This is a genomic window from Amycolatopsis ponsaeliensis, assembly GCF_030182635.1.
Classification (GTDB): domain Bacteria; phylum Actinomycetota; class Actinomycetes; order Mycobacteriales; family Pseudonocardiaceae; genus Amycolatopsis; species Amycolatopsis ponsaeliensis.
The window spans coordinates 55,697-151,542 of the sequence record NZ_JAPZLD010000027.1 but is presented as its reverse complement, the minus strand read 5'-3'; the positions used below and the strand labels follow the sequence as shown (position 1 = coordinate 151,542).

72 protein-coding genes (1 of these 72 cut by a window edge) are annotated in these 95,846 nt (G+C 72.7%); 34 read left to right on the top strand and 38 right to left on the bottom strand.

The features are described 5' to 3' along the window. Window positions 1–140 precede the first annotated feature (140 nt). From QQ657_RS34160 to QQ657_RS34110, 11 genes are read right to left on the bottom strand one after another with little or no spacing between them, the layout of a single operon-like run. Entirely contained in the window at window positions 141–497 is a 357-nt protein-coding gene (locus QQ657_RS34160; protein WP_284746426.1) for a hypothetical protein, read from the bottom strand. After that, window positions 494–751, bottom strand: a complete 258-nt coding sequence (locus QQ657_RS34155; RefSeq protein ID WP_284746425.1) for a hypothetical protein — start codon at window positions 749–751, stop codon at window positions 494–496. Before QQ657_RS34155 ends, QQ657_RS34160 begins: the two co-directional genes overlap by 4 nt. Before the next feature lies 1 nt (window position 752). Continuing rightward, a complete protein-coding gene (locus tag QQ657_RS34150) occupies window positions 753–995 on the bottom strand; it encodes a hypothetical protein (protein ID WP_284746424.1) in 243 nt (80 codons plus the stop codon). A gap of 10 nt (window positions 996–1,005) precedes the next feature. Continuing rightward, complete coding sequence (locus tag QQ657_RS34145; protein ID WP_284746423.1) at window positions 1,006–1,233, bottom strand: hypothetical protein; 228 nt, start codon at window positions 1,231–1,233, stop codon at window positions 1,006–1,008. A 15-nt stretch (window positions 1,234–1,248) separates the two neighbouring features. Further along, window positions 1,249–1,503: a hypothetical protein gene (locus QQ657_RS34140; RefSeq protein ID WP_284746422.1), complete on the bottom strand. Its 255-nt coding sequence runs from the start codon at window positions 1,501–1,503 to the stop codon at window positions 1,249–1,251. A 10-nt stretch (window positions 1,504–1,513) separates the two neighbouring features. Further along, the gene (locus QQ657_RS34135; RefSeq protein ID WP_284746421.1) at window positions 1,514–2,092 is read right to left on the bottom strand and encodes an SRPBCC family protein; all 579 of its coding nucleotides are present in this window, start codon (window positions 2,090–2,092) and stop codon (window positions 1,514–1,516) included. Further along, the gene (locus tag QQ657_RS34130; protein ID WP_284746420.1) at window positions 2,086–2,994 is read right to left on the bottom strand and encodes an XdhC family protein; all 909 of its coding nucleotides are present in this window, start codon (window positions 2,992–2,994) and stop codon (window positions 2,086–2,088) included. The genes QQ657_RS34135 and QQ657_RS34130 overlap by 7 nt, the downstream gene beginning before the upstream one ends. A 26-nt stretch (window positions 2,995–3,020) precedes the next feature. Continuing rightward, window positions 3,021–5,411, bottom strand: coding sequence for an aerobic carbon-monoxide dehydrogenase large subunit (locus QQ657_RS34125; protein ID WP_284746419.1), 2,391 nt, complete (start codon window positions 5,409–5,411; stop codon window positions 3,021–3,023). Between the two features lies 1 nt (window position 5,412). Further along, a complete protein-coding gene (locus tag QQ657_RS34120; RefSeq protein ID WP_284746418.1) occupies window positions 5,413–5,952 on the bottom strand; it encodes a (2Fe-2S)-binding protein in 540 nt (179 codons plus the stop codon). Between the two features lies 1 nt (window position 5,953). Continuing rightward, window positions 5,954–6,820 (bottom strand): FAD binding domain-containing protein, encoded by an 867-nt coding sequence (locus QQ657_RS34115; protein WP_284746417.1) that lies wholly within the window; start codon window positions 6,818–6,820, stop codon window positions 5,954–5,956. A gap of 9 nt (window positions 6,821–6,829) precedes the next feature. Beyond that, a complete protein-coding gene (locus tag QQ657_RS34110; RefSeq protein ID WP_284746416.1) occupies window positions 6,830–7,075 on the bottom strand; it encodes a hypothetical protein in 246 nt (81 codons plus the stop codon). A 133-nt stretch (window positions 7,076–7,208) separates the two neighbouring features. Here QQ657_RS34110 and QQ657_RS34105 point away from each other — a divergent pair, with 133 nt between their 5' ends. From QQ657_RS34105 to QQ657_RS34090, 4 genes are read left to right on the top strand one after another with little or no spacing between them, the layout of a single operon-like run. Continuing rightward, the gene (locus tag QQ657_RS34105) at window positions 7,209–8,075 is read left to right on the top strand and encodes an FAD binding domain-containing protein (RefSeq protein ID WP_284746415.1); all 867 of its coding nucleotides are present in this window, start codon (window positions 7,209–7,211) and stop codon (window positions 8,073–8,075) included. Between the two features lies 1 nt (window position 8,076). Then, on the top strand, window positions 8,077–8,547 hold the full coding sequence (locus QQ657_RS34100) for a (2Fe-2S)-binding protein (protein WP_284746414.1): 471 nt from the start codon (window positions 8,077–8,079) through the stop codon (window positions 8,545–8,547). Then, complete coding sequence (locus tag QQ657_RS34095) at window positions 8,544–10,895, top strand: aerobic carbon-monoxide dehydrogenase large subunit (protein ID WP_284746413.1); 2,352 nt, start codon at window positions 8,544–8,546, stop codon at window positions 10,893–10,895. The genes QQ657_RS34100 and QQ657_RS34095 overlap by 4 nt, the downstream gene beginning before the upstream one ends. Before the next feature lie 26 nt (window positions 10,896–10,921). Then, window positions 10,922–11,590, top strand: coding sequence for an RraA family protein (locus QQ657_RS34090; protein WP_284746412.1), 669 nt, complete (start codon window positions 10,922–10,924; stop codon window positions 11,588–11,590). Here the strand turns inward: QQ657_RS34090 and QQ657_RS34085 are convergent. Next, a complete protein-coding gene (locus QQ657_RS34085) occupies window positions 11,587–11,814 on the bottom strand; it encodes an RICIN domain-containing protein (RefSeq protein WP_284746411.1) in 228 nt (75 codons plus the stop codon). The two genes, QQ657_RS34090 and QQ657_RS34085, sit on opposite strands and share 4 nt — an antisense overlap. Before the next feature lie 63 nt (window positions 11,815–11,877). Further along, a complete protein-coding gene (locus tag QQ657_RS34080) occupies window positions 11,878–12,768 on the bottom strand; it encodes a LysR family transcriptional regulator (protein WP_284746410.1) in 891 nt (296 codons plus the stop codon). 68 nt (window positions 12,769–12,836) lie between these two features. Between QQ657_RS34080 and QQ657_RS34075 the strand changes: the two genes are divergently transcribed. Together QQ657_RS34075 and QQ657_RS34070 are read left to right on the top strand one after the other, a co-directional pair. After that, window positions 12,837–13,685: an EamA family transporter gene (locus tag QQ657_RS34075; RefSeq protein WP_284746409.1), complete on the top strand. Its 849-nt coding sequence runs from the start codon at window positions 12,837–12,839 to the stop codon at window positions 13,683–13,685. A gap of 28 nt (window positions 13,686–13,713) precedes the next feature. Then, window positions 13,714–14,385: a GntR family transcriptional regulator gene (locus QQ657_RS34070; RefSeq protein ID WP_284746408.1), complete on the top strand. Its 672-nt coding sequence runs from the start codon at window positions 13,714–13,716 to the stop codon at window positions 14,383–14,385. 7 nt (window positions 14,386–14,392) lie between these two features. Here QQ657_RS34070 and QQ657_RS34065 read toward each other — a convergent pair whose 3' ends face one another. Then, entirely contained in the window at window positions 14,393–15,034 is a 642-nt protein-coding gene (locus QQ657_RS34065) for a hypothetical protein (protein ID WP_284746407.1), read from the bottom strand. A 326-nt stretch (window positions 15,035–15,360) separates the two neighbouring features. Between QQ657_RS34065 and QQ657_RS34060 the strand changes: the two genes are divergently transcribed. Together QQ657_RS34060 and mug are read left to right on the top strand one after the other, a co-directional pair. After that, window positions 15,361–20,613 (top strand): RHS repeat-associated core domain-containing protein, encoded by a 5,253-nt coding sequence (locus tag QQ657_RS34060; RefSeq protein ID WP_284746406.1) that lies wholly within the window; start codon window positions 15,361–15,363, stop codon window positions 20,611–20,613. 10 nt (window positions 20,614–20,623) lie between these two features. Beyond that, entirely contained in the window at window positions 20,624–21,187 is a 564-nt protein-coding gene (gene mug, locus QQ657_RS34055; protein WP_284746405.1) for a G/U mismatch-specific DNA glycosylase, read from the top strand. A 347-nt stretch (window positions 21,188–21,534) separates the two neighbouring features. Here mug and QQ657_RS34050 read toward each other — a convergent pair whose 3' ends face one another. Beyond that, a complete protein-coding gene (locus tag QQ657_RS34050; protein ID WP_284746404.1) occupies window positions 21,535–21,699 on the bottom strand; it encodes a hypothetical protein in 165 nt (54 codons plus the stop codon). 95 nt (window positions 21,700–21,794) lie between these two features. On the opposite strand from QQ657_RS34050, the gene QQ657_RS34045 reads away from it, so the two are divergent. Next, on the top strand, window positions 21,795–22,442 hold the full coding sequence (locus tag QQ657_RS34045) for a DUF4230 domain-containing protein (RefSeq protein ID WP_284746403.1): 648 nt from the start codon (window positions 21,795–21,797) through the stop codon (window positions 22,440–22,442). Between the two features lie 5 nt (window positions 22,443–22,447). On the opposite strand, the gene QQ657_RS34040 is transcribed toward QQ657_RS34045, so the two are convergent. The 3 genes from QQ657_RS34040 to QQ657_RS34030 form a co-directional block, all read right to left on the bottom strand. Further along, window positions 22,448–25,594 (bottom strand): family 78 glycoside hydrolase catalytic domain, encoded by a 3,147-nt coding sequence (locus QQ657_RS34040; RefSeq protein ID WP_284746402.1) that lies wholly within the window; start codon window positions 25,592–25,594, stop codon window positions 22,448–22,450. A gap of 107 nt (window positions 25,595–25,701) precedes the next feature. Then, window positions 25,702–26,052, bottom strand: a complete 351-nt coding sequence (locus QQ657_RS34035; RefSeq protein ID WP_284746401.1) for a UBP-type zinc finger domain-containing protein — start codon at window positions 26,050–26,052, stop codon at window positions 25,702–25,704. A 68-nt stretch (window positions 26,053–26,120) separates the two neighbouring features. Further along, entirely contained in the window at window positions 26,121–27,416 is a 1,296-nt protein-coding gene (locus QQ657_RS34030) for an MFS transporter (protein WP_284746400.1), read from the bottom strand. Between the two features lie 118 nt (window positions 27,417–27,534). On the opposite strand from QQ657_RS34030, the gene QQ657_RS34025 reads away from it, so the two are divergent. Further along, window positions 27,535–28,386, top strand: coding sequence for a PaaX family transcriptional regulator (locus QQ657_RS34025; protein ID WP_284746399.1), 852 nt, complete (start codon window positions 27,535–27,537; stop codon window positions 28,384–28,386). A 40-nt stretch (window positions 28,387–28,426) separates the two neighbouring features. Here QQ657_RS34025 and QQ657_RS34020 read toward each other — a convergent pair whose 3' ends face one another. After that, window positions 28,427–30,058 carry a tannase/feruloyl esterase family alpha/beta hydrolase gene (locus QQ657_RS34020; RefSeq protein ID WP_284746431.1) on the bottom strand — a complete coding sequence of 544 codons (1,632 nt, stop codon included), beginning with the start codon at window positions 30,056–30,058 and terminating at the stop codon, window positions 28,427–28,429. Window positions 30,059–30,068: 10 nt separating this feature from the next. Beyond that, window positions 30,069–31,463: an MFS transporter gene (locus tag QQ657_RS34015; RefSeq protein ID WP_284746398.1), complete on the bottom strand. Its 1,395-nt coding sequence runs from the start codon at window positions 31,461–31,463 to the stop codon at window positions 30,069–30,071. Between the two features lie 145 nt (window positions 31,464–31,608). Between QQ657_RS34015 and QQ657_RS34010 the strand changes: the two genes are divergently transcribed. Continuing rightward, the gene (locus tag QQ657_RS34010) at window positions 31,609–33,363 is read left to right on the top strand and encodes a helix-turn-helix domain-containing protein (protein WP_284746397.1); all 1,755 of its coding nucleotides are present in this window, start codon (window positions 31,609–31,611) and stop codon (window positions 33,361–33,363) included. A gap of 6 nt (window positions 33,364–33,369) precedes the next feature. Here QQ657_RS34010 and QQ657_RS34005 read toward each other — a convergent pair whose 3' ends face one another. After that, window positions 33,370–35,025: a long-chain fatty acid--CoA ligase gene (locus QQ657_RS34005; RefSeq protein WP_284746396.1), complete on the bottom strand. Its 1,656-nt coding sequence runs from the start codon at window positions 35,023–35,025 to the stop codon at window positions 33,370–33,372. A gap of 322 nt (window positions 35,026–35,347) precedes the next feature. Here QQ657_RS34005 and QQ657_RS34000 point away from each other — a divergent pair, with 322 nt between their 5' ends. Beyond that, entirely contained in the window at window positions 35,348–36,493 is a 1,146-nt protein-coding gene (locus tag QQ657_RS34000; protein ID WP_284746395.1) for an MFS transporter, read from the top strand. Between the two features lie 44 nt (window positions 36,494–36,537). Here QQ657_RS34000 and QQ657_RS33995 read toward each other — a convergent pair whose 3' ends face one another. Continuing rightward, window positions 36,538–39,369 (bottom strand): helix-turn-helix transcriptional regulator, encoded by a 2,832-nt coding sequence (locus QQ657_RS33995; RefSeq protein ID WP_284746394.1) that lies wholly within the window; start codon window positions 39,367–39,369, stop codon window positions 36,538–36,540. Window positions 39,370–40,461: 1,092 nt separating this feature from the next. On the opposite strand from QQ657_RS33995, the gene QQ657_RS33990 reads away from it, so the two are divergent. Then, a complete protein-coding gene (locus QQ657_RS33990; RefSeq protein ID WP_284746393.1) occupies window positions 40,462–41,403 on the top strand; it encodes an ABC transporter substrate-binding protein in 942 nt (313 codons plus the stop codon). Between the two features lie 44 nt (window positions 41,404–41,447). Here the strand turns inward: QQ657_RS33990 and QQ657_RS33985 are convergent, their stop codons facing one another. Next, complete coding sequence (locus tag QQ657_RS33985; protein WP_284746392.1) at window positions 41,448–46,439, bottom strand: RHS repeat-associated core domain-containing protein; 4,992 nt, start codon at window positions 46,437–46,439, stop codon at window positions 41,448–41,450. A 147-nt stretch (window positions 46,440–46,586) separates the two neighbouring features. Between QQ657_RS33985 and QQ657_RS33980 the strand changes: the two genes are divergently transcribed. Further along, on the top strand, window positions 46,587–47,492 hold the full coding sequence (locus QQ657_RS33980; RefSeq protein WP_284746391.1) for an acetamidase/formamidase family protein: 906 nt from the start codon (window positions 46,587–46,589) through the stop codon (window positions 47,490–47,492). 9 nt (window positions 47,493–47,501) lie between these two features. Here the strand turns inward: QQ657_RS33980 and QQ657_RS33975 are convergent, their stop codons facing one another. Then, window positions 47,502–48,098, bottom strand: coding sequence for a TetR/AcrR family transcriptional regulator (locus tag QQ657_RS33975; RefSeq protein WP_284746390.1), 597 nt, complete (start codon window positions 48,096–48,098; stop codon window positions 47,502–47,504). A gap of 86 nt (window positions 48,099–48,184) precedes the next feature. On the opposite strand from QQ657_RS33975, the gene QQ657_RS33970 reads away from it, so the two are divergent. From QQ657_RS33970 to QQ657_RS33935, 8 genes are all read left to right on the top strand, one after another. Then, window positions 48,185–49,408: an MFS transporter gene (locus QQ657_RS33970; protein ID WP_284746389.1), complete on the top strand. Its 1,224-nt coding sequence runs from the start codon at window positions 48,185–48,187 to the stop codon at window positions 49,406–49,408. Further along, a complete protein-coding gene (locus QQ657_RS33965) occupies window positions 49,405–49,773 on the top strand; it encodes an ATP-binding protein (RefSeq protein WP_284746388.1) in 369 nt (122 codons plus the stop codon). Before QQ657_RS33970 ends, QQ657_RS33965 begins: the two co-directional genes overlap by 4 nt. Before the next feature lie 84 nt (window positions 49,774–49,857). Continuing rightward, entirely contained in the window at window positions 49,858–50,595 is a 738-nt protein-coding gene (locus tag QQ657_RS33960) for a DUF1206 domain-containing protein (protein WP_284746387.1), read from the top strand. A 123-nt stretch (window positions 50,596–50,718) separates the two neighbouring features. After that, window positions 50,719–50,874 (top strand): hypothetical protein, encoded by a 156-nt coding sequence (locus QQ657_RS33955; protein WP_284746386.1) that lies wholly within the window; start codon window positions 50,719–50,721, stop codon window positions 50,872–50,874. Between the two features lie 395 nt (window positions 50,875–51,269). Then, a complete protein-coding gene (locus QQ657_RS33950; protein ID WP_284746385.1) occupies window positions 51,270–55,043 on the top strand; it encodes a non-ribosomal peptide synthetase in 3,774 nt (1,257 codons plus the stop codon). Next, window positions 55,040–63,694, top strand: coding sequence for a non-ribosomal peptide synthetase (locus QQ657_RS33945; protein WP_284746384.1), 8,655 nt, complete (start codon window positions 55,040–55,042; stop codon window positions 63,692–63,694). Before QQ657_RS33950 ends, QQ657_RS33945 begins: the two co-directional genes overlap by 4 nt. A gap of 24 nt (window positions 63,695–63,718) precedes the next feature. Beyond that, window positions 63,719–64,591: a TauD/TfdA dioxygenase family protein gene (locus QQ657_RS33940; protein WP_284746383.1), complete on the top strand. Its 873-nt coding sequence runs from the start codon at window positions 63,719–63,721 to the stop codon at window positions 64,589–64,591. A 115-nt stretch (window positions 64,592–64,706) separates the two neighbouring features. After that, window positions 64,707–65,918: a cytochrome P450 family protein gene (locus QQ657_RS33935; protein WP_284746382.1), complete on the top strand. Its 1,212-nt coding sequence runs from the start codon at window positions 64,707–64,709 to the stop codon at window positions 65,916–65,918. Window positions 65,919–66,038: 120 nt separating this feature from the next. Here QQ657_RS33935 and QQ657_RS33930 read toward each other — a convergent pair whose 3' ends face one another. Together QQ657_RS33930 and QQ657_RS33925 are read right to left on the bottom strand one after the other, a co-directional pair. Next, window positions 66,039–67,520 carry a serine hydrolase domain-containing protein gene (locus QQ657_RS33930; RefSeq protein ID WP_284746381.1) on the bottom strand — a complete coding sequence of 494 codons (1,482 nt, stop codon included), beginning with the start codon at window positions 67,518–67,520 and terminating at the stop codon, window positions 66,039–66,041. Window positions 67,521–67,555: 35 nt separating this feature from the next. Then, window positions 67,556–68,251, bottom strand: a complete 696-nt coding sequence (locus QQ657_RS33925) for a glycosyltransferase family protein (RefSeq protein ID WP_284746380.1) — start codon at window positions 68,249–68,251, stop codon at window positions 67,556–67,558. A 106-nt stretch (window positions 68,252–68,357) separates the two neighbouring features. Between QQ657_RS33925 and QQ657_RS33920 the strand changes: the two genes are divergently transcribed. The 4 genes from QQ657_RS33920 to QQ657_RS33905 all read left to right on the top strand — a co-directional run bounded on the left by QQ657_RS33920 (window position 68,358) and on the right by QQ657_RS33905 (window position 73,672). Beyond that, on the top strand, window positions 68,358–69,563 hold the full coding sequence (locus tag QQ657_RS33920; protein ID WP_284746379.1) for a glycosyltransferase: 1,206 nt from the start codon (window positions 68,358–68,360) through the stop codon (window positions 69,561–69,563). Window positions 69,564–69,672: 109 nt separating this feature from the next. After that, window positions 69,673–70,053 (top strand): YciI family protein, encoded by a 381-nt coding sequence (locus QQ657_RS33915; RefSeq protein ID WP_284746378.1) that lies wholly within the window; start codon window positions 69,673–69,675, stop codon window positions 70,051–70,053. Next, window positions 70,053–71,270: an RNA polymerase sigma factor gene (locus QQ657_RS33910; RefSeq protein ID WP_284746377.1), complete on the top strand. Its 1,218-nt coding sequence runs from the start codon at window positions 70,053–70,055 to the stop codon at window positions 71,268–71,270. The genes QQ657_RS33915 and QQ657_RS33910 overlap by 1 nt, the downstream gene beginning before the upstream one ends. A gap of 113 nt (window positions 71,271–71,383) precedes the next feature. Further along, window positions 71,384–73,672, top strand: coding sequence for a sialidase family protein (locus tag QQ657_RS33905; protein ID WP_284746376.1), 2,289 nt, complete (start codon window positions 71,384–71,386; stop codon window positions 73,670–73,672). 6 nt (window positions 73,673–73,678) lie between these two features. Here the strand turns inward: QQ657_RS33905 and QQ657_RS33900 are convergent, their stop codons facing one another. The 6 genes from QQ657_RS33900 to QQ657_RS33875 all read right to left on the bottom strand — a co-directional run bounded on the left by QQ657_RS33900 (window position 73,679) and on the right by QQ657_RS33875 (window position 79,468). Then, complete coding sequence (locus tag QQ657_RS33900; protein WP_284746375.1) at window positions 73,679–74,668, bottom strand: NAD-dependent epimerase/dehydratase family protein; 990 nt, start codon at window positions 74,666–74,668, stop codon at window positions 73,679–73,681. 19 nt (window positions 74,669–74,687) lie between these two features. After that, complete coding sequence (locus QQ657_RS33895; protein WP_284746374.1) at window positions 74,688–75,137, bottom strand: MerR family transcriptional regulator; 450 nt, start codon at window positions 75,135–75,137, stop codon at window positions 74,688–74,690. Window positions 75,138–75,170: 33 nt separating this feature from the next. After that, the gene (locus QQ657_RS33890; protein ID WP_350310725.1) at window positions 75,171–76,199 is read right to left on the bottom strand and encodes an ArsR/SmtB family transcription factor; all 1,029 of its coding nucleotides are present in this window, start codon (window positions 76,197–76,199) and stop codon (window positions 75,171–75,173) included. Window positions 76,200–76,301: 102 nt separating this feature from the next. Beyond that, complete coding sequence (locus tag QQ657_RS33885; protein ID WP_284746373.1) at window positions 76,302–77,366, bottom strand: hypothetical protein; 1,065 nt, start codon at window positions 77,364–77,366, stop codon at window positions 76,302–76,304. A gap of 96 nt (window positions 77,367–77,462) precedes the next feature. Beyond that, window positions 77,463–78,317, bottom strand: a complete 855-nt coding sequence (locus QQ657_RS33880; protein WP_284746372.1) for an HTD2 family dehydratase — start codon at window positions 78,315–78,317, stop codon at window positions 77,463–77,465. Then, complete coding sequence (locus tag QQ657_RS33875) at window positions 78,314–79,468, bottom strand: acyl-CoA dehydrogenase family protein (protein WP_284746371.1); 1,155 nt, start codon at window positions 79,466–79,468, stop codon at window positions 78,314–78,316. Before QQ657_RS33875 ends, QQ657_RS33880 begins: the two co-directional genes overlap by 4 nt. A 139-nt stretch (window positions 79,469–79,607) precedes the next feature. Here QQ657_RS33875 and QQ657_RS33870 point away from each other — a divergent pair, with 139 nt between their 5' ends. Next, entirely contained in the window at window positions 79,608–81,548 is a 1,941-nt protein-coding gene (locus tag QQ657_RS33870) for an NPCBM/NEW2 domain-containing protein (protein ID WP_284746370.1), read from the top strand. 42 nt (window positions 81,549–81,590) lie between these two features. On the opposite strand, the gene QQ657_RS33865 is transcribed toward QQ657_RS33870, so the two are convergent. Next, window positions 81,591–82,364, bottom strand: a complete 774-nt coding sequence (locus tag QQ657_RS33865) for a maleylpyruvate isomerase family mycothiol-dependent enzyme (RefSeq protein WP_284746369.1) — start codon at window positions 82,362–82,364, stop codon at window positions 81,591–81,593. Window positions 82,365–82,452: 88 nt separating this feature from the next. On the opposite strand from QQ657_RS33865, the gene QQ657_RS33860 reads away from it, so the two are divergent. The 3 genes from QQ657_RS33860 (at window position 82,453) to QQ657_RS33850 (ending at window position 86,012) form a co-directional block, all read left to right on the top strand. Further along, window positions 82,453–82,893 (top strand): hypothetical protein, encoded by a 441-nt coding sequence (locus QQ657_RS33860; RefSeq protein ID WP_284746368.1) that lies wholly within the window; start codon window positions 82,453–82,455, stop codon window positions 82,891–82,893. 97 nt (window positions 82,894–82,990) lie between these two features. Further along, the gene (locus tag QQ657_RS33855; protein ID WP_284746367.1) at window positions 82,991–84,568 is read left to right on the top strand and encodes a long-chain-fatty-acid--CoA ligase; all 1,578 of its coding nucleotides are present in this window, start codon (window positions 82,991–82,993) and stop codon (window positions 84,566–84,568) included. A 121-nt stretch (window positions 84,569–84,689) separates the two neighbouring features. Further along, window positions 84,690–86,012 carry a glycoside hydrolase family 6 protein gene (locus QQ657_RS33850; protein ID WP_350310726.1) on the top strand — a complete coding sequence of 441 codons (1,323 nt, stop codon included), beginning with the start codon at window positions 84,690–84,692 and terminating at the stop codon, window positions 86,010–86,012. Window positions 86,013–86,067: 55 nt separating this feature from the next. Here QQ657_RS33850 and QQ657_RS33845 read toward each other — a convergent pair whose 3' ends face one another. The 3 genes from QQ657_RS33845 to QQ657_RS33835 all read right to left on the bottom strand — a co-directional run bounded on the left by QQ657_RS33845 (window position 86,068) and on the right by QQ657_RS33835 (window position 88,552). Beyond that, window positions 86,068–86,898, bottom strand: a complete 831-nt coding sequence (locus QQ657_RS33845; RefSeq protein ID WP_284746365.1) for a hypothetical protein — start codon at window positions 86,896–86,898, stop codon at window positions 86,068–86,070. A gap of 123 nt (window positions 86,899–87,021) precedes the next feature. Continuing rightward, window positions 87,022–88,017, bottom strand: a complete 996-nt coding sequence (locus QQ657_RS33840; RefSeq protein WP_284746364.1) for an acyl-CoA desaturase — start codon at window positions 88,015–88,017, stop codon at window positions 87,022–87,024. Between the two features lie 70 nt (window positions 88,018–88,087). Beyond that, window positions 88,088–88,552 carry an STAS domain-containing protein gene (locus QQ657_RS33835; RefSeq protein ID WP_284746363.1) on the bottom strand — a complete coding sequence of 155 codons (465 nt, stop codon included), beginning with the start codon at window positions 88,550–88,552 and terminating at the stop codon, window positions 88,088–88,090. Window positions 88,553–88,984: 432 nt separating this feature from the next. Here QQ657_RS33835 and QQ657_RS33830 point away from each other — a divergent pair, with 432 nt between their 5' ends. Genes QQ657_RS33830 through QQ657_RS33820 form a run of 3 tightly spaced genes read left to right on the top strand, consistent with a single transcriptional unit; the run spans window position 88,985 to window position 92,606 of the window. Continuing rightward, window positions 88,985–90,109, top strand: coding sequence for a glycosyltransferase (locus tag QQ657_RS33830; RefSeq protein ID WP_284746362.1), 1,125 nt, complete (start codon window positions 88,985–88,987; stop codon window positions 90,107–90,109). Next, window positions 90,109–91,128 (top strand): hypothetical protein, encoded by a 1,020-nt coding sequence (locus tag QQ657_RS33825; protein WP_284746361.1) that lies wholly within the window; start codon window positions 90,109–90,111, stop codon window positions 91,126–91,128. Before QQ657_RS33830 ends, QQ657_RS33825 begins: the two co-directional genes overlap by 1 nt. Continuing rightward, complete coding sequence (locus tag QQ657_RS33820) at window positions 91,125–92,606, top strand: glycoside hydrolase family 130 protein (protein ID WP_284746360.1); 1,482 nt, start codon at window positions 91,125–91,127, stop codon at window positions 92,604–92,606. Before QQ657_RS33825 ends, QQ657_RS33820 begins: the two co-directional genes overlap by 4 nt. Window positions 92,607–92,610: 4 nt before the next feature. Here the strand turns inward: QQ657_RS33820 and QQ657_RS33815 are convergent, their stop codons facing one another. Next, on the bottom strand, window positions 92,611–94,869 hold the full coding sequence (locus QQ657_RS33815) for a protein kinase domain-containing protein (RefSeq protein ID WP_284746359.1): 2,259 nt from the start codon (window positions 94,867–94,869) through the stop codon (window positions 92,611–92,613). 202 nt (window positions 94,870–95,071) lie between these two features. On the opposite strand from QQ657_RS33815, the gene QQ657_RS33810 reads away from it, so the two are divergent. Further along, window positions 95,072–95,605, top strand: a complete 534-nt coding sequence (locus QQ657_RS33810) for a hypothetical protein (protein WP_284746358.1) — start codon at window positions 95,072–95,074, stop codon at window positions 95,603–95,605. Between the two features lie 21 nt (window positions 95,606–95,626). Here the strand turns inward: QQ657_RS33810 and QQ657_RS33805 are convergent, their stop codons facing one another. Further along, window positions 95,627–95,846 carry the 3' portion of a TM0106 family RecB-like putative nuclease gene (locus QQ657_RS33805; protein ID WP_284746357.1) on the bottom strand. 3,164 nt of this gene lie beyond the right edge of the window, so only the last 220 of its 3,384 coding nucleotides appear in the window; its start codon lies beyond the right edge, outside the window — the gene reads right to left on this strand; it ends in the stop codon at window positions 95,627–95,629.

Below are 95,846 nucleotides of genomic sequence, written 5' to 3'. Positions count from 1 at the left end.
ATCGCCGCATGATCACCACAAAAGCCCTGGTCATCACACTGACAGGCCGGTCAGTGTTCACGATGTCCTGAAACATCAACTGTTCACGATGTCCTGAACTCAAGCACAGGGTTAGAACACTGTTTCCCACTCACGACCTCTCAGCGCGGGAGGAACCCCACCATCTCGTGCAGCCGCGAGCGCCGGGTCCCGGACGCCGGCCGCGCGGGCTCCCGCTCCCCCACCGGCGGCTGGTACGTCGCTCCGGCGACGACCTCCTCCGCCATTCCGTACAGCAGCGGCAAAGCGCCCGCGACCACCCCGCCCGTCCGGTTGATGTGCTCGACGCCGGGCACGATCAGCTCCGCGTGGCCGTTGATCTCCCGCACCTTCTCCGCGCAGTCCTCGAGGTTCGCCGCGATCCGGCCGAGCAGCGAACCCACCCAGTACAGGTAGCCCGCGAGCACGGCGGTCAGCAGCACGATGTCCACGACCGTCAGCACCACCAGCAGCGTCATGACTTCGCCCTCCCGAGGAACAGGTGGTGCCGCAGCCCTTCGGCGAGCACTCCGTCGACGCGCCCGGCGGTCTCCGGGATCAGCGCGGTGTCCTGGGTGTTCGCGGCCGCCGCGCGCAGGGTGGCGCGGATGCCCGCGACGCGCTCGTCGATCACCCGCACGTACCGGATCAGCAGGCTCAGCAGCCCCGCGACGGCGAGCACCACCACGAACCCGGCCACGACGGCGATCCACCACAGCGTTTCGTCGGACACGTCAGCCTCCCAGGCGTTCCCGGCCGCGGCGCAGGCCGGCCGTGATGACCTCGGCGTGGTCGATGGTCGTGCGCAGCTCGCGCAACGCCGCCGTGTGCCGCACCGCCGCCGTCAGCTCGGCGTCGATCAGCGGGGCGGCGCGGCCGATCGACCGCGCCAGCACCAGGATCGGCACCACGAGCGCGACGACGGCCAGCACGACCACCACCCCGATCGCGTACCCCACGATCCAGCCCGTCGTCATGCCCGCCTCCTCACACCGTCTCGCAGAAGTCGCGCACCGGTTTCAGGTCCGCGTTGACGCTCGCCAGGGCCCCGGGCACCGGCGCGGTGCGCTCGGCCACCAGCCGGACCCCGCCCAGGACGAGACCGAGCGTCTTCCGCACCTGCACCAGGTGCAGGATGACGCGCAAGAGGCCGACGGCGGCGAACAGGATGATCAGGGCGGCGATGGCCAGGGTCGCCCAAGCGGCTGCGGGCATGATGCGTTTCTCCTTTCAGCCGAGCAGTTTCGCGACGCTGCCGGCGTACCGGGTGGCGCCCGCGGACACTTCTCCGATGGTCGTCGCGGTCTGCGCGAGCGCGGCCGGCACCGGTTCGAGCTGCCCGGCCAGGCGACCGCCGCCGGCCAGGATGTCGTCGGCCGCGCCTCGGATGCGTTCCACCGCGGCGAGCACCCGGTTCAGCAGGGCGATCACCACCGGCAGCACGACGAGCAGCAGCACGGCGTTGCCGATCCACCACAGGACCACGACGTCCTCCTCAGGCCGGGTTGCTCTGGTAGGGCAGGAAGAACCGGCGGAACACCCGCCGCAACGCCATCAGCGCGGCCTGCACGCCGATCCGGAAGCCGCGGGCGGGCGCGGCCCCGGCGACGAGCTCCTCGCCGCGTTCGACGCGGTCGATGCCGTCCTGCAGGTTCACCGCGAAGTCGCGCATCAGCACCGATGAGACGTCCGCGATCATGCCGCGCCCGTACTGCGCGGCGGCGCCGGAGATCTGCAGGTCCTGGTCGACGTCGACGCGGGTGCCCGTCCCGGAGCGCACGAGGGTCGCGGTGAGCGTCATGCCCGCCGTCCCGCGTCCCTTCTCTTCCGCGCCTTCGGCGTTGACGACGATCCGGTGGGCCGCTTCGTCGCGTTCGACGATCTCCGCGGTTCCCTTGAAGCGCAGGGAAACCGGGCCCATGCGGACGGCGACCCCGCCGCGGTAGCGCTCGTCGCCGAGGTCCTCGGTCAGCTCCGCGCCCGGCAGGCAGACGGCGACGCGTGGCACGTCGTCGAAGAACCGCCAGACCTTCTCGACCGGCTGGGCCACGTCGAACCGGTTCCGGATCAGCATCGGACGTCCTTCCTGGCGTACGCCCCCGGGTCCCGCCGGAACGCGTCGCGGCAGCCGGGGCAGCAGAAGTGGTAGGCCTGTCCCTCGTACTCGATCGCCTCGCCGATCGGCTCGACGGTCATGCCGCAGACCGGGTCCACCGGCTCCGGAACGGGCGACGGCCCGGCCGCGGGCCGGGACGCGCGGAACGCGACCAGCTCGGCGAGGATCGCGACGGCGATCTCCCGGTGCGGCACCGGCCCGAGGTCGAGCCCGGCCGGGACGCGCACCCGGTCGAGGTCGGCCCGCGGCACCCCGCGGTCGGCCAGGTACCCCAGCACGGCCTCGCCGCGCCGGCGCGACCCGACCAGCCCGACGTACGCGGGTCCGGCCCGCAACGCGCCTTCGATCGCGTCTTCGTCGAAGTGTCCTTGCGTGGCCACCACGACCATGCTGCGCGGGCCGATCTCGTCGAACTCGGTGCGGCCGATCAGCTCGGCGCTCCAGCCGAGCGCGGTGGCCAGGCCGACGAGCGTGCGCGCCATCGGCGACCGGCCGACGACCAGCAGGTGTGGTGCCGGCTCGACCGGCTCGACGTAGATTTCCAGTGCTCCTTCGCTCTGGCAGGAGATCGGCACGACCGTCATGCCCGCCGGGACCGTCTCGCCGAACCGGCCGGACGTCCCGAGCAGCAGCAGCCGCGGCTCGCCGTCGGCGATCGCCCGCACCGCCTCCCGGACCACGGCCGGTTCGGCGCAGGCGCCGCCGATCCAGCCGTCCAGCACGCCGTCGGCGGTGACGATCGCCCGGCAGCCCTCCTTGCCCGAGGACGGGCCCTGGCGCCAGACCACCGTGGCCCAGGCGAACGTCTCGCCCCGGTCGGACAGTTCGCGGGCCCGGTCGAGCATGCTCCAGTCGTGCATCGCGATCCCTTCGGTCCGACGTCCGCTCAGTCCGACGTCCGCAGCGGCGGCATGCCGGACACGTCGCGGCGTTCCCGCAGCGCTTCCCAGACCCGGTCGGGCAGCACCGGCATGTCGATGTTGCGCACGCCGGTGTCGTCGATCGCGTCCATCACCGCGTTCACGAAAGCCGCCGGCCCGCCCACGGCCGCGCACTCCCCCACGCCCTTGGCGCCGATCGGGTGGTGCGGCGACGGCGTGACGACCTCGCTGTGCAGCTCGAACCCCGGGGTTTCCCAGGCGGTCGGGAGCAGGTAGTCCATGTAGTTCGAGCCGATGCAGTTGCCCTCGGCGTCGTAGGTGATGAACTGCATGTTCGCCATCGCGTACGCCTCGGTCAGCCCGCCCATGATCTGGCCCTCGACGATCATCGGGTTGATCCGGACGCCGCAGTCGTCGACGGCGACCAGGTTCAGCACGTCCCACACGCCGGTCTGCGGGTCCACCTCGACGGTGACGATGTAGACCGCGAACGGCCAGGTCAGGTTCGGCGGGTCGTAGTAGGCGGTGTTCTCCAGGCCCGGTTCCATGCCGTCGGGCATGTTCCCGTACGCGGCCATCGCGCACTCCTGGATCGTCACGCCGCGATCGGGGGCGCTGCGGACGTAGAACCGGCCCAGCTCCCACTCGACGTCCTCTTCGGACACTTCGAGCAGGTGCGCGGCGAGTTTCCTTGCCTTGGCCCGGATCTTGCGCGCTACCATGGCGGTCGCCGCCCCGGCGACGGGCGTGCTGCGAGAGGCGTAGGTGCCCATCCCGAACGGCGCGGTGTCGGTGTCGCCGTGCTCCACCACGATGTCGTCGGCCGGGATGCCCAGCTCGTGCGAGACGATCTGGGCGAACGTCGTTTCGTGGCCCTGGCCCTGAGTCTGCGCACCGATCCGCAGCAGGGCCTTGCCGGTGAGGTGCACGCGCAGCTCGGCCGAGTCGAACATCTTGATGCCGAGGATGTCGTACTCGCGGCTGTTGCCCGCGCCGAGTGGCTCGGTCATGGTCGAGATGCCGATGCCCAGCCGCCGGCCGCGAGCGCGCGCTTCTTCCTTCTGCCGCAGGAAGTCCTCGTAGCCGACCGCCTTCAGCGCGACGTCGAGGCACTTCCCGTACTGCCCGGAGTCCACCAGGAAGCCGTACGGCGTCCGGTGCGGGAACTGGTCGTCGCGCACGAAGTTGCGCCGGCGGAACTCGGCCTGGTCGATGCCGAGTTCCAGGGCGGCCTGGTGCACCATGCGTTCCTGGAAGAACATCGCCTCGGTGACGCGGAACGAGCACCGGTAGGCCACGCCGCCGGGCGCCTTGTTCGTGTAGGTGCCGCGCGCGGCCAGATGGGCGTGCGGCACGTTGTAGCAGGCGAACGCCGAGTGCAGCAGGCCGATCTTGAACTTGCTGGGCTGGGCGTCGGCGAAGAAGGCGCCGTGGTCGGCGACCGCGCGCATCCGCACGCCGAGGATCCGGCCGTCGTCGGTCAGCGCCATTTCGCTGTCGAGGTACATGTCGCGGGCGAACCCGGTCGAGATGAGGTTGCCGGTCTTGTCCTCGATCCACTTCACCGGGCGTTCCAGCAGGATCGAGCAGAGGATCGAGCACACGTACCCCGGGTAGACGGGCACCTTGTTGCCGAAGCCGCCGCCGACGTCCGGGGAGATGATCCGGATCATGTGCTCGGGCAGTTCGGCGATCATCGCGACGGCGGCGCGCACGATGTGCGGCGCCTGGGACGTCAGGTAGACGGTGAGCTTCGACGTCGCCCGGTCGAAGTCGGCCACCGAGCCGCAGCATTCGATCGGCGACGGGTGCGAACGCGGGTAGTGCAGCCGCAGCTTGGAGATCCGGTCCGCCTGCTCGAACGCCCGGTCGGTGCCCTCGCGGTCGCCGACTTCCCAGTCGTAGATGACGTTGTCGCGCTGCCCGGCCTTGTCGTCGCGGATCACCGGCGCGTCCTCGGCCATCGCCTGCTCGGGGTTGACGACCGGCGGCAGCGGCTCGTACTCGACGTCGATCGCGTCGCACGCGTCCTTGGCGATGTACGGGTCGTCGGCCACCACGCAGGCGACCTCCTGGCCCTGGAAGCGCACCTTGTCCGTGGCCAGCACGGCCTGGGTGTCGTAGGACAGCGTCGGCATCCAGGCCAGGTTGCGGGTCGCGGCCATCTCGCCGGTCAGCACCAGCCGCACGCCCGGGATCTCCCAGGCGCGGCTGGTGTCGATCGACTTGATCCGCGCGTGGGCCAGCGGGCTGCGCAGGATCTCCATGTGCAGCATGCCGGGCAGCACGATGTCGTCGGTGTAGTTGCCCTTGCCGCGCAGGAAGCGGTTGTCCTCCACGCGGCGGCGGCTGACCCCGAGCCCGCCGATCTGGTTCTCGTCCAGCGCTGGGGACACGTCAGGCCTCCTGGTCGGACTCGGCGGAGCGCAGCCGGACCGCGGCCCACAGAACGGACTTCACGATGTTCTGGTAGCCGGTGCAGCGGCAGAGGTTGCCCGAGAGCGCCCACCGCACCTCGTCCTCGGTCGGGTCGGGGTTCTCCGCGAGCAGCGCCTTCGCGGCCATCAGCATCCCGGACGTGCAGAACCCGCACTGCAGCCCGTGTTCCTCCTTGAACCCCTCCTGCAGCGGGTGCAGCCCGCTCGGCGTCGCGAGACCTTCGACGGTCGTCACCGCGCGGCCGTCGGCCTGGACGGCGAGCATCGTGCAGGACTTGATCGGGCGGTCGTCGACGAGCACCGTGCAGGCCCCGCAGTTGGTGGTGTCGCAGCCCATGTGGGTGCCGGTGAGCTTCAGCCCCTGGCGCAGCAGGTGCGAGAGCAGGAGCCGGGGCTCGCACTCGACGACGCTGCGGCGCCCGTTCACGGTGACGGTGATCCGCCGCGTCGGGACGTCCCCTTGGTCCGGGCCTTCCTCGATGATCCGCACGCTCGTCATCTCACGCCGCCCTTTCCCCGGTCTGCTCGAGAATGCGCCGCACGAAGACGCGCACCATGTGCCGTTTGAAGTCCGCCGAGCCGCGGTGGTCGCCCTTCGGCCGCGCGGCCTGCGCGGCGAGGCCGGCCGCGTGGTCGATCACGTCCTCGCCGAGCGGCCCGCCGACGAGCGCCTGCGCGGCGTCGGCGGCCTCGATCGTCGCCGCGCCGACGCCGGTCAGCGCGATCCCGGCACGGGTGACGATGTCCCCGTCGCGTTCGATCGCGACGGCGACGCCGACGGTCGCGAAGTCCCCGACCCGGCGTTCCAGCTTGAGGTAGCCGCCGGCCGGGATCCCGCGCGGTGCGGGGATGACCGCTTCGACTGCGACCTCGTCGTGGGCGAGGGCGTTCTGGAACGGGCCGTGCACGAAGTCCCGCACCGGGATGGTCCGCCGTCCGCCGGGTCCGGCGGCCACGACCGAGCCGCCGAGCGCGAGCACCACCGACGCCCAGTCGCCCTGCGGGTCGGCGTGGCACAGCGAGCCGACGAGCGTGCCGCGGCTGCGCACGAGCGGGTCGGCGACCAGCCGCGCGGCGGCGGCCATCACCGGCTGGGTGCTCTTGAGCAGGGCCGAGCGTTCGAGGTCCCCGTGCCGGCACAACGCGCCGACGTGCAGGTTCCCGCTCTCGTCGACGTCGTGGTGGTCGAGGCCGGGGACGGTGTTGAGGTCCACCAGCAGCGTCGGCGACGCGAACCGGAGCTTCAGCAGCGGCACCAGGCTCTGCCCGCCGGCCAGCACCTTCGCGTCCTCGCCGCCGTCGTGCAGGGTGCCGATCGCCTCGTCCAGCGAGCGGGGTGCCTCGTAGCGGAACCGGGTCGGGTACACGGTGCTCCCTCAGACATCTTTGTCGGGCACAGCGGGATCGGGCACGGCCACCGGCAGCGCTTCGTCCGTGGGGTCCGGCCGGGGCCGCTGGTGCGGCGGCCACGGCCCGGCGACCGGGCGGGCGGCGACCTTGAGGAAGCCGACGAACTCCGGCCACGCCCACACGGTGGGGCTGCCGCCCTCCTTCGGCGCGTCCTCGACGAGCTCGTACAGGCGCGGGTTGTCCCGGCTGTGCCCGTCGGACTCGATCCGCATCGCGCGCCCCGCTTCCACCGTCGGTCCAGGTGAGAATCGATCTTTCACCCGGACCCGAAGTGCGACAACGCGCGATTAACCCTTTGCTTAAGGCGGTTGCGGTACCGGTCCCCGCGGAGAACGATCGACCGCTATGCAGGTGCCCGCCCCGTTCGAATACGAGCGCGCCGGCAGCGTCGAGCACGCCCTGGCGCTGCTGGAGAAGTACGGCCAGGCCGCGCGGGTCATCGCCGGCGGGCACAGCCTGATCCCGATGATGAAGCTGCGGCTGGCCGCGCCGGAGGTGCTTGTCGACATCAACGACCTGACCGAGCTGAGCGGGATCGACGCGACGGCGGAGACGCTGCGGATCGGCGCGCTCGCCCGCCACGCCGACCTGCTCTCCTCCGCCGCGGCCGGGACGCTGTTCCCGGTGCTGCACGACGCAGAGCGGGTCGTCGCGGACCCGATCGTACGCAACCGCGGCACGGTCGGCGGCTCGCTGTGCCAGGCCGACCCGTCCGAAGACCTCTCCGCCGCGTTCGCCGCCGTCCGGGCCGAGGCCGTGATCCGTGGCCCGGACGGCGAACGCTCGGTGCCGGTGCGGGAGTTCTTCCCCGGCCCGTACGAAACCGCGGTCGGCCCCGCCGAGCTGCTGACCGGGATCCGGGTCCCGGTCGTGCCCGGCGCGGGCAGCGCCTACGCGAAGGTCGGACGGCGGGCGGGCGACTGGGCCGTCGCCGCGGCGGCCGCGGCACTCACGCTCGAGGGCGGCGTCGTCGTCGAAGCGGGAATCGGGCTCACCGCCGTGGGAGCACCGCGGTTCGTCGCCGCCGAGGCGGAGGACTTCCTGCGCGGCGGGGCGGCCACCGTCGAGCGGTTCGCCAAGGCGGGCGCGATCGCGGCCGAGCACTGCCGGCCTTCCGCCGACCAGCGCGGCCCGGTGGATTACAAGCGCCACCTGGTCGCCACCCTCACCACGCGCGCGCTCGCGCTCGCCAAGACCCGCGCGGAGGCGTGACGTGGAGATCACCGTGACCGTCAACGACGAGCGGCACCGCCGTTCGGTGGAACCCCGGCTGCTGCTGGTCCACTTCCTGCGCGACGATCTGGGCCTCACCGGCACGCACTGGGGCTGCGACACCTCGAACTGCGGAGCCTGCGTGGTGTGGCTCGACGACGTGCCGGTCAAGTCGTGCACGGTGCTGGCCGCGATGGCCGACGGCAAGCGGGTCCGCACGGTCGAGGACCTCGCCGACGGTGCCGCGCTCGATCCGGTGCAGCAGGGGTTCGTGACCTGTCACGGCATCCAGTGCGGCTTCTGCACCCCGGGAATGCTGATGACCGCGCGCTGGCTGCTCGACCACGACCCGGACCCCGGCGAAGACGTCATCCGCGAAGCCATTTCGGGACAGTTGTGCCGCTGCACGGGTTACGAGAACATCGTCCGGTCCGTCCGCTGGGCCGCCGCGCACCCGGAAGGTGACCGGTGACCGGCGGGTTCGGCTCCCGGACGCGCAAGGAGGACGCCCGGTTCGTCCGCGGCCGCGGCACGTTCGTCGACGACATCGTCCGGCCCGGCATGCTGCACGGCGCCGTCCTGCGCAGCCCGCACGCGCACGCGCGGATCGTCTCGGTCGACACGAGCGCGGCCGAGGCGCACCCGAAGGTGCGGCTGGTGCTGACCGGCGCGATGCTCGCCGAGCGCGCCATGGCGTGGATGCCCACGCTCTCCCACGACGTCCAGGCCGTCCTGGCCACGGACAAAGTGCGGTTCCAAGGCCAGGAGGTCGCGTTCGTCGTCGCCGAGGACCGGTACTCCGCGCGCGACGCGCTGGAGCTGATCGACGTGGAGTACGACCCACTGCCGGCGGTGGTAGACGCGCGCACCGCGCTGGCGCCGGACACCCCGGTGATCCGCGACGACCTGGGCCGCACCGACAACCGCGTGTTCGACTGGGATGCCGGCGACGCCGAGGCGACCGAAGCCGCGTTCGCACGCGCGGACGTCGTCGTCGCGCAGGACATGCTCTACCCGCGGGTGCACCCGGCGCCGCTGGAGACCTGCGGCGCGGTCGCCGAGGTCGACGTCATCAGCGGGAAGCTCACCGTGTGGTCGACCGCGCAGGCCCCGCACGCGCACCGGCTGATGTACTCGCGGATCACCGGCCTGCCCGAGCACCGGATCCGGGTCGTGGCCCCGGACATCGGCGGCGGCTTCGGCAACAAGGTCGTCGTCTACCCGGGCTACCTGTGCGCGGCGACGGCCGCGATGATCACCGGAAAGCCGGTGAAGTGGGTCGAGGACCGCTCGGAAAACCTGATGAGCACGTCGTTCGCCCGCGACTACCACATGCACGGCGAGATCGCCGCCACCCGCGACGGCAAGCTGCTCGGCCTGCGGGTGCGGGTGCTCGCCGACCACGGCGCGTTCAACGGCACCGCCCAGCCGACGAAGTTCCCGGCCGGGTTCTTCCACGTCTTCACCGGCTCTTACGACCTGCCGGCGGCGCACTGTTCCGTCACCGGCGTCTACACGAACAAAGCGCCCGGCGGGGTCGCGTACGCGTGCTCGTTCCGGATCACCGAAGCGGTCTACGTCGTCGAGCGGATGATGGACGTGCTCGCGCGTGAGCTGGACATCGACCCGGCGGCGTTGCGAGAGCGGAACCTGGTGCGGCCGGAGCAGTTCCCGTACACGTGCGCGACCGGCTGGAGCTACGACTCCGGCGACTACCCGCGGGCCCTTTCGCTCGCGCTCGAGATGGCCGGGTACGAGTCGCTGCGCCGCGAACAGGCTTCGCGCCGGGCGCGGGGCGAGCTGATGGGGATCGGGCTCAGCTTCTTCACCGAGGCGGTCGGCGCGGGCCCGCGCGAGCACATGGACATCCTCGGCTTCGGCATGGCCGACGGCGCCGAGCTGCGCGTCCACCCGACCGGCTCGGCCGTGCTGCGGCTGTCCTGCATGTCCCAGGGCCAGGGGCACGAAACGACGTTCGCCCAGCTGGTTTCGCAGGAGCTGGGGATCCCCGAGGACGAGGTCGAGGTCGTGCAGGGCGACACCGACCGGACGCCGTTCGGGCTCGGCACCTACGGTTCGCGCTCGACCCCGGTGTCCGGCGCGGCGGCGGTGACGGTGGCCCGCAAGGTCCGCGAGCGCGCGCGGCAGGTCGCGTCCGCGATGCTGGAGGTCGACCCCGGCGACCTGGAGTGGGAACGCGGGCGCTGGTTCGTCCGCGGGGTTCCCGACCGCGGCCACACGATCCGGGAGATCGCGCTGGCGGCGCACTCCGACCTGGCGCTGCCCGAAGGCGTGGAAGGGCACCTCGACGCGACCACGGTGTACAGCCCGCCGAACTTGACTTTCCCTTTCGGCGCTTACGTTTGCGTGGTCGACGTCGACGCGGACACGGGTCAGGTGCGGGTGCGCCGGTTCATCGCGGTCGACGACTGCGGAGTCCGCATCAACCCGGCGATCGTGGCGGGCCAGGTCCACCGCGGCCTCGCCGACGGCATCGGGATGGCCTTGATGGAACTGGTCGCGTTCGACGAGGACGGCAACCACCTGGGCGGCTCGTTCATGGACTACCTGCTGCCGACGGCGCTGGAGTGCCCGTCGTGGGAGCTGGGCGAGACGGTGACCCCGTCCCCCCACCACCCGATCGGCGCGAAGGGCATCGGCGAGTCGGCGACGGTCGGTTCCCCGGCTGCGGTGGTCAACGCGGTGGTGGACGCGCTGGCGCCGTTCGGGGTCCGCCACGCGGACATGCCGTTGACGCCGGCCGCGGTGTGGCGCGCGATGCGCGGGGATCCGCTGCGCGCGGATCTCGCGGTGAGCTGACGGGGTTTTCGCCGTAGCATCGCCGGATGCCGGTGAACGACGAGCGAGCCCAGAAGTTCCTCGCGGTGGACACGACCGCCCTCTGCGATGTCGACAAGACGACCAGGGTGCTGCACAGTGCGATCCGTGCCCGATCCGCGCGGTCGCGGATCTTCGGTCCCGCGTTCACGGTCCGGTGCCGCGGCGACTTCCTCGGCGTGCTGCAAGCCATCGAATCGGCCGCGCCCGGCGACGTGATCGTCGTCGACGGCGGCGCGCAGGAGATCGCCCTCGGCGGCGAGCTCTTCGCGCGCGGCGCCTTGGCCCGATCGCTCGGCGGCATCGTCGTGGACGGCGGCTACCGGGACATGGCCTACGTCGGCAGCTGCGAACTCCCCCTGTACAGCCGCTTCGTCACACCGCTTTCCGGCACGTCGTCGAAGCTCGGCGAGCTGCAGGTCCCGGTGACCTGCGGCGGCGTCACGGTGAATCCCGGCGACCTGGTCCTCGCCGACGGCGAAGGCCTCATCGTGGTGGCACCCGACCGGATCGACGACCTCCTCGACGGAGCGCTCGCGATCAAGCAGGCCGAGAACGCGGTCATCGAACGACTCGACGCGGGAGCCACGCTCAGCGAGACGTTCACTCTCGCCGAGCACGTCGCCGCGTTGAGCCGGGCCGAGCCGTCCGCGCTACGACCGCGGGGTCGGAGCTAGTCCGGCGCGCGATCCGGGCATTCGACCAAGAACACCGGATCGCCGTCGCTCGCCGGGCCCGCGCTGACCGCGACGCACATCGCGCCGGGCGCTCCCGACCTGATCCACGCGTTCCCGTCACTCAGTGGCGCGGTCTGGAACACCTGGTTGGGGGCCTGGCTGCCGACCGGCGACTTGCAGGCTGCCTCCTGGAGCGACCAGCCGTCGTACTGCTCGTCGTACACCCCGTCGATGCACAGGTTCGTGCTGCGATCGGAATACTGCAGCCACCATCCGGCCGCACTTGCTCAGCGGGCCAGCAGCCCGAGGACCAGCGCGAGCGGCGGCCACGCCTCGCGCCCGCGGCGGGTGCACGCGAAAGCCCGCTGCCGCACGTCCGGCCCCGCCAGCGGAACCAGCGTGACCCCGGGTCGCGTGGCGCGGCCGGCCGGAAGCAGGCCGACGGCCGGCGCCGGGCCGGTCGCGATGAGGTCCTCCACCAGCTCCAGGCTGTCCGCGCGGTGCGTGACGCGCGGGGTGAACCGGGCCGTCGATGCCAGCCGGCGGATCACGTCCTCGTCGGCGCTGTTGCGAGAGTTGACGATCCAGCCGTGGTCGCGGAACGCCTCGAAGACCGCGCCGGTGTTCCCGCCGCGCGCCCGGGCCGCGTCGGCCGCCGGGACGGCGAGGTCCCAGCGCGCCGTCCACAGTGGACTCACCGTGACCGCGGGGTCCGTGACGGCCGGGGCGAGGTCGTAGTCGTAGGTGAGGGCGAGGTCGATGTCGTCGGCCAGGAGCGCGGCGAACGCCTCGTGCGGTTCGTACTCGCTGATCCGCAGCTCCACCCGCGGGTGGTGCTCGGCGAGCGCGGTGGCCGCCGGGAGCACGGACCGCCGCACGGCCGTGGCGAACCCGGCGACGCGCACGGTGCCGGCCGGTTCGGTGTGCGGGTCGAGGTCGGCGTGGGCCGCTTCCACCGCGGCGAGGATCGTCACGGCGTGCTCGGCCAGCCGCCGCCCCGCGGGGGTGAGCCGCACGCGCCGGCCGTCCGGCTCGAGCAGGGGCGCGCCGGTTTCCTTCGCCAGCACCGCGATCTGCTGCGAAACCGTCGACGTCGTGGTGCCGAGTACGTCCGCCACCGCGCGCATCGAGCCGTGGCGGGACAGCTCGAGGAGGAACTGGAGCCGGCGAGTGTCCATGATTCATGAACGGTACATCCACGATTGGCACGTGGACACGAACGGTGCCGATCGGTTTTGCTGGGTTCGTGCGTTCCTCCACCCGCGACGGAGCGGCCTTCGCGGTCGCCGCCATGCTCTGCGTCCAGCTCGGTCTCGCCGTGTCCGTCGGCCTGTTCGACCGGATCGGTCCCGAAGGGGCGGCGTGGCTGCGGCTGGCGTGGGCCGGCGTGCTGCTGGTGGTCGTCGTCCGTCCACGGCCGGCGTCGTTCCGGCGGGCCACCTTCGCGGCCTGTTGCGCGCTGGGCGTCGTCACGGCGGGGATGACCATGCTGTTCATGGAAGCCGTCGCCCGCCTCCCGCTCGGCACGGCGAGCGCGCTGGAGTTCCTCGGCCCGCTCACCGTGGCGGTCACGCGCGGCCGCGGCAGCAAGAGGCTGTGGCCGGTCCTCGCCGCGCTCGGCGTCGTGCTGCTGACCGAACCGTGGCGGGGCGGCGCCGACCTGGCGGGCGTCGGCTACGCCCTCGCGTCGGCGGTGTGCTGGGCCGGCTACATCCTGCTGACGCAACGGGTCGGCGACGAGGTGGCGGGCGTGCGCGGGCTCGCCGTGTCGATGCCGGTGGCGGGGATCGTGGCGACGCTCGCCTACGGGCCCGGCGTGCTCGGGCACCTGACCGGGGAGCTGCTGCTCATCGGCCTCGGGCTGGCGATCCTGCTGCCGGTCGTCCCGTTCAGCCTGGAGATGCTCGCGCTGCGGCGGCTGAACACCTCGGCGTTCGGGACGCTGATGAGCCTGGAGCCGGCCATCGCCCTGACGATCGGGCTCGTCGTGCTCCACCAGGTCCCGGACCTCGCCGCGGCGGCGGGCGTGCTGTTCGTCGTGGCCGCCGGGATCGGCGCGGAGCGCACCGGCGCGCGGGAGCCGGTGGTTTTGTAGCACAATCTCCCCCGGTATCGTTCGTCCGGTGAACGAGCAGACCGCGCCGGAGCGGGTCGCGAGAGCGCTGCGGGACGAGCTGCTGGACGGGGCCCACCCGGTCGGCACCCGCTTCCGCGAGGAAGACCTGGCCGAGCGCTTCGACGTCGGCAGGCACACGATCCGCGCGGGGCTGCGGCTGCTCGTCGAGCGCGGGCTGGTGATCCACGAGCGCAACCGGGGCGCGGTCGTCGCCCCCTTGAGCAGGCGGCGCATCGACGAGGTCTTCGACTACCGCAAGGTCCTGGAGCTCGGCGCCCTGCGGATGGCCCTGGACGCGGGCGCCGACCTCGGTCCGGTACTGGCCGAAGTGGACCGGCTCGAGGCACTGGCCCGGCAGGCGCCCGGCCCGCCGTGGCGCGAGCTGACGCGGGCGCACAGCGCCATCCACCGGGCGATCGTCGCGGCCGCGGGCAACCAGCACCTCCTGGACGGCTACGAGCGGTGTGAGGACGAGGTCCGGCTGCTGCTCACGTTCGTCCGGCCGGACTTCGACGCCGCCCGCCTGGCCGCGGTCCACCGCGACCTGGTGGAGAAGCTCCAGCAGGGCGGCGAAGCCGCGGCCGGCGCGCTGACCGACGACATCGACCACACGGGCCGGGCGGCGTTGCTGACCGCGTTGCGCCGCGCCGAGGAGAGCGCCCGCCTGCTCGGCCGCTGACGGGCGGCTACTTCAGCACCGAGTCGGCGGCCCGTTTGCCGAGCTTCGCGCCCAGGGTGCCACCACCGAGGCCGGTGGCGAGGTACACCGTGAAGGCCACGACCGGGCCGGCCGGGGTCGCGGAGAGCAGCAGGAAGGCGCCGATCCGGCCGAGCTGGCTGCCGGCCGTGGTGAACCCCGTTTGAATCCCGGCCCGGGTGACCGCCCGGCCGGCGCGGCGCAGGTCACTGAGATCTTCCCGGTCGGCGTCCCGGGCCACCTGCTCGGCGAGGGCCTGGACGATACCCACCGCCTGACCGACATAGCCCACCTGCTTGCCCGCCGCGCCGATCCGTCCCAGCGCATTCCCGGTTTCCGGAATACGGACGGCGTACTCCAGGGCGGGTCCGCCATTCACCATCCTGGCCCCGGCGGAAACAATGGGTGTCGAATTGCTCAATGCCTCACCGGCGTGCCGCAGCGACCGCGCCGCCTCCCCCAGAGGTGCCGCGACGACGCCGTCACGGGTGATCGTCACCGCCACATCCGTGGCAGCGCCGAGTCCGGAGTCACTCAAAGCCGCTGTGATGCGACCGGCCAAGGCAACGAGATCCAGCCGCTCCTCGTCCGCACCGGACGGCCGGTTTTCCGGGCCACTGTGTTCGGTCATGATCGGCGCTCCTTCGCTCGATCCATCCTCACCCGGATCGATACAGTAGCCGATAGCGGACAGTTTATTGAATCCGCCGACCGGGGTGATTTCCGACCATTGATCATCGTTTCGGAAACTGCTGGTGACAATTCCGAAGCGGCGCCGATCTTCCGGGCACGGCGCTCGGGCGCCTCGGCGAGCCGTCGGCGGTGTGGGCCACGACACGATCGCGTGGGCACGATCGGCTGGTTGAAGAGGCATTCCCCGGGGTTCGCGGCCCCCTTCCGGACACCGCTTGTTAACTTCGGCATGGGTAGATCGGCAGTGAAGGGGAAGGTCAGCACGTGAGCAACCCGTTGGTCGCGGAAACCAAGGACTCGACGACGGCGTACTCGGGGATCTCCCTGCTGGAGTCGGCGAACGACCTCAAGTCCGCGATCGAAAGCGGCGACTGGGCTTCGGTCGCGATGGGCGCCGTCGGCACCGCGCTCGACGCCCTCTCGATGGCGATGGACCCGTTCGGGGCGATCCTCGCCGCCGGCGTCGGCTGGCTGATCGAACACGTCGGACCGCTCAAGGAAGCCCTCAACGGCCTCACCGGCAACGCCGACGAAATCGCCGCCCAGTCCGAAACCTGGAAGAACGTCGCCACCGAACTCGGCAGCATCGGCCAGGACCTGACCGGCATGGTCAAAACGGACGTCTCGACGTGGACCGGAAACGCCGGTGACGCCTACCGCCAACGCGCGCAGGACACCGTCACCCTGCTGGAAACCGCCCAAAAAGGCTGCGAAGGCGCATCCAGTGGCGTCAAGACCGCCGGTGAAGTCGTCGCCGCGGTGCGGGCATTAGTCCGCGACATCATCGCCGAGCTGATCGGGCACCTGATCAGCTGGGCACTGCAAGTGATCTTCACCCTCGGCATCGGGATGACCTGGGTGGTGCCGCAGGTCATCAACGCGGTCGCGAAGACGGCGTCGAAGATCGCGGACCTGGTGAAGCGGCTGGTCAAAGCACTCCAGGCGCTGGTCCCGCTGCTCAAGCGCGCCGGCGACCTGTTCGGCGACGCGGCGAAGGCACTCAAGAACATCAAGCCCGGCAAGGGAGCCCCCGCCCCGAAGCACGCCGACATCAACGGCAACCCCAAGGGACTCGACGGACCCAAGGGCAAGGGCGGCCCGGACGCGCCGCCGCCGAAGACCGACCCGCCGCCGACGCCGAAGGGCGGCGACGGCACCACTCCCTCGGGTGCGAAAGGCGACGGCACCACCCCGTCCGGCGACCACACCCCGCCCAAGACCGACCCGCCGCCCGCGTCGAAGGGCCCCGACGACACGCCGAAGAGCCCCGACCCGACGCCGCCGCCGGCGTCGAAGGGCCCGGACACCACGCCCTCCAGCACGCCGAAGGGCGACCCCAAGGGCGACGGCTCGCGCATCAAGGACACCAACTCCAAGCCGGACGAGCACACCACGCAGACGAAGGACAAGACCGACTGCGGTGACCCGATCGACGTCGCGACCGGCGCCGTGATGCTCGTGCAGGAGGACGTGTCGCTGCCCGGCGCGCTGCCCCTGGTCGTCGAGCGCACGCACCTGTCCACCTACCGGGCGGGCCGGGTGTTCGGCCCCACCTGGGCCTCGACGCTGGACGAACGCCTCGAGATCGAGCCGGACGGGCTGCACCTCGCGCTGGCCGACGGCACGCTGCTGCGCTACCCGGTCCCGGCCGGCGTGGCGGCGGTCGTCCCGGAAAGCGGCCCGTACCTGGCGCTGCGCCGGGTGCGGCACGGCTTCATCGTCGGCGACCCGCAGTCCGACCGCGTGCGCTACTTCGCGGGCCGTCCCGGCGACACCACGCTGCCGCTGCGCGCGGTCGTGGACGGCGCGAAGAACCGGATCGTGCTGCGCTACCGCGACGGCGTGCCGGTGGCGATCGAGCACTCCGGCGGCTACCGCGTCGAGATCGACAGCGCCGGCGGCCTGGTCACGGCGTTGCGCACCGCGGGTTCCCCCGTCCCGCTGGCCGAGTACCGCTACGACTCCGCGCGCCGGCTGGTCGAGGTCGTCGACGCGGTCGGCACCCCGCAGAAGTTCACCTACGACGCCGACGGCAGGCTCGCGCGCTGGGAAGACGTCAACGGCCGCTGGTACCGCTACGGCTACGACGCCCAAGGACGCTGCGTACGCGCCCAGGGCACCGACGGCTACCTCGACACGACGCTGGCCTTCGCGCCCGGCGAGACGACCGTCACCGACTCGCTCGGGGCCGTCACCCGCTACCGGCTCGACGAGCGGCTGCGCGTGATCGGGCAGACCGACCCGCTGGGCAACACCACCAGCGCCGAGCGGGACCGCTTCGGGCGGGTGCTCGCCGAGACCGACGAGCTCGGCAACGTCACGCGCTGGGACTACGACGAGATCGGCAACCTCGCCGCGGTGACGCGGCCCGACGGCACGCGCCTGGTGCTCGGCTACGACGAACGGCGCCGCCCCGCCGCGGTGACCGGCCCGGACGGCGCCGTCTGGCGCTACGAGTACGACCGCAACGGCAGCCTCGCCCGCACCGTCGACCCGACCGGCGCCGCGACGTCCTACACCTACGACCCCTTCACCGGCACCGTCGACTCGGTGACCGACGCCCTCGGCGGGGTCACCCGGATCCAGGCCAACGCCGCCGGGCTCCCGCTGCTCGTCACCGAGCCGGACGGCGCCGTGTGGCGCTACGGCTACGACGCGCTCGGCAACACCACCAGCGTCACCGACCCGCTGGGCAACACCACCACCATGGTCAGCGACGCCGCCGGCCACCTCGTGCAGGCACGCGACGCCGACGGCGCCCTCGAACGGTTCGCCTCGGCCGCCCAGGGCAGCTTCGAGGAGCGGACGGACCAGCGCGGCGGCGTCACCCGCATCGAGTACGCCCAGTTCGACCTGCCGGTCAGCGAGCGGGGCCCCGACGGCGGCACGCTGAAGTACGGCTACGACACCGAACTGCGGCTCACCTCGGTCACCAACGAACGCGGCCTGGTGTGGCGTTACGAGTACGACGCCGCGGGCCGGAAGGTGGCCGAAACCGACTACAACGGGCGCGTCCTGCGCTACGGCTACGACGCCGCGGGCCGGCTCGTGCTCCGCACCAACGGCGCCGGGCAGACCATCACCCTCGAGCGCGACAGCGTCGGCCGGGTCGTGCGGCGCACCAGCGCCGACGAGGTCGCCGTGTTCACCTACGACGCGGCCGACCGGATGGTGTCGGCGGCCAACGGGCACAGCGAGGTCCGGTTCACCTACGACGGGCTCGGCCGCGTCGTGGCGGAGTCGATCAACGGCCGGGTCGTGCAGTTCCGCTACGACGCCCTCGGCCGCCGCGTGGCCCGCCGGACCCCGTCGGGAGCGGAGTCGGTGGTCGGCTACGACGCGGGCGCCCGCCCCTCCGAGCTGACCACCGCCGGGCGCACCCTGCGGTTCGGCTACGACGCCGCGGGCCGGGAGACGGTCCGGATGCTGCTGGGTGGCGCCGGTCCGGTGGCGGAGCTGCGCCAGGACTGGACGCCCACCGGGCAGCTGGCGGCGCAGACGGTGCTGCGCGGCCCGGAAACGGTGCAGCGGCGCGAATACGGCTACCTGCCCGACGGCTACCTCGCCGGCGTCGACGACCTGATCTCCGGGCAGCGCACCCTCGACGTCGACGCCGTCGGCCGGGTCCGTGCCGTTCGCGGCCCGCGCTGGCAGGAGGACTACGACTACGACGTGACCGGTGCCGTCACCGGAGCCGGCTGGTCCGGCGGGCCGCAGGCCGGCGGTCCGCGGGCCTACACCGGCACGCTGCTCACCTCGGCCGGCCCGACCGGCTACCGCCACGACGGCGAAGGCCGCGTCGTCGCCCGCGAACGGGGCGGGCAGCGGTGGACCTACGAGTGGAGCGCGGAGAACCGGCTGCTGGGCGTGCGCACGCCGGACGGCGCGGTGTGGCGCTACCGCTACGACGCGTTCGGCCGCCGGATCGCCAAGCAGCGCCTGGACGCCACCGGCGGCGTCGCCGAGCTGGTCGAGTTCGCCTGGGACGGGCAGCTGCCGGCCGAACAGGTCCACAGTGGACCGGGCCGGCCGCCGGTCGCCACGGTCTGGGAGTACGCGCCCGGCGTGCGGCTCCCGCTCACCCAGACCGAACGCGTCCTCGCCCCGGGCGGCGGCGAGCGGTTCCACGCGATCGTCTCCGACCTCGTCGGCACGCCCGCGGAACTCGTCGACGACACCGGCGCGCTCGCCGGGCACCTGCACACGGCGTTGTGGGGCCCGGCCATCTCGGCCGGCGGCACGGCGAGCACCCCGCTGCGGTTCCCCGGCCAGTACCACGACCCCGAGACCGGGCTGCACTACAACCGGTACCGCTACTACGATCCCGAGACTGGCCGGTACCTGTCCCACGACCCGCTGGGCCTGACACCGGCCCCGGATTCCCTGGCCTACGTCGGCAACCCGACCGCCATGGTCGACCCGCTCGGCCTCGCCCCGCAGCGGACCACGCCCTGCGCGGCCGCCGCCGCCCGGGCGCAGGCCCACCCCTACGCCCGGGGGAACTCCGGGCCGTCGAAGAGCAACCGCACGTACCCGGAAAGCACCTACGGGGACAAGGACGTCGAGCGCAAGCGCCTGGACGACAAGTACGACTTCACGATCGACGGCAAGAAGACGCACCAGTCCGAGCACGCCGGCGGGTACGACATCCTGAGCGACAACGGTGGTGTGAAGGGGGCCCGCAAGGACAACGGGCCGCTGGAGAAGAACGCCTACGCCTACTACGAGGACTTCGCCAACCACCGGTACCACCCGGGCACGGGCAAGGGCGGCGACAACCACGAATCCGGGTTCACGAAGGGCGACGTCCGGAACGAGCCCAACACGACGAAGGACGACAAGCTCGGTTACGACGACCGCCTCGGTTCGTACCGGAACGCGCAGCGCAACGCCATCGAGTCCAACGACCCGAGCACCGCGGTCCAGCTCAACCAGCTCGGTTACGGGCACCAGCAGGGCTTCCAGAACTCGCAGACCGTCAAGGCGGGCTACGACCAGCCGCACAGCTTCTCCGACAACGTCTACCACGGGAACGATCCCAACCACGTCCACAACAAGGACCACCCGTTGTACGACAAGGACACGGCCGACGCGGCGAAGGCCGAGCAGGACCGGCGGGACGCGATCAAGAACGACCCGGACCACCCGGGCCGCGCGGCCTACGACGCCGAGCAGAAGCGGATGGACGTCGCCGACGACTCCTACCACAAGATGGTCGACGACATGCACTCCAGCGGCGAGGGCATGCGGTACAACCCGAAGGCCGGTGAGGCCACTCCGGCGGGCGGGCACACGGTGGACGGCACCGGGCACGTGACCACGAAGCCGATCGACAAGTGGGACGCGGCCGAGATGCACGGCGCCCGCGACGCGGCGCGCACGGGCGAATGGCCGGGCTACGGCGGTTTCTACAAGAACCCGACGGCCGCGGACTGGGCGGCGCTCGAGCGCGGCGACCTCGACCCGCCGTCGCTCAAGAACATCAAGGACGACGACATGATGGACCTCACGCCGTGAGCGCCGTCCGGTGACCGCGGTCCTGCCGGACGTGCTCGCCGAGGGGCTGCGCGTGGTGTTCGCCGGCATCAACCCCGGCCTCTCCTCGGCGGCGGCCGGGCACAGCTTCCACACGCCGGGCAACCGGTTCTGGCCCGCCCTGCACCGCGCCGGCTTCACCCCCAGGCAGCTGCGCGCGGAGGAGGAACGGCTCCTGCTGGACTGGGGGCTGGGCATCACGAGCATCGTCCGCCGCCCGACGGCCCGCGCCGCCCAGCTGACCCGCGACGAGCTCGTCGCGGGCGGTCAGGACCTGGCCGAACGCGTCGAGGCGATCCGGCCGGAGTGGCTGGCGATGCTGGGCGTGACGGGCTACCGGACGGCGTTCGGCGCACCCCGGGCCCGCCTCGGGCCGCAGCCGGAGACGATCGGCGGCGCCCGCGTGTGGATCGTCCCCAACCCCAGCGGCCTCAACGCCCACTTCCCGCCCCGGGCACTGGCGATCGAGTTCGCCCGGATGCGCGCGGCGGCGGGAGTCCCGGACCGTTCGGCCATCCTCGGCGACGGCCCGTTCCCGGAGACCGCACCCCGCTGACCTCGGAAGTCTCTTGTGGACGGACACGGCGCTCGCCGCCCGCGTTCGATCACCGGCCGCCGAGCAGCGTTCTCAGCGCGCCGGTTCGGGGTGGCGGGCCGCCGCTCCCCACCGGCGGCGCGGGCGCCTGCCGCGCGTCACCGCGGCCGGCCGTGAGGGTTCACCGGAATGCCAGGTTTTGCGCGCCACCTCGGCGGGCATTTCCGAGGTACGGGCCTGACCGGAACTCCCCCCTCGCGGCCGGGTCCGGGTTCTGGGTCCCACCGCGCTTTCCCCTCTGCGCGATGGTGCCGGGACTTCACGCCGGCCGTGGGTGCGCCGGGCCAGACCCCGCGCCCACGGCCCGGCTACGACAGCGGGTGTCCCGCGGGAACTCCTTGAACGACAGCGGAAACCCCGGGACCGGCGGGTTCGCCGAGCTTCTCGCCCTTGCGATAGCCGCCGAAGATCAGGCCGAGCACCAGGATGGCGAGGATGGCCAGCAGGACCCAGAGCCACACGGACTTGCGCACGAAAGCTTCCCCACTTCGTCGGATCCGACCACGTAGGCAGATCACGGTACCGCCGGCCCCGCTTGACCGCGCAGCGAAGTGGGTAACCTTCCGGCATGGGCGCATGGGGCAAGCGACTCGTCGCGATCGGTGTGGCAGTGGTGCTTTTGGCCGTCGTGGCGCTCGTCGCGTCGGCGGTTCACCTGTTACCCCAGCTGCGCAATCCGTTCGCCGAAAAGACCGAAGAGCGCTCCGGTCCGGTGCTGCTGCAGTCGATCGTCGAGCTGTCGCGCTACGAGGCGGCCAGCGGCTCGTTCCAGGTGGTCGTCGACATCAAGACCAGCTCGATCCTGCCCAGCTTCCTCTCGGGCAGCGACACGCTGTTCATCGGCGTCGGCACGGACAACGCCTACGTGGACTTCTCCAAGCTCAAGGGCGACGCGGTCAAGGTCTCAGACGACCGCCTGTCCGCCACGCTCACCTTGGCGCACGCCCAGCTCGAGCCGGCGACCCTGGACACCAAGGAGTCCTACGTCTACGCGCAACAGCAGGGGCTGTTCACCCGGATCAACGACTTCCTCAGCGGAAATCCGAACTCGCAGCAGGCGCTCTACCAGCTCGCCCAGAAGCAGATCGAGGGCGCGGCCGCGAAGAGCACGCTGGTCGCCGACGCGGAGCGCAACACCAAGACGATGCTGATCGGCCTGCTGCAGTCACTCGGCTTCAAGAACGTCGTGGTGAACTACGCCGAGAACACCGGCTGACCGGCTCAGGCGCAGTACCGGGCGGCGAACTTCGACGTCCCCGAGCCGACCGCGATCCGCTTCCCGGTCGGCAACGTGACCGCGGCGGTCGAGTTGACCGGCACCGTCACCGTCAACTCGAACCGGCACCCGGACTGCGTCCACTCCGACGCCACCACCCCGCGAACCGTGTCGATCGACGCCGCGACATGCCCCAGCCCGGCAGGCACCCGCGGAGCGATCGCGATCGACGCGTACCCCGGCGACGCGGGCGTGATCCCGGCGAACTGCGTGTAGAACGCGGCGTTGATCCCGGCGAACATCGCGTGGTCGTGGGTTTCCATGCCGGACTCGTACGTCCACTGCTCCCACGGCGTCGTCGCGCCGCGGCCGATCTCGTACCCGAAGCCCGGGTAGGTCCGCTGCCGGAGCACCGTCAGCGCGACGTCGATCCGGCCGGCCGCCGCGAGCGCTTCGGGCAGGTAGCGGGTGCCGAAGATCCCGGTGTCGAGGTGCCCGCCGTCCTTGGTGAGGATCGTGTCGGCGAGCTGCGCGCCCACCGCGGCCACCTTGTCCGGCGGCACGATGCCGAACGCCAGCGGGAGGATGCTCGTCGTCTGCCGGCCGTCGCCGTAGGTGGCGCCGTCGAGGAAGTGCGCGTTGAACGCGGCGGCGATCGCGGCCGCCAGGTCCGCGAAGTGCGCCGCGTCGCCGGTGTTCCCGAGGGCCCGCGCCGCCTTCGCGACGTCTTCGGCTTGCCGGTACGACAGCGCGGTGTTGACCAGTGACCGCTCGCTGAAGCACGCTCCGGCGGACGGGTTTCCCTGGCCCCCGTTCGCGTTCGGGCTCCGGTCGGGCGGGCACCAGTCGCCGAAGCCGCGGTCCTCCGGCCAGATGAGGCCCGGGTAGGTGGCGGCGTTGGTGTCCACGAACGCCTTCATCTTCGGGTAAGCCGCGGCCAGCCGCGCAAGGTCGCCGTACTGCTCGTACAGCGACCAGGCCAGGTCGACCGAGCCGCCGCCCATGTCCGGCAGCTGGGCGTTGCCGTCGTCGCTGGGCAACGCCGTCCCGGGCGGCAGGTCGAGCAGGTACTTGCCGTAGAAGCCGTCCATGCCGAAGTCGAGCACGGACGCGTCGTGGTACGCCTGCACGTCCATGCCCGGCGGCGTCCGCTCGTCGCGGACCGGGTTGTCGGTCGGCAGGCTCATCGAGTTGTTCAGGACCGCGCGCCGGTTGTTCGCCCAGATCGCGTTCAGCAGCGGGTCGGACGTCTCGACGTGCCCGGTGGCGGCGACGTCGGCGTGCACGACCCGGCCGGCGACGCTGGAGAGGTCCGGCGTCCCCGGGTAGCCGGTGAGCTCGAGGTAGCGGAAGCCGTGGTAGGTGAAGCGGGGCTCGTAGACCTGGACTCCGGGCGCGGAGCCGAGTGTGTAGGAGTCGGCCGACGCGGCGTTGCGGTTGGTCGTGGTGTCGAGCAGCCCGTCGGAGGTCAGCTCTTCCGCGGTCCGCATCCGCACGGTCGTCCCGGCTGCCCCGGCGACGCGCAACTGCGACCAGCCCGCGAAGTTCTCCCCGAAGTCGTAGACGTACACCCCTGGCCGAGGCTGCTTCACCGACAACGCGCGCAGAGTCTGCACCACGCGGATCGGTGGCGCGGTGGCGGCGGTCAGGGTGGCGCTGGGCGCGGCGGCTGTGCGCACCGGGTGCCAGGCCACGTCGTCGAAGCCCGGCCGGTCCCAGCCGTCCTGCTGAAGCCGGGCGTCGTAGCTTTCGCCCGCGTAGAGGTCGTTGGACGTGACCGGGCCGTCCGACCAGCGCCAGGAATCGTCGGTGGTGATCGTCCGGCGGGTCCCGTCGGCGAAGGTGACGACCAGGGCCACGATCCCCTGCTTGGGCCCGGTCCAGCGGAACCCGTACTGGCTGAACCGCGGCCCGTACCCGTTGCCCAGCCACAGTCCCGCGGCGTTCGGTCCGAGGTGGACCTGGTTGGTCACGTCGAAGGAGTCGTACAGGTTTCGTTGGTCGTAGGGCGTGCTCCCGGGCGACAGCACCCGGTCGCCGACCTTGCCGCCGTTGAGGTGCAGTTCGTAGAAGCCGAGTCCGTACACGTACGCGCGGGCGCTCGCGACGGGCTTGTCCAGGACGAACTCGTGGCGCAGCAGCGGCGCGTCCGGCGACTGGGCGAGCAGGAGCGGATCGCCTTGGGGTTCAAGCCGGCCGTCGGTGACCGCGGCCCCGGGGAACCAGGCGTCCGGGCTGGCCGAAAAGTCGTCGGAGAACAGCGACCTGCCGTCGAGATCGTGCACGGCCAGGTTGTCGTAGGCGGCGGCTTCGGGCGTGCCCTGGCTGACCGAGGTGCGGAACCCGATGGTGCCCGCGCGCACCGCGCCGACCGTCCGGGAGTCCACTTCGGTCCCGTCGATCACCGTGACGACGGTGCTCCCCCGCGCCTCGATCCGCAGGTGGTGCGGCGCGCCGGCGTTCTGTGGGGTGATGACCGCGCTCAGGTCGGTCTCCCCGAGGAGCGCGAAGGATCCGTGGCTCTTCTCGTGCGGCCGCAGCAGCACCTTGCCCGGCGTGCTGGTGTTCACCTGCCACATCAGGAAGTCGTCGGGGCCGGCGGCCCGGAAGACGACGCTCGCGGCCGCGGCCTTGATGGTGAAGTCGATGTCCAGGGCGAAGTCCTGCCAGGCGTAGGCACCGCCGGTGTCCGGCGTGATCCACTCGGCGCCGGCCCAGTCGGCCGGCCGCGCGGGCCCGCTCTCCCACCACGCCGGATCGGCCTGGGAGCCGCCACGAGCGCCCCACACTTCGACGGTCCAGTAGTTCCGCTTCCCTACACCACCAGCGGGTCCGCGGTAGGGCACCGCGACGGAGTCCGCGCTCGCGATCTTGCCGCTGTCCCAGACGTCGGCCCGGTGCTCGGCCAGGAGCCGAAGACTGCTGGCGACGAGGATGCGGTACGCCGTCTGCCGTTCGCCTGGCCGTGCGGAGCGCAGCTTCCAGCTCAACGACGGTGCGTCGCTCGCGGACAGGGGGTTGACGACGTTGCCGGCCCGCAGGTCGAAGGCTTGGAGTGCCCCCTCGGCGGCGCTTCCCGACGGCGTCGCGAACGACGTCACCAGCAACGCGGACAGGAGAACCAGCACGGCACGTGCGCGACCACCGGACATGAACGCTCCACCCCGAGTTCTTGAAACGTTTCAAGGGATGGTAGCACCGGAGTCGCGAGTCACCCAGGATGTCTACGAGACAAGAATGTGCCCGAGCCGCGGCCCGGTCACTGGTGCAGGCGCTGGGTCCAATCCTCGGGCACCCGGTCGGCCGGCCCCGGCACGCTCTGGGTCAGCGGGCGGTGCGCCGGCCCGGCGAGCTCTGGGCCGGATTCGTACATCGCCTGCTCGCCGTAGTCCCAGAACCACTCTTCGCCGGGCTCGAAGCTGCGCACGATCCGGTGCCCCGCGGCCTCGGCGTGGGCGCTCGCGTGCTGGCCGGGCGAAGAGTCGCAGCACCCGATGTGACCGCACTCGGCGCAGCGCCGGAGGTGGAACCACCAGCCCTGCGGGTCGGCGGTATCGCAGTCCGCGCAGCCCGTGCCGCTGGGTGGCACGGAGGGATCTACGCCTTGCATGCGAACTCCTCTGCTCGGAGGCGGCGCGCTGTGCCGCGCAACTAACGGCACTGTAATCCGAACCGTCATCACGCGCTCCCGGCCACCACCCCGGCCGGATCCGCCAGGTCGACGTCGCGGCTTTCGCGCAGGACGAGCACGCACAGCACCGTGACGAGGCAGCAGGCCGCGATCACCGCGGAGATCACCCCCGTGCCCGAGCCGGCGACGGCCGCGAAGACCACCGGGCCGATCCCCGCGCCGAGCCCGGCGATCTGGTAGCCGAGCGACGCGCCGGTGTAGCGCGTGCGGGTGGCGAACAGCTCGGTGTACAGCGCGGCCAGCGGCCCGTACATCGCCGGGTGCGCGACCGACTGGCCCAGCACGACCGCCAGCGTGAGCAGCGCGGCCGAGCCGCTGTCGATCAGCGGGAAGAGCACGAACCCGACGACGGCGGTGGCCAGCGCCCCGGCGATGACGACGGGACGGCGCCCGACCCGGTCGGACAGCGCCGAGTAGCCGATGATGCCGGCCACCGCGCCGACCGAGGACACGGTGATCGCGTTGAGCACGGTCTGGCGCGTGAATCCCGTGTGGACGGCGTAGGACAGGACGTACGTGGTGAGCGTGCCTTGCGCGACGAAGGCACCGAATCCCACGCCGATCGCCAGGAGCAGGTTCTTCGGGTGGCGGCGCAGCACCTCCAGCAGCGGCGCCCCGGCCGACCGCTCGGCCGTGGCGAACACCGGGGTCTCGTCGACCTTCAGCCGGATGAACAGGCCGATGGCGAGCAGCACGACGCTGAGCAGGAACGGAACCCGCCAGCCCCAGGAGAGGAACTGCGCGTCGGTGGTCACCGCGCCCATCAGCGTGAGCAGCAGGGTCGAGACCACCATCCCGCTGGGTGCCCCGGCATTGGTGAAGCTCGCCCACAGCCCGCGGCGGCTGGTCGCGTGCTCGGCCGACATCAGCACCGCGCCGCCCCACTCGCCGCCGACGGCGACGCCCTGCAGCACGCGCAGCACGATCAGCAGCACCGGCGCCCAGACGCCGATCTGCCCGTAGGTGGGCAGGACGCCGATCAGCGTGCTCGCGATGCCCATCATCGACATCGTGATCACGAGCATCCGCTTGCGCCCCAGCAGATCGCCGAAGTGCCCGAAGATGATCCCGCCGATCGGCCGCGCCAGGTAGCCGGTGGTGAAGGTGCCGAGGCTGGCGATCGTGCCGAGCACCGGATCGAGGTTCGAGAAGAAGACCTTGTTGAAGACCACCGCCGACGCGGTGGCGTAGAGGAGGAAGTCGTAGTACTCGATCACGCTGCCGAAGTAGCTGGAGAGCACCGCGCGGCGCAGCTGCGCTCGCGAGCGGAGGTTTTCTGCCATCGCATCCTGCCTCGTCGCCGACCCCACGTGACCCACGTCACGCCGGACGAACGTTAAGCACTTTGGTGACCACCGTCAAGACACTGCCCAACATCAGGAAGGGGCTTATGCTCGCGACGTGAGCGATCTGGCCGTCACCGCCGCCGAAGGCATCGGCGCCGACACCCCGCGTCCGCAGACGCTGCTGCTCACGTTCTTCGCCTGCCATGTCCTCGACCGCGGGATCCACGTCGCCACCGCGAGCGTGCTCGACGTGCTGAACCGCGTCGGCGTCTCCGAGCACGCCACCCGGTCCACGCTGAGCCGCATGGCACGGCGCGGGCTGCTGCACCGGGTCCGGCGCGGGCGGCACGTCTACGTCGGTCTCACTGAACGGTCGCGGGCGATCCTGCACGACGGCGAGCGGCGCATCTGGCGGGCCGGCGCGGTCAACCGGCAGTGGGACGGCACCTGGACGCTGCTGGGCTTTTCGATGCCGGAGTCGTGGCAGCGCCAGCGCCACGCGCTGCGGTCGAGGCTGCTGTGGGCCGGCTTCGGCAGCCTGCAGGGCGGCCTGTGGATCGCGCCGGGCGAGGTCGACCCGGTCCCCCTGCTCGACGGCCTCGGCGCCGACGGCCACGTCAAGGTGTTCCAGGGCCGCGCGCTGCCGCCCACCGAGGTCGCCGGGATCGTCCGGGAGGCCTGGGACACCGAGCGGCTGGCCGGGCACTACCGGGCGTTCCTGGCCCGCTGGCAGGACCCCGCGACGCAGGCGCCGGACAGCCTCGCCCGCCACCTGCTCCTGGAGTCCGACTGGCTGCAGACCATCCGCACCGACCCCCGGGTGCCCCGGGAACACCTGCCGGCGGACTGGCCCGCCGAGCCCGCCCAGGAGCTGTTCTACGAGCTCAACAAGGAGTTGCGGCCCGCGGCCCGCACCATCGCGGCCGACATCCTCGACTCGATCACCGACGAGCAGGCCGACGCCTGAGCCGGGGAGCGAGCGGCGCGCTCCCCGGCACAGACCGGTTTCAGTGCGTGCAGGCGAAACTCGAAGCCAGGGCCGGATCCCCGCCGCGATACCGGGGCCAGTCCGGATACGAACAGAGCGGCCGGGTGCGAGCATGGGTCGTGTCCGTCACGACCGGGTTCGCCGGCGGCTGCCCGCGATCGACCCAGCGCTCCAGCGCCGACAACGAATCCCAGCTCGCGGAGACCGCCGGGGTGCCGAAGTTGGCGTGGTTCGCGCCGGGCACGACGTAGTACTTCAGGAAGGCGTCGGTCGCCCGCGGCCCCACCGTGGCACGCACCCGCTCGTAGTAGTCACTGGTCGAGTAGGGCGAAACCAGCTCGTCCGCGGCTCCGTGGAGCAGGATCAGCTTGCCGCCGGCCCGGGCGAACGGGCGCAGGTCCGCGTTGTTCCGGTCCTCCACTGTGGACAGTGCGCTGATCCGGCCGAGCCACTTCCCGGGGTGCCGGGGATCGATGTCGAGCGAGTTCTGCCCGGGATCCCTGGTCAGGAAGTACTTGACCCACTGGTCCCAGTACTGCATCCCGTAGCCGCTGGTGACCGGCATGGGATTGGCCGGCGCCGTGGTGCCGAACCCGAGGAACGGTGTCCGCATGTCCGCCCCCGCGAGGAACGGGAAGCCCGGGTACTGCGTTTCGCCGCTGGCGACCCGGTACGGCCACCGGAACGGCGAGGACATGGCCGTCACCGAGCCGATCTGGAGGTCCGACAGGCACGACGGACCCGTGTCGGTGCCGCCCGGGCAGCGCAGCGAGCGAGGATCGAAGTGGCACCCGGCCGGGTTCGAGACGACCTTGTCCTGGAGGCCGTCCAGCCCGTCGCAGGCGGTGATGACGCTGGTGTAGAGGAGCGTCTGCTTGTCGACGCCGGGGAACGCGCCGGGGCGCGACATGACCTGGGCCAGGTACCCCAGGTCGAGGACCTCGGCGAGGTTGTTCCAGGCCGGGTAGGCCGAAATCACGCCGTCGAACGCGGTCGGCCAGCGCTGGGCCACGTTGAGGGCTTCGCGGCCGCCGGTCGACCCGCCCGAGAAGAAGACCTCGGCGGGCAGCGCCCCGTAGCCGTGCCGGATGAGGAACAGGCTCGCGTCGTGCGTCTTCTTGAGCGCGTCACCGGCCGCGAAGTTCCGCAAGGCCTCGTCGTTCGCGCCGAAGGACCCGTCCAGTGACGGCGGGGCCGCCGGGTTCTGCTGGTGGCCGGAGTCGCTCGCGAACGTCGCGTAACCCCGGGCCAGCGGCACCGGCTGGTCGGCCGGGCCGAACGGCACGTTCGACGCCGGATCGGGAATCGTGCCGTTGTAGCCGCCGCCACCGAACATCAGGGCCCGGTGGTTCCACTCGGACGGCAGGTCGAGGCGCATCTTGATGGCGGGCGCGGCCGGGTCGACGGGGAAGAGGTCGGCGTCGACCTGGCAGAACCGGATCGCCTTGCCGCTGACGACGGCGGTCGTGTCCGAGGCCGCCGTGACGCGGCCGCCGGTGGTCGGCAGGCTCATCACCGACGCGGGGATCTTCAGCTGGTTCAACGCGGCGCACGCCGGCGCCGCCACCGTGGTCGCGGAGGCCGGTCCGGCGACCGCGGTCGCCACCAGGAGCGTCATCACCGGCACCGCGAGCCGGCGGTTCGTCTGCATCACCGCGGCCTCATTTCCCGGCGTAGAGGTGCGCGCCGGGGATGGCGTGCGGGTCGTTCCGGACATCGGCGGGGTTGGTCTCCGGCAGGAACCACGCGCTGGCGAAGGTGATCAGTCCCATCAGCGTGATGTAGCCGGCGACGGCCACGGTGCTCCCGGTGTTCGCGATGAGCGCGGTCATCAGGAACGGCGTGCCGCCGCTGATGATGATCGCCGAGAGCTGGTAGGCCAGCGACGCGCCCGAGTAGCGGACGCGCGGCGCGAAGAGCTCGCCGAGGAAGCTCGCGATCGGGCCGTAGGTCATGGTCTGGAACACGAAACCCACCGTCACCGCGACGAAGATCAGCGGCAGGGACGCGGTGCCGACGAGCCCGAAGTACGGGAAGCCCCACGCCGCGACGCCCAGCCCGCCGATCAGGATCAGCGGCCGGCGGCCCAGCTTGTCCGAGAGGTGCCCGGACAACGGGATGATCACCAGCATCGCCACCGAAGCGAGCAGCACGACCGTGAGCAGGGAGTCGCGCTTGAGCCCGAGAGAACCGGTGCCGTAGCTCAAGAGCCCGGAGATGCTGACGTAGAAGAGGCTGTTGGTGGCGGACAGGAGCCCGCAGCCGAGCAGGATGGTGCCCCACCTGCTGCGCAGGACCTGGGCCAGCGGGGCCCGGACCACCGCATCGCCGGGCTTCGCCGTTTCCTGTTGCAGCTCACGGAACTCCGGCGTGTCCTCGACCTTGGCGTGGATGTAGAGGACCACCCCGAACATCACGACGCTGAGCAGGAACGGGATGCGCCAGCCCCAGCTGAGGAACGCGGCGTCCGGCATCAGGGCGCTGGCTCCGACGAAGATCAGGTTGGAGAGGATCACGGCGACCGGAACGCTGGTCTGGCCGAAGGTTCCGGCGAAGCCGCGGCGCTTGGGGCCGGCGGACTCGGTGAGCAGGAGCACGATGCCGCCCCACTGGCCGCCGGTGGCGAGCCCCTGCACGAAGCGCAGGATGACCAGCAATGTCGGGGCCAGCGCGCCGACGCTCGCCGCGGTGGGCAGGCAGCCGATCAGGAACGTCGCGGCCCCCATGACCGCCAGGCAGGCGACGACGACCGGCTTGCGCCCGTACTTGTCCCCGAGGTGCCCGGCGAGCACTCCGCCGATGGGCCGCGCGACGAAGCCCGCCCAGAAAGTGCTGAAGGCCAACAGGGTCCCGGTCAGCGCCGAGGAGTGGGGGAAGAACACCTTGGGGAACACGAGGGCGGCCGCGGTGCCGTAGAGGAAGAAGTCGTACCACTCGATCGAGCTGCCGACGAGCCCCGCGGCCAGCAGCTTGCGGAAGGCCCGGCGCCGGACCGGGGACGTGCCGGCTTCGGCGTGGCCGGACTGTCCTTCGGGTTGGGTGAGGGGAATTGCCATGGATGCCGCCTTCGTCGTTGAGCGCAGCCCGGTGATGGCGGTCATGTTAGGGCGCCGTTACGCTGAGGGTTGAGGTGTGGACCACCCACTCCTGACGGCGGATCGGTGGCGCATTCGTCCACCGCGGCCGAGAAGGGATGGCACTGTGGCCAGCGGATCCGGTTCGGCGGAGACGCGGCGGCAGCGGGAGCTGGCGTCGTTGTACGCGACCGTCAAGTCGCTCACCGCGCTCGGCGAGCTCGACGAGGTCCTGCAGTCGATCGTCCACCACGCCCACGACCTGATCGGCACGGACTTCACCTACCTCTCCCTCGTCGGCGAGGACGGCAGGCTGTCGGCCCGGGCCGCGGAGGGCACGGTCTCCCCCACCTTCCTCGCGGCGGCCATCCCGGCCGGGGTGGGGCTGGGCGGCAAGGTGCTCGCCTCCCGGAGCCCGCACTGGGTGCGTGACTACGCCGCCGCGGCCGCGATCGAGCACGACGCGGACTTCGATCGTCTGGTCACCACCGAGAAACTCGTGGCGCTGCTCGGTGTTCCCCTGGTCATCCGGGGCGAAGCGGTGGGTGCCCTGTTCGCCGCGGACCGCTCCGAGCGGTCGTTCCAGGCCGACGAGATCGCGCTGCTGAACGCGTTCGCCGACCACGCCGCGGTGGCCCTCGACAACGCCCGCCTCTACGAAGCGAGCCGGACCGCCCTGCAGGAGCTCCAGGTGGCGTACCGGAAGAGCGAACGGGCGCAGGCGATCCACGAAGCCTTGACCGGCGCCGTACTGGGCGGCGGGACGCCGGGCGACGTCGCGCAGCTCCTCGCCGACCAGCTCGCCGGCAACGTCACGCTCCTCGACCACACCGGCACCGCCGTCGCCCGCCGGGATTCGGCGTCGAGTCCGGCCCCGGGCCCGGCGGAGGCCGCGCTGGCCGGTGCCGTCGAAGACGCCCGGCGCTCGGGCCGCTGCACGGTCTCGATCGGCGCCGGCGGTGCGGCTCTCAGTGTCGCCGCGATCCAGGCGGGCGACAGCTACCTCGGCGCGCTGGCGTGGCACCGCCCGCCCGCCGGCGGCCGCGACGTCCCGGACGCGATGGACCTGCGCACCCTCGAGCGGGCCACCCACATCCTCGGGCTGCTCATCCTCAAGGAGCGGGCCGTCGCCGACGCCGGCGAGCGGCTGAGCGGCGAGCTCCTGACCGAGCTCATGCTCGGCGGTGCCGGGATCAGCACGGCGCAGCGTGCCCGCACCCGCGCCCGCAACATCGACGTCGACGGCCTGGACCTGGTCCTCGTCGCGGACTCCCCGACGGTGGCGCCGACCGATCTTTCCCGCCACCTGCACGACATCGCGCGCGACCGCGCCGGGCTGGCGGGCGAGCACCTGGGCCGGGCCACGCTGCTCCTGCCCGGCGGGGACGACGAGCAGACCGTCGAAGAAGTCCACAGTGGACTGCGCCGCACCCTGGGCGGCCCGCTCGTCGTCGTCGGGGAACGGGCGGTCGACCACGACTGGTCCCGCGCCTTCTCCCTCGCCCGGCGCTGCGGCGCGGTGGTGCGCGCGCTGGGGCACACCGACCTGGGCGCCACCACGCGCCGATACGCGTTGTACGCCATGGTCTTCGACCCCGAACGGGCCGGCGAGCTCGACCGCTTCCTCGCCGGCTCCATCGGCTCGCTGCTCGACTACGACGAGCGGCGGGGCACCGGCCTCGTCGAGACCCTCGCCGCCTACTACGTCCACCACGCCAACGTCGCGGCGACGGCCCGGGCGTTGCACCTGCACGTCAACACCCTGCTCAAGCGGCTGGACCGGGCCGGCACCGTCCTCGGCCTCGATTGGCGCCGCGAGAACGACCTGGAACTGCGGCTCGGGCTCCGGCTGCACCAGCTCCGGGCGAGCACCTCGTCGTGAGGCGCCTCAGGCGATCCGCGCCGAGTCCCGCAGGGCGAGCTTCGAGAGCTTGCCGGTGCCCGTCTTGGGCAGCGCCGCCAGGAAGACGAACTCGTCGGGCAGCCACCACTTGGCGACCATCGGCGTGATGTGCCGCAGGAGCTCCTCGGCCGTGGCGGTGCCGCCTTCACGCAGGGCGACGTACGCGACGGGGCGTTCCATCCACTTCGGGTCCGGCCGGGCGATCACGGCGACCTCGACGACGTCGGGGTGCGAAGCGATGGCACCTTCGAGCTCGACCGACGAGATCCACTCGCCGCCGGACTTGATCAGGTCCTTCATCCGGTCCACGAGCCGCAGGTAGCCCTGGGCGTCGAGGGTGGCCAGGTCGCCGGTGCGCAGCCAGCCGTCCCCGGTGAAGCTGCCGTCGGCGTCGACCCGGAAGTAGCCACCCGCCACCCAGGGGCCGGCCACCTGCAGTTCGCCGACCGCCTCGCCGTCGCGTGGCAGCTCCCGGCCCGTCTCGACGTCGACGATCCGCACGTTCACCAGCGGCAGCGGCTGGCCCTGGGCGGCCCGCACAGCCAGCTGCTCGGCCGCGCTCGCGTCCCGGTGCTGCGTGCGCGTCCCCCCGATGACCCCGACCGGGCTCACCTCCGTCATCCCCCAGGAATGGGTGATGGGGACGCCGATCGCGCCGCGGTAGGTCTCCGACAGCGCCGGGGGGACGGCGGAGCCGCCGCCGAGCAGGAACCGCGTGGCACTCAGATCGTGCTCCCGCAGGTGCGGCGCCAGGCTCGTCCAGACGGTGGGGACGGCTCCGGCCACGGTCACCCGCTCGGCCGCCATCAACCGCAGCAGGTGCGCCGGTTCCGAGGACGCGCCCGGCAGGATCAGGGCGGCGCCCGCCATCATCGCGCCGTAGGGCAGGCCCCAGGCGTTGGCGTGGAACATCGGCACGATCGGCAGCACCACGTCGCTCTCGCCGATGCCGATGAGCCCGGCGGCGAGCGTGCCCAGGCAGTGCAGGACCGTCGAGCGGTGGCTGTAGAGCACGCCCTTCGGCGGCCCGGTCGTACCGGAGGTGTAGCAGAGCCCGGAGGCCAGGTTCTCGTCCGCGAGCGTGAACGCGTCCTCGAACGAGCCCGCGAACGGCTCGGCCGCGGCGAGCAGCTCGTCGTAGTGCGAGATGCGGGGGTCCGCCGGGATCTCCGTTTCGGTGCCGTCGGGCAGCACCACCCAGTGCCGCACCAGCGGCAGCCGGTCGACGCTCGGCCAGATGCGCGGGAGCAGCCCGCGATCGACGAACACGACGTCGTCCTCGGCGTGGTTCACGATGTACTCGAGGTGCTCCGCCGACAGCCGGATGTTGATGGAGTGCAGCACCCGCTTGGTGGCCGGCACGCCGAGGTAGAGCTCCAGGTGGCGCCGGCTGTTGCTCGCGAAGGTGGCGACCCGGGCGCCCACCGGGACGCCGAGGGCGTCGAGCGCGGTGGCGAGGCGCCGGGTGTGGCCGGCGACCTCGGCGTAGGTGAGCCGTTCGGCTCCGGCCGTCACGACCGGCTTGTGCGCGAAGAGCCGCTCCGCGCGGTCGAGGATGTGGGCGATCGTGAGCGGCCGCGGCTGCATCAGCCCGTCGATGGCGCCGCCGCCGGCTCCGGGGACGCGCGCTTGTTCAGGCATGAGGGTGCTCTTTCGGTCGGCGGGCCCGGGCCCGGCTCTCGGGGCGGGTGTCACTCTAAGTGCGCTTTCCGGCGGAAGAGAGGTCAGAATCTTCCACTGATCGACCTGCTCCGGCGGTGGTTGATCACACCACGGGCTGGCCTGGACCCCATCCGGCCGTGCCGATGCACGCCCATTCGCCGGGCGGTCAAAACTCCTCACAACCGTTGTCCGGCAACAAACTTTCGTACATCCGTCAGGTGACGGATGTCTGTATCCCGCGCGTCACGAAACATTGCTCTACGGAGTCCGACGCTCCGGACCTCGACACCGAGGAGGAGCGATGTTCCGTGCTACCACCGTCTCCACCGTCGTGATCTTCGTTCTCGCCATCAACCTGCGGCCCGCCGTGACCAGCTTGGGAGCCGCCCTGCCGGACATCTCCGTCGCCAGTGCCCTCGTCGCCGCGGTGCTCGTCGCGTTGCCCCTGTGGGCGATCGGCCTGGGTGGCTGGGCGACGCCGTGGCTGTGCGGCCGGGTGGGAACGCACCGGACCGTCACCTTCGCCCTCCTCGGACTGGTGCTGTCCCTGGCCGGCCGGGTCCTCGGGGGCCCGATACCGCTCCTGGCCGGGACGGCGCTCGCGTGCCTGTCCATCGCCGTGCTCGGCACCATGCTGCCCCTGCTGGCCAACGGGTCCGCCGCCTTCACCCTCGGGCTCGGGCTCGGCAGCACGGCCGGGGCGCTGGTCACCCCGGCGGTCGTGATGTCGTCGTCGTGGCGGATCGCCCTCGGCCTGTGGGCGGTCGTGGCCCTGCTGGCCCAGCAGGTGTGGCGGCGCACCCCCGGCGAGTTCGTCTCGCCGCGGACGGCCTCCGGCTGGGTGCCCGCCACCGCCTTGACCATCCACTTCGGACTCATCTCGACGGTGACGTTCCTGGTCATGGGCTGGCTCCCCGGCATCCTGCGCAACGCGGGGGTGTCCCCGGCGACCGCGGGCGCGTGCCTCGCGGTGTCGATGGCCATGGGGCTGCCCATGATGTGGCTGGTCCCGGGCTGGACGCGCCGGTGGACCAACCAGACCCTGCTCGTCATCGTCCTGGCCGCCCCCAACGTCATCGGGGTGACCGGCCTGCTCCTCGCACCGGCGGCCGCCCCTTGGGTGTGGGCCGCGGCGACCGGCCTGGGCATGGGCTCGCTCGCGTTCGTCCTGACGACGATCTCGTTGCGCAGCAAGGGCAGCTCACTGGCCCTGTCCGCCGGGGTCCAGGGCGTCGGCTACGTCATCGCCGGGTTCGGCGTGCTGGCCTGCGGCTGGCTGCACACCTACACCAGCTCCTGGCGGACACCGCTGATGCTGGTGCTCGGGATCCTGCTCGGCCAGGTCATCAGCGGGCACCTGTCCGTGACCGGCCGGACTCCGAAGCTGCCGGTCCCGGGCCCGCTCGTCGTGCTGCCCCCGAGGAACGCTCCGGAGGTCGGGGTCTGACGTCCGCCGTGCACGCTCCACTTCGGACACTCGCCGTCCCGCACTCAGCCCGGGGTGGACTGGTTGCGGGCGGCTTCCCGGGCGATGTCGATGCGCGAGTTCACGCCGAGCTTGGTGAGGACGTGCGAGACGTGCGTGCCGACCGTGCGCGGGGACAGGTAGAGCCGGGCCGCGATCTGCGGGTTCGACAGGCCTTCGACGACGAGTGCGGCGATCTTGGCCTCGGTCGGGGTCAGGCTGTCCCAGCCGTGCGTGCTCTGGCGGTGCTTCACCGTCGGGCCGCTCCGGATGCCGTACGTCCGGAACAGGGCGCGCAGCCTCGCCACGTCCCATTGCGCGTCCAGCCCCGAGTAGATGTCGACGGCGTGGGTGAAGGCGGCCCGCGCCGCACCGCGGTCTTCGGACTCGTCGTTCGCGAGCGCGACCGCGGCGGCTTCCAGCGCCTTGGCCCGGAAGAGCGGCCGGCCCGCGTCGTGGTAGCCGTCGGCGGCGCGCAGCAACGCCGCCGCGTCCCGGTCGAGCAGACCACGGCAGTAGAGGGCCAGCGCGCGGTGGTGCGGAACGGTGGAGTCGGCGGCGATCGCGCTCGCCCGGGCCTCGATCTCCCCCGCCGTCCCCACGTCGCCGATCGACGCGGCCAGCCGGGCGGCGTCCGCCAGCAGGTCCTCCCCTGCGTCTTCGCCGTTCAGCACGCCGGTCAGCAAGGTGAGCGCCTGTTCCGGCGCGCCGGCGTGTTCGAAGGCGAGGCACCGGGCCCGTACCAGGGGTTCCACGACCCGGTCGCCGATGCGTTCCGCGTACGGCGCGGCGACCTCGAGGTGCCGGCGTGCCGCGTCCGTGTCGCCGCGGTGGAAGTGGATGATCGCGGCGACCCCGTGGTCGCAGCACACCACGCTCGGATCCTTGCGCTCGTCCGGGACGACGTCCACCTCGGCCAGCGCGTCGTCCCACCGGCCGGCGCCCAGCAGCAACTGCCCGAGCGCGCTCTGGACCTGGGTCAGCCGGACGGCGCTGCCGGTGCGGTCGGCCAGTTCCCGCGCCCGCCCGGCGGCGGCGAGCGCGTCGGCGTAGCGGTCGAGCGCGCCGAAGGTGACCGACTGGTTGATGCGCAGCAGCAGCGTGAGGTCGATCAGCTCGGGGTCGCCCCGCACGATGACCATCGCCCGCTCGAACAGCGGCAGCGCGCCGGTCCACTCGCCCCGCATCATCGCGACCAGGCTCAGCACGTGCAGCGCCCACCCGGTCGCCCAGCGATCTTCGACCGGGCCGAGCTCCACGAGCGCCGCGGTGGCGACCCGGCCCGCGGAGTCGACCTCGCCGAGGTCGCGGTGCGTGCGCGCGATGAGCACCAGCAACCTGGCCCGGTGCCGGGCTTCCAGCCCCGGCTGGGTCAGTGCGTCGTTCAGCTCGGCGAGGGACTCGGCGGAGCGGCCGGTCATCCCGCGGCACTGGACGACCGTCGTGTGCAGGTCGACGACCACGTCGGGATCGCGGACGCGGTCGAGGGCGCGGCAGGCGATCCGCTCGGCCTGGGCGACGTTGCCCACGCGGTAGTAGGCATCGGCGAGCCGGCAGGCCAGCGCGCCGGTCACGGCGTCGTCGAGCGGCGCGTCCCGCACCGCCCGTCTCAGGAGCGCGACGGCGGCCACGGGTGACTGGCCGATCAACGGCGTGGCCACGTCGAGCAACCACCGCACCGCCCACGCCGGCACCGGTACTCGACTGTCCGTTGTGGACACCATGGGCAGCAGCTGCCGCGCGACGCGCTCGACCGGCGCGCTCGATTCGGCCAGCGCCCACGCGGCGGCCTGGTGCCAGGCGATCCGGACCGCCGTCGGCATCTCGTCGTACAGCGCCCGGCGGATCAACGCGTGCCGGAACGCCAGGTCGTCGCCGGCCGCCACCAGCACCCCGGCGGCGCGTGCCTCGTCGAGAGCGGGCAGCAGGCCGGCGAGCGAACTGTTGGTGACGGTCACGAGGTCCGCGACCGAGAAGCCGTCCCCGAGCAGCGCCGCCGCCCGCAGCACGGTCCGCGCCGCTTCGGACAGGAAGCCCAGCCGGTCCGCGATCGCCTCCGGCAGGGAGTCCGGCGTGGCCGTGCCGGTCAGCTCCGCGACGCCGGCGGTGTCGACCTCCAGGCACGAGCTCCTGGTCAGGGCGTCGAGCAGTTCGGTGAGGTACAAGGGGTTTCCGGCCGCGCCGGCGGCCAGCTCCTCCAGCCGAACGCCCGGCTTGCCGCCGGTCCGCGCGGCCACCAGCTCGAGCACCGCCGGTTCTTCCAGCCGGCCCACCCGCAGCCGCTCGGCCTGCGGGACGACCCGGAAGAGCGAGCGCAGGTCGTCGCGGCGCGGCACCGGCCGCAGCACACCCACCAGCAGCAGCGGGAGCCGCCGGACCGACCGCGCGATCCGGCTCCACACCGCGACCGTCGTGCTGTCGGCCCACTGCAGCTCGTCGACGACCAGCATGACCGGCCCGGCCTGGCAGAGCTCGTCCACCAGCGCGATCAGCTGCTCGGCCGCCGCGGCGGCGAGATCGGCCCCTTTGCTCGCGACCGCCGCGCCCCCGAGCAGCTCGGAAATGGTGTCACGACGGGGATCCCTCGTCACCGGCGCGATCTGCAGGGCGTCCAGGAGCGGGAGGAGCGGCAGTGCCTGCCCGAGTTCGTCGCCGGCTCCCCAGAACACCTGGCAGCCCGCATCCGCGGCGGCCACGCACGCGGCCCGCACCAACGCCGACTTGCCGATGCCCGGCTCGCCGTCCACCAGCACGGCCCGGCCGCGGCCCGCTTCCGCTTCATGGATCCAGGCGACCAGCCGGGACAGCTCGTCGTCCCGACCGACCAGCAGCTCGATACCGTCCGTGAGCGGTCGCACACCGGGGATACTAGAAGGAAAAACGTTACCCAACAAGAGGTATCGCGATGCAGCCCGGATGAACAGCCGTTATCCGCCGTTCCCCTCCGTAAACATCAATTTCGGGAATAATCCCGTTTCGTGATCTCAGCGTGATTCCGCCGTCGGGTATTGCCGGATCACGACCGGCCACCGGACGCCCTTGCAGTCCGACTCCGCGCACCCATCGGCCATTCGCGCATCACGGCCGCCACCCGAACAGAAGAGGGCGCAACGGCGCTACATCCGACGAAACGGTGGCAATCGAGGGCGGAGACCTCCGCAGCTGCGGACGAAGACGATTCTCCCGACCGCGATCATCGCGGGTCCGCGGCACGGTGCGTTCGAAGATTTCGACAGGCGCGCGATCATCGACTCGACGGACTTCCCCGCGAATACGCGCGAGGCGGCGATAGTACGTGACGACCGAGGTGGCGACGACAACCGAAGGATTTCGACAACGTGAATTCGCCGGGTTCGCCGTCACCCGGAGCACGACCGCTGATCCATTGTCTTTTTACCGCGACCGGCGCCCTCGCGGCCACGTTTTCCGCAGTCTTTCCGGCGGCGGCCGGGTCCGACCGAGCCCGAACGGCAGTCACCGGCTGCTGCACGCGGTCCAGCCGGCGATGCCCCCGGCCGGGCCGCCGGCGTGCCCGGCGAACCGCCCGCTCGCCCGGCCGGGCGGCGCCGGCGCCCGTCCCCGATCGGAGCAGCCGCACCCGAAAACCGCGATCCCGGCACCCATCCGTCGGGGAATCGGTGGCGAAACCTCCTTCCGACGGCGGCGATTCGTAGCGCTTTCCGGCACCCGGCGACCACCCGAGATCCTCGATCAAGTATTCGTGCGGCCATTCTGGTGAAATCCCGGGTGCGAGCTACATCACGCATTGTCAAGCGATGTCGGGCTGCCTACAGTGGCCTGCTTGACAGACCGGGAAATGAATCACGGATCTTCCCGGGATTCGGTAGATCAACCGTCATCTCTCCTTCGAGGAGCAGGACTTGTTCGGAATCACCACGGGCCGTGGCGGGGTTCACGCACGTCACGCCGCGCTCGCCGTCGCAGCCGTCATGCTCAGCACCGGTTGCGGCGCACTCGGTTCGACCGGCTCAGGCGGCTCGTCCAGCGGCAGCGGCCTGGAGAAGACGACACTCAAAGTCTCGATCCTTCCGACCACGGACCTGGCGCCGTTCTGGCTGGCCCAGGACAACGGCTACTTCAAAGCCGAAGGCCTCAGCGTCGACTCCGTCATCGCCGCCAGCGGCCAGGCATCGTTGACGAAGTCGATCTCCGGTGAAGCCGACATCGCGTTCTCGACCTACCCGCCGTTCTTCACCGCGAAGAGCTCCGGCGCCGCCGACATGCAGCTGGTCGCCGACGCGACCTCGGTCAACCCGAAGTCCAATGCGATCGTCACCGTGCCGAATTCGCCGGTGAAGACCATCTTCGACCTGGCGGACAAGAAGATCGCCATCACGGCCAAGAACACCGCGTCGGACCTCCTCACGCGCTCGGTGATGCAGGATCACGGCGTGAACTTCGGCAAGGTGAAATGGGTGCTGATCCCGCTGCCGAACATCGCCGCGGCGTTGCAGCAGGGCGAGGCGGATGCCGCTTACCTGCCGGAGCCCTACATCACCCAGGCCGCCAAGACGGCCGGCGCGATCCCCGTGATCGACATCAACTCCGGCGCGACCCAGGACTTCCCGCTGACCGGCTACGGCGCGACGAGGAAGTGGGTGCGGGACAACCCGAAGACCCTCGCCGCGTTCCAGCGCGCGATGCAGCGGGCCACGCACGACGCCCTCAACGACCGCGCCAAGGTCGAGCCGCTGCTGGTGCGGTTCGCCAAGATCGACGAGGACACCGCCAAGCTGCTCACCTTGCCGGGCTACGGCTCGACCCTGGATTCGCGGCGCCTGCAACGTGTGCCGGACCTGCTGCTGCAGCTCGGCGCCATCCCGAGGGCGATCGACGTGAACTCGATGATCGGGCCGCAAGTGGGACGATGACCCGGCGCCGGCACCCGGGCGGACGGTTCCGCCCGGGTGCCGCGCTATTCGCCGAGGTTGGACATCGGCCGGTTCGATCCCCACTGGATCTCCGGGGTGAACTTCCCGCTGATCGTGTCCAGCGTCGTTCCCTTCGGCGGGAACTCCGTCAGGAAGTTGTCCGGCTTGTTGTGCTGGATGAACTTCTGCACGTTGGAGGAGAGCCCGTCGTAGCCGGCGTCGAGCGTGACGTGGTCCCGGATGCCCCGTTCCGCGGGGTTCTTGGCGTCCGGCCACTTGACGTTGTCGCTGGCCGTGACCGAGTAGTCCACCTTGAGGCCCTGGGCTTCCTTGCGGAAGTCCGCGGGCGTCCCGTCGATGCCCCAGGCGTTCATCTTCCGCTGCAGCTCCGTGTCGCCCATCCCTTTGACCGTGTCCTTGAACTGCCCGATCTGGATGTCGGCCTGCTTGAGCTTGCTCTCGAAGTTGCCCGACATCTGGGAGTTCGCCTTGCGGGACAGCGTGGTCATGTTGTCGGCGGTCCCGGAGCCGCCGAGTTCGTTGTTCTTCAGGTGCCCCTTGATGAAGTAGCCCTCGTCGGTGTCGGGCTTGTAGCCGTTCTTGCCGTCGCCCTTGAGCTTGTCGAGCTCGGCCTGCAGGCGCGGGTCGAAGTTCGCGTGCTTGGTCCCGTTCAGCTCGTTGACGTCGGTGAGGTGGTTGCCCGCCGGCGTGGTGCCGCCGGGGCGGCTCCCCCGCCCGGACCCGTCGAGTGAGCCGCCGCCCGACTTCCCGCCGCCTTCCATCACCGTGCGGCCGGAGTTGCCGTGCGACACGTTGTCGTTGCCGGTGAGCGGCGGGTCCTGCCGGCCGGTCTTGGGCCTCTTGGTGGCGGACCCGGTCCCGGCGGCACCGGTCCCGAGCCCCGGGTTGGTGTTCGGCCCCCTCTTCTTGCCGGTCTTGCACGGCGCCGGGGCCTCGAAGGTCGCGTCGTCGTCGAGGAATGCGGTCGGGTCGTCGGCGTAGTTGACGACCTTGCCGCTGTTGCGGGTCAGGCCGAGCGGGTCGGCCGCGAGGAACGGGTCCTCGACGTAGGTCTCCGGGTTCAGCGCCGGGGTCAGGCCGAGCGGGTCCGGCGAGATGTAGCGGGCGTTGGCCGGGTCGTAGTAGCGGAAGACGTTGTAGTGCAGGCCGGTTTCCGCGTCGAAGTACTGCCCGGGGAACCGCAGTGGTGTCTGCGGCCGGGCGCCGGGCGCGGTCAGGCCCCACAGGCTCGTCCGCACCGGGCTGACCGTGCCGTGGTCCGGCCCGACCAGCTCGGTCGGGGTGCCGATCTCGTCGGTGATCACGGCGGAGACCTCGACCCGCCCGTCGGGCAGGGTGCGGGCCTGCGCCACCACCCGGTCCTCGTCGGGGTGGTGGATCCAGGTCAGGGTCTCCACCGGCGCGCCCCCGGCGGTGTGCCGGGCTTCGACGAGATTCGTGCCGTCCCAGGCGAAATCGACCCGCTCGACGACGGCGCCCGCGAGGTCCAGGCGTTCCTTGACGGTGCGCCGGTCCAGCGCGTCGTAGCGGTAGCGCCACCGGGTGCCGTCCGGCGTGCGCACCGCGACCAGGTGGTCGTGCGCGTCCCAGCCGAACGTCCAGGTGAGCGCCGTCCCGTCCGGCGCGGGCAGGGTCCGGCCGACCAGCCTGCCCTGCGCGTCGTGGGTGTAGCGGACCGCGCCCGCCGCGGCGAGCACGCCGCCGGCGTACTGGCGCGGGCCCGCCTCGGGGCCGGTCCCCGGCGAAGAGGAGATCAGGTTGCCGAGCACGTCGTAGGCGTAGCGCTCGGCCCCGCCGTGGTGCACGGCGGCGGTGACGCGGCCGGCGTGGTCGAACTCGTACCGCACTCCCCCGGCCGGGTCCTCCCGGGCGGCGATGCTGCCGTCCGGGCGCCGGCGGTAGCGCGTGGCCCCGGCCGGGGTGTGCTGCGCGACGAGCCGGCCCACCGGGTCGAACTCCTGCCGCAGCAAGGGATTCGGCCCGGCGGAGAGGCCGAGCGTGCGGCCGGCGGCGTCCTGGTGCAGGGCCAGCTCGGTGCCGGCGACGCGCACCAGCTCCGCCCCGTCCGCGCGCTGTCCCCAGTGGACGTCCACTCCGGACGGAGTGCGCCGGGTCTTCTCGCCGTGGGGGTAGCCGAAGGTGGTGGTCCCCGCCGCGGTGGTCTGCCGCGTGACGCGGCCCTCGCCGTCGTGGGTCAGCTCGAGCACGCCGTCCGGCCCGGTGGCGCGCACGAGCCGGCCGACCGGGTCGTAGCGGTAGGTCTCGGTGCCCGCCGGGCTGATCCGCTCGGTCAGGTTGCCCAGCAGGTCGTACCGGGACTCCACGGTCTCCCCGGCCGGGCCGGTGAGCCGTACCCGCTGTCCCGCGGCGTCGTACTCGCAGCGGGTGACGCGGCCGGCGAAGTCCGTCTGGGAGAGCAGCCGCTCTTCGGCGTCGTAGGTGTAGTGCCAGGTCTGCCCGGCGGGGTTGGTCACCGCGACCAGCCGCAGCTCGGTGTCGTAGCGGTGGGTGGTGCGCGCGCCGAGGGCGTCGACCGTGGCGGTGATCGTGCCCATCGGGCCGTTTTCGGTGCGGACCACCCGGCCCAGCTCGTCGGTGCGGGACGTCTCTTCGCTCTCGCCGTCGAACGTCCACTGCCGCCGGCTTCCGTCCGTGGCGAGGACTTCGCGCAGGGAGCCTTCGACCGTCCACGCGTAGGTGGTGTGGCCGCCGAAGCCGGCCACCGCCCGCGGCCGCCCGAAGAGGTCGAGCTCGACGCGGGGCCCGGCGACGTCCGGCAGGACCCCGGTGCCTGCTTCGGCGTGCTCGTGGTGCTGGTCCTCGGTCACGCCGAGCGGGTCGGCGTAGGGGTCCGGCAGGTTCGGGGCCGCGTAGCGGCGGCGGAAGACCCGGTCGCCGTCGGCCACCTCGATCACCAGGTCGGTGTCGGTCCGCTCGGTGATCAGCACCCGGGAGCCGTCGGCGCGCAGCACCGAGACGAGCCGCCCGTGCGCGTCGTGCTCGAACTCGGTGCGCCGGCCGAGCGGGTCGGTGCGGGCGAGCAGAACGTCGCGCGGACCCCACTCGCGGCGGGTCACGCCACCGAGCCGGTCGGTCAGCGCGACCGTGTTGCCGTTCTCGTCGAACTCGTAGACCGTGTCGCGGCCGAAGGAGTCGGTCACGGTGGTGCGCCGGTCGGCGTAGACGAGCGTGGAGTCGAGGTAGCCCTGGTCGCCGACGCCCCGCACGCAGCGGCCGTGCTGGTCGTAGACGTAGCGGTACCAGGCGCCGACGTGGTTGGTCCAGCCGGTGATCCGGCCCTCGGCGTCGTGGGTGTAGCGGGCCGGCCGGGGCGAGGAGTTGGCGCGCAGGGACAGGTGCCCGTGCGCGTCGTAGTCGTACCGGGCGACGGGCACGTCACCGGTGTCCGCCAGCGCGCGGACGGCGCGGATCCGGCCGCCGGCGACGTCGAACGCGATCCGGGCGCCGCCGGAGTGCGTGAGCAGCGCGGGCGCGCCGTCGGCGTCGTGGTCCAGCTCGACGTATCCCGCGGCTTCGGTGCGGATCTCCCTGAGCAGGAACAGGTCCGGGTTCCCCTCGGCCGCGACGAACCGGTGCAGGGTGCCGCGCGCGGGGTTCTCCAGGACGTAGTCGGCGCCCTGCCCGTGCAGCCGGCGCAGCGGACCGTGCGGGGAGGTGGCCGCCTTCCCCGGCGCGGGCACCGGGAACCGGAGGATCATCGCGTCGGCGCTGTAGTAGGTGACGGTCCCGTTCGCCACGGTCAGCCGCTCGTCCAGCAGCGACGCCCACGAAGGCCCGAACCAGCGCCCGGCCTGGTAGGACGAGACGTGGTTGCGCACGATGAGCTGCCCGAGCGGCCCCGGCACGACGAGGTCGCTTTCGGTCATCAGGACGTCGCCGGTCTGGACGTCGATCGGGTCGCCGCTGCCCTCCTTGCAGACCGGTTCCTTGGTCTCGGACGTGTTCCGGTCGGGCCCCTTCGAGCCGTCGGATCCCTTGGCGCCGGAGGACTTGGTCGAGTCGCCGCCCGGCGGATCGTCGAGCCCGCGCGAGGCCGGCGGCGGATCGGTCTTGGGCGGCGGGTCGGTCTTCGCCGGCGGCGGATCGGCCTTCGGCGGCGGGTCGCCCTTCGCGCCGGACGGCGTGGTGTCGTCGCCCTTCGCGCCCGAGGGAGTGGTGCCGTCGCCGTTGCCCTTGGGTCCGTCGAGTCCCTTGGGGTTGCCGTTGATGTCCGCGTGCTTCGGCGCCGGGGCGGCCTTGCCCGGCTTGATGTTCTTCAACGCCTTCGCCGCATCACCGAACAGATCACCGGCGCGCTTCAACAGCGGGACCAGCGCCTTGAGCGCCGTGACCAGCCGCTTCACCAGGTCCGCGATCTTCGACGCCGTCTTCGCGACCGCGCCGATCACCTGCGGCACCACCCAGGTCATCCCGATGCCCAAGGTGAAGACCACCTGCAGTGCCCAGCTGATCAAGTGACCGATCAGCTCGGCGATGATGTCCCGGACCAGCGCCCGCACCGCCGCGACAACCTCACCCGCGGTCTTCACACCACTGGACGCACCCTCGCAACCCTTCTGGGCGGTTTCCAGCAGCGTCACCGTGTCCTGCGCCCGCTGGCGGTACATGTCGCCGGCATTTCCGGTCCACGACGAGACGTCCGTTTTGACCATGCCGGTCAGGTCCTGACCGATGCTGCCCAGCTCGGTCGCGACGTTCTTCCACGTCTCCGACTGCGCCGCGATCTCATCGGCGTTACCGGTCAACCCGTTAAGCGCTTCCTTGAGCGGACCGACGTGCTCGATCAGCCACCCGACCCCGGCGGCGAGGATCGCCCCGAAGGGATCCATCGCCATCGACAACGCGTCCAGGGCAGTGCCGACCGCCCCCATCGCCACCGACGCCCAGTCGCCGCTCTCGATCGCGGACTTCAGGTCGTTCGCCGACTCCAGCAGCGAAATCCCCGAATACGCCGTGGTCGAGTCCTTGGTCTCCGCGACCAATGGGTTGCTCATCCGTCCCCCGCCTCAGTCCCCCAGACTGACCCGAAGTTCCCATGTAAACACATCCGGGCCGGTGGACCGCCGGGGGTGTGATCATCGCGAAACCCCGGGCACAGCGCGGCTTGACAGCGCCGGTCGCGCTCGTCGACAGTCCGGACTGTGGCTGAGCACCGACTTCCGGCGACCCCCGAGACCACCGTCGACGTTTTCGACCGGGACACCCCGCCCGTGCTCACGGTGGACCCGGGCGACTCCGTCGTGGTCGGCTCGCTCGACGCCGCGGGCTACCTGGAACGCCGGGTGGACGGCCCGACGATGTTCTCCGACCGGCGCGGGCACTGCCTGACCGGGCCGATCGCCGTGCGCGGCGCCGAGCCGGGCCTGGTCCTGCAGGTGCACTTCGCGTCGATCACGCCCGGGGACTGGGGCTGGACCACCGCCGCGGTGAAGGACAACGCGCTCAACCGCAGGCTCGGCGTGGCCGGCGGCCCGGCCTCGCGCCTGACCTGGGACATCGGCGACGGCACCGCGACCAGCAACCTCGGGCACACCGTCGCCGTCGCGCCCTTCCTCGGCGTCACCGGCGTTCCGCCCGCCGAGCCGGGACCGCACTCGACCATCCCGCCGAGAGCGGCCGGCGGCGGCAACATCGACTGCCGCGACCTGGTGGCCGGGTCCACCTTGTCCCTGCCGGTGACCGTGCCCGGCGCGCTGCTGCACCTGGGCGACGGGCACGCGGCCCAGGGACACGGCGAAGTCGGCGGGACGGCGATCGAATGCCCGATGACCACCCGGGTGACCCTGACGCTGTCGGCGGATCCGGTGGTCCCGGGCATCCACGCCGAGACGCCGGAGGGCCGGGTCACCTTCGGGTTCGACGCCGACCTCAACCAGGCCACGGCCGACGCGCTGGACACCATGCTGACCTGGCTGCAGCGGCTCCACGGCGTCGACAAGCCGACCGCGCTGGCGCTCGCCAGCCCGGTCGTCGACCTGCGGATCACCCAGATCGCCAACGAGACGTGGGGTGTGCACGCGGTCCTGCCGCACGGCGCGATCCGCTGACCGGCCGCGTCAGCGAGCGGTGCCGGGAGCCTGCTCGCCGGGTGCGGGAAGCAGCGTCTCCGCGAGCCGCTTCCCCACCGAAAACGGCCGTGCGTCCCGGGAAACCACCGACGTGACGGTCGTGCCCTCGAGCAGGAGCAGCAGTTCTTCCGCCAGGGCGTCCGCGCGGTCCGACCCGGCGCGTTCGAGCTGGGTCCGGAGGTAGCTGCGCAGGGCGGTCTTGTGGTGGCGGACCACCTCGCGGACCGGGTCCGCGGGATCGGGGAACTCCGCGGCGGCGTTGAGGAACGCACAGCCGCGGTAGCCGTCGCGGGACAGCCACGCCTCGTACGCGTCGAACACCGCCAGCACGCGCTCGCGCGGGTCGTCGTGCCCGGCCGTGATCGCGTCGACCTGCTCCTGCCACCGGCGGTCGCGGTCGCGCAGGTACGCGACGACCAGCCGGCTCTTCGAACCGAAGTTCCCGTAGAGGGCGGCCTTCGTCACGCCCGCTTCGGCCGCCACGGTGTCGACTCCCACCGCGTGGATGCCGTCGCGGTAGAACAGCGTCGAAGCCGCCTTGAGCACCTTCGCGCCCGCGTCGCCCGGACGAGTCCTGCCCACCATTCCTCCACACCGTTCGGTCTACCCCACTACCTGGGACAACACTAGCACTCCTTGACACCAGACAGACCTGTCTGTTTGGTGGAGGCATGGCGACCAGGACGGCGGAAGACACGGCCCGGTGGTGGCCCGTCGCCGGGGCCGGCGCGGGCGTGATCGCCCTCTGCTACGGCTTCGCGCGCTACGCCTACGGGCTGTTCGTCCCGCGGTTCAGCGAAACGTTCGGGCTCACGACGGTCGCCGTCGGCGTCCTCGGCGGCCTCTCCACCGCGGGGTACGGCCTCGGGCTGCTGCTGTCCCCGAGAACGTCGGCGCGGTCGCCGCGCGGCACCGTGCTGCTGGCCGCGGCGGCGGCCACCGCGGGTCTCGCGCTGATGGCGGCGGCACCGGGCGTCGCGGTGTTCGGCGCCGGGATCGTCATCGCGGGCGGCAGCGCGGGACTCGTGTCGCCCGGTGTCGCGCAGCTCATCGGCGAAACCGTCGGCGCGGGCTTCCAGCCGCGGGCGCAGACCTGGGCCAACACCGGAACCGGCCTCGGGCTCGCGGCGTCGGCGTTCACTCCCCTGCTCGCGTTCGGCTGGCCCGCGATCTGGGCGACGTTCGCCGTGCTCGGCGTGGCGATGACGCTGGTCGCCTGGCGGACACTGCCGCGCACCCGGCCCGCCGAAGCGGCCGCCGGTCCCGCTCGCGGCGTGGCGCCGCTGGTGGTCAACTCGGTCCTCATCGGCGTGACGAGCGCGCCGTACTGGACGTTCTCCAGCTCCCGCCTCACCGAGGCCGGCCTGAGCCCGGTCGCCGCGACCTGGTGCTGGTTCGGCATCGGCGCCGCCGGGCTGCTCGGCGGCCTGGCCGGCCGGGCGGCCGGGCGCATCGGGCTGCGGGCCGCCAACCTCGCCACGTGGACGCTCGCGGCGGCCGGCATCGCGCTCCTGGCCCTCCCCCACCCCGGCTTGCCCGGAGCACTGGTGTCCAGCGCGCTGTTCGGCGTCACGTACATGGCGCTGACCGGGCTGTGCATCCTCTGGGCCGCCCGCCTGTTCCCGACGCGGCCGGCCCGCGGGGTCACGTGGTCCTTCGCCGGACTGGGTGCCGGCCAGACCGCGGCGTCCCCGCTGGCCGGCGCGGCGGCGTTCGCCATCGGGCTGGGCGCGGTGTTCGGGCTGACGGCGCTGGTGGCACTGGTCGCGTGGAGCCAGCTCCATCCCCGGCTCGCGCCACCCGCCCATGTTCACCAAGGGCGTTCTCCGGGTAAGTCCCTGCCGGACGCTTCGCGAGGTGGTCGTGGAGCCGGACGGAAGGCCACTCGCCGATGACGATCGAGCAGACGCGGCACAGCACCGACGAACTGCGGGTCGTCGCCCTGGAAGTCGCCGACGACCTGAGCGAGCCGGCCGCGGTCCGCGCCTGGGCCGACCGGCTCCTGCTCGACCTGCCCGGCCACGTGCGCCAGGACGTGGCGACGGTGGTCGACGAACTCACCTCCAACGCCTTGCGCCACGGTGAACCGCCGCGGCAGGTCCGGTTGCTGCTGCGCTTGAACTGGCTGTGCGTCGAGGTCGACGACGCGTGTCTCGATCCCGCGTGCTCGCAGCCGTCCATTGGGTCGGCCACTGGCAGCGCTCGACGGGGAAGACAGTGTGGGCCGAGATCACCTTCGACGCCGTGTAGCGGGCGATAACCGGCGAATGCGGGCGAACACCTGGCCAAGCGAGCCGGAGAGGACGAGGCTGCGCGAGTGCCCGACTTCAGAGGATTCAGCCTGTTGGCCCGAATCGGCTTGACCTGCTACGCCTTCGTGCACCTCGTCGTCGCGTGGCTGGCGGCCCAGGTGGCGCTCGGGGACAACGAAAAGGCCGACAAGGCCGGCGCACTGCAGATCGTCGCGTCGGGCGGCGGAGCGTGGCTGCTCTGGGTGATCGCCGCCGGCACGGGACTGCTGGCGCTGTGGCAGCTCACCGAGGCGATCGCGGGCCACCGGCACGCTCCCCGGCGACGGCGGTGGGTGCGGCGGGCGACCAGCGGCGTCGAGGTCGTGCTGTACGGCCTGGTCGCCTACAGCGCGGGGAAGATCGCGACCGGCGGTTCCGCCAAGGCGGGCTCGGTGGTGGCCACGGTGCTGGCCGAGGCCTGGGGAGCCGCCGTGGTGATCTCGGCCGGTGTCCTCGTCATCGCGGTGGCCGCGTTCCTCGCCTACCGCGGGATCAGGAAGAAGTTCGTCCACGACCTCGACCTCGGCGGGGCGTCCCCGGCGGTGCGCCGGTCGACGGAGCGGCTGGGCCAGGTCGGCTGGTGCGCGATGGCCGTCGCGTACGGCACCGTGGGCGCGATGTTCGTCGTCGCCGCCGTCGACTACGACCCCGCCAAGGCCGGCGGCCTGGACCCGGCGCTCAAGACGCTCGCGGTCCAGCCGTACGGGCAGTTCCTGCTGCTGGCGCTGGCCGCCGGCATCGCGGTCTTCGGGGTGTTCGCGCTGCTGGAGAGCCGGTACCGCAAGATCTGACGCGCGTTCAGTCCTTCGAGTGAGAACGCGTGTTTGCCCGGCGGGATCGCGGGTATCCGCTTGCGGAAGCGAGCCGCCACCGCCCCGAGGTGGCGGCTCTTCGCGAAAAGGAGCTTCTCCACCGTGATCATCCTGGGCGTCATCCTGCTCGTCATCGGCTTCATCGTCGGCATCCCCGTGCTGTACACGATCGGCATCGTGCTCGCGGTCGCCGGCGTCGTCCTGGCGATCGTCGGCGGGACCGGACGCAAGATCGGCGGCCGGGCGCACTGGTTCTGAGCCGAACCCGCGTCACGCAAGAACGCCGTCCAGGGCCGGAAGCAAGCCGCTTCCGGCCCTGGCCGCGTTCACCGCAGGGACTTCCGGGCCGCCGAACGTCTTGAATGAGTCATTCAGGACCTCCCAAGACCTGAATGACTCATTCAAGACACCGAGGTATCCAAGCCGCCCGGCTCCCGGCTCGGCCGGCCCCGCATCGGCGGTGCCAGGCAGCCGGTCGAACCACGACTTGCCGCGCCCGGCAGGGACTTCCGGGCAAACTTTTGTCACCCCTCGTCATCACCCGATGGTGTGGTGTTAACTGTCCGGACAGACAGAGAGCGTTTCCCCGACCTCGGCTGCGACGGCACAACGCCGTACCGGTTCGCCCGCCCCGCCCGGAAAGGCCGTCCTCGATGCGAGTGTCCGCACCGCTGTCGTCCGGTCAGCAGCGCCTTTGGACCGTCTCCCAGCTGGACGGGGCCGGCCCCGCCTACAACGAGACCATGGCCTTCACCCTGAGCGGCCCCCTGGATCGCGAGGCGCTGCGACAGGCCTTCGACGCCCTCGCCGACCGCCACGAGGCCCTGCGGACCCGGATCGTCGTCGAAGACGGCCGGCCCGTGCAGGTCGTCGAACCCGCCGGGCACGGGTTTCCCTGCACCGTCACCGATGTCTCCGGACGGCCGGGCGAAGCCGCCGAGCTGCGGCGTACCGACCCCTTCGAGCCGTTCGACCTGACGCGGGCCCCGCTGGCCCGGGCCCGGCTGCTGGCCGACGGCGACGACGACCACGTCCTGCTGATCACCGTCCACCACGTCGTCTTCGACGGCTGGTCCCGCACGCTGCTGCTGCGCGAGCTCGGCATCCTCTACGCCGCTCAATTGAGCGGCGTGCCGACGGACCTGCCGCCGGCACGGCCCTACCGCGAACACGCGAGCGCGCAGCAGGACTGGCTGGCCGGCCCCGGCCCGGCGCCGCACGAGGCGTACTGGCAGGACCGGCTCGACGGTGTGCCGCCGGTGCTGGAACTGCCCGCCGACCGGCCTCGCCCGGCCCGGCAGGACCACCGCGGTGCCCGGGTGCCGATCTCGCTCGGGCCGGACCTCACCGCGCGCCTGAAAGCGGTGGCGCGCGACCACGGCGCCACGCTCTACTCCACCGTCCTGACCTGCTGGTCCCTCTTGCTGTCCCGGCTTTCCGCACAAACTGACATCGTTGTCGGCGTCCCCACCGCCAACCGCGGCGCCGGCGGCGAGCACCCCGACACCATCGGGTTCTTCGTCAACACGCTGGCCGTGCGCGCCGAACTGACGGGCGCCCGCACCGGTGGCGCCCTGCTCAAGCAGGTCCGCGCGGCGTTGCGGGGCGCGATCGACCACGTCGAGCTGCCGTTCGAACGGGTCGTCGAGCTGGTGAACCCACCGCGCAGCCCGGCGCACACGCCGCTGTTCCAGACGATGGTGGCCTGGGTCCCGACCCTGCACGACCTCCTGGAGCTGCCCGGCGTGGCGGCCGAGCCCCTCGAGATCGAGCACGCCCCGGCGAAGTTCGACCTCGCCCTCGGCCTCGCCGACGAGAACGGCGACGTCGCCGGGCACCTCGACTACGCCGTCGCCCTCTTCGACCACGCCACCGCGCAGCGGTACGCCCGCTACCTCGTCCGGCTGCTCGACCAGCTGGCCGCGCGACCGGACCTGGACGTCACGAGCTACGAACTCCTCGACGACGCCGAACGCCGCGAGATCCTCACCGGCTGGAGCACCGGGCCGAGTCCGCGCCGGCGCCCCGGCGGGCTCGTCGACCGCTTCACCACCCACGCCGAGACCACCCCGGACGCCCCCGCGCTCGTCTGTGACGGCCGGACCCTCACCTACGGCGAGCTGGACCGCCGCGGCACGAAGCTGGCGAACGCCCTGCGCGCCCGCGGAGCGGCACCGGGCGAAGTCGTGGCCGTCCTCAGTGGACGGTCGGCGGAGCTGGTGGCCGCCGTCCTGGGCGTGCTGAAGACCGGCGCCGCCTACCTCCCGCTCGACCCGGCCCAGCCGGCCGCCCGGCGGGCGGCGATGGTCGAGGACGCCCGCCCCGTGCTGGTCCTGGGCGACGACGTCACCGCGTTGGAGGCCGAGGGCGACGAGACCCGGCACCCGGTCACGACCGGGCCCGGCGAGACGGCCTACGTGATCTACACATCGGGCTCGACCGGGCGCCCGAAGGGGGTCGCCGTGACCCACCACAGCGTCCTCGCCCTGTTCGACCAGTGGCTCGACCGCTTCGGCGCGACGCCGGGCGAGGCGACGTCGGCGTGGTCGAGCATCGGCTTCGACGCCTCGGTGCACGAACTGCTGCTCCCCCTGACGACCGGCGCGGTGCTGCACGTCGTGCCCGAGGACGTCCGGCCCGACCCCGCGGCGCTGATGGCGTGGCTGCGGGAACACCGGGTGGTGCAAGCGTTCCTGCCGCCCGCCTACGTCCGGTGGATCGACGAAGACCTCAGCCGGGTGGAAGGACTCTCACTGCGACAGGTCCTCACCGGCGTCGAACCGCTGACCGACGCCGCGCTCGCCCGGTTCAGCGCGGCCCTGCCCGGCCTGCGGATCTGCTTCGGCTACGGGCCGACCGAGGCCACGCTCTACGCGACCGCGCATTTCGACCCGAAGCCGCTAGACCGCCCGGCGCCGATCGGACGGCCGCTGCCCGGCTCGCGGCTCTACCTCCTGGACGAGCGGCTGCGCCCGGTGCCGCCGGGCGTGGTGGGCGAGGTCTTCCTGGCCGGCGACTGCCTGGCCCGGGGCTACCTGCACCGGCCGGGGCTCACCGCCGAGCGGTTCGTGGCGGACCCGTTCGTGCCCGGCGAACGGATGTATCGCACCGGCGACCTGGCTCGCTGGCTGCCCGACGGCGAAGCCGAGTACGCCGGCCGCCGCGACGACCAGATCAAGCTGCGCGGGTTCCGCATCGAGCCCGGTGAGGTGACAGCCGCGCTGCTGGCCGTCCCCGGCGTCCGGGAGGCCGCCGTGCTGGTGGACCGCGAGGGCGAGCCCCGGCTCGTCGCCGGGATCGCGGGCGGCAGCCGGACGCCGCACGAGTGGCGCGCCGCGCTCGCCGACCGGCTGCCGGACTACATGATCCCGTCGGTGTTCGCCGAGTTCGACCGGCTTCCCCTGAGCCGCAGCGGCAAGCTCGACCGCGACGCCGTCCTGGCGCACGCCCGGGAGAGCGCCCCCGCCGCCGTCAACACCGCCGCCCCGCGCGACCACGTCGAGCTGGCCCTGCTGCGGATCTGGCGGAACCTGCTGCTGCACCCCGCGATCGGCGTCTCGGACGGCTTCTTCGACGTCGGCGGCACGTCGATCTCGGCGATCAAGCTGGCCCACGCCATCGGCGACGAGTTCGGCCACGAGCTGCCGATCCGCGACGTCATCCTGCACCCGACCATCGAGGCGCAGGCCGCGCTGCTGCGCACGAACCGCCCGCCGGACGGCGGCAGCCTGATCGAGTTCCGGCGCGGCGCCGGCGACGCGCGCGTCGTCTGCGTGCACCCGGCCGGCGGGACCGCGTTCTGCTACCTGCCGCTCAGCGCCGCGCTGCCCGAAGACGCCGGGGTCCTCGGGATCCAGTCCCCCGGGCTCAACGCCGGTGAAGAGCCGCTGCCGAGCGTCGAGGCGATGGCCGAGGAGTACCTGCGGCTCGTCGGCCCGCGGCCCGGCGAGACGCTGGTCCTTTGTGGACTCTCCTACGGCGGCCTGGTCGCCTACGAGATGGGCCGCCGGCTGGCGGAGCACCACCCGCGCGTCAGCGTCGTCCTGCTCGACACCACCGCCACCGACGACCCGGCCGCGCGGGCGGCGATCGAACCGGTGCCGGCGGCCGAGTTCCGCGAGAAGCTGGTGCGCTTCAACGGGATGTACCCGGGCATCGAGGACGCGCAGATCGAGCGCTACCACCGCACGTACAACCACAACCGGCTGACCGCGCGCGAGCACGATCCCGGCGAGTCGGCGGCGCGGGTGGTGTTCGTGCAGGCCGTCGGCGAGGACACGATCCCGGGTTCGGCCGAGTTCTGGCGCCGCCGCGCCCGCGGCGAGTTCGACGTGGTCCCCGCCGACTGCGGGCACTGGGACATGCTCGAAAGCGACGCACTGCCACTGGTCGCCAAGGTGATCTCGGCCGAGCTGGCCGCCCGATGACCTCGATCGCCCGCCGCGTCCACGACCGGGCGCTGCGGCACCCCGACGCCGTCGCCGTGGCCGACGGCACCCGCCGGCTCACCTACGCCGAGCTGAACGCGGGCGCCGCGGCCGTCGCGGAATCCCTGTCCCGCAAGGGAGTCCGGCCGGGTGACGCGGTCGCCGTCGGCCTGCCCCGCTCGGCCGAGCTGATCCAGGTGATGCTGGGCGTGCTGCGCCTGGGCGGCCAGGTCGTGCCCCTGGACCGGCAGAGCCCGCCCGCGCGCCGCGACGTCATCCTCGCCGACGCGGGCGCGGCCGCCGTCGTCCACGACGGGCTGCCGGGCCTGCCCCCGCTGACGCCCGCCGAGCTCCTGGCCGGGACCGTCGAGGCCGGGGTGCCCGCCGAGCCCGCACCCGCGTCGTTCCTCTTCTCCACCTCCGGCACGACCGGCCGGCCCAAGGGCGTCGAGGTGCGCGACGCCGGGGTCCTGCGGCTCGCCGAACCCGGCTGGCTCGACCACGGCACGCGGTACGCCTGCCTGGCCAACCCCGCGTTCGACGCGATCAGCTTCGAAGTGTGGGTGCCGCTGCTCACCGGCGGCACCTGCGTCGTGCTCGACGACGAGACCGTCCGGGACCCGCGGGCGTTCGCCGACGCGCTGGTCCGCGAGCGCGTCGACACGATGTTCGTGACCGCGACGCTGTTCAACGCGGTCGCGGAGACCGTGCCGGACAGCTTCTCGACGGTGCGGCGGGTCGTCATCGGCGGCGAACAGCTCAACGCCCCGCTGATCCGCCGCTGGTACCGGGCCAACCCGGACGCGCCGACCCGGCTGCAGAACGGCTACGGCCCGACCGAGACGACGACGTTCGCGCTGAGCTACGCCATCCCGCGGGGCTTCGACGGCGACGTCGTGCCGATCGGCCGTCCGCTGCCGGGCACCGGCGCGGTCGCGGTGACCGCGGACGAGCGCGTGGCCGCCGAGGGCGAGCTGGCGGAGCTGTACATCTCGGGAGCCGGGGTCGCGCTCGGCTATCGCGGCCTGCCCGCGGAGACCGGGCAGCGGTTCGTCCGGCTGCCGTGGCTCGACGAGGGCCGCGCACGGTTCTACCGCACCGGCGACCTGGTCCGCGTGCTGCCGGGCGGGCGCTTCGCCTACGCCGGGCGCACCGACCGGCAGGTGAAGGTCCGCGGGTTCCGGATCGAGCCGGGCGAGCTGGAGCAGCGGCTCCTCGCGCACCCGGAGGTCCGGCAGGCGCATGTGGCGGTGCGCCGCGCGGCCACGGCCGAACTGCTCGCCTTCATCGTGACCGGTGACCTTCCCTTCGACGCCTTCGAAGCTCATTTGAGCGAAACAGTGCCGGCCTACATGCGGCCGCACCTCGTCTTCCGCGTCGAGGAACTGCCCCGGAACGCGAACGGGAAGGTCGACGAAGGAGCGCTCCTGGCCGGTGGGTTCCCGCCGTGGCGGCCGGACACCGGCGGTGCCGCGACCCGGTGGGAGCGCGAGGTCCTGGACGTCGTCGGGGACGTCCTCGGCCTTCCGGATCTGCACCCCGGCGACACGTGGCTGCGCTCCGGCGGCGACTCGCTCAAGGCGCTGCGGCTGCGGTTCGCGATCCGCGAGCGGTGGGGCGCGGACCTGGCGCCCTCGGCGGTGCAGCGCGGGTCTTTCGCCGATCTCGCCGGCGCCGTCTCGGCGGCCGAGCGGGCGGCCTATCCGGAGCCGGGCGCGCCGACGACCGCGACGACGGCGCCGGCCACCAGCGAACAACAACGGCTTTGGCTGCTGCAGCAACGGAACCCCGCCTCCACGGCGTATCACGTACCGCTCGCTTTCCGCGTCACCGGTTCCCCCGATCTCGACGCTCTGCGCCGGAACGTGCGCGGCCTGGTGGAGCGGCACCCGGCGCTGCGCACCGCCTTCGAGGCGACGTCCGACGGCCTGCGGCAGGTGGCGAAGGCGCCCTACGACCCATGGACCGAGCCGTCCGAGGACTTCTTCACCGCGCCGTTCGACCTCGCGTCGGGCCGGCTGCTGCGCGCGGCTTGGCGGCCGGACGGCACGCTTCTGCTGTGCCTGCACCACATCGCGGTCGACGGCTGGTCGCTGAACATCCTGTTCCGCGAGCTGTCCGGCGCCTCGCCGCGGCCCGCCGGGCACACACCGTTCGACTTCGCCGGGTGGCAGTCCCGGTGGTTCGCCTCCCCCGGCTACCAAGCCCAGCTGACCGAACGCGTCGACGATGCCGAGCCGGCCGGCGAAGCGTCGCTCACCGGGCGGCTGCGGACCACCACGATCGGGCGTGAGCGTGTCGACGAGTGGGCCGGCGAGCTGGGCCTGACCCGCTTCCAGCTCCTCCTCGGTGTGTTCGCCTGGAGCCTGTACGCGGTGACCGGGCGGACCCGGCCGCGGATCGCCGCGCCGGTGGCCAACCGGCCGGTGCGGGAGTTCGAGGACGGCGTCGGGATGTTCGCCAACACCGTCCGGCTGCCGCTTTCGGTGGACCCGGACGAGGACCTGGACACCCAGCTCCGCCGGCTCGGCCAGGCGTCGGGGGCCGCCCTGGACCGCCAGGACGTCGCGTTCGCCGACCTCGACCCCGGGTACGCGGCCTTCGACTACCTGTTCGTCCTGGAGAACACGGACTTCGGCGCGCTGAGCCTGCCCGGCTGCACGGTCAGTCCACAGTGGATCGAAGCCGCCGAGGCCAAGTGCGCGCTCACGCTCTCGGTCGTCGAACGGCCGGACGGGTTCGACTGCCTGTGGGAGTACGGCGAAGGCCACTTCACCGAAGACGAGGCGTCGGCGCTCGGCGACGTCTTCGAGCGCGCCCTGAACGGCACCGCGCGGACCCCGGCCGAGCTGGCCGAGCCGTACCGCCGCGACCACGGCCGCGGCGTCGCGGCGGAGTTGACGTGGGAGACCGTGGCGGAGGGCTTCGCGCGTCAGGTCGCGTTGACGCCCGACGCCCCGGCGCTGACCGGCGAGACGACACTGACCTACGCCGAACTGGACGCACACGCGGCGCGGCTCGCAGCCACCCTGCCCGGCGACGCGACCGACATCGCGCTGTACTTCCGGCCGTCCGCCGAGCACATCGTCGCGCTGCTCGCGCTCGCGCGGCTCAACATCACCGCGGTGCCCCTGGATCCCGCGTACCCGCCCGCGTTGCTGCACGCCATGCTCGCCCGGGTCCGGCCGAGCTGCGTCCTGCTCGCTCCTGGGGAAGCGTTCGAAACGGACGTCGAACGGCGGTACGTCACGCTCACCGGCGGGCCGGTGCCGGACGTCCCGGCCCGGCACACCGGACGGCCGCTCTACACGCTGTTCACCTCCGGCTCGACCGGTACGCCCAAGGGCGTGCGCGTCCCCGACCGCACCCTGGCCAACCTGCTGCAGTGGCAGGACATGCCGCCCGCGGCGACCCAGCAGTTCTCGATGCTGTCGTTCGACGTGTCGTTCCAGGAGATCTTCACGACCCTGTGCGGCGGCGGCCGGCTGCACCTGGTCCGGCCGGAGTGGCGGCACGACGTCCCGGCGCTGCTGGCGCAGCTCGAAACCGCCGGCATCGAACGGATCTTCCTGCCTTACGTGGCGTTGCAGCTGCTGGCCGAGCACGGCGTCCGGCTCGGGCGGTACCCGTCGCGGCTGCGGGACGTGATCACCGCCGGCGAGCAGCTGGTGTGCACGCCGGCGATCCGCCGCTGGTTCGCCGGGCTGCCCGGCGCGCGCCTGCACAACCACTACGGCCCGACCGAAACCCACGTCGCCAGCGCGCTGACCCTCGACGGCGATCCCGCGGGCTGGCCCGACCGGCCCGCCATCGGCCGTCCGGTGGCGAACGCGGTCCTGCGGGTCGCCGACGCCGCGGGCGCCCCCCTGCCGCCGGGACAGGTCGGCGAGCTGCTCATCGGCGGTCTCGCGGCGAACCGCTGCTACCTCGGCGAAGCGGCTCCGGAAAAGTTCGCCGAACTGCCGGAGCTGTACTACCGCAGCGGCGACCTCGCGCACTTCGACCGCGCCGGGCTGCTGCACTTCGATGGCCGGGCCGACCGGCAGGTCAAGCTCAGCGGGCACCGCCTCGAACTCGGGCAGGTCGAGGCCGCGCTGCTGCGGCACCCCGACGTCGTCAACGCGGTCGTCGCGGCCGAAGGCGACCGGCTGACCGCGTTCCTCGAATGCCGCCGGACGCCGACCGCGGCGGAGCTGGGCGAGCACCTCGTGCCGCTGCTGCCGCCGCACGCGCGGGTCGACCGCTTCCGCGTCGTGGCCGCCCTGCCGCGCACGCCCAGCGGGAAGCTCGACCGGGACGCCGCTGCCCGGACCCCCGGTGAGGATCTCCACCGGACGGCCGCGGCTCCGTCGAGCGAGCTGGCGGCGCTGTTCGAGGAGGTGACCGGCGCGCCGATCGGGCCCGACGAGACGTTCTTCGCCGCCGGTGCCACCAGCCTCTCGCTGATGCGGTTCCACCTGCGCTGCGCGGAAGCGGGCTACCGCTTCACCGCGGCCGACCTCTTCGAGCACGTCACGCTCCGGGACCTGACGCGCCACCTCGAAAGCGGGCCGGCCGCGGCCCGGGTCGTTTCCGAGGCCGCCGCCGACGAACCGGTGGCCGTCGTCGGCATGGCGGTGCGGCTGCCCGGCGCGCCGGACCTGGCGGCGTTCTGGGACCTGGTCGTCGCCGGTCGCCGGGGCATCGAGGAGTTCGCGGCGCCGGAAGGCCTCGTCGGCGCGCGCAGCCTCCTGGACGGTCCCTTGGCGTTCGACCCGGAGCACTTCGGGATCAGCCACCGCGACGCGGCGCTGATGGATCCGCAGCAGCGGCAGTTGCTGATGGCCTGCGTCGAGGCGCTGGCCCACGCCGGGATCGCCGGGGCGGACCGGATCGGGCTGATCGCGGGCTGCGGCGAGAACACGTACTTCCAGCAGATGCTGCGCGAAGGCGACCCGGCCGCGCTGCCGGACGGCTTCCAGCTCGCGCTGCACCACGAGAAGGACTTCCTGGCCACGAAGGTGGCGTACCACCTCGACCTTCGCGGTCCCGCGCTGACGACGCAGACGGCGTGTTCGAGTTCGCTGGTCGCCGTCCACCAGGCCGCCGGGATGCTGCGCGGCGGCGAGGCGGACGTGATGCTGGCGGGCGGGGTGCTCGTCGACGTCACCCTGGCCGAGGGGTACCGGTACCGGCCGCAGCACATCTTCTCGGCGGACGGCCACTGCCGCCCGTTCAGCGACGACGCGGACGGCACGGTGGGCGCGAGCGGCGTCGGCGTGGTGGTGCTGAAGCCGCTTTCGGCGGCCCGTCGCGACGGCGACACGGTGTACTCGGTGATCAGGGGCTCGGCGCTGACCAACGACGGCGCGGTGAAGCAGGGGTACAGCGCCCCGTCCCCGGCCGGGCAGCGCGCGGCCGTCCAAGCCGCGCTCCGGCGGGCCGGGCGCTCCGGCGCCGACGTCGGGTACGTGGAGACGCACGGAACGGGCACCCGCCTCGGCGACCCGATCGAGGTAGCGGCCCTGCGCGAGGCGATGCCCGATTCGACGGGCTGTGCGTTGTCTTCGGTGAAGAGCCAGCTCGGCCACCTGGGCGCGGCGGCGGGCGTGGTGGGCCTGATCCGCGCGACCCTGGCCATCCACCACGGCGTGCTCCCGCCGACGGTGGACTTCCGCGCGCCGAACCCGGCGTTGGACCTGGGGCCGTTCCGGGTGCCGACGCGGGCGGAGCCGTGGCCCGCGGGACCGCGGGTGGCCGGGGTGAGCAGCTTCGGCATCGGGGGAACGAACGCTCACGTGGTCCTGGAGTCGGTCCGGCCGGCGGCTGTTTCGGCTCCCGAACCGGCGCGGTGCCTGGTGCTTTCGGCCCGCAGCGCCGCGGCGCTGCGCGTGGAGGCGGCCCGGGTGGCGGAGTACCTGGCGGCGCACCCGGAGTCCTATGTGGACGTGCTCCGGCACCTGCAGTCGGGCCGCCCGGAGAACAGGTGGCGCATGGCGGCGGCCGGAGAGGACGCGGCCGCGGCAGTGGAGTGGCTACGCACGGCCGAGCCGCGGGAGGTGACGCCCGCACCGGGCACGCCCGCTCCGGCCCGGTCGAGCGCCACGACGCCTCCCGCCGAGCCCGCGCCCACCCCGGAGCTTTCTCGTGAAAGCTCCGCCCCCGCACCGCCGGATGACGCGAGGGTCGTGAGTGAGAAACGGGGTTCTAACCCTGTTTCCCACTCACGACCAGCCACGGCAGACCCGGGACTTTCACCTGAAAGTGGCGCTCCCGCCGAGTTGGCCGCGGCCTGGCTGGCCGGGGCCTCCGTCGACTGGGGTCACTCCCCCGCCCCCGCGCCGTGGGACTTTCCGCCGCCGGCCTTTGCTCTGCGCGACTTCGACTTCCCGCGCCGGGCCGCCGTCGCCCGGCTGCCCGAGGCCGGCTGGCTGCACCAGCCCACCTGGGTCCGTCTCCGCCGGGCGACCACCGCCGCCAGAACCGATCGCGTCCTCGTCATCTCCGGCGAAGGCCCGCTCACAGCGCCCGCCCTCGACGCCGTCTACCCGCGCGTCGTGCGGGTCCACGCCGCCGACCACTTCGCGCGGCTCGGCCCCGACACCTTCGAAGCCGACCCCGCCGACACCGCCCACCTGCGTCAAGTCCTCGACGCCCTGCCCGGCGCCGGAATCGACTGGCTCCACACCCTCCCCCTCGGCATCACGGGCCCCCTCGGCGAGGACTCCCTGAGCCGAGCCCGCCGGGCCTGCCTCGACACCCCCGCCGCCCTGCTGCGGGCCGCCCATGACCGTCCACTCAGGACCTGGTGGGTGTCCGCCGGGGCCGCTCCCGCGAACACCGCCGTCACGCGCCCCGAAGGCGGGCTGCTCGCCGGGATCACCGCCGTCGGCCCGCAGGAAAGCGGCGTGCCCGGCCACTGGGTCGACCTGCCCGACCCCGACCTGGACGCACTGGCCGACCTCCTCACCGGCCCGCCCCCACCGGACCGGGTCGCGCTCCGGGCCGGCTTCTGGTGGACGCAGGAAAGCACCCCGGTCACCGCCGGCGGGGCCATCCACGCGGACGGGACCCACCTCGTCCTCGGCGGCACCGGCGGCATCGGGACCGCCGTCGCCGAAGAGCTGCTCGTCCGGACTGCCGGCCGGGTCGTCCTGCTGGCGCGCGAGCCCTACCTGCCCGAGGAGCTCAAGCCGTGGGCGGACCGCGTCGGCTTCCTCGCCGCCGACCTCACGACGATCACCGCCGAGGAAGTCGACGCCTGCATCGGCACGCCCCTGGCCGGGATCGTGCACGCGGCCGGAGTCCCCGGCGGCGGGCTCATCGCCACCCGCGGCGAAGGCACGCAGTCCGCCAAGCTCGCCGGCGCCCTCCTCACCGAGCGGCTCATCGAACGCCACCGGCCCGCCTTCGCCGTCTACTGCTCGTCGCTGTCCGCGCAGTTCGGCGGCACCGGCCAGCTGGACTACGCCGCCGCCAACGGTTTCCTCGACGCGCTCGCCCACCGCGACGGCCCGACCGCCCGGCTCTCGATCGGCTGGGACGTCTGGCGCGACAGCGGCATGGCCGTCACCGCGCTGGAAACCGACGCCCGGCACCAGGCTCACCTCGCGGTCGGCCTGAGCATCGACGAAGGCCGCCGCACCTTCGCCCGCGCGCTGGGGTCGGGGCTGCCGCAGCTCCTGGTCGCGACGACCGGCCTCGAGACCGCCCGCGGGTTCCACGAACGTGACACCACCCCGACGACGGCAAAACCTGCCGAAGCGGATCTGACCGAAGAAGTGCGCGCTCTCCTGGGCGTCGCCGAACTCGACCCGGACGTGCCGCTCTACGACCTCGGTGCCGACTCGTTGACGCTGCTGGACGTCGTCGACTCGGTGAAACGCCTCTACGGCGTCGACCTCGACCTCGCCTGGCTCGGCCCGGAAGTGACGATGGCCGCGTTGCTGGCGAAGCTCTCCGAAGCGGCCGACGCCGGCGAAGTCGTGGTGCAGGTCTGGCGCGAAGGGACGACACGAGACGTCCTGTGTCTCGTGCACCCGGTCGGCGGAGACGTCCACGCCTACCGCCCGCTCGTCGAGGCCCTGCCCCCCGAACTCGGCGTCTGCGTGATCGCCGACCCGGCGCTGAGCCGCCCGGAACCGCCCGGGTGGTCCGTCGAGGACCGGGCCCACCGCTACTACACGGCGCTGCACGAGCGGTTCCCCGGCCACACCTGGCAGCTGGCCGGGTGGTCGTTCGGCTCCTGGGTGGCGGCCGGCATGGCCGCCGAAGCCGAGCGGGCCGGGCAGCCGGTGCGCGCCCTGCACCTCATCGACCCGCCGCCGCCCGGCGCGAGCGCCGCGGACTACAGCGACGCCCAGCTGGAAACGGTGTTCGAGCGCGAACTCGGCGCGTCCGGCGGCGCCGCGGGCGAGCACGCCCGGCGGCTCGCCCGCGCGTGCCGGGCCAACCTGCGCAGCATGACCGGGCACGCGCTGCCGCGGCTGAGCACGACACCCAGCCACGTCTGGCTCGCCGCCGAACCCGAACCCGGCCTGCCGGTGGCGGACCGCGGTGGCTGGCGGGCGCTGCTGCCCGAGCCGAGCCACTGGCGGGAGCTGCCCACCACCCACTACGGCATCGTGCGCGCACCGCACGTCACGGAAATGGCCGCGGCCATCGGACTGTGAGACCCACAGGGAGGAAAGGAAACCATGGAGCAGTACGAACTCGACGCGGTCAAGCGGATCACGACGCGGCCGCCGCGCGACTTCCGGACGCTGGCGGTGCGGGGCCTGACCCCGGTGATCGGCGCCGAGGTCACCGGCCTCGACCTGACCCGGGAGCTCACCGAGGAGCAGCTCACCGAGCTGAAGACGGCGTTCCTGGACCACCACGTGCTGGTGTTCCGCGACCAGGACATCACGCCGGACGACCACCAGCGCCTGGCCGCGAACTTCGGTGAGCTGCGGCCGGTGAACCCGCCGCCCGAGCACGGCAACCCGTACATCCTCGAGGTCGCGACCGCCCCGGAGTCGGCCACCGTGTTCGGCAACGGCTGGCACGCCGACGGGACCGCCGACGCCGAGCCGTCGCTGGGCTCGATGCTCCACATCACGCGGATGCCCGAGCCGGGCAGCGGCGGCGACACGCTCTTCGCGAACATGCACCTCGCGTACGACATGCTGTCGCCGAAGCTGAAGGAACTGCTGGCCGGGCTGACCGCGATCCACGACGGCGCGCACGCCTTCCGCGGCCACAAGATCCCGGAGGGCTACGAGCCCCCGGTCAGCGAGCACCCCGTGGTGGTGCGGCACCCGGAGACCGACCGGCCGCTGCTGTACGTCAACCCGGCCTACACCTCGCGCATCCCGCAGCTGTCGGGCGACGAGAGCCAGGCGGTGCTCGACCTGCTGTTCTCGGTCGTGCCGAACCGGCCGATGCTGGCCTGCCGGGTGCGCTGGGAGCCGAACACGCTGGTGTTCTGGGACAACCGCTGCGTCCAGCACCACGCGACGTACGACTACTACCCGTACACCCGCTTCGGCAACCGCGTCGCGATCAACGGCGGCCCGCTCAAAGGCTGACACCTTACCAATCCGGCCAAAAGCAGGCCGCCCCTCGCGCGGCACGCAACCGTTGCCACGAAGCCGTTCGGCCGTGGCTGTGGTCGGATTGGTAATCGGTCCAAAAAGGAGTTCCATGTCGTCCGAACCCGTGGTGGACGTCCGCGATCCGGCCGTCCTCGACGACCCGATGTGCGGCTACGACCGCGTCCTCGCCGAGGCACCGGTCTGCTGGGCCCGGCTGCCGGACGGCGGCGAGGGCTGGCTCGTCACCGGCAGCGCCGAAGTCCGCGCCGTGCTGTCGGATCCGGCCGTGCGCAACGATCCCAGCGGCCTGCCGGGACAGGGTGCGCAGACGCAGGAGGAGGCGTTCCTCGCGCTGGGCACGCCGCCGGAGCACCTGCCCTACCTGCGGGCGAGCCTGCTCAGCCTGGACGGGGCCGAGCACACCCGGCTGCGCCGCAGCATCAGCCACGCCTTCGGCGCGTCCCGGGTCGCCACGCTGCGCCCCCGGGTGCAGGAGATCGTCGACGGCCTGCTCGACGACCTCGGCTCCGAGACCGTGAACTTGCTCGACGAGTACGCCTACCCCCTGGCCATGGCCGTGGTCTGCGAGCTGGTCGGGGTCCCCGAAGCGGACTGGGCGGACTGGTGGCGCTGGGGCAAGGTGCTCGTCGAGGGCGACCCGGCGCGGATCACGCCGACGCTGGGCGAGATGTTCGCCTACTGCCACGCCCTGGTCGACCGGCGCCGGGCCGAGCCGCGCGAGGATCTGCTCAGCGAGGTCGTCGCCCAGGACGACTTGACCGACGTCGACGCGGTGGCGCTCGTGGTGTTCCTGGTGCTGGCCGGGCACGAAACGATGGCGCACATGCTGTCCAACGCGGCGCTGGCGCTGATGCGCGACCCCGCCCAGCGGGAGCTGCTGCGCGCGGAGCCCGAGCTGTGGCCGGCCGCGGTGCGGGAGCTGGTCCGCACCGACGGTCCGGTGCAGCTGGCCCGCCTGCGCTACGCGGCGGCCGACCTCGAGGTGGGCGGGGTGAAGATCAGCGCGGGCGACCCGGTCCAGGCGGTGCTCGGCGCGGCCAACCGCGACCCGGCGCAGTTCGCCCACCCGCACGCGGCCGACGTGCGCTGGCAGGCCGAGCACGGCGGCCGCGAGGGCAGCGTCGGATTCGGCTGGGGGCCGCACTTCTGCCTCGGCGTGGCTTTGGCGAAGGTGGAGGCCGAGGTCGCGCTGCGCAGCCTGTTCGACCGCTTTCCCGCGGTGCAACCGGTGACCGAACCGGCTTGGGTACCGCTGCCCCGCGGCCGCCACCGGGTCGCCTTGGAGGTGCGGCTGCGCTGAGCACCCCGCCCGGCCGGTGTCTTGAATGAGTCATTCAGGACCTCCGAAGACCTGAATGACTCATTCAAGACGTTTGGCTGGGCCGCTCACCGCGCCGGCCGGAGGTGCCGCTCCGCGGACTCATCGTGGTGCGCGGGCGTAGAAGCCGACCGGCATCGTCACGTCCGCGGTGGACGCTCCGCACTCCAGCATCCACAACGCCGCCGCCGGACCGAGTTCGCGGCCCAGGACCTCGAGCGCGGCCGGGTCCGGGGCCACCGCCCGCGCCTGCTCCACCCCGCCCACGAACGCTTCCGGGTCCCAGCCGCCCGAGTCCGCGTCGCCGAGGGAACGCGCGCCGTCGGTCATCCACGCGGCCGGCAGCGGTTCGGGCACCCCGAGCAGGCCGTGGGTGCGTTCCCCGGTCAGCACTCCCATCCAACGCGAGCTTTCCGGGGTGGGCCGGGGCCCCGTCCACCGAGGCCGCCCGTCCATGTCCGGGAGCTTCGCCGGGGCGCCGGACACCGCCCAGCGGCCGGCCCACTCGACGGCCAGGCCCGGCGCGCTGCGGCTCGCGGGGTTGTGGAACCGGGCCATGTCCCAGCGGTTGCCCACCGCGACCGCGGCCAGGTCGCGGTGCGGCCAGACCCGCGCCTCCCACCAGAACCCCCACGGGAACGCCGCGGTGTGCCCCCACCACCAGTCGTCGCCGAGGTCCGGGTCGGCGAGTTCGAGCGTCAGCCCGGAAAAGGAGCGGACGCCGTGCGGGCTCGGGCGCGGTGCCCGCGGGGTCACCATCGCCGCGAGCGAGTCCGGCCCGACCAGCCCGCGGTCGCCCCGGGCGGTGCGCAGCAGGGATTGCAGCAGCCGCGCGAAGTCCTCGGCGCTGGTGTACATCCCGACCCCCGGGTAGGCCGACGTGCGCAGCGGCGGGCTCGGCAGGCACCAGTCGCCGAACGCCAGGTACCCGGTGGCGCGGTCCGATACCCCGGTCGCCCACGGGTTCCGCGTGCCGTCGTCGATGCTCGTGCCCGTCATGCCGGTCGGGGCGAACACGTCCCGGTGGACGCGGGCGCCGTACGGTTCGCCGGCCAGGTGCTCGACGACCCCGCCGAGCACCCCGACGCCGAAGCTCGAGTACGAGTAGGACCCCGGAGCCGTCACCAGCGGCAGCACCCCGCCGTACTCGACCGCGCGCCCGGCCTCGTGGCGGCGCCGGACGTAGTCGAGGACCGGCTCGGCCGGCGTCGTGGGCGCCGTGGCGGTGACGATGTCGCTGTAGTAGCCACCCTGGTGGGCGGCCAGCATGGCGGTGGTGACGGGCGCCGCGCCGCGACCGCGCAGCCCCGCGGGCAGCACCTGGTCGACCGGCGTGTCCAGGCCGACCAGGCCGGCCTCGGCCAGCTGCATGAAGGCCAGCCCCGTGACGGGTTTGGTGAGCGAGCCCGCCGGCGCGGGTGTCCCGGCGGTCATCGGCGTGCCCGCGGCCAGGTCCGCGAACCCGGTCGCGGCCGTGCGCAGCTCGTCGCTCGTCGCCACCGCGACGGCGACGCCGGGGGTGCCGGTGACCGCGGCCAGCCGCGGCAGGACGGTGCCGAGCGCCGTCATCACATCGTCGAGCATGCTTCTCCTTGCCAGACAGTCCACAAAGGACTATGTCAGCCTTCGGCGGTGTTGTAGTTGACGATCCGCTCCACCATGAGGGCGGCCGCGCCGGCCAGCGGGCTGTCCGCGTCCCGTCTCGCCACGTCCGGCAGCCGGTGGGCCTCTTCCGCGGCGACCGCCACCATGCCCCACAGCGCGTTGAAGCCCGAAGGGTCGGCCGGCTTCTCCGCGGCCGCCTCGACCGTCCCGACGCCGTCCTCGGCGGCCACGGTCAGCGCGCCCATTTGCCGCAGGGTGCCGGGATCCCGCTCTTCGGCGGCCACCACGCTCCAGCCCGTCACCTCGGTCTGCCGCAGGGCGGCGAGCAGGCTGCCCACACCGCTGACAACGATGTCAGGCAATACGAGGGCCACCGGTCCCCACGTCATCGGCAAGGCGGACCGGATCGCTCCGTCGAGCCCCGGTTCGGCCACGTCGTCCTGGTAGACGAAGACCAGCTGGAACGTCCCGGCGTAGCGCGCCAGGTACTTCACCGTGTCCAGCTTGTGCTCCCCGAACACGACGACCACGCGCACGGTGAGCCCGCTCTTCACCAGTTCGACGACGGCTTCCAGGCTCCGGTCGAGGATGGTGACCCCGGGAGCCAGGCAGTGCAGTTCCTTCGCGTACGGCGCACCGAAGCGCGTTCCCAGCCCGGCGCAGGGCAGGATGATCGAAACATCAGGGGTGGGTACGGACGAAGCAGGCATCGAATGGCCCTCAAGTTCTGTTGACGGTCAGGAGCCCTTACGCGCCACAGTAGTCACCGGAGGCAGCTGCGCGCGAGAGGATGTCGATCGCCGTAGACTGCCCGGAATGCGAGTGCTGCTCTCCACGTACGGGACCCGCGGCGACGTCGACCCGCTGGTGGCCCTTGCGGTCCAACTGCAGGCGCTCGGCGCGGAGGTGCGGATGTGCACCCCGCCGGACGAAGAGTTCGCGCACCGGCTGGGCGGTCTCGGGATCGACGCGGTGCCGGTCGGGCCACCGGTGCGGGCGCTGATGCGCGCGACGGCTCCCCCGTCGGCGGCGGAACTGTCCCGGTACCGGACCGAACTGGTCGAAACGCAGTTCGACGTCTTCCCTTCGGCCGCCGACGGGTGCGACGCGCTGGTGGCCGCCGGCCTGGCGCAGGTCGCCGCGCGGTCCGTGGCCGAAGCCGCGGGTATCCCCTACGTCTACGTGACCTATGCGGCCGTCAACCTCCCGTCGCCGCACCACGCGCCGCCACCGCGGCCGGGCTGGCCGGAACCGGAAGGCGCCGACAACGCGACGCTGTGGAAGCTGGACGCCGACCGGGTCGACGCCCAGTTCCGGGAGCCGCTGAACGCCCACCGGGCCGCCCTCGGCCAGTCCCCGGTGGACGACGTGCGCGGCCACATCTACTCCGACCGGCCGTGGCTGGCGGCCGACCCGGTGCTGGGCCCGTGGCCGGCGTCGCCGGGCCTCGAAGTGGTCCAGACCGGCCAGTGGACGCAGGTGGACGAGCGGCCGCTGCCGGCCGAGCTCGTGGCGTTCCTGGACGCGGGCACCCCGCCGGTCTACGTGGGCTTCGGCAGCATCAGCCCGGCGCCGGACATCGCCCGCTGGGCCGTCGAGGTGAGCCGCGCCCGCGGGTACCGCGTCCTCGTCTCCCGCGGGTGGGCGGACCTGGACCTGGTCGACGGCCAGGACGACTGCTTCGCCATCGGCGAGGTCAACCACCAGCGCCTGTTCGGCGAGCTGGCCGCGGTGGTCCACCACGGCGGCGCGGGCACGACGCAGGTGGCCGCGCGGGCCGGCGTCCCGCAGGTGGTGGTCCCCATCCGGCTGGCGGACAACCCGTACTGGGCCGGGCGGGTGGCGGCCCGGCAGGTCGGCGCGGCCCTCGACGGCCCGACGGCGACCCTGGAGTCCCTGCGCGTCGCGTTCGACGCGGCGTTGACCCCCGAGACCCGGGCGCGGGCGAAGGCCCTGGGCGCCGAGATCCGCACCGAGGGAGCGGCGGCGGCCGCGCGCCTGCTGCTCGGCTCCCTCCGATGAGCCGGACACCCCGCGAAAATAGTTTCCGGGCCGTGTTGATCCGCGAGCCGCTCGTTCGACAAGAGGGGGCGAGGGCCGAGAGGCGACCCCGCGGAACGAGGAGCACACGATGTCGAAGTACATGCTGATCATGCGGGGCACCGACGAGTCGAACGCGGCCATGATGGCCGACATCGAGGCGTCGATGGCCTCGACCCGCCAGTACATCGAAGACATGCTCAAGGCCGGGGTCCTGCTCGCGGCCGAAGGGCTGGACGAGCCGCGCAGCGGCGTCGTGGTCGACTTCGGTGCCGAAGCCCCGGTGGTCACCGACGGGCCGTACGGGGAGACCAAGGAGCTGTTCGGGGGCTACTTCCTGCTCGACGTCGCCTCGAAGGAGGAAGCGGTCGAGTGGGCCAAGCGGATGCCGGCGACCCGCGGGTCCAAGATCGAGGTCCGCCGGGTGGCCGGCGAAGACGAGGTCCCGGCCCGGGCCGCGGACGAGAACTGATGCACGCGGCCGACGTCGAGGCCGTCTGGCGGATCGAGTCGGCGCGGATCGTCGCCGCGCTGACCCGGTTCACCGGCGACTTCGGGCTGGCCGAGGACGCGGCGCAGGAGGCGGTGGCCGAGGCGCTGGTGTCGTGGCCGCTCGACCCGCCGGCCAACCCGGCCGGCTGGCTGCGGGCCACGGCCCGGCGGCGGGCGATCGACGCGATCCGCCGCCGGACCGCCCTCCACGACCGCTACGCCCTGCTGGCCGCCGACGGCGAACCCGGCCCGGGGGACGCCGACCCCGACCGGATCGACGACGACGTCCTGGCGCTGATGTTCGTCAGCTGCCACCCGGTGCTCTCCCGCGAGTCCCGGGTGGCGCTGACCCTGCGCGTGGTCGGCGGCCTGACCAGCGAGGAGATCGCCCGCGCGTTCCTCGTGCCCGTCCCGACCGTGCAGGCCCGCATCACCCGGGGCAAGAAGACGATCGCGGCGGCCGGAGTGCCGTTCGAGCTGCCGGCGGCCGGCGAACGGCGGGAGCGGCTGGGCGGCGTGCTCAGCGTCCTCTACGTGATCTTCACCGAGGGGTCGACGGCGACGTCGGGTGAGCAGCTGCTGCGCCCCGACGTCGCGTACGAGGCGATCCGGCTGGCCCGCACGCTGGCCGCGCTGCTGCCGGACGAGCCGGAGGTGCACGGCCTGCTCGCGTTGTGCGAGCTGACGGCCGCGCGCTTCCCGGCCCGGACCGGACCGGACGGCGCGCCGATCCTGCTCGAGGACCAGGACCGGCGCCGGTGGGACTTCTCGGCGATCCACCGCGGGCTGGCGGCGCTGGCCAAGGCGTCGGCCCGCGGCCTCGGCCCGTACGGCCTCCAGGCGGCGATCGCGGCCACCCACGCGGCGGCGCCCTCGGTCGGGGAGACCGACTGGGACCGGATCGTGGTGCTCTACGAGGCACTGGGCCGGGTCGCGCCCTCACCGGTGGTCGAGCTCAACCGGGCCGTCGCGGTGGGGATGGCCTCGGGGCCGGCGCAGGGCTTGGCCATCGTGGACGAGCTGGTCGCCGCGGACCGGCTCCCGGGTTCGCACCTGGTCCCGACCGTGCGCGGGGAGCTGCTGGCCCGCCTCGGCCGGCACCCGGAGGCACGCGCCGAGCTGGAGCTGGCGGCCCGGCTGTGCGCCAACCAGCGCGAACGCTCGGTGCTGCTGCGCAAGGCGGCCGCGCTGGGCTGACCCGGACGGCAGCGGCACCGTCCGAAATGGACGGTGCACGGGATCGGCAGTTGCGCCGATCGGGTGGCATCCGGGCCGGCGCACCAACCGGTCCGGGACGTCCGGAGTGGTGGGTGCGCACTCCGCTCGTCCGCCCCTGGGGGAACCAGCTCATGCGCGCTCTTGCCCGGTCGTCCGCCCTCGCGCTCGCGGCGGTGGCGTTGTCCGCCGCGGTCACGGCTCCGGCCGAGGCGATCCAGCCGCCGTCGCCCGGACAACCCCACGTGAGCCTCCCCGCGGGGCGGATCTTCTACACCAACCCCGGCACCGACCCCACCGCGCCGAACGCGGGATTCCCTTCGCTGTTCAACGCGAGCGTGACGAACCCGGACGGCAGCCGCACTTCGCGGCTGTTCACCACGTACGGCGTCGGCACCGACGCGCCGGGCACGAACGCCACCGCGATGCGGACCTCCACCGACGACGGCGCCACCTGGAGCCCGGTCACCCTGCCGAGCCGGTGGGCCGGGATCACCAACGCCGTCCGGCTCGCCGACGCCGCCGGGACGGTCGTGACGATCGACTTCGAGCCGATCACCCTGTCGCGGTCGGCTCCGGATCCGGACCCGTCCACACCGTACAACGAGAACGACCGGGTCTTCGGCCGCTGGACCCTCACCGGGACCACGATGACCGCGGCCGGCACGGCGACCACGAGCTATCCCGGCTCGCCGCCGACCCTCTGGGCCCGCTTCCAGCGTGGCATCCTGCTCCTGCCGGACAGCCGGACGTTGCTGGCCACCGTGTACGGCGCGACCGCGAGCGGCCCGTTCACCGCGCTGATGCGCAGCACCGACCAGGGTGCCAGCTGGGTCCAGGTCACCCGCTTGGCCGAAGGCGCGGGCTGGTCGGAGGCGAACGTCGCGCCGACCTCCGACGGCAAGCTGATGGCGTGGCTGCGCCGGGACACCACCGTCGCGGGAGAAGACCGGTACCTGCCCGACCTCTACTACACCCAGTCGTCCACTGTGGATGGATCGGGCAGCTGGACGGCGCCGGTGAAGATGTCCTCGGACACCGGGAACTCGCCGGGTTCGGTGCTGCTGGGCAACGGCGCGGCGCTGCAGGCCTCGGGACGGCCCGGCAACGTGGTGCGGTACAAGTACTCCGGCACATCGGGCTGGCAGGACTGGACCGGCCGCACGACGATCTACACCAACCAGCCCACCGCCGGCACGGGCACCGGCGGGCGGTCGCTCGCGGCGTCCGGCTCCAGCAACACCCTCGCGGTGACGCCCCTCACGGCCAACACCGCGCTCGCGGTCGGGGACAACTGCGCGAGCTGGGGCTGCCCGGCCACCGCGTCGGGCTACCCGCACGGAACCTCGCAGTCGCTGTGGAAGTCGGTGCTCGAGGTGAACACCGGCCAGTGGGGCACGATCGACCTGCAGACGAAGTTCCGGCGCGGGGAGATCGCGTTCGTCGACCCGGCGTTCACCACCTACGGCGACGGCCGGACGTCGATCGGCGCGTACGCCTTCGACGGTGACGTCCGCCCGGACTCCTCCGTGGTGACGGCGAACCGCAGTGTCACGCTCCGGCTGGACCGCGCCTACGCGCTGACCGGCGTCGGCGCGCACGCGCACCTCACCGGGCCCGCCGGCCTGACCATCGAAACCTCTCTCGACGGCGTGACCTGGTCCACGCCCGCGCAAGGCAGCCGGTCCGGCATCCTGTATCCGCTGAGCGCGCCGGCGACCGCCCGGTACGTGCGGCTCAGCGACCCCAATCCCCCGGTCGGCGACGGTTCGTCGTTCCTCGACGAACTGCAGCTCTACAGCACGCTGGACGGCTTCGAAGCCAACGTGCCGGGAGCCGCCCCCGCCGGAAACGGCCTCACCACGGCGACGGGCGCGGTCGTCGTCGCCGGGGCCCCCGCGGTCGAGCCGATCTCGTCACGGTTCCTGCGGATCACCGACACGAGTGACACCGCCGTCTCCCGCATCGCCTGGAACCACGGCACCTCGTCCGCCGCGGACTACGAGTTCGAGGTGCGGGCGAGCGGCACCGGGACGCACGGCCTGCTGTTCAGCGTCCTGGGCACGGACTCGGCGGGCAATCCCGTTACGCCGTACCACTTCCTGCTGGACGCGGTCAGCGGCAAGTTCTACCGCTACGACTTCGCGAACGCGACCTGGGGCGCACCGCTGGGCACCGTGGCCGTCGGGTCGTGGACGTGGAACTCGGTGAGCGTCGCCGCCGGGCCCGCGTCGGCGACCTTGACCGTCAACGGCCAGGCGGTCGCCACCGTCGCACCGTCCCAGCCGTTCAGCAGCCTGACGGGCAACCAGCTGTCCTCGACCGGCACCGCCCCGGTCGGTGACGACTGGTTCGTCGACGACGTCGGCTACGCCCGGCCCTGACACCCGCTAGCCGGCCCGGGCGGCCAGCAGGCTGTGGGCGGTGTCGGCCACGGTTTCCTCGACGGGACGGGACCGCCAGCCGAGCACGCTCCTCGCCTTGTCCGTGCGGATCACCGGGACCCGGCCCAGCCGGCCGGCCGCTTCCCGCATGGCCGGGTCGGTCTCGGCGGCCGCCCGCACCTCCTCGGCGGTCAGCTCGCGCGGGGGCAAGCCGCCGACGGTTTCGGCCAGGATCCGGGCCATCTCCAGGAAGCTGATCGACTTGCCGCTCGCGGCCAGGAACCGCTCCCCCGCCGCCCGCGGGTGGGTCATCGCCCGCACGTGCAGGTCGGCCACGTCCCGGACGTCGGCCACGCCGAAGGACAGCGGTGGCACCACCGGCAGCTCGCCGTCGAGCATCGCCCGCACCAGCGCGACCGACGACGACGGGCGCCCGCCGAGGACCGGCCCGAAGATGCCGGCCGGGTTGATCACCGCCAGCTCCGGGCCGCCCGCCGACCGGACCTGCTCCCACGCGGCCCGTTCGGCGATGACCTTCGAACGGACGTACGCGCTGTTGGGGTCGGCGGGATCCGTCCAGTCGGCCTCGGTGTACTCCGCCCGCGGCGTCGCGCTGTAGCCGACCGCGGCGAAGGACGACGTCAGCACGACCCGCCGGACCCCGGCTTCCCGGGCCGCGGCCAGGACCCGGACGGCGCCGTCGCGGGCCGGGCGGATCACCTCGTCGTCGTCTTCGGGCGAGGCGGGCGGGAACGGGGAGGCGACGTGGAGCACGTAGTCCACGCCCTCGGCCGCCTCGGCCCAGCCCGCGTCGGCACCGAGGTCCGCGGCCACCACCTCCAGCTCTCCGGGGCCGGCGATGGCCCGGACCTCGGCCGCGCGGCCCGGGTCGCGCACGGTGGTGCGGACGCGGTGGCCGTCGGCCAGCAACCGCGCGATCGCGTGGCCGCCGAGGTGCCCGGTGCCGCCGGTGACCAGGACGAGGGTGTCGTTCATTTCAGTCCTTTGTGGAGTGTCAGAATCGGTCGATCAGGGCCAGCAGCCGCGGGACGAGCCGTTGCGCCGCGCCGGAGTCACCCCGGTCGCGGGCGTCCCAGAGCCGCGCTTTCAGGCGCAGGTACTCCAGCCGCAACCGCAGCCGCTCGATCTCGGCTTCGAGCCGGTCGGCGTGGTGGTCGAACAGCTCACGCTGCTCGGCGGCCGCGGCGTCCCCGCGAGCGAGCAGGTCGAGGTAGCGCCGCAGGTCCTCGACCCGCAGCCCGGCCGAGCGCAGGCACCCGAGCGAATCGATGACGTCCATGGTCGCGGCGTCGTACCGGCGGTGCCCGCTGCTCGGATCGCGCGGCACCGGGCCGACCAGCCCGATCTGCTCGTAGTAGCGCAACGTCGGCTCACTGAGCCCGCTGCGCCGCGACGCCTCGAGGATCGTCAGCCACACCTGCTCGCCCGCAACTCCTGCCGCCATGGCACCAGCATGCAGAACTTCAAGCACTTGAAGTCAAGACGACCGCGAGGAACCCCCGGAAGCGTGCTGATCATCCCCGGAGGTGAGCACCGCCAGCCCGAGCGAGGTGATGAGGTGGGTCGCGAGGTTCTCGTGCCGGTCGGTCGTGATGAGGCCCGCGTCGCGCAGGACGCCCGTGTGGTGGCTGACCGTCGCCGGGGCGACCCCGGCCTGCTGCGCCAGGCGGGTGGTGGTCCCGCCGGTGACGGCCGAACGCAGGATCGTGGCCCGGGTGGGGCCCAGCAGCGCGCTCACGTGGTCGCCCTCGCCGTGGCAGCCGGCGAGCAGCCGGGCGCGGGCTTCGATCGGAAACACCAGGACCGGGCGCAGCCGCGGGTCGGCCAGGGCCACCGGGTGGAAGACGCCGAAGTAGCTGGGGACGAGCACGAGGCCCCGGCCGTCGAGGCGCAGGTCGCGATCGACCGGGTAGTCGACGGCGAGCACCGGCGGCCGCCAGCTCGTGGCCGGGCCGAGCCAGCGCAGCAGGCCTTCGGGACCGTCCCGCAGGTACCGCTGGATGCCGCCGGCGCACGCGATGCGCAGCCCGTCGCCGATCACCGGGAGGTCCGGTTCGAGCACGGCCTCGAAGTACACGCGCAACGCCTCGTGCAGGTGCCGCACCGCGGCGGTCTTCCCGCGGGCGAGCTCGTCCAGCCACCGCGCGGCCGGCGCCCGGGGCCGCCGGAGCAGGCCGACCTCCTCGCGCATCCGCCGCGGCGAGGCCGACACGACCGCGTCGGCCCCCTCGCCGATGTCGCGCACTTCCTCGGTGGGTGTGAGGAAATCCGGGAAGTAGGCCGCGTGCGGCGCGACCGTCGTCACCGTGTGCACCGCGAGCCGGACCGCCCCCGCCGCGCACGCGCGCTCCCGCACCCGGCGGCGCCAGCGCTTCAGCGGCAACCCGCCGCCGCGGTGCTGCAGGACCTGCGCGCTGCCGACGACCTCCCACAGGAGATCGATCTCCGGTTTCAGCCGCGTCCGCGCGAGATCGGCGTCGGTGAAGTGGATCCGCATCTGTGGCACGGCGTCCCCCCGGACTCCTCAGTGACCACCCGCAGTCCAGGTGTTCGCGACCCGGCGGCCAAGTACGGGCGGGCCCCGGCGTCAGCCGATCGGACCAGCCGCTCACCGAGCCGGCGGCCAAGCGCACCCCTCATCCGGCGCTGCTCCACCACACCGGATGCTCGACGAGCTGCCCCCGGAGCCGGTCACCGTGACGTGGATGGTGAGCGGGTCCACGACGACCTGCCAGGTCCGCGCTGCGCCGGCACCCGTCCGGACCAGGTCCGGGATTCGCTCGAAGGGCAGGGCGCGCAGGTCGAAATGCGGGACGGCCGCGGCGGTGGGCGCGAACACCACCGACAGCCGCCGCTCCTGGACGACCGCGGTGAGCACCTGGGAAACGTCCGCGGTCCGCGCCAGGGAGTCGACGGCCCGGCGCAGCTCCCCCGCGTCCAGCAGGGTCCGGTCCGGCCCCACGGTCACCGTGGCGGAGCCCGAGGAAGACGTGACCGAGGTGACCGACGTGGCCGGCGGCTCGGGCGGCTCCTCGTGGGTCTCCGGGCCGAACAGCTCGGCACGGAACAGCCCCAGGACGACCGCCGCGGCGAGCAGCAGCCCCGTCAAGGTGGCCGCTCCGAACGCGCAGCCCTCCGGCGGAGTGCGCAGCAAAGCGGACTCGGGAGCGGATTCGACGGCGGCGCCCGCCATCCGGCGCGCCCACTCCGGCGCCGGGCGCGGCACGATCCGGGCCTGCCACGGCCGGTCCGGCGGATACTCGACCACGACGACGTCGCCCCGCCGGAAGCCCGGGAGGTCGACCAGGTTGACGTGGTGGGTCACCGCGACCCGGTACGACGGCGCGTCGTCCGGCGCGACCGTGAGGACGAGGTCGACCGGCACGTCGCCGGTTTCGGTGCCGCCGGCACGCAGGCTCTCGACCTTCGCGAGCGCCACGTGGGGAACGACCGCCGCCTCTCGCGCCCGCCGCGGTATGCCGGCGGCGAAGAGGAGCACGCCGTAGCCGAGCGGAAGCCCCAGCGCGATCAGGATCAGAGGAACCCGCTCGAGGATGACGCCGACGACGAAGGCGCTCAGCGTCCCTCCGACGACACCGCCGGTCAGGAACCCGCGGGCGAGGGCGACCGCGCCCCGGTGGGCCGGCGCGGCGGTGTCGTGCACGGTGGACATGGCGGGGCTCCGGACTCTCGAAGGTCTCCGGCGGGCTCGTCCGCGGGAGTACCCCCAGGCTGGACCGGGCCGCGCGCTACCGAACCCAGGTTTCCGTCACCGGGCGAAAGTCACGCGGCCGGTGATCGCCCTGGCGCCGCCTTCGACCATGCCGGACAGCGCGAGCCCGTCGTCCTCCCGGCGGCCGTGGGTCAGGACGGTCGCGCCGGAGAACACCGGGCTGGACAGCCGGTACTCGAACGACGCCACCGGCCGGTCCGCGTGGCGGCGCGGGATCTCCAGCAGCAGCAACGCGAGCAGCGGCCCGTGCACCACGAGTCCGGGATAGCCCTCGACCCCGGTCACGTACGGCCGGTCGTAGTGGATGCGGTGGGTGTTGTAGGTCAGCGCGCTGAACCGGAACAGCAGCCGCGGCCCGGTCGGCGTGCCGATCTTCCAGTCGTGCGGTGGCTCGTCGGCAGCGACGGGCGCGGCCAGCGGCCGGTGTTCCCCAGCGGGTTGAGAGCGGTAGACGACGTCCTGGTGCTCGGTCAGCAGCAGCTCGGCACCGCGCCGGTACTCGTGCCGGACGGTCACGAACGCCATCTGCCCGCTCCGGCCCTCCTTCACCGCGACCTCGGCCAGCTCGCTGCGGCGGTCGATCCGGTCGCCGATCAGGATCGGCGCACGCACCTCCAGCCGGCCACCCGCGATCATCCGGCGGCGGTCCGGGATCGGCGGCAGGAACCGGCCCTCCGCCGGGTGGCCGTCCTCGCCGAGCGCGGCCTGCGGGATCGGCTCGAGGAAGTGGAACCAGTGCCACAGCAACGGAAGCGGCTCGCGGAGCCGGGCTGCGGGCCCGGGGAGGTCGAGCAGCCCGGAGAACGCCTCCGTCGGCCAGGGACCGATCACCTCGGACGTCCCGGCCGCTTCGGGCCGCCAACCGGCGACGGCGTCGCGCAGGTCGGTCACCGCAGGCCGCCGCGGGCGACGAGCTGGCCGACGATGACGTTCTGCTGGATCTCGTTGGTCCCCTCGCCGACGATCATCAGCGGCGCGTCGCGGAAGTACCGCTCGACGTCGAACTCGGTCGAGTAGCCGTACCCGCCGTGGACGCGGATCGCGTCGAGCGCGACCTCCATCGCGGTCTCCGAGCAGAACAGCTTCGCCATCCCCGCTTCCAGATCGGCCCGCTCCCCCGCGTCGTACCGCCGCGCGGCGTGCAGCAGCAGCTGACGGGCGGCGGTCAGCTTGGTCGCCATCGTGGCCAGGTGGTTGCCGACGGACTGGTGCTTCCAGATCGGCTTCCCGAACGACTCCCGTTCCTGCGCGTACCGCAGAGCGTCGTCGAACGCGGCCCGCGCGACACCGGTCGCGCGGGCGGCGACCTGGATGCGGCCGACCTCGAGACCCCGCATCATCTGCGCGAAGCCCTCCCCCTCGGCCGTCCCGAGCAGCGCGTCCGCCGGCACCCGGCAGCCGGCGAAGGTGAGCTCGCAGCTTTCGACCCCTTTGTAGCCGAGCTTCGGCAGGTCCTTGGAGACGGTGAAGCCCGGCACCTTCTCGACCAGCAGGATGCTGATGCCCTGGTGAGCGGGCTGCGCCTGCGGGTCGGTCTTGCACAGCAGCGCGACCAGGCCGGACCGGCGGGCGTTGCTGATCCAGGTCTTGGTCCCGTCGACGACGTACTCGCCGCCTTCCTTCCGCGCCGTCGTGCGCAGGGCCTGCAAGTCGGAACCGCCGCCGGGCTCGGTCAACGCCATCGTGGCGCGTAGCTCGCCGGTGGCCATCCGCGGCAGGTAACGCCGCTTCTGCTCCTCGGTGCCGAAGGTGAGGATCAGCTTCGCCACGACCGTGTGGCCGCCCATGGCGCCGGCGAGACTCATCCAGCCGCGAGCCAGCTCCTCGGTCACCAGCGCGTAGCACCGAGTGGAGACCTCGAGGCCGCCGTAGGGCTCGGGGATGGCGAGCCCGTAGACGCCGAGCCGCTTCATCTGCTCGATCAGCTCGCCGGGATAGGTGTCGGCGTGCTCGAGCTCGCGCACGACCGGCCGGACGTCGCGGTCGACGAACTCGCGGACCGTGTCCACAATGGCCTGCTCGACGTCATCCAGCTGGTCCATGGGTCTTCTCCTCGGGCGGGGGTGATCCGGTTGCCCCCTACCTTGGCACCGGGTGGCCGAAGGACCGGCCGCAGGGCGATTGACCCTGCCGCACGGAAACGCGATCCTGGGAGTCTTGCCCGTTCCTGGAGGGGGAACCATGCGACGATTCTCCGTGCTGCTCTGCGCACTTTTCCTGACGGCCACCGCCGTCCCCGCGTCGGCCGATACGCCACCCGAACCGGTTCCCGGCGACAGACCGCCGCTGGGGATCACCTGGGCCACCGGGGATCCCTACTGCGTCTACCAGTTCAGCGAGGACGTCGTGAAAGCCGCGGCCGACCAGCTGGTCACTTCAGGACTGCGGGACGCCGGATACGAATACGTCATGCTCGGCGACTGCTGGCAGGCCGCCCAGCGTGACGCCGACGGCAAGCTCACCGCCCGCGCCAGCTTCCCGTCCGGCATTCCGGCGCTGGTGGACTACGTGCACTCGCGCGGGCTCAAGATCGGTTTCACCAGCGGCACCGGCGCGAAGACCTGCAGCGGCCAGGCGGCGGGCTCGCTCGACCACGAGAGCCTCGACGCGCAGACCTTCGCCGGCTGGGGCGCGGACTACCTGCGCTACGACACCTGTTACAGCGTCAACGGCGACGCGCCCGCGCGGGTCAAGAAGATGGCCGACGCGATCAAGCTCACCGGCCGGCCGATCACGCTCGAGGTCGACGACTACGACCGTGAGCAGAGCCCGTGGCGGTGGGCTCGGGCGGCCGGGGCGCAGATCTGGCGCACCTACAAGAACGCGACCTTCAACTTCGGTTACTCGACGGGCAGTCTCGACAAGCAGTACGGCCTGGACGGCTACCCCGGCCCGGGTGGCTGGAACAACCCCGGCTCGTTCACCTTCAGCTACCTCGACCCCGCGGAACGCCAGGCCAAGCTCGGGCTGTGGGCGGTGCTCAACGCACCGCTCGTGACCGACATGGCGCTCGCGGCCGACGTCACGCTTCCGGCCGCCGAGCTGGGCAACCCCGACATCATCGCCGTCGACCAGGACTGGGCGGGCGTCGGCGGGCACAAGGTCCGCGACACCGGCTGGACCGAGGTGTGGACGAAACCGATGTCCGACGGCTCGGCCGTCCTCGTGCTGTTCAACCGCGGCGAACTGGCCGCGCCGATCACCACCTCCGTGGCCGACGCCGGGCTCCCGGCCGCGTCCGGATATCGCGTGCGCGACCTGTGGACCGGTGACGAGACCGAGACGACCGGCGCGCTCGGCGGGACGGTCGGGCGGCACGCGGCCACCGTGCTGCGCGTGTGGCCGGCGACCGTGACCGCCGCGCCGCGGACGTCGCTGACCGTCGAACTGCCCGACTCGGTGCCGCCGTCCCAGCCGGTCACCGCGACGGTCCGGTTCACCAACGCCGGCTCGACCCCGGTCACGGGTGCGCACCTGCAGCTGACCGCGCCCGCGCAGTGGCAGTTCGACAGCCCCGCCGAGTCGGACACCGCGACCGTCGCACCCGGCGCCACGTGGGAGACGGTGGTGACGCTGCACCCGTCGGCGACCGCCACCCAGGCGTTCAAGATGCCGGTCACCGTGTCGTACACGACCGCGCAGGGCACGCGGACCGCGACCGCGTCGGCCGAGGCACCGCTCATGCTCGCGCCGAACCCGCCCTCCACCAACGGGTTGCTCAACACCCAGCCGTGGATCTCGTCGGAGAACGGCCTCGGGCCGGTCGAGCGCGACAGCACCGACAACGGCCATCCGCTCACGATCAACGGCAAGACCGACGCGCACGGCGGGCTGGGCGCGCACGCCCCGTCGGTCGTGCGGTACTACCTCGGCGGCAAGTGCAAGCAGTTCACCGCGACCGTGGGCGTCGACGACCGCGGGCCGGGCGGGACGCTCGGCTTCCGGGTGCTCGGCGACGGCGTGGAACTGGAGGCGACCGGGGACCTGCGGCACGGGGACGCCGCGCAGCACCTCGTCGTGCCGGTGACGGGTGTGCAGGTGCTCGCGCTCGCCGTCGACGACGCGGGCGACGGCTCCGCCGGGGACTGGGGAGACTGGCTGTCCCCGTACCTCAGCTGCTGAAGACGTGGGTGCCGCCGGTCCCGGCCGGCGGCACCCCTGCCGTCAGAAGCCGGGGAACACGCGGCGCAGGTCGTCGAGCGTGACGCTGCCCTCGATGGTGACACCCTTGTCGTACGGTGCCTTCAGCCGGCCGCTGACCAGCCGGATGAACGCCTCCGCCGGCCCGTCGAACGTCGCCGTGGGCGCCTCGAGGTCTTCCACCACCGTGACCGCGTCGTCGATCACCAGAGCGGCTCCGGGGAACGCGAGGGACACCGGGTTCGCGAGCTCGGCCGGCTTCGCGAGGAAGCCCAGCATGAACCCCAGCGGCCCGGTCAGGAGGTCGACGAGCACCTCGGCCGACCCGGCGGCCACCCCGGCGTCCGGGTCGAAGGCCACCCGCACGTCCCACGAGTGGTTGGCGACCTCGCTGAGCCGCATGCCCAGCGCGGTCGCCAGCGGGACCGGCTCCGGCAGGAACCCGAGGTCGACGGTCAGCGACGAGCGCTGCTCCGGCGTGAGCGCCTCGACCAGTTCGAGCCAGCGCCCGTTGTGCTCCAGGAAGCCCTCGGCCTGCGCCCGGGGCGTGGACCCGTCCCAGCGGGCCCAGATCGTGGGGTTGTCCTCGGCCGCCACCGTCTCTCCGGCGGCCCTGGCGATCGGTGCGCGGCCGATCTCGGCGCCGCTGCCGAGGTGGGACAGGGCCTGGGCGACGGTCCATTCCGAGGCGCCGCTGGTGATGGCCAGCTGGTCGTCGGTGAGGGTGCGGACGAGGCCGGCGAGCACGTCGTGCTCGGCGCGCAGGGCGGCGATCGTGCGGTCCACGAGTTGACTCATGCCACCCTCAACTCCCGGAGGGACGCGTGTGTTCCGCTGATCACCGTGCGGTGCGCGGGCCGGCGGCCGGGCAGGCTAGTTTGCTCGGATGAGCCTCCTCGATGACGTGGCCGAGCGCGACGGCTGGCGATGCTGGGTGTGCGACGAGCCGGTCGACCCCGGCATGTCGGTGAACGACTCGCGGGGGCCCAGCGTCGACAGCCGGACCGCCGACCGGAAGGCCAAGATCGCCGAGCGGCTCGCGCACCGCGGGTGCAACACCCGCAAGGGCGCGGTCAAGGTGGTCATCGCCTGGCCGGACCGCCTGCACGTCGCCGAACCCGCGCCGCTGATCACCGTGGCCGGGCGGCTGGAACGCAAGGGCGGCCGCGAGCTGGTGGCGCGGTGCCCGACCAAGCAGGACGCCCAAGAAGCGGCGGACTGGCTGGTGGACCGGTTCTCCCGGCTGGTCCCGGGGCTGCCGGTGACCGCCGGGGTCGAGCCGGGCGGCGGCCAGTTCCTCGTCATCCTGGCCACCGGCCGCCGCTGAGCCGTCGCTAACCCGTCGCGCGGTGGACCCCGCGGCAGGCACCGTGGTAGAAGTAGAACGTGTTCCATTTCTGACCGCCGGTGTTTGGGGTGCACGGATGAGCGTTCCCACGGTGACCGAGCTGCTCCTGGCCCGCGCCGGGGACGAGCGTCCGGGCCTGCGGTTCGAGGACGAGACGTATTCGTGGGCCGAGCACGTCCGGGCTTCGGCCCGCCGCGCGGCCGACCTCCGCGCGACGCTGGACTGGGACGAACCGCCGCACGTCGGCATTCTCGCCGACAACGTGCCGGCCTTCTCCGTCCTCTTGGGCGCCTGCGCGTTCGCCGGGGCGGTGCTGGTCGGGCTCAACCCCACCCGGCGCGGTGAAGCCCTGGCGCGCGACATCCGGCTCGCCGACTGCCAGTTCGTGCTCACCGAACCGAAGTACCAGCCCCTGCTGCGAGGACTGGACCTCGGCGGGATTCCCGTGCGGGACCTGGACTCGTGGCCGTCGGCGGACGCGTCGCTCGACCCCGTCCCCGCGTCGGCCGACGATCTGCTCATGCTGATCTTCACCTCCGGCACCAGCGGCGACCCGAAGGCCGTGCGCTGCACCCACGGCAAGATCGCGTTCCCCGGCGCGATGCTCGCCCAGCGCTTCGGGCTGTCCGCATCGGACACGGTCTACGTCACGATGCCGATGTTCCACTCCAACGCCGTCATGGCAGGCTGGGCGGTCGGGCTCGCCGCCGGCGCGAGCATCGCCTTGCGCCGCCGGTTCTCCGCGTCCGGCTTCCTGCCCGACGTGCGGAAGTTCGGCGCGACCTACGCCAACTACGTGGGCAAACCACTGTCCTATGTGGTCGCCACTCCCCCGCGCCCCGACGACGCGGACAACTCCCTGCGTCTCGTCTACGGCAACGAAGGAGCGAGCGCCGACCTGTCCGCGTTCGAGAAACGCTTCGGCTGCAAAGTCGTCGACGCGTTCGGCTCGACCGAGGGCGGCGTGGGGTTCGCCCGCACCGACGACACGCCGCCCGGCTCACTCGGCAGGCCGGCCGAGGACGTGGCCATCCTGCACCCGCACACCGGCCTGCCGTGCCCGCCGGCGGAATTCGATCTCGACGGCCGGCTGACCAACGCCGGGGAAGCCGTCGGCGAACTGGTCAACACCACCGGCGCCGGCTGGTTCGCCGGGTACTACCGCGATCCCGGAGCCGACGCGGAGCGGCTGCGCGACGACCGGTTCCACACCGGCGATCTCGCCTACGCCGACGCCGACGGGTTCTGCTACTTCGCCGGGCGGCTCGGCGACTGGCTGCGCGTCGACGGGGAGAACCTCGGCACCGCGCCGATCGAGCGCATCCTGCTGCGGCACCCCGCGATCACCGACGCCGCCGTCTACGCGGTGCCGGACCCGGTGACCGGGGACCAGGTGATGGCGGCCGTCGTCACCGGCGGCACGCCCCTGGACCCCGTGGACTTCGGCCGCTTCCTCGCCGATCAGCCCGACCTCGGGCCCAAGCAGGTGCCGCAGTACGTGCGCACGGTCCGGGAACTGCCGCGGACGTCGACGTTCAAGGTCGTCAAGCGCCGGCTCGCCGCCGAGGGCCCGAACTGCCCCGACGTGATCCGGCGGCGCACGGGACAGGACATCGCCTACACCGTTCCGGCTTCGGAGGACACGCCCGCCTGAGGGGTTTTCCGATCTCCCCGCACCGGCTACAGTCACTCGCTGGGAGCGCTCCCAGGCAGGGCGGGCGAGCACGAAGCTCGCCCCGTCGTCCTAGGGAGAGAAGTGCATGCGAAACAGGACACTGGCAGCCGGCCTGATCGCCGTCTGCGCGGCGACCGGCGTCGTCGTCACCACCTGGACCAGCGCGCAGGCCGCCGGATCGGCGTACTACACCGACCCGGGCACCAACGCGGCCAAGTGGGTCGCGGCGAACCCCGGTGACTCGCGGACCGCGGTCATCCGCGACCGCGTCGCCGCCGTACCGCAGGCGAGGTGGTTCACCACCACGAACACCACCACCGTGCGCGGCGAGGTCGACGCCTACGTCGGGGCCGCGGCCGCCGCGGGGAAGATCCCGATCATGGTGGTCTACGACATCCCCAACCGGGACTGCGGCGGCGCGAGCGGCGGCGGCGCGCCGTCCCACGACGCGTACCGGGCGTGGATCGACCAGGTCGCGGCCGGGCTGGCGGGGCGCCCGGCGGCCATCGTGCTCGAACCCGACGTGCTCGCGCTCATGACGAACTGCCAGAGCGGCGACCAGCAGAGCCAGACCACCGCGTCGATCGCCTACGCGGGCAAACGGCTCAAGGCCGCGTCGGCCCAGGCGAAGGTCTACTTCGACATCGGGCACTCCGCCTGGCTTTCGCCCGGCGACGCGGCGGGCCGCCTGCGGGCCGCCGACATCGCGAACAGCGCCGACGGCATCTCCACGAACGTGTCCAACTACCGCGCGACCGCCGACGAGGTCTCCTACGACAAGTCCGTTCTCGGTCAGCTCGGTGACTCGCGGCTGAAAGCGGTGATCGACACGAGCCGCAACGGCAACGGCCCGCAGGGCAGCGAATGGTGCGACCCCGGCGGGCGCGCGATCGGCACGCCGAGCACCGACCAGACCGGCGACGACCGGATCGCGGCGTACCTGTGGGTCAAGCCGCCGGGCGAGGCCGACGGCTGCATCGCCACGGCCGGCCAGTTCGTGCCCCAGCGGGCCTACGACCTCGCGGTCGTGGCCGGTCCGGCCCCGACGACCGAGCCCACGACGCCCACCGCGCCGACCACCACGACCCCGACCACCACGACCCCGCCGCCGTCCGGCGGCTGCAAGGTCACGCAGCGGGTGGTCAGCTCCTGGCCGACCGGGTACACCGGCGAGGTCGTCATCGAGAACCGCGGCGCGCCCGTCGACCACTGGACGCTCACCTTCTCCGCACCCGGGGTGACCGTCAGCCAGGGCTGGAACGGCACCTGGACCGACACCGGCGACGTGGTCAAGGCCGAAAACACACCGTGGAACGGCGCTCTCGCCACCGGCGCGACCGTCACCATCGGGTACAACGCGGACTACAGCGGTGGCACGCCGCCGTTCCGGTCACCGGCGCTGAACGGCACCTCCTGCGCCTGACCTCCCCGTGGGAAGACGGCGAGGGCCGGCCCGGCGCCGGCCCTCGCTCCCGGGTTCAGGCGGTGGTCGTCCGGTGGGCCGCGTAGTGCGCGGTGCCGATCGCCCCGGCCACGGCCAGGACGAAGCCGGCGGCCGCGGCGGCGGTGAAGCCGTCCCGGACGCGGTCGTCCAGCACCGCCACGCCGATGAGCGAGGACACCGCCGTGTTGGTGGTGAACATGATGGCGGTGACCGCGGTCGCCCGGCCGCGTTGCAGGGCCATCGCGAACGCGACCGCCGCGACGAGCCCGTTGGCGATCATCGCCCAGAGCGCCGGCTCCAGGGCGAGGCGCCAGACCGGCCCGGACGCGTCGAGCGTCCGCGCCGAGATCCCGACGGCGCTGAACCCCAGGCCGCCGCAGAACCCGAGCACGATCGGCGACCAGCGGCCGGTGTTGCGCTGGGCCGTGAACGCGACCGCCGCGATCACCACCGCCACGCCCACCAGCGCCAGCTTCCAGCCGGACGCCAACGCCCGCGCGGGGCCCGGATCCGCGGACAGGCCCAGCAGGACCAGGCCCGTCGCCCCGACCCCCAGCGCGGCCCACCCGGCGCCGACCAGCCGGACACCGAGGATCGCGGAGATCGTCGCGGTCACGCCGACGCTGAACGCGAGCACCGACTGGACCAGGAACAGCGGCAGGCGGTGCAGCGCGGCGGCGGCGAAGACGAACCCGAGCAGGTCCACCCCCACCCCGAGGAAGTAGAGCGGCTGCCGGCGCAGCGCGACCAGGTCCTGCGGCGAGCCGCCGAAGGCCCCGGCCCGCCGCACCCCGGCCGACTCCAGGATGGAGCCGCTACCCGAGGCGACGGCGGCCAGCACGGCGAGGACGTATCCGAGGATCACGGCCTGAGTCTGTCAGCCCGCCCGTGACCGGCGACCGGGCCGGTGCCCGGGACCGGCGTCCACCGGCCCCGGACCAGCGGCGGACGGGCCCCGCTCACCGGCACCCTCCTCGACCGCATCCGGTCACCGCGCGCTCTCGCGACGGAACTCGTCGCGCCGGTCCCGCTCGGGCTCGGTCGACCGGGCCGACATCCTGGCCAGTCGTTGCGGGGTGGGCCAGCGGACCTTGGTGGCCCAGCCGAGTTTCTCGAACAGCCAGATGACGCGGGCGGAGATGTCGACCTGCCCGCGGAGCACCCCGTGCCGGGCGCAGGTCGGGTCGGCGTGGTGGGAGTTGTGCCAGGATTCGCCCATCGACAGGATCGCCAGCGGCCAGAAGTTGGCCGAGCGGTCGCGGTTGGTGAACGGGCGCGTGCCGATCATGTGGCAGATCGAGTTGACCGACCAGGTGACGTGGTGCTGCAGGGAGACCCGCGCCAGCCCGGCCCAGAGGAACGCGGTCAGCGCGGCCCACCACGAGCCGCCGAGCAGGCCGCCGAGCGCGGCCGGGACCAGCACGGTCGCGGCGACCCAGACCGGGAACAAACGGTCGACCAGCCGGATGTCCGGGTCGGCGGCCAGGTCGGGGGCGAACCGGGCGATGTTGGTCTTGTCCCGGCCGAAGAGCCAGCCCAGGTGGGCGTGCCAGAACCCGTGGGCCAGCGCGAGCGGTGACGTGCCGTAGAGCCATGGGGAGTGCGGGTCGCCTTCGCGGTCGGAGAACGCGTGGTGCCGGCGGTGGTCGGCGACCCAGCTGATCACCGGGCCCTGCGCGGCGAGACCGCCGGCGACCGCGAGCGCGATCCGCAGGCCGCGGTTGGCGGTGAACGCGCCGTGGGTGAAGTACCGGTGGTACCCGACGGTCACGCCCACCGTCGTCACGACGTAGAACCCCGTCGCGATCCCGATGTCGAGCCGGCTCAACCCCCAGCCCCACACCAGGACCACCACCGAGACCAGGGCGAGGAACGGGGCGAGCAGGAAGATCCGGATGGTGATCAGCTCACCCCGGGAGTGCTCCCCGGCGAGGATGGGCTTCGGTCCTGACGGATGGCGCGGGGTCGTTTTCACGGCGGTCATGACGGATTCGATTCGAGAGGGTGGTGCGGGAACACCCCGCGGACGACGACGGGGTGCCGGCAGCCGCGGATCACGGCGACAACGTGCGTGGAGGCCCGAGCACGGGAGCGGCGACGGCGGCCGCGCGCGAGGTGTGGATGATCAGGGTTTCGTGCAGCCGGACGATCTGCAACGGCCGCCACGTCGACCGCGTCGCCGCCACGATGCGCAGATCGGTCCGGGAGCCGGCCCGCCGGTGGCAGGCGACCAGCACTTCGAGTCCCGCCGAATTCAGGAAGCTCACCCGGGAGAGGTCCACCACGAGCCGCCGCGGGACCCGGCGCAGGATCACGTCGACGGCCCGCTCGACCTCGGGCGCGGTGTACAGGTCGAATTCGCCGTCCAGGGCCAGGATCGCAGTGCGGCTGACCAGTTCCTCCGTCAGCTTCAGGCCGGACGGGGGCGGCGGTGTCCCGTGGGCGCCGGACATGAGCAGGACCGCCGGTTCCGGCGGGATGTCGGAGCCACGGCGAATGGTCAGCGCACTGAGCTTCATGGGTTCGCTCCAGGCGTCGCCGTCCGGCTCTCACCACATCGGACACTGTGCGGCCCCGCTGTGGACGTCCGGTCATCGGCTGTCGGTCGTCGCAAGAGCGGGGACTGGGCACTTCGGCGCTGTCCTCCCCAGCATAGCGCTCCGCGGCAGCGCCGAACGCGATCGTTCAGCCGAACTTCGCCCGGTCCCGCACATGATCACCGCCGCACGATCCGCCTTTGTCCATTGCGGACAGTCCCGGGGAACGGCATCGGCCGGCTCGCCGCGGCCGGTTGCCGAACGACCCCGGAAGAGGGGGCGCACGACTCTAGCCCCGGACCGCCGGAGGGAACACGGTTCGCTGCATGACACAAACCCGACGGTGAGAACCGAGCACAGTCGTCCACCCCCGCTCCCGGCTGCTGTGCGCAGCCGCCGCTCCGAAGGGCCCGTGTGATCACGTTCGGTCTCCTGAGTACCTATCCGCCCACGCTCTGCGGCCTCGCGTCGTTCACCGCGTCGCTGCGTGCCGCGCTGCCTCCGGGCTCCGCGGGCGGGGTGGTCCGCGCGGTCGAGTCCGCCGACCCCGGAAGCGGCCCCGAAGTGGTCGGGCACCTGGTCGCCGGCTCGCCGGAGAGCTGCCGCGCGGCGGCGGCCCTGCTCGACCGGGACGACGTGGCGATCGTGCAGCACGAATACGGCATCTACGGCGGCGCGGACGGCGAAGACGTCCTGCGCGTCCTCGGGCTGCTGCGCGTACCGGCGATCGTCGTGCTGCACACCGTCCTCAGCGCGCCGACCCCGCACCAGCGCGCGGTCCTTGACGGCGTGCTCGCCGCCGCGGCCGCGGTCGTGGTGATGAGCGAGACCGCGCGCGCCCGGCTCGTCGCCGGGTACGACGTCCCCGAGGGCCGGCTCGTGGTGATCCCGCACGGTGCCCCCGACAACGGTGGCCCGGCGGCGGCGCCGCACCACAGCCAGCACCGCCAGATCCTGACGTGGGGCCTGCTCGGCCCCGGCAAGGGCATCGAATGGGGCATCGAGGCGATGGCCCTGCTGCCCGCCCAGTGGCCGGAGCCGCGCTACCTGGTCGCCGGCCGCACCCATCCGAAGGTGCGAGCGCAGCAGGGGGAAAGCTACCGCCGGTCGCTGCAGCTGCGCACCGAGCGGCTCGGCGTGCGCGACCGGGTCCGGTTCGACTCCCGCTACCTCGCCGCCGCGGCGCTGCGGCGCCTGGTGGCCCAGGCGGAAGTGGTCCTGCTGCCCTACGACTCCCGTGAGCAGGTCACCTCCGGGGTGCTCATCGAAGCCGTCACCTCGCGGACACCGGTCGTGGCGACCCGCTTCCCGCACGCCGTCGAGCTGCTCTCCGGGGGTGCCGGACTGCTCGTGGACCACCGGGATCCGGCGGCCATCGCGCACGCGCTCCAGGAGATCCTCATCGACCGGGCCGCGGCGAGCCGGATTGCCGCGGCCGCCGGGATCGCCGCCCGCAGCCTCGGCTGGGCGTCGGTGGCCGCGCAGTACAGCCGGCTCGGCGCCGAGCTCGTGTCCGCCCGGGCCCGGGTCGTGGCGTGATGCTCGACGACCGTCACCTGCTGCGCATGTCCGACGACGTCGGTCTCCTCGAGCACGCGTGCGGGGCCATCCCGCGTCGCGAGCACGGGTACTGCCTCGACGACGCCGCTCGCGGCCTGGTGGTGCTGAGCCGCGAGCCGGACCTGTCCCCCCGGCTCTCGCGGCTGCAGGAAACGCTCTTCGCCTTCACCGCGCACGCGCACGAAAGCGGCCGCTTCCGCAACCGGCTCGGCTACGACCGCGGCTGGCAGGACGCCCCCGGGCTCGGCGACTGGTGGGGCCGCGCGCTCTGGGGGCTCGGCAGTACCGCCGCGCACGCCGGACGCGCGTGGCTGCGCGCCGAAGCCCATCTGCTGTTCGACGCGGGAGCCCGCCGCCGGTCGCCGGACCTGCGCGCGATGGTGTTCGCCGCGCTGGGCGCCGCCGAGGTGCTCACCCGGTTCCCGGCGGACGAGCAGGCGCCGGCGCTGCTCCGCGACGCCGTCACGACGATCGGGCCGGTCCCACCCGGCCGGGACTGGCCCTGGCCCCAGCCGCGCCTGGAGTACGCCAACGCCGCGGTCGCCGAGGTCCTGGTCGCCGCCGGCGCGTTGCTGCCCGAGCCGGGCGTTCTCGCCGAGGGCCTGCGTGCCTTGGACTGGCTGGTGGACCGGCAGACCCGGGACGGCAGGCTGTCGGTGGTGCCCGCCGGCGGCCGGGCCCGCCACCAGTCGCCGCCGGGGTTCGACCAGCAGCCGATCGAGGTGGCCGCCCTCGCGACGGCCTGCGCGCGGGCCCACTCCGTCACCGGCGACCCCCGCTGGGCGGCCGCCGTGGAGCTGGCCCGTGCCTGGTTCCTGGGCGCCAACGACGCCGGCACGCCGTTGCTGGACCGGGACACCGGTGGCTGCGGTGACGGGCTCCGCGCCGACGGCGTCAACCGCAACCAGGGCGCCGAATCGATGCTGGCGATGCTGGCGACGTTCCAGCTTTCACGTCGTACCGGGGCCGGTGCGCTGACCGGCGCCGGTGCGGCGTGACCGGCGAGAGCGCGGGACTGGTGACCCGGCAGCCCGCCGGGTTCCGGCCCGACCCCACGCGGGTCATGACGAAGCTGTTCGTGCCCGGCGAGGAGGCACCGGAGACCCGGTCGCGGGCGGGGGCGCTGATCGCGCGCATCCTGGCCCTGCCGGACAGTGCGGTCGATTCCACAGTGGACCGGGTACTGGCCGGCTTCTCCGGCCGGCACCGGGATCTGCCGGCGGATCTCGAGCACAACGCGTCGATCATGAGCCACCGGCTCGTCGATCCCCGCTCTCTCGACCCTCGGCGACGGCTCCTGCTCGGCGCGTACTTCACGCACGAGTACGCGGTCGAGGCGGCCGCGCTGTGCAACCCGTCCCTGGTGGCCCACCCCCGGCAGGACGGGCTTTCGCCCGGGCAGGTGCGAGTCGCGCTGAGCCTGCGCGGTATCGGCGAAGGGCACATCTCCTCGATCGGGTTCGCCACCGGCGTCCTGGGGCCCGGGACACGCGCCGAGTGGCATCCCCGGACGGGACCGGTGCGCGTGGGAGAACGCGAACCGGACTCCTGGAGCCGCTCGTGGCTGCGCGCCGCCCTGGACCACGACGACTGCGACAACGAAATCACCGCCACCGTGACCGCGACCCTCCCCGATCCCTTCGGCCGGCACGACCTCGACCACGCGCTCGCGACGCTCGATCCCCGCCTGCTCGAACGCGCCGGGGCGGCGGGCACGACCCAGCACATCCGCGAACTCGCCGCCGCCGGCTACACGGTGCGCTTTCCCGGCGACACCGATCTCGCGCAACGGCTGCTGTGGCCGGTCGGCGCGACCGAAAGCCACGGCATGGAAGACGCCCGCTTCGTCCGCTTCACCGATGACGCGGGCGTGACCGGCTATCGGGCCACCTACACCGCGTACGACGGCGCCGTCGTGACACCGAGGCTGCTGGAAAGTGCCGACCTGACGTCGTTCAGCGCGTTCGCCCTCACCGGGCCGGCCGCCCGCAACAAGGGAATGGCACTGTTCCCCCGGCTCGTCGGCGGCACGCACCTCGCGTTGTGCCGCGGGGACGGGGAAACGATGAGCCTGGCCACCTCGTCCGACGGCCGTTCGTGGTCCGGCGAAGTACCGCTGCACGGGCCGACGGCGGCCTGGGAGCTGCTGCAGGTCGGCAACTGCGGCTCTCCGCTGGAAACACCGGCGGGCTGGCTGGTGCTCACCCACGGCGTCGGCCCGATGCGGACCTACGCCATCGGCGCGCTCCTGCTGGACCTCGCCGACCCGGCCCGGATCGTGGGCGCGCTGCCCGAGCCGCTGCTCCTGCCGGACGAGGACGAGCGTGACGGCTACGTCCCCAACGTCGTCTACTCCTGCGGCGGGATGATCCACGACGGAACGCTCTGGCTGCCCTACGGCAGCAGCGACACCCGGGTGGCACTGGCCACCGTACCGGTGGACGCACTCCTCGCGCGGCTCGAGGAGCCGGCGTGACCGGTCAATGCGGCCGGGAGAGATCGCCGGGGGTGAAAGCCTTGACCGTGTCGGTGACAGGCCCGTCGAGCTCCGTCTTGCGGTCGGCCGGGTAGACCCAGCGCAGCCCGGCCGTCGAACCGGCTCCGATGGACGTGTGCTCGTAGAAGATCCTCCCGTCGCCCAGGTAGCCGGAAACCGCGTAGCCCTCGCTGTCGGCGGTGCGGAAGGTCACCCGGCCGCCGTCCCCCTCCGTCGAGGCGACCAGCCGGGCCAGCTCGTCCGCCGGACGGCGGCCGCCTGAGTTGGTCCCCCACACCGTCAGCGTCGCGCCGAGGTCGTCGCGGGTGAACCGCATCCCCTCGCCGTTCTCCGGGACCCACGAGGACGCCGTGTAGCCCGGCGGCACCTGCGTGGTGAACCCGAAGCGGGCGTTCGTGTAGGTGGTCCCGGCGCCAGGCTTTTCCGACGTCGACGGCGGTGCCGACGACGCGGCCGGTGCCGTCCGGCCCAGCATCGTCCGGAACTTCGGCTGCAGCAGGTCGTCGAGCTCGTCGTACGGCAGTACCACGGTCTCGTTCCCGGCCGCCGTCGCGCAGCCGAGCTCGTACCACAGGATGTCGAACTCGGCCCCGGCCGCGGTGAACCCGAACGTCGCGGCCGGCACGTGGTCACCGCCACCGGGCCGATCCGCGGCGTCCATCGTGACCTGCCGCTCCGTGTCCCCGACCACCGTGGGCACGGTGCAGAAACCGTTCCTCGTGTGCGGCGCCAGCCGCTGGGTCAGCGTCCGCATCCCGGCGACCGTCAGGATCTCGGGCCGGAAGACGTCCTGGGGCCCCAGCACCTGCCCGGTGGTGAGGTCGACGGAGAGCGCTTCGGGGAACCGCCAGGTGGCGTGCCCCAGCACGTCCGAGTCGAGATCGTGTTCGTAGTGCACGGAAAGCAGCCCCGGCTTCTGCAGCAGGACCCGCGCGGACGAACGCATCGCGGCCGTTTCGCCTGCCTGCCGGATCTGCTCGAGCGTGCTCGGCACGGCGACGCCGTCACGCACCGACTTCAGCCGCTTGTCGATCGGCGCCCGCAACGCGTCGTTGACCCGTTGCCGGACCGCGGCGTCCGCACCGCCGGACACCTGCGGGTACTGGAGTTCGTAGCTGATCGGCAGCGCCGGGTCCCGCCCCGACAAGGTCTGCACGGCCACCGACAGCGCCGCCGGCGGCGGGGGCGGGTCCTCCCCGCTCCGGAGGATCACCAGCCCGCCGGCGACCAGTCCGCCGGCGATCGCGACCGCGGCGGCGATCTTGCCCACCATCGCCGCGGTCACCCCCGTCCCGGAGACCCCGGCCGTCACTCCCGCCCCGGCGCCGGCCGCCGCGACCGGCGCGGCAGCCGTACCGGCGGCCGTCAGGAGCGCCAGCGGTGTCAGCGCCGTCAGCGCCGCGGCCGAGGTGGCCAGCCGCTTCCAGCCGCGCTTCTCCCAGTTCTTCCCGTAGGTCTCGCGGGCGACGGCTTCCAGCTCGGTCACGAAGGCGTCCGCCGTCGCCGGGCGCCACGCCGGGTCCTTCGCCATGCCCCGCGCGATCAGCGGGCGCAGCGGCTCGGGCACCGCTTCCAGTGGCACCGCCGCGGTCCCGTGCAGGGCGCGCAGCTGCTCGCTCGTGTCCGCCTCGAACGGCCGGTGCCCGGTGACGCACTGGTAGAACACGCACGTGGCCGCGTACACGTCGGTGGCGGGCCGGCCAGGCTGACCGGCCCACTGCTCCGGGGCCATGTAGGCGGGCGAACCGGCGGTCAGTCCGTTGTGGCCGTCCAAAGTGGCCAGTCCGAAGTCGACCAGCTTCGACTCGCCTTCCCGTGACACCAGCACGTTCCCCGGCTTGTAGTCCCGGTGCACCACGCCGGCCGCGTGCGCGTCGGCGAGGCCGAGCAGCGAGCCCTTCAGGATCGCCAGCGCCGCCTCGGGCGCCAGGACGTTCTCCGCCACCAGCAGGGCGCGCAGCGACACGCCGGGCACCGCCTCCATGACGAGCGCGGCACCCTGCGGCGTCTCGACGAAGTCGAAGAGCCGGACGACGTGCGGGCTCCGCACGCCGGACAGCAGCCACGCCTCCTGCCGGAACCCGGCCACGATCCGCGCGTCGGCGAGGAAGTCCGCGCGCAGGTACTTGATCGCCGCCATCTTCCCCGTGGCTTCGTGCTTGGCCAGCACGACCCGCCCGAAACCGCCGGTGCCGAGCACGTCCACTTCGGCGTACCCGGGCACGTTCCAGGTGTCGTTCATCCCCGCCGGTTTCCCCTCACCGTGAGCCTTGCTTCGCGGAGGACATCCGACCACGATCCACCGGGGTCCACCACCCGAAAGTGGCACCCGGTCCGGGACAGTGGCCGGTTCCGGCCATCCGGGGCCCGAGGTCCCGGGATCACCCCACAGTGGCCGCCGCCGCCGCTTATGCTGCCCCCGTTCCCGACTCGAAGGGTGTTCCGTGTCCGCTCGCGCACTACCGTTCCTGACCGCGGGCGTCGTCGCCCTGGTGATCGCCGGATGTTCGGGCGGGGTGACCGGCTCCGCGGCACCGGCGCCGTCGAGCACCGCCACGCCGCCGACCTCCGCCGCGCCGGCCTCGGCCTCCGCAACGACGCAGCAACCCGCGACCACGCCGCGATCCACCCCGGCGAAGCCGGCCGGCGCGGTCGAGCGGTACGAAGCCTACTTGCACGCCGTGGGCGAGGAAGACGTCACGACGGCCTGCGAGATCGCCGCGCCCGCCGCCAAGAAGGCGGAAGACGAAGGCTTCGGGCCGTGCGAGAAGACACTTCCGATCAGTTTCGCGATGTTCTCCGCCGGGCAGCGGAAAGCACTGCTGAGCGCCACCGTGGACCGGGGCCGCGTCACCGAGAGCGCGACGAGGGTCGACATCCCCGCCAAGGCGGTGCAGGCCGGCGTCAAGTTCACCAGCAGCGACCTGGGCGACGCCGTCCTGGAGCTGCGCGGCGGCAAGTGGTACATCACCGACTGACCGGGCGTCCTCATCGGACGGTCAGCCGGTGGACCACGGCCGCGCGTCGGTCATCAGGCCGATCATGCCCGCCACGAGCCGCATCTCCTCCACCGTCCGGATGTCGGCCTCGACGAGCCGGGGCGAGCACACCAGGATCGCCAGCGCCTGCGCCCGGGACAGGGCCACGTTGAGCCGGTTGCGGGACAACAGGAAGTCGAGCCCGCGGGGCAGGTCGATCGCCGACGACGACGTCATCGTG

Coding starts and splice junctions, on each gene's coding strand:
- QQ657_RS33945 (WP_284746384.1), top strand. CDS start 55,040: ATGACCTCGATCGCCCGCCGCGTCCACGACCGGGCGCTGCGGCACCCC.
- QQ657_RS33965 (WP_284746388.1), top strand. CDS start 49,405: ATGACGATCGAGCAGACGCGGCACAGCACCGACGAACTGCGGGTCGTC.
- QQ657_RS33985 (WP_284746392.1), bottom strand. CDS start 46,439: ATGAGCAACCCATTGGTCGCGGAGACCAAGGACTCGACCACGGCGTAT.
- QQ657_RS34015 (WP_284746398.1), bottom strand. CDS start 31,463: ATGGCAATTCCCCTCACCCAACCCGAAGGACAGTCCGGCCACGCCGAA.
- QQ657_RS34005 (WP_284746396.1), bottom strand. CDS start 35,025: ATGCCTGAACAAGCGCGCGTCCCCGGAGCCGGCGGCGGCGCCATCGAC.
- QQ657_RS33875 (WP_284746371.1), bottom strand. CDS start 79,468: ATGGACCAGCTGGATGACGTCGAGCAGGCCATTGTGGACACGGTCCGC.
- QQ657_RS34120 (WP_284746418.1), bottom strand. CDS start 5,952: ATGACGAGCGTGCGGATCATCGAGGAAGGCCCGGACCAAGGGGACGTC.
- QQ657_RS33900 (WP_284746375.1), bottom strand. CDS start 74,668: ATGAACGACACCCTCGTCCTGGTCACCGGCGGCACCGGGCACCTCGGC.
- QQ657_RS33865 (WP_284746369.1), bottom strand. CDS start 82,364: ATGAGTCAACTCGTGGACCGCACGATCGCCGCCCTGCGCGCCGAGCAC.
- QQ657_RS33975 (WP_284746390.1), bottom strand. CDS start 48,098: ATGGTGGGCAGGACTCGTCCGGGCGACGCGGGCGCGAAGGTGCTCAAG.
- QQ657_RS34160 (WP_284746426.1), bottom strand. CDS start 497: ATGACGCTGCTGGTGGTGCTGACGGTCGTGGACATCGTGCTGCTGACC.
- QQ657_RS33935 (WP_284746382.1), top strand. CDS start 64,707: ATGTCGTCCGAACCCGTGGTGGACGTCCGCGATCCGGCCGTCCTCGAC.
- QQ657_RS33855 (WP_284746367.1), top strand. CDS start 82,991: ATGAGCGTTCCCACGGTGACCGAGCTGCTCCTGGCCCGCGCCGGGGAC.
- QQ657_RS34030 (WP_284746400.1), bottom strand. CDS start 27,416: ATGGCAGAAAACCTCCGCTCGCGAGCGCAGCTGCGCCGCGCGGTGCTC.
- QQ657_RS34000 (WP_284746395.1), top strand. CDS start 35,348: ATGTTCCGTGCTACCACCGTCTCCACCGTCGTGATCTTCGTTCTCGCC.
- QQ657_RS33920 (WP_284746379.1), top strand. CDS start 68,358: ATGCGAGTGCTGCTCTCCACGTACGGGACCCGCGGCGACGTCGACCCG.
- QQ657_RS33870 (WP_284746370.1), top strand. CDS start 79,608: ATGCGACGATTCTCCGTGCTGCTCTGCGCACTTTTCCTGACGGCCACC.
- QQ657_RS33990 (WP_284746393.1), top strand. CDS start 40,462: ATGCTCAGCACCGGTTGCGGCGCACTCGGTTCGACCGGCTCAGGCGGC.
- QQ657_RS34150 (WP_284746424.1), bottom strand. CDS start 995: ATGACGACGGGCTGGATCGTGGGGTACGCGATCGGGGTGGTGGTCGTG.
- QQ657_RS34135 (WP_284746421.1), bottom strand. CDS start 2,092: ATGCTGATCCGGAACCGGTTCGACGTGGCCCAGCCGGTCGAGAAGGTC.
- QQ657_RS34020 (WP_284746431.1), bottom strand. CDS start 30,058: ATGCAGACGAACCGCCGGCTCGCGGTGCCGGTGATGACGCTCCTGGTG.
- QQ657_RS34090 (WP_284746412.1), top strand. CDS start 10,922: ATGCCGGTGAACGACGAGCGAGCCCAGAAGTTCCTCGCGGTGGACACG.
- QQ657_RS33930 (WP_284746381.1), bottom strand. CDS start 67,520: ATGCTCGACGATGTGATGACGGCGCTCGGCACCGTCCTGCCGCGGCTG.
- QQ657_RS33885 (WP_284746373.1), bottom strand. CDS start 77,366: ATGTCCACCGTGCACGACACCGCCGCGCCGGCCCACCGGGGCGCGGTC.
- QQ657_RS34105 (WP_284746415.1), top strand. CDS start 7,209: ATGCAGGTGCCCGCCCCGTTCGAATACGAGCGCGCCGGCAGCGTCGAG.
- QQ657_RS33895 (WP_284746374.1), bottom strand. CDS start 75,137: ATGGCGGCAGGAGTTGCGGGCGAGCAGGTGTGGCTGACGATCCTCGAG.
- QQ657_RS33950 (WP_284746385.1), top strand. CDS start 51,270: ATGCGAGTGTCCGCACCGCTGTCGTCCGGTCAGCAGCGCCTTTGGACC.
- QQ657_RS33840 (WP_284746364.1), bottom strand. CDS start 88,017: ATGACCGCCGTGAAAACGACCCCGCGCCATCCGTCAGGACCGAAGCCC.
- QQ657_RS34145 (WP_284746423.1), bottom strand. CDS start 1,233: ATGCCCGCAGCCGCTTGGGCGACCCTGGCCATCGCCGCCCTGATCATC.
- QQ657_RS33915 (WP_284746378.1), top strand. CDS start 69,673: ATGTCGAAGTACATGCTGATCATGCGGGGCACCGACGAGTCGAACGCG.
- QQ657_RS33925 (WP_284746380.1), bottom strand. CDS start 68,251: ATGCCTGCTTCGTCCGTACCCACCCCTGATGTTTCGATCATCCTGCCC.
- QQ657_RS33970 (WP_284746389.1), top strand. CDS start 48,185: ATGGCGACCAGGACGGCGGAAGACACGGCCCGGTGGTGGCCCGTCGCC.
- QQ657_RS34110 (WP_284746416.1), bottom strand. CDS start 7,075: ATGCGGATCGAGTCCGACGGGCACAGCCGGGACAACCCGCGCCTGTAC.
- QQ657_RS34045 (WP_284746403.1), top strand. CDS start 21,795: ATGGGCGCATGGGGCAAGCGACTCGTCGCGATCGGTGTGGCAGTGGTG.
- QQ657_RS33910 (WP_284746377.1), top strand. CDS start 70,053: ATGCACGCGGCCGACGTCGAGGCCGTCTGGCGGATCGAGTCGGCGCGG.
- QQ657_RS33940 (WP_284746383.1), top strand. CDS start 63,719: ATGGAGCAGTACGAACTCGACGCGGTCAAGCGGATCACGACGCGGCCG.
- QQ657_RS34080 (WP_284746410.1), bottom strand. CDS start 12,768: ATGGACACTCGCCGGCTCCAGTTCCTCCTCGAGCTGTCCCGCCACGGC.
- QQ657_RS33835 (WP_284746363.1), bottom strand. CDS start 88,552: ATGAAGCTCAGTGCGCTGACCATTCGCCGTGGCTCCGACATCCCGCCG.
- QQ657_RS34040 (WP_284746402.1), bottom strand. CDS start 25,594: ATGTCCGGTGGTCGCGCACGTGCCGTGCTGGTTCTCCTGTCCGCGTTG.
- QQ657_RS34065 (WP_284746407.1), bottom strand. CDS start 15,034: ATGACCGAACACAGTGGCCCGGAAAACCGGCCGTCCGGTGCGGACGAG.
- QQ657_RS34130 (WP_284746420.1), bottom strand. CDS start 2,994: ATGCACGACTGGAGCATGCTCGACCGGGCCCGCGAACTGTCCGACCGG.
- QQ657_RS34035 (WP_284746401.1), bottom strand. CDS start 26,052: ATGCAAGGCGTAGATCCCTCCGTGCCACCCAGCGGCACGGGCTGCGCG.
- QQ657_RS33860 (WP_284746368.1), top strand. CDS start 82,453: ATGAGCCTCCTCGATGACGTGGCCGAGCGCGACGGCTGGCGATGCTGG.
- QQ657_RS33815 (WP_284746359.1), bottom strand. CDS start 94,869: ATGAACGACACCTGGAACGTGCCCGGGTACGCCGAAGTGGACGTGCTC.
- QQ657_RS33825 (WP_284746361.1), top strand. CDS start 90,109: ATGCTCGACGACCGTCACCTGCTGCGCATGTCCGACGACGTCGGTCTC.